This window comes from Magnetospirillum gryphiswaldense MSR-1 v2 (assembly GCF_000513295.1).
GTDB lineage: Bacteria > Pseudomonadota > Alphaproteobacteria > Rhodospirillales > Magnetospirillaceae > Magnetospirillum > Magnetospirillum gryphiswaldense.
In genome coordinates this window covers 3,040,415-3,149,040 of record NC_023065.1, presented here as the reverse complement: position 1 = coordinate 3,149,040, position 108,626 = coordinate 3,040,415, and the positions used below count along the sequence as shown (strand labels likewise).

110 protein-coding genes, 2 tRNA genes and 1 pseudogene (2 of these 113 running past the window's edge) are annotated in these 108,626 nt (G+C 61.9%); 65 read left to right on the top strand and 48 right to left on the bottom strand.

Features of this window, described 5'->3' with window-relative positions; all coding sequences use genetic code 11:
* From MGMSRV2_RS15070 to MGMSRV2_RS15045, 6 genes are all read right to left on the bottom strand, one after another.
* Window positions 1-406 carry the 5' portion of a hypothetical protein gene (locus MGMSRV2_RS15070; RefSeq protein WP_024081215.1) on the bottom strand. Its footprint begins 41 nt before the window's first position, so only the first 406 of its 447 coding nucleotides appear in the window; the start codon lies at window positions 404-406; its stop codon lies beyond the left edge, outside the window.
* A 75-nt stretch (window positions 407-481) separates the two neighbouring features.
* Window positions 482-1,048: a hypothetical protein gene (locus MGMSRV2_RS15065; protein WP_024081214.1), complete on the bottom strand. Its 567-nt coding sequence runs from the start codon at window positions 1,046-1,048 to the stop codon at window positions 482-484.
* A complete protein-coding gene (locus MGMSRV2_RS15060; protein ID WP_024081213.1) occupies window positions 1,048-1,608 on the bottom strand; it encodes a hypothetical protein in 561 nt (186 codons plus the stop codon). The genes MGMSRV2_RS15065 and MGMSRV2_RS15060 overlap by 1 nt, the downstream gene beginning before the upstream one ends.
* Complete coding sequence (locus tag MGMSRV2_RS15055) at window positions 1,601-1,918, bottom strand: DUF6626 family protein (RefSeq protein WP_024081212.1); 318 nt, start codon at window positions 1,916-1,918, stop codon at window positions 1,601-1,603. Before MGMSRV2_RS15055 ends, MGMSRV2_RS15060 begins: the two co-directional genes overlap by 8 nt.
* Window positions 1,915-2,211, bottom strand: coding sequence for a DUF6626 family protein (locus MGMSRV2_RS15050; protein ID WP_041633666.1), 297 nt, complete (start codon window positions 2,209-2,211; stop codon window positions 1,915-1,917). Before MGMSRV2_RS15050 ends, MGMSRV2_RS15055 begins: the two co-directional genes overlap by 4 nt.
* Window positions 2,212-2,266: 55 nt before the next feature.
* The gene (locus tag MGMSRV2_RS15045) at window positions 2,267-3,733 is read right to left on the bottom strand and encodes a hypothetical protein (RefSeq protein ID WP_024081211.1); all 1,467 of its coding nucleotides are present in this window, start codon (window positions 3,731-3,733) and stop codon (window positions 2,267-2,269) included.
* A 673-nt stretch (window positions 3,734-4,406) separates the two neighbouring features.
* Here MGMSRV2_RS15045 and MGMSRV2_RS15040 point away from each other — a divergent pair.
* Window positions 4,407-5,249 (top strand): hypothetical protein, encoded by an 843-nt coding sequence (locus tag MGMSRV2_RS15040; protein ID WP_024081209.1) that lies wholly within the window; start codon window positions 4,407-4,409, stop codon window positions 5,247-5,249.
* Window positions 5,250-5,266: 17 nt separating this feature from the next.
* Here MGMSRV2_RS15040 and MGMSRV2_RS15035 read toward each other — a convergent pair whose 3' ends face one another.
* The 6 genes from MGMSRV2_RS15035 to MGMSRV2_RS15010 form a co-directional block, all read right to left on the bottom strand.
* Window positions 5,267-8,365, bottom strand: coding sequence for a type I restriction endonuclease subunit R (locus MGMSRV2_RS15035; protein ID WP_024081208.1), 3,099 nt, complete (start codon window positions 8,363-8,365; stop codon window positions 5,267-5,269).
* A 122-nt stretch (window positions 8,366-8,487) separates the two neighbouring features.
* Window positions 8,488-9,774, bottom strand: a complete 1,287-nt coding sequence (locus MGMSRV2_RS15030) for a restriction endonuclease subunit S (protein ID WP_024081207.1) — start codon at window positions 9,772-9,774, stop codon at window positions 8,488-8,490.
* On the bottom strand, window positions 9,764-11,323 hold the full coding sequence (locus tag MGMSRV2_RS15025) for a class I SAM-dependent DNA methyltransferase (RefSeq protein WP_024081206.1): 1,560 nt from the start codon (window positions 11,321-11,323) through the stop codon (window positions 9,764-9,766). The genes MGMSRV2_RS15030 and MGMSRV2_RS15025 overlap by 11 nt, the downstream gene beginning before the upstream one ends.
* 161 nt (window positions 11,324-11,484) lie before the next feature.
* Window positions 11,485-12,015, bottom strand: coding sequence for a Na-translocating system protein MpsC family protein (locus tag MGMSRV2_RS15020; RefSeq protein WP_024081205.1), 531 nt, complete (start codon window positions 12,013-12,015; stop codon window positions 11,485-11,487).
* 103 nt (window positions 12,016-12,118) lie between these two features.
* Window positions 12,119-13,087 (bottom strand): DNA adenine methylase, encoded by a 969-nt coding sequence (locus MGMSRV2_RS15015; RefSeq protein ID WP_024081203.1) that lies wholly within the window; start codon window positions 13,085-13,087, stop codon window positions 12,119-12,121.
* A complete protein-coding gene (locus tag MGMSRV2_RS15010; RefSeq protein ID WP_144084316.1) occupies window positions 13,080-13,877 on the bottom strand; it encodes a hypothetical protein in 798 nt (265 codons plus the stop codon). Before MGMSRV2_RS15010 ends, MGMSRV2_RS15015 begins: the two co-directional genes overlap by 8 nt.
* A 68-nt stretch (window positions 13,878-13,945) precedes the next feature.
* Here MGMSRV2_RS15010 and MGMSRV2_RS15005 point away from each other — a divergent pair, with 68 nt between their 5' ends.
* The 4 genes from MGMSRV2_RS15005 to MGMSRV2_RS14990 all read left to right on the top strand — a co-directional run bounded on the left by MGMSRV2_RS15005 (window position 13,946) and on the right by MGMSRV2_RS14990 (window position 17,304).
* A complete protein-coding gene (locus MGMSRV2_RS15005) occupies window positions 13,946-15,025 on the top strand; it encodes a hypothetical protein (RefSeq protein ID WP_024081201.1) in 1,080 nt (359 codons plus the stop codon).
* Between the two features lie 185 nt (window positions 15,026-15,210).
* The gene (locus MGMSRV2_RS15000; RefSeq protein ID WP_024081200.1) at window positions 15,211-15,783 is read left to right on the top strand and encodes a tyrosine-type recombinase/integrase; all 573 of its coding nucleotides are present in this window, start codon (window positions 15,211-15,213) and stop codon (window positions 15,781-15,783) included.
* A gap of 158 nt (window positions 15,784-15,941) precedes the next feature.
* Window positions 15,942-16,568 carry a hypothetical protein gene (locus tag MGMSRV2_RS14995; RefSeq protein ID WP_041633663.1) on the top strand — a complete coding sequence of 209 codons (627 nt, stop codon included), beginning with the start codon at window positions 15,942-15,944 and terminating at the stop codon, window positions 16,566-16,568.
* On the top strand, window positions 16,549-17,304 hold the full coding sequence (locus MGMSRV2_RS14990) for a class I SAM-dependent methyltransferase (protein WP_024081198.1): 756 nt from the start codon (window positions 16,549-16,551) through the stop codon (window positions 17,302-17,304). The genes MGMSRV2_RS14995 and MGMSRV2_RS14990 overlap by 20 nt, the downstream gene beginning before the upstream one ends.
* 34 nt (window positions 17,305-17,338) lie before the next feature.
* On the opposite strand, the gene MGMSRV2_RS14985 is transcribed toward MGMSRV2_RS14990, so the two are convergent.
* Window positions 17,339-18,043 carry a site-specific integrase gene (locus tag MGMSRV2_RS14985; protein ID WP_052588997.1) on the bottom strand — a complete coding sequence of 235 codons (705 nt, stop codon included), beginning with the start codon at window positions 18,041-18,043 and terminating at the stop codon, window positions 17,339-17,341.
* Window positions 18,044-18,160: 117 nt separating this feature from the next.
* Here MGMSRV2_RS14985 and tnpA point away from each other — a divergent pair, with 117 nt between their 5' ends.
* The 4 genes from tnpA to MGMSRV2_RS21495 are packed head-to-tail and all read left to right on the top strand — an operon-like array spanning window position 18,161 to window position 20,880.
* Complete coding sequence (gene tnpA / locus MGMSRV2_RS22465; protein WP_024079338.1) at window positions 18,161-18,526, top strand: IS66-like element accessory protein TnpA; 366 nt, start codon at window positions 18,161-18,163, stop codon at window positions 18,524-18,526.
* Window positions 18,523-18,870, top strand: a complete 348-nt coding sequence (gene tnpB / locus MGMSRV2_RS14975; RefSeq protein ID WP_024078582.1) for an IS66 family insertion sequence element accessory protein TnpB — start codon at window positions 18,523-18,525, stop codon at window positions 18,868-18,870. Before tnpA ends, tnpB begins: the two co-directional genes overlap by 4 nt.
* A 57-nt stretch (window positions 18,871-18,927) precedes the next feature.
* Window positions 18,928-20,535 (top strand): IS66 family transposase, encoded by a 1,608-nt coding sequence (tnpC, locus tag MGMSRV2_RS14970; RefSeq protein WP_024079059.1) that lies wholly within the window; start codon window positions 18,928-18,930, stop codon window positions 20,533-20,535.
* A gap of 30 nt (window positions 20,536-20,565) precedes the next feature.
* Window positions 20,566-20,880: a hypothetical protein gene (locus tag MGMSRV2_RS21495; protein WP_158497778.1), complete on the top strand. Its 315-nt coding sequence runs from the start codon at window positions 20,566-20,568 to the stop codon at window positions 20,878-20,880.
* A gap of 391 nt (window positions 20,881-21,271) precedes the next feature.
* Here MGMSRV2_RS21495 and MGMSRV2_RS14965 read toward each other — a convergent pair whose 3' ends face one another.
* From MGMSRV2_RS14965 to MGMSRV2_RS14945, 5 genes are all read right to left on the bottom strand, one after another.
* The gene (locus tag MGMSRV2_RS14965) at window positions 21,272-22,402 is read right to left on the bottom strand and encodes a DUF6538 domain-containing protein (RefSeq protein WP_024081196.1); all 1,131 of its coding nucleotides are present in this window, start codon (window positions 22,400-22,402) and stop codon (window positions 21,272-21,274) included.
* Window positions 22,403-22,500: 98 nt separating this feature from the next.
* Window positions 22,501-22,575 (bottom strand) — tRNA-Gln (locus MGMSRV2_RS14960).
* Between the two features lie 38 nt (window positions 22,576-22,613).
* Window positions 22,614-23,480 carry a 4-(cytidine 5'-diphospho)-2-C-methyl-D-erythritol kinase gene (locus tag MGMSRV2_RS14955; protein ID WP_024081195.1) on the bottom strand — a complete coding sequence of 289 codons (867 nt, stop codon included), beginning with the start codon at window positions 23,478-23,480 and terminating at the stop codon, window positions 22,614-22,616.
* On the bottom strand, window positions 23,480-25,195 hold the full coding sequence (locus tag MGMSRV2_RS14950; RefSeq protein ID WP_024081194.1) for a tetratricopeptide repeat protein: 1,716 nt from the start codon (window positions 25,193-25,195) through the stop codon (window positions 23,480-23,482). The genes MGMSRV2_RS14955 and MGMSRV2_RS14950 overlap by 1 nt, the downstream gene beginning before the upstream one ends.
* Before the next feature lie 295 nt (window positions 25,196-25,490).
* On the bottom strand, window positions 25,491-27,095 hold the full coding sequence (locus MGMSRV2_RS14945; protein WP_024081192.1) for an electron transfer flavoprotein-ubiquinone oxidoreductase: 1,605 nt from the start codon (window positions 27,093-27,095) through the stop codon (window positions 25,491-25,493).
* A 135-nt stretch (window positions 27,096-27,230) separates the two neighbouring features.
* On the opposite strand from MGMSRV2_RS14945, the gene MGMSRV2_RS14940 reads away from it, so the two are divergent.
* The 7 genes from MGMSRV2_RS14940 to MGMSRV2_RS14910 all read left to right on the top strand — a co-directional run bounded on the left by MGMSRV2_RS14940 (window position 27,231) and on the right by MGMSRV2_RS14910 (window position 33,979).
* Entirely contained in the window at window positions 27,231-28,022 is a 792-nt protein-coding gene (locus MGMSRV2_RS14940; protein WP_024081191.1) for a uracil-DNA glycosylase, read from the top strand.
* 179 nt (window positions 28,023-28,201) lie between these two features.
* On the top strand, window positions 28,202-29,998 hold the full coding sequence (locus MGMSRV2_RS14935) for a transglycosylase SLT domain-containing protein (protein WP_242410692.1): 1,797 nt from the start codon (window positions 28,202-28,204) through the stop codon (window positions 29,996-29,998).
* A gap of 102 nt (window positions 29,999-30,100) precedes the next feature.
* Window positions 30,101-31,054, top strand: coding sequence for an acetyl-CoA carboxylase carboxyltransferase subunit alpha (locus MGMSRV2_RS14930; protein ID WP_024081189.1), 954 nt, complete (start codon window positions 30,101-30,103; stop codon window positions 31,052-31,054).
* 35 nt (window positions 31,055-31,089) lie between these two features.
* Window positions 31,090-31,830 carry a glycosyltransferase family 2 protein gene (locus MGMSRV2_RS14925; RefSeq protein ID WP_024081188.1) on the top strand — a complete coding sequence of 247 codons (741 nt, stop codon included), beginning with the start codon at window positions 31,090-31,092 and terminating at the stop codon, window positions 31,828-31,830.
* A complete protein-coding gene (locus tag MGMSRV2_RS14920; protein WP_024081187.1) occupies window positions 31,827-32,540 on the top strand; it encodes a TVP38/TMEM64 family protein in 714 nt (237 codons plus the stop codon). The genes MGMSRV2_RS14925 and MGMSRV2_RS14920 overlap by 4 nt, the downstream gene beginning before the upstream one ends.
* On the top strand, window positions 32,537-33,118 hold the full coding sequence (locus tag MGMSRV2_RS14915) for a BON domain-containing protein (protein ID WP_024081186.1): 582 nt from the start codon (window positions 32,537-32,539) through the stop codon (window positions 33,116-33,118). The genes MGMSRV2_RS14920 and MGMSRV2_RS14915 overlap by 4 nt, the downstream gene beginning before the upstream one ends.
* A gap of 24 nt (window positions 33,119-33,142) precedes the next feature.
* Window positions 33,143-33,979: a hypothetical protein gene (locus MGMSRV2_RS14910; protein WP_041633661.1), complete on the top strand. Its 837-nt coding sequence runs from the start codon at window positions 33,143-33,145 to the stop codon at window positions 33,977-33,979.
* 69 nt (window positions 33,980-34,048) lie between these two features.
* Here the strand turns inward: MGMSRV2_RS14910 and greA are convergent, their stop codons facing one another.
* From greA to carA, 3 genes are all read right to left on the bottom strand, one after another.
* The gene (greA, locus tag MGMSRV2_RS14905; RefSeq protein ID WP_041633660.1) at window positions 34,049-34,522 is read right to left on the bottom strand and encodes a transcription elongation factor GreA; all 474 of its coding nucleotides are present in this window, start codon (window positions 34,520-34,522) and stop codon (window positions 34,049-34,051) included.
* Window positions 34,523-34,540: 18 nt separating this feature from the next.
* The gene (gene carB, locus MGMSRV2_RS14900) at window positions 34,541-37,792 is read right to left on the bottom strand and encodes a carbamoyl-phosphate synthase large subunit (protein ID WP_024081183.1); all 3,252 of its coding nucleotides are present in this window, start codon (window positions 37,790-37,792) and stop codon (window positions 34,541-34,543) included.
* Between the two features lie 120 nt (window positions 37,793-37,912).
* Complete coding sequence (carA, locus tag MGMSRV2_RS14895; protein ID WP_024081182.1) at window positions 37,913-39,094, bottom strand: glutamine-hydrolyzing carbamoyl-phosphate synthase small subunit; 1,182 nt, start codon at window positions 39,092-39,094, stop codon at window positions 37,913-37,915.
* 323 nt (window positions 39,095-39,417) lie between these two features.
* Between carA and MGMSRV2_RS14890 the strand changes: the two genes are divergently transcribed.
* The 4 genes from MGMSRV2_RS14890 to MGMSRV2_RS14875 all read left to right on the top strand — a co-directional run bounded on the left by MGMSRV2_RS14890 (window position 39,418) and on the right by MGMSRV2_RS14875 (window position 43,989).
* Window positions 39,418-39,876, top strand: coding sequence for a GatB/YqeY domain-containing protein (locus tag MGMSRV2_RS14890; RefSeq protein ID WP_024081181.1), 459 nt, complete (start codon window positions 39,418-39,420; stop codon window positions 39,874-39,876).
* A gap of 26 nt (window positions 39,877-39,902) precedes the next feature.
* Window positions 39,903-41,786, top strand: a complete 1,884-nt coding sequence (dnaG, locus tag MGMSRV2_RS14885) for a DNA primase (protein ID WP_024081180.1) — start codon at window positions 39,903-39,905, stop codon at window positions 41,784-41,786.
* Window positions 41,787-41,858: 72 nt separating this feature from the next.
* On the top strand, window positions 41,859-43,853 hold the full coding sequence (rpoD, locus tag MGMSRV2_RS14880) for an RNA polymerase sigma factor RpoD (protein WP_024081179.1): 1,995 nt from the start codon (window positions 41,859-41,861) through the stop codon (window positions 43,851-43,853).
* Window positions 43,854-43,913: 60 nt separating this feature from the next.
* Window positions 43,914-43,989, top strand: a tRNA-Ile gene (locus MGMSRV2_RS14875).
* Window positions 43,990-44,039: 50 nt separating this feature from the next.
* Here MGMSRV2_RS14875 and truA read toward each other — a convergent pair.
* From truA to MGMSRV2_RS14860, 3 genes are read right to left on the bottom strand one after another with little or no spacing between them, the layout of a single operon-like run.
* A complete protein-coding gene (truA, locus tag MGMSRV2_RS14870; protein WP_024081178.1) occupies window positions 44,040-44,777 on the bottom strand; it encodes a tRNA pseudouridine(38-40) synthase TruA in 738 nt (245 codons plus the stop codon).
* A gap of 10 nt (window positions 44,778-44,787) precedes the next feature.
* The gene (locus MGMSRV2_RS14865; protein WP_024081177.1) at window positions 44,788-45,300 is read right to left on the bottom strand and encodes an NUDIX hydrolase; all 513 of its coding nucleotides are present in this window, start codon (window positions 45,298-45,300) and stop codon (window positions 44,788-44,790) included.
* Window positions 45,301-45,338: 38 nt separating this feature from the next.
* Complete coding sequence (locus MGMSRV2_RS14860; RefSeq protein WP_024081176.1) at window positions 45,339-45,572, bottom strand: hypothetical protein; 234 nt, start codon at window positions 45,570-45,572, stop codon at window positions 45,339-45,341.
* A gap of 135 nt (window positions 45,573-45,707) precedes the next feature.
* Here MGMSRV2_RS14860 and MGMSRV2_RS14855 point away from each other — a divergent pair, with 135 nt between their 5' ends.
* The 3 genes from MGMSRV2_RS14855 to MGMSRV2_RS14845 all read left to right on the top strand — a co-directional run bounded on the left by MGMSRV2_RS14855 (window position 45,708) and on the right by MGMSRV2_RS14845 (window position 47,902).
* Window positions 45,708-46,043, top strand: coding sequence for a TusE/DsrC/DsvC family sulfur relay protein (locus MGMSRV2_RS14855; RefSeq protein ID WP_024081175.1), 336 nt, complete (start codon window positions 45,708-45,710; stop codon window positions 46,041-46,043).
* A 162-nt stretch (window positions 46,044-46,205) separates the two neighbouring features.
* Window positions 46,206-46,910: a hypothetical protein gene (locus tag MGMSRV2_RS14850; RefSeq protein WP_234016256.1), complete on the top strand. Its 705-nt coding sequence runs from the start codon at window positions 46,206-46,208 to the stop codon at window positions 46,908-46,910.
* A 26-nt stretch (window positions 46,911-46,936) separates the two neighbouring features.
* Window positions 46,937-47,902: an NADPH:quinone oxidoreductase family protein gene (locus MGMSRV2_RS14845; protein ID WP_024081173.1), complete on the top strand. Its 966-nt coding sequence runs from the start codon at window positions 46,937-46,939 to the stop codon at window positions 47,900-47,902.
* Here MGMSRV2_RS14845 and MGMSRV2_RS14840 read toward each other — a convergent pair.
* Window positions 47,899-49,158: an Lcl C-terminal domain-containing protein gene (locus MGMSRV2_RS14840; protein WP_024081172.1), complete on the bottom strand. Its 1,260-nt coding sequence runs from the start codon at window positions 49,156-49,158 to the stop codon at window positions 47,899-47,901. The two genes, MGMSRV2_RS14845 and MGMSRV2_RS14840, sit on opposite strands and share 4 nt — an antisense overlap.
* A gap of 158 nt (window positions 49,159-49,316) precedes the next feature.
* Between MGMSRV2_RS14840 and MGMSRV2_RS14835 the strand changes: the two genes are divergently transcribed.
* From MGMSRV2_RS14835 to MGMSRV2_RS14795, 9 genes are all read left to right on the top strand, one after another.
* Entirely contained in the window at window positions 49,317-49,712 is a 396-nt protein-coding gene (locus tag MGMSRV2_RS14835; RefSeq protein ID WP_024081171.1) for a bacteriohemerythrin, read from the top strand.
* A gap of 100 nt (window positions 49,713-49,812) precedes the next feature.
* Entirely contained in the window at window positions 49,813-50,118 is a 306-nt protein-coding gene (locus MGMSRV2_RS14830; protein ID WP_024081170.1) for a YggT family protein, read from the top strand.
* Window positions 50,115-50,438 carry a DUF167 family protein gene (locus tag MGMSRV2_RS14825; RefSeq protein WP_024081169.1) on the top strand — a complete coding sequence of 108 codons (324 nt, stop codon included), beginning with the start codon at window positions 50,115-50,117 and terminating at the stop codon, window positions 50,436-50,438. The genes MGMSRV2_RS14830 and MGMSRV2_RS14825 overlap by 4 nt, the downstream gene beginning before the upstream one ends.
* The gene (gene folD / locus MGMSRV2_RS14820) at window positions 50,435-51,334 is read left to right on the top strand and encodes a bifunctional methylenetetrahydrofolate dehydrogenase/methenyltetrahydrofolate cyclohydrolase FolD (RefSeq protein ID WP_041634587.1); all 900 of its coding nucleotides are present in this window, start codon (window positions 50,435-50,437) and stop codon (window positions 51,332-51,334) included. The genes MGMSRV2_RS14825 and folD overlap by 4 nt, the downstream gene beginning before the upstream one ends.
* A 23-nt stretch (window positions 51,335-51,357) precedes the next feature.
* A complete protein-coding gene (locus tag MGMSRV2_RS14815; RefSeq protein WP_024081167.1) occupies window positions 51,358-51,987 on the top strand; it encodes an NnrU family protein in 630 nt (209 codons plus the stop codon).
* Window positions 51,988-52,017: 30 nt separating this feature from the next.
* Complete coding sequence (locus MGMSRV2_RS14810) at window positions 52,018-52,365, top strand: DUF952 domain-containing protein (protein ID WP_024081166.1); 348 nt, start codon at window positions 52,018-52,020, stop codon at window positions 52,363-52,365.
* A gap of 1 nt (window position 52,366) precedes the next feature.
* Window positions 52,367-53,437: a quinone-dependent dihydroorotate dehydrogenase gene (locus MGMSRV2_RS14805; RefSeq protein ID WP_024081165.1), complete on the top strand. Its 1,071-nt coding sequence runs from the start codon at window positions 52,367-52,369 to the stop codon at window positions 53,435-53,437.
* Entirely contained in the window at window positions 53,434-54,303 is an 870-nt protein-coding gene (locus tag MGMSRV2_RS14800; protein WP_024081164.1) for a TIGR01459 family HAD-type hydrolase, read from the top strand. Before MGMSRV2_RS14805 ends, MGMSRV2_RS14800 begins: the two co-directional genes overlap by 4 nt.
* A gap of 10 nt (window positions 54,304-54,313) precedes the next feature.
* Window positions 54,314-55,333, top strand: a complete 1,020-nt coding sequence (locus MGMSRV2_RS14795; protein WP_024081163.1) for an NAD(P)/FAD-dependent oxidoreductase — start codon at window positions 54,314-54,316, stop codon at window positions 55,331-55,333.
* Between the two features lie 192 nt (window positions 55,334-55,525).
* Here the strand turns inward: MGMSRV2_RS14795 and MGMSRV2_RS14790 are convergent, their stop codons facing one another.
* Window positions 55,526-57,418, bottom strand: a complete 1,893-nt coding sequence (locus tag MGMSRV2_RS14790; RefSeq protein WP_024081162.1) for a sigma-54-dependent Fis family transcriptional regulator — start codon at window positions 57,416-57,418, stop codon at window positions 55,526-55,528.
* Window positions 57,419-57,671: 253 nt separating this feature from the next.
* On the opposite strand from MGMSRV2_RS14790, the gene adh reads away from it, so the two are divergent.
* Together adh and MGMSRV2_RS14780 are read left to right on the top strand one after the other, a co-directional pair.
* Window positions 57,672-59,192, top strand: a complete 1,521-nt coding sequence (gene adh, locus MGMSRV2_RS14785; RefSeq protein WP_024081161.1) for an aldehyde dehydrogenase — start codon at window positions 57,672-57,674, stop codon at window positions 59,190-59,192.
* Window positions 59,193-59,251: 59 nt separating this feature from the next.
* A complete protein-coding gene (locus tag MGMSRV2_RS14780) occupies window positions 59,252-59,605 on the top strand; it encodes a DUF779 domain-containing protein (RefSeq protein ID WP_024081160.1) in 354 nt (117 codons plus the stop codon).
* Window positions 59,606-59,687: 82 nt separating this feature from the next.
* Here the strand turns inward: MGMSRV2_RS14780 and MGMSRV2_RS14775 are convergent, their stop codons facing one another.
* From MGMSRV2_RS14775 to MGMSRV2_RS14745, 8 genes and pseudogenes are all read right to left on the bottom strand, one after another.
* Window positions 59,688-61,769, bottom strand: coding sequence for a flagellar hook-basal body complex protein (locus MGMSRV2_RS14775; protein WP_024081159.1), 2,082 nt, complete (start codon window positions 61,767-61,769; stop codon window positions 59,688-59,690).
* Window positions 61,770-61,799: 30 nt separating this feature from the next.
* Window positions 61,800-62,480 carry a flagellar hook assembly protein FlgD gene (locus MGMSRV2_RS14770; RefSeq protein WP_024081158.1) on the bottom strand — a complete coding sequence of 227 codons (681 nt, stop codon included), beginning with the start codon at window positions 62,478-62,480 and terminating at the stop codon, window positions 61,800-61,802.
* A gap of 11 nt (window positions 62,481-62,491) precedes the next feature.
* The gene (locus MGMSRV2_RS14765; RefSeq protein WP_024081157.1) at window positions 62,492-64,126 is read right to left on the bottom strand and encodes a flagellar hook-length control protein FliK; all 1,635 of its coding nucleotides are present in this window, start codon (window positions 64,124-64,126) and stop codon (window positions 62,492-62,494) included.
* Window positions 64,127-64,286: 160 nt separating this feature from the next.
* Window positions 64,287-64,592, bottom strand: a complete 306-nt coding sequence (locus tag MGMSRV2_RS14760) for a hypothetical protein (protein ID WP_024081156.1) — start codon at window positions 64,590-64,592, stop codon at window positions 64,287-64,289.
* Complete coding sequence (locus MGMSRV2_RS22460) at window positions 64,583-64,975, bottom strand: (deoxy)nucleoside triphosphate pyrophosphohydrolase (protein ID WP_422612279.1); 393 nt, start codon at window positions 64,973-64,975, stop codon at window positions 64,583-64,585. The genes MGMSRV2_RS14760 and MGMSRV2_RS22460 overlap by 10 nt, the downstream gene beginning before the upstream one ends.
* A 126-nt stretch (window positions 64,976-65,101) precedes the next feature.
* Window positions 65,102-65,641: pseudogene (locus MGMSRV2_RS22455) on the bottom strand (GNAT family N-acetyltransferase); the annotation flags it as partial.
* A complete protein-coding gene (gene argJ / locus MGMSRV2_RS14750) occupies window positions 65,584-66,816 on the bottom strand; it encodes a bifunctional glutamate N-acetyltransferase/amino-acid acetyltransferase ArgJ (RefSeq protein ID WP_024081154.1) in 1,233 nt (410 codons plus the stop codon). The gene argJ and the pseudogene MGMSRV2_RS22455, both read right to left, overlap by 58 nt.
* Before the next feature lie 67 nt (window positions 66,817-66,883).
* Complete coding sequence (locus tag MGMSRV2_RS14745; RefSeq protein ID WP_024081153.1) at window positions 66,884-67,705, bottom strand: peptidylprolyl isomerase; 822 nt, start codon at window positions 67,703-67,705, stop codon at window positions 66,884-66,886.
* A 304-nt stretch (window positions 67,706-68,009) separates the two neighbouring features.
* On the opposite strand from MGMSRV2_RS14745, the gene MGMSRV2_RS14740 reads away from it, so the two are divergent.
* Together MGMSRV2_RS14740 and secA are read left to right on the top strand one after the other, a co-directional pair.
* The gene (locus tag MGMSRV2_RS14740) at window positions 68,010-69,167 is read left to right on the top strand and encodes a sensor histidine kinase (RefSeq protein ID WP_242410775.1); all 1,158 of its coding nucleotides are present in this window, start codon (window positions 68,010-68,012) and stop codon (window positions 69,165-69,167) included.
* 131 nt (window positions 69,168-69,298) lie between these two features.
* Window positions 69,299-72,019 carry a preprotein translocase subunit SecA gene (gene secA / locus MGMSRV2_RS14735; protein WP_024081151.1) on the top strand — a complete coding sequence of 907 codons (2,721 nt, stop codon included), beginning with the start codon at window positions 69,299-69,301 and terminating at the stop codon, window positions 72,017-72,019.
* A gap of 182 nt (window positions 72,020-72,201) precedes the next feature.
* Here the strand turns inward: secA and recA are convergent, their stop codons facing one another.
* The 8 genes from recA to flgB all read right to left on the bottom strand — a co-directional run bounded on the left by recA (window position 72,202) and on the right by flgB (window position 79,240).
* Entirely contained in the window at window positions 72,202-73,278 is a 1,077-nt protein-coding gene (gene recA / locus MGMSRV2_RS14730) for a recombinase RecA (protein WP_024081150.1), read from the bottom strand.
* 121 nt (window positions 73,279-73,399) lie between these two features.
* On the bottom strand, window positions 73,400-75,790 hold the full coding sequence (locus tag MGMSRV2_RS14725; RefSeq protein WP_024081149.1) for a hybrid sensor histidine kinase/response regulator: 2,391 nt from the start codon (window positions 75,788-75,790) through the stop codon (window positions 73,400-73,402).
* Complete coding sequence (gene flhB / locus MGMSRV2_RS14720) at window positions 75,780-76,853, bottom strand: flagellar biosynthesis protein FlhB (protein WP_024081148.1); 1,074 nt, start codon at window positions 76,851-76,853, stop codon at window positions 75,780-75,782. The genes MGMSRV2_RS14725 and flhB overlap by 11 nt, the downstream gene beginning before the upstream one ends.
* A 3-nt stretch (window positions 76,854-76,856) precedes the next feature.
* Complete coding sequence (gene fliR / locus MGMSRV2_RS14715; RefSeq protein WP_024081147.1) at window positions 76,857-77,621, bottom strand: flagellar biosynthetic protein FliR; 765 nt, start codon at window positions 77,619-77,621, stop codon at window positions 76,857-76,859.
* 37 nt (window positions 77,622-77,658) lie between these two features.
* Window positions 77,659-77,928 carry a flagellar biosynthesis protein FliQ gene (gene fliQ / locus MGMSRV2_RS14710; RefSeq protein ID WP_024081146.1) on the bottom strand — a complete coding sequence of 90 codons (270 nt, stop codon included), beginning with the start codon at window positions 77,926-77,928 and terminating at the stop codon, window positions 77,659-77,661.
* Window positions 77,929-78,083: 155 nt separating this feature from the next.
* On the bottom strand, window positions 78,084-78,401 hold the full coding sequence (gene fliE, locus MGMSRV2_RS14705) for a flagellar hook-basal body complex protein FliE (RefSeq protein ID WP_024081145.1): 318 nt from the start codon (window positions 78,399-78,401) through the stop codon (window positions 78,084-78,086).
* Window positions 78,402-78,424: 23 nt separating this feature from the next.
* Window positions 78,425-78,838 (bottom strand): flagellar basal body rod protein FlgC, encoded by a 414-nt coding sequence (gene flgC, locus MGMSRV2_RS14700; RefSeq protein ID WP_024081144.1) that lies wholly within the window; start codon window positions 78,836-78,838, stop codon window positions 78,425-78,427.
* 3 nt (window positions 78,839-78,841) lie between these two features.
* Entirely contained in the window at window positions 78,842-79,240 is a 399-nt protein-coding gene (gene flgB / locus MGMSRV2_RS14695) for a flagellar basal body rod protein FlgB (protein WP_024081143.1), read from the bottom strand.
* Between the two features lie 148 nt (window positions 79,241-79,388).
* On the opposite strand from flgB, the gene MGMSRV2_RS14690 reads away from it, so the two are divergent.
* The 11 genes from MGMSRV2_RS14690 to MGMSRV2_RS14640 all read left to right on the top strand — a co-directional run bounded on the left by MGMSRV2_RS14690 (window position 79,389) and on the right by MGMSRV2_RS14640 (window position 86,838).
* Window positions 79,389-79,757: an EscU/YscU/HrcU family type III secretion system export apparatus switch protein gene (locus tag MGMSRV2_RS14690; protein ID WP_024081142.1), complete on the top strand. Its 369-nt coding sequence runs from the start codon at window positions 79,389-79,391 to the stop codon at window positions 79,755-79,757.
* Window positions 79,754-80,041, top strand: a complete 288-nt coding sequence (locus MGMSRV2_RS14685; RefSeq protein ID WP_024081141.1) for a hypothetical protein — start codon at window positions 79,754-79,756, stop codon at window positions 80,039-80,041. Before MGMSRV2_RS14690 ends, MGMSRV2_RS14685 begins: the two co-directional genes overlap by 4 nt.
* Complete coding sequence (locus MGMSRV2_RS14680; RefSeq protein ID WP_024081140.1) at window positions 80,041-80,340, top strand: flagellar biosynthetic protein FliO; 300 nt, start codon at window positions 80,041-80,043, stop codon at window positions 80,338-80,340. The genes MGMSRV2_RS14685 and MGMSRV2_RS14680 overlap by 1 nt, the downstream gene beginning before the upstream one ends.
* Complete coding sequence (fliP, locus tag MGMSRV2_RS14675) at window positions 80,337-81,098, top strand: flagellar type III secretion system pore protein FliP (RefSeq protein ID WP_024081139.1); 762 nt, start codon at window positions 80,337-80,339, stop codon at window positions 81,096-81,098. Before MGMSRV2_RS14680 ends, fliP begins: the two co-directional genes overlap by 4 nt.
* A gap of 133 nt (window positions 81,099-81,231) precedes the next feature.
* Window positions 81,232-81,753, top strand: a complete 522-nt coding sequence (locus tag MGMSRV2_RS14670; RefSeq protein WP_024081138.1) for an Hsp20/alpha crystallin family protein — start codon at window positions 81,232-81,234, stop codon at window positions 81,751-81,753.
* A 192-nt stretch (window positions 81,754-81,945) separates the two neighbouring features.
* Window positions 81,946-82,377: a CBS domain-containing protein gene (locus tag MGMSRV2_RS14665; RefSeq protein WP_024081137.1), complete on the top strand. Its 432-nt coding sequence runs from the start codon at window positions 81,946-81,948 to the stop codon at window positions 82,375-82,377.
* 188 nt (window positions 82,378-82,565) lie between these two features.
* A complete protein-coding gene (locus MGMSRV2_RS14660; protein ID WP_024081136.1) occupies window positions 82,566-82,919 on the top strand; it encodes a phasin family protein in 354 nt (117 codons plus the stop codon).
* 217 nt (window positions 82,920-83,136) lie between these two features.
* The gene (locus tag MGMSRV2_RS14655; RefSeq protein ID WP_024081135.1) at window positions 83,137-84,309 is read left to right on the top strand and encodes an aspartate aminotransferase family protein; all 1,173 of its coding nucleotides are present in this window, start codon (window positions 83,137-83,139) and stop codon (window positions 84,307-84,309) included.
* Window positions 84,306-85,241 carry an ornithine carbamoyltransferase gene (argF, locus tag MGMSRV2_RS14650; protein ID WP_024081134.1) on the top strand — a complete coding sequence of 312 codons (936 nt, stop codon included), beginning with the start codon at window positions 84,306-84,308 and terminating at the stop codon, window positions 85,239-85,241. The genes MGMSRV2_RS14655 and argF overlap by 4 nt, the downstream gene beginning before the upstream one ends.
* Window positions 85,229-86,179, top strand: coding sequence for an Hsp33 family molecular chaperone HslO (gene hslO / locus MGMSRV2_RS14645; RefSeq protein WP_242410691.1), 951 nt, complete (start codon window positions 85,229-85,231; stop codon window positions 86,177-86,179). The genes argF and hslO overlap by 13 nt, the downstream gene beginning before the upstream one ends.
* A 65-nt stretch (window positions 86,180-86,244) precedes the next feature.
* Complete coding sequence (locus MGMSRV2_RS14640) at window positions 86,245-86,838, top strand: hypothetical protein (protein WP_024081132.1); 594 nt, start codon at window positions 86,245-86,247, stop codon at window positions 86,836-86,838.
* Here the strand turns inward: MGMSRV2_RS14640 and MGMSRV2_RS14635 are convergent, their stop codons facing one another.
* The 3 genes from MGMSRV2_RS14635 to queA are packed head-to-tail and all read right to left on the bottom strand — an operon-like array spanning window position 86,839 to window position 89,413.
* The gene (locus tag MGMSRV2_RS14635) at window positions 86,839-87,240 is read right to left on the bottom strand and encodes a group III truncated hemoglobin (protein WP_024081131.1); all 402 of its coding nucleotides are present in this window, start codon (window positions 87,238-87,240) and stop codon (window positions 86,839-86,841) included.
* Between the two features lie 11 nt (window positions 87,241-87,251).
* Window positions 87,252-88,379 (bottom strand): tRNA guanosine(34) transglycosylase Tgt, encoded by a 1,128-nt coding sequence (gene tgt, locus MGMSRV2_RS14630; RefSeq protein ID WP_041634580.1) that lies wholly within the window; start codon window positions 88,377-88,379, stop codon window positions 87,252-87,254.
* Entirely contained in the window at window positions 88,376-89,413 is a 1,038-nt protein-coding gene (gene queA / locus MGMSRV2_RS14625) for a tRNA preQ1(34) S-adenosylmethionine ribosyltransferase-isomerase QueA (protein ID WP_024081129.1), read from the bottom strand. Before queA ends, tgt begins: the two co-directional genes overlap by 4 nt.
* Before the next feature lie 63 nt (window positions 89,414-89,476).
* Between queA and pip the strand changes: the two genes are divergently transcribed.
* The 8 genes from pip (at window position 89,477) to MGMSRV2_RS14585 (ending at window position 96,472) form a co-directional block, all read left to right on the top strand.
* Window positions 89,477-90,412, top strand: a complete 936-nt coding sequence (pip, locus tag MGMSRV2_RS14620) for a prolyl aminopeptidase (protein WP_024081128.1) — start codon at window positions 89,477-89,479, stop codon at window positions 90,410-90,412.
* Window positions 90,413-90,536: 124 nt separating this feature from the next.
* Window positions 90,537-90,902: a helix-turn-helix domain-containing protein gene (locus tag MGMSRV2_RS14615; RefSeq protein ID WP_024081127.1), complete on the top strand. Its 366-nt coding sequence runs from the start codon at window positions 90,537-90,539 to the stop codon at window positions 90,900-90,902.
* 93 nt (window positions 90,903-90,995) lie between these two features.
* The gene (locus tag MGMSRV2_RS14610; protein WP_024081126.1) at window positions 90,996-91,706 is read left to right on the top strand and encodes a response regulator transcription factor; all 711 of its coding nucleotides are present in this window, start codon (window positions 90,996-90,998) and stop codon (window positions 91,704-91,706) included.
* Between the two features lie 10 nt (window positions 91,707-91,716).
* Window positions 91,717-93,045 carry an ATP-binding response regulator gene (locus MGMSRV2_RS14605; protein ID WP_024081125.1) on the top strand — a complete coding sequence of 443 codons (1,329 nt, stop codon included), beginning with the start codon at window positions 91,717-91,719 and terminating at the stop codon, window positions 93,043-93,045.
* Window positions 93,046-93,136: 91 nt separating this feature from the next.
* A complete protein-coding gene (locus tag MGMSRV2_RS14600; protein WP_024081124.1) occupies window positions 93,137-93,688 on the top strand; it encodes a SiaB family protein kinase in 552 nt (183 codons plus the stop codon).
* 122 nt (window positions 93,689-93,810) lie between these two features.
* Entirely contained in the window at window positions 93,811-94,188 is a 378-nt protein-coding gene (locus tag MGMSRV2_RS14595; RefSeq protein WP_024081123.1) for a DUF1987 domain-containing protein, read from the top strand.
* A 7-nt stretch (window positions 94,189-94,195) separates the two neighbouring features.
* The gene (locus tag MGMSRV2_RS14590) at window positions 94,196-95,251 is read left to right on the top strand and encodes a sensor histidine kinase (protein ID WP_024081122.1); all 1,056 of its coding nucleotides are present in this window, start codon (window positions 94,196-94,198) and stop codon (window positions 95,249-95,251) included.
* Window positions 95,252-95,431: 180 nt separating this feature from the next.
* Window positions 95,432-96,472, top strand: a complete 1,041-nt coding sequence (locus MGMSRV2_RS14585) for an FIST C-terminal domain-containing protein (protein ID WP_242410773.1) — start codon at window positions 95,432-95,434, stop codon at window positions 96,470-96,472.
* Here the strand turns inward: MGMSRV2_RS14585 and MGMSRV2_RS14580 are convergent.
* The 3 genes from MGMSRV2_RS14580 to MGMSRV2_RS14570 form a co-directional block, all read right to left on the bottom strand.
* Window positions 96,463-96,864: a hypothetical protein gene (locus MGMSRV2_RS14580; protein WP_041633657.1), complete on the bottom strand. Its 402-nt coding sequence runs from the start codon at window positions 96,862-96,864 to the stop codon at window positions 96,463-96,465. The genes MGMSRV2_RS14585 and MGMSRV2_RS14580 overlap by 10 nt on opposite strands.
* Before the next feature lie 8 nt (window positions 96,865-96,872).
* Window positions 96,873-97,328, bottom strand: coding sequence for a hypothetical protein (locus MGMSRV2_RS14575; RefSeq protein ID WP_024081119.1), 456 nt, complete (start codon window positions 97,326-97,328; stop codon window positions 96,873-96,875).
* Window positions 97,329-97,417: 89 nt separating this feature from the next.
* The gene (locus tag MGMSRV2_RS14570; protein WP_024081118.1) at window positions 97,418-98,611 is read right to left on the bottom strand and encodes a class I SAM-dependent rRNA methyltransferase; all 1,194 of its coding nucleotides are present in this window, start codon (window positions 98,609-98,611) and stop codon (window positions 97,418-97,420) included.
* 263 nt (window positions 98,612-98,874) lie between these two features.
* Between MGMSRV2_RS14570 and ccoN the strand changes: the two genes are divergently transcribed.
* The 10 genes from ccoN to panB form a co-directional block, all read left to right on the top strand.
* Window positions 98,875-100,326, top strand: a complete 1,452-nt coding sequence (gene ccoN, locus MGMSRV2_RS14565) for a cytochrome-c oxidase, cbb3-type subunit I (RefSeq protein ID WP_024081117.1) — start codon at window positions 98,875-98,877, stop codon at window positions 100,324-100,326.
* Between the two features lie 15 nt (window positions 100,327-100,341).
* Entirely contained in the window at window positions 100,342-101,073 is a 732-nt protein-coding gene (gene ccoO / locus MGMSRV2_RS14560; RefSeq protein WP_024081116.1) for a cytochrome-c oxidase, cbb3-type subunit II, read from the top strand.
* A 9-nt stretch (window positions 101,074-101,082) separates the two neighbouring features.
* Window positions 101,083-101,247, top strand: a complete 165-nt coding sequence (locus MGMSRV2_RS14555) for a cbb3-type cytochrome oxidase subunit 3 (RefSeq protein WP_024081115.1) — start codon at window positions 101,083-101,085, stop codon at window positions 101,245-101,247.
* A 1-nt stretch (window position 101,248) separates the two neighbouring features.
* On the top strand, window positions 101,249-102,124 hold the full coding sequence (gene ccoP / locus MGMSRV2_RS14550; RefSeq protein ID WP_024081114.1) for a cytochrome-c oxidase, cbb3-type subunit III: 876 nt from the start codon (window positions 101,249-101,251) through the stop codon (window positions 102,122-102,124).
* Between the two features lie 306 nt (window positions 102,125-102,430).
* Window positions 102,431-103,834, top strand: coding sequence for a cytochrome c oxidase accessory protein CcoG (gene ccoG / locus MGMSRV2_RS14545; protein ID WP_242410690.1), 1,404 nt, complete (start codon window positions 102,431-102,433; stop codon window positions 103,832-103,834).
* Between the two features lie 5 nt (window positions 103,835-103,839).
* Window positions 103,840-104,334 (top strand): FixH family protein, encoded by a 495-nt coding sequence (locus tag MGMSRV2_RS14540; RefSeq protein ID WP_041634577.1) that lies wholly within the window; start codon window positions 103,840-103,842, stop codon window positions 104,332-104,334.
* Complete coding sequence (locus MGMSRV2_RS14535; protein WP_024081111.1) at window positions 104,331-106,670, top strand: heavy metal translocating P-type ATPase metal-binding domain-containing protein; 2,340 nt, start codon at window positions 104,331-104,333, stop codon at window positions 106,668-106,670. Before MGMSRV2_RS14540 ends, MGMSRV2_RS14535 begins: the two co-directional genes overlap by 4 nt.
* A complete protein-coding gene (gene ccoS / locus MGMSRV2_RS14530; RefSeq protein WP_024081110.1) occupies window positions 106,667-106,861 on the top strand; it encodes a cbb3-type cytochrome oxidase assembly protein CcoS in 195 nt (64 codons plus the stop codon). Before MGMSRV2_RS14535 ends, ccoS begins: the two co-directional genes overlap by 4 nt.
* Before the next feature lie 5 nt (window positions 106,862-106,866).
* Window positions 106,867-107,619 (top strand): cyclic nucleotide-binding domain-containing protein, encoded by a 753-nt coding sequence (locus tag MGMSRV2_RS14525; RefSeq protein ID WP_041633655.1) that lies wholly within the window; start codon window positions 106,867-106,869, stop codon window positions 107,617-107,619.
* A gap of 221 nt (window positions 107,620-107,840) precedes the next feature.
* Window positions 107,841-108,626, top strand: the 5' portion of a protein-coding gene (panB, locus tag MGMSRV2_RS14520) for a 3-methyl-2-oxobutanoate hydroxymethyltransferase (protein ID WP_041634573.1). It continues 48 nt past the right edge of the window; only the first 786 of its 834 coding nucleotides appear in the window; it begins with the start codon at window positions 107,841-107,843; its stop codon lies off the right edge, out of view.

Below are 108,626 nucleotides of genomic sequence, written 5' to 3'. Positions count from 1 at the left end.
CATCGGCCAGGGCCTTGTCCAGTTCGCCGTTCGCCACGGCTTCGGCCAGGGTGTTGAGCACGGTATCCACGCCATCCAGGGTCACGGCCTCGATGGCCGACTTGCCGTTGGCGATGATAACCGGCTGGTTGGCGAACAGCATCTCGACCACGAACTGGCCCTGCGGGTTCTTCCAGAACCACTTGCGGGGCTTGCGACTGACCGTGGTGGTAATGGTGCTGCCGTCTTCCGCCTGCTTCTTAACGGTCTTGGTCAAGGCCACGGCTTCACCACGTTCGGCCATCACCAGGGCACGCTGTACCTCGATATTGGCCAGAACGGCGGCACGGGCCTTGTCGGTGGGATTGGCACGGAAGGCCGGAACAGGCCGATGGGCGGTGACCAGCTTAAGATTCGAGAGGGACATTGATTGCTCTCCAAAGTTGCGTTAGCCCCAATCAGAACTCTGGATCGCAAATCAGTCAAACAATAATATAGGGCTTTAATTCATGTGGCCGTTTTCGTCCTGCTTGATCTGTTCCCATGCCTTTCGGATCAATTCTGTGGGGACACGATGATAAAACTTGGCAACCTCTTCCTCAAAGTTCAGGGAAATATCAAATAGTTTGGAATCCACCGCCGCCCATTCCTCTACGCCAAACCCGCGTTTCAATTGACCTATTGCGAAGGTTAATTGCCGTTTGGCCTTCTGGGCTTCGGTGAGAAGGAAGACCTCCGTCATCCATTCACGGAGTTGAAGCGGGCTGATTTCGTAATCACTGACAAACGAAAATTGTTCCCTGGCCAGCAGGATAAGGTGGGTCAGATCCTTGTGGTCGCACAGGATGAATTGGACACCATCGCTTTCGTCAAAGAACAGCCATTCAGCGAAGCGTCGGACGATGAAATTATGTGGGTCATATGAATAATTTCCCCGGATGTAATCGCGGGTTCCCTTTGGCAGAAGCCAACCGGCCTTCAAGTCCTTGTCGGTGCGGTTGGCGAAATCCTGCAAAACTTCCCTGGAAGCTTCGTCGGCCAGGGGCGAATACCACAGCAAGAGATACATCAGGCCACCGCCTTTCCGGGGGCTTCCGGCGAAGCGGCTTCGGTGAAATGTTGCCCCCAACGGAAGCGTGTGCGGTCAAAGAAATCCGCCGTCGCTTGGCGAAGGTCGTTGATACCGGGCACGGATTTCACGCCATCGCATTTGTGCAGAATGGCGAGGCAATCCTCCATTTCCTTGGTCAGGCGGTCGTGCGTCTGAAGGTGGGCACCCCGGATCAGCAGGCTTTCAATGTGTTCAATTGCCATCGGGTGGAAGGGGAAAAAAGTAATTGGTTCCTTGGTGTCCATGGCAAGGACCAGCCCATCCGCTGGGGAGCAGACGATGACCTGAACGTCGGCGGGGGCCATGGTGGCTTTGAGGAATTCCGTGAAGTCATCCAGCATTCGGGCCATATGAGCGGCAGCCCCGTTTGGGTGCAGCCATCCGCCTGTGATGCTTGGATCGCCGCAATGTTCCATGAGGTAGGGGATCGTTGCCCGCGTCAGGTCTTCGTAAAGATCCGGCCCGTTGGGGAATTCGGAATTGGCATCCCACAGGATGAGGAGGTGCTGGTTAGACATGGCGACCTCCCCGGCACTTGGCCTTCAATCGGGCGAAGATTTCGTTCTTCACCTCGTAGATGATGGATGCCGCCACCAAACGGTCGGCGGTGAGATCAGTGCCATGACGGATGGTATCCTCAAGTTCTTGAAGCTCCGCATCCAGGTTGAACGCGAGCGTCGCCATAGCTTCCACGGAAGGTTCATTCCCTTTGGCCTTTTGGCAGGAGACGTAGGACGGCCCCATCCCCATCAACCGGCCCAAATCGGCTTCGGATTGAACCAGACCGGCATCCTTCAGCTTGTCGCAATATTGGTCAGTTCGGCTCATTGGGCACCTCCTTGGCGTTCAAGGATGTCTGCCTCAACCTGCCATATCATGGTGGCAAGGGCTTCCCTGGTGGCATCGCCAAGGCCAGGGCCGTCTTTACGGTTGGAAAGGGCAAGGATTAGGGTTTGGCCCGCATCCGGGGAAGGGAGCAGGCCAACACGACATATGGCATTCCAATAGGTGCGGCTCCTTCCGAGGAAGCAGCGGCTGAATTCCGCCTTGCTGCGGCATAGGCCATTGGCTCTGACAAATTGAAATATCTGATCGTATAAATTCTTGGTTTCGTAAATCATAAATCACCTCCGTTATAGAGGTATTTATCATTGAAGAAACGGCGTGATCCGAAGATCACGCTGCCTTTTGCTGTTGTTGATTTATGCGTTGTTGAGCACGCGTGCGTTGGGCTGATTCACGCTTTGATTTGCGTTGAGCCTCCAGACGTTCCTCGGCAGTTTGATGCTTCGGTGGTCTGCCAATTGGTGCCGCATCGGTTGCGGGCTTTTCCGATTGTGGAAGATTCACGCCGACCTGCTCAAAACCGGCCACGCCAAGAACATCGCATAGGTATTTGGCTTGGCGGTCGCTGACAACATAGAGGTCAACCGGCGTGGCCGAATTGAAATCACGCAGATTGCTGCGAAGGGCGAATTGGTAAAGGGCTTCGTGTTCACGGGCACGGTCGAACTGGTCACGAGTAATGCCGAACACAGAACGGATGGTGGCGTACTCCAGCGGCTTGGCCTTCAGCGACACCAACCACGCGGCGGCGGTGATATCGGTGAGGCGATTTGACCCGATGGCGATAGGGGCCACCTTTTCCCAATGGCGGGATCGGATTGGATCAACAATTTCCTTATGCCCGTTCAACGTATAATAGGCAGGGCGATTGATGTGGGTGGCAAGCCATTCCCCTGCCGCCTTCAACGGCTGGCACTGCTCCTTAAACCAGTTGATGCTGGCATCCTTCGGGCCAAAGCTAAAAATACGGGTGCGGGCCGAAAGGGGCACTGCACGCCGTCTATTGGCCTGCAACACTGGATGAGGCGAAAATGTGACCGCATCGCTGTTCCATAGCAGGTAGGCGAAGGTATGACGGAAATTGGCGGAAAGGATCGTCACGGAGCTGAAAACCGCGAAGCGGTGCGGGTCGGTCACGGAAAATACCGACAATGTGGACGAATTCTTTTTACCCGTTGGCTCAAAGAAGGACCTATTCCCAACAGCAGTTTTCCCATGTCGGATCGTGTTGAGAAGCGAAGCATAGGCAGGAGCCAAATCATCAATTCCGCTGGTTGCGAGGGCCTCGCCCTTTGCGGAAAGTGAGACCTGGACGTATTTTTTCAGGCTTTCATCTTCCTCCTTATCGCCGCTTATCGGCAACTCACTCCAGGCCAACATTTCCTGCACATGAGTATTGGTGATCGGGTGCCTTCGGTTGTAATAGGACCACGGGCACGGCGATTCATCGATAAACAGCACCCATCGGTTGGCCTGAAGAGATGGAAGGCTCCAGTCGACAAGATTTAGAGCTTCATGACTGATGAAGATGCCCCCGTGGCTAATTCCCAACTCAAGCCAACTCTGCATGGTTCTTTTGATTTCGCAGGGGACCGAAAACGTTCCGGATTTGCTGCAGATGGATTTCACAACCATCGCCCCATTACCCGGCATAGCCCTAAAGGCCAATTCGTGTTCCATGATTAAATCAACCCTTGGAACCGCTATTAAATATATGCCTGGGCTGTCAATCAAATAGCGGAACATGGAAAATGTCTTGCCGGCACCGCTTTCTCTGTCGTCATATAAAAAATGCATGATTAATTTCCTTATATAATTGTCTTGTATGTTTATTTATCATTGTTGAATATCAATTCAGTAGTTTGGCGGCCTTGTGTAGATAAAAATTCCTTAAAGAGATATATAAGGACTTATGTTCTACATCTGGATCTGCAGGGTATTGCTGTCGGGCAAAAGCCCGAAGCCGCCATGCGGGTGAAGGGCGAGCCCGAACAGCAACTGACCGGGAACGGCGTGTTCCGGCTTCCCTGGAAGCCGAAGCCGGTCCTGGTCGAGTTGGGTATGGATGGATGTGTGGAATGACGATGCCCGTTGATTCGGGATGTGCCCACCGGCCCACCCGAACCAACAATTAGCGGCCTGGGACTTCCCCACGGGGCTTACGGCTTGCCCGTTGGGCTACGCCGACACCCCTATGAAGTCCCGACCGCCGGATCGGGGGACAACCAGCTTATTGAGAAGGAATCGGTGGGCGGGCCAATTGGTATGAACTCAATTTGGTTGTGGGGCGGTGATCAGCGGCGAAGCCGCTTGAAGGGACGAGGTCGCAAGCACCGATGCCGCCCATGAACCATGGATGTTGCTCATCTCCAGATTGACACTGGAATTGAAGTGCCTCATCAAATGGTTGTTGGCGTAGAGGCCAATGGACAAGGTGAATTGAAGTTTTTGCCTGCTGGAGGTTGGACCAATGCCAGAGAATGCCGACAACCAACCCGTGGCTGATGGAACCGCATATCTGAACCTACGGCTGTGCTATTCCCGCCCGATTGAAGTTGGCGATTTTGTTTCAACATTCACGTCTTTACGAAATCAATTCGAGCGATTCATACGGGATAATTTCCCGGATCTAAAAGACGACACAGAGATTTGTGTAAAAGAGGTCCGGAAGGGATCGGCGGATATTGATTTCGTTGCCTTCTTGGGTGGGCTGTATTTTGCAATGGAACACTCCCTTGTCATCGAGCAGTTTGTTAAACTATACGGCGGACGATTGGTAAATTACTTCAATCCAAACGGAAAAGACGAGTCTGCCTCACGGTCCGATCTGAAAGACTTTATGGATGCGGTGACAGCCATCGCCAGAGACCCTAATGCCTCCAGCACGCTTTCAGCCGTAAGTTATGAAGATGGAAAAAAGAAGGTCTTGGCACATGTGGAATTTAGCACGCCACAGGCACGAACAGCTGTAGAGCAGATTGGGGTCCACCAGAAACTTCTAGCTCGCAATGAAAGATCAGACAGCCATCGAGTGCTGATGGTCTTTAGTCAATCAAATGTCAAAAATATGATGATTGGGAAACGCACGGGCGAAAAGGTTGTTATTGAGAGTATTTCCGATAGAGATTTGCCCCTCGTTTACGCATCTGATTTGGCGGAACAGCAAATCAAGCATGAAATCAGAGAAGCAGACGATAATGTTTATAAGAAGGGCTTCGTGGTTGACGTAAATACCGAAATGAGGGGCGACCGCCCCGCCGCCTATTTCGTTACCAATCTGCATCAGGTTATTGATCTTCCTGATGATCAATAACGCTGCTCATAGCGGTATCACGCCATCCAGGTTTCCGAAATGGCTTCGGCCTGCTTCAGCACCAGTTCAATGGCACGGGCCTCAAGGTCAGGCGGGTATTTGTATCGCCGTAGAATAATTTTGATCCGGCCACGCATTTTGGCCCGCACGGTTTCACGCACCGACCAGTCCACGGATAGGTTGGCCCGCAGGAAATCCGTCAATTGGCGGGCAATTTCCTTCAAGATGTCGTCGCCCAGTTCCCGCACCGACGCCTCGTTGGTTTCCAAGGCGTCGTAGAAGGCCAGTTCCTCCATGCTTAACCCAAGGCTTTCACCCTTACGGGCGGCCTCGTTGAACTCCTTCGCCATCTGGATCAATTCCTCGATGACCTGGGCGGTCTCAATGGCCCGGTTGCGGTAGCGGGTCAATGATGCCTGCAGAAGTTCGGAAAACTTTTGGTTCTGCACCACGTTGGTGGCGAAGCGGCTTTTGATGTCGTCCTTGAGCAGCCTTTCCAGCAATTCCACCGCCAGATTGCGGTGTTCCATGTGACGGACATCATCCAGGAATTCTTCGGTCAGAATGCCGATGTTGGGCTTGTTCAGACCGGCGGCGGCGAAGATGTCGATCACATCATCGGAGATCAAGGCACCGGAAATGATCTGCCGTAAGGCGTGTTCCTTCGCCTCATCAGAAAGCTTCTTGTCCTGGCTGCTGTGCTTGGTCAGGGCCGTTTTGATGGCCTGGAAAAATGCCAGTTCGTCGCGGTATTCCAGGGCATCATCCAGGGTGCAGCATAGGGCGAATGCCTTGCTGGCCGACAACACCAGATCGGCAAAACGTTTTTTACCGTCGTCCTGGCCGAGGACGTGATTGATGGCACCGGCTAACAGGTGAAGGGCTTTGCTGCGGAAGGCAGAATAATCAAAACCGTGCATCATGGCCTGCAGGGTCGCCATCTTCTCCTGCAGGATCTCCAACGCCTCTTCCGCCCGGATGGTGGGGCGGCCCTTGCCCTTGGAATTGGTGTATTCCACCAGGGCTTGCTTCAGTTCGCTGGCGATACCGATGTAATCGACCACCAAACCGCCGTTCTTGTCCCGAAACACGCGGTTGACCCGTGCGATGGCCTGCATGAGGTTGTGGCCCCGCATGGGCTTGTCCACATACATGGTGTGGACGCACGGGGCGTCGAAGCCGGTCAGCCACATGTCCCGAACAATGACCAGCTTCAGCGGGTCAGCGGGGTCTTTGAATCGCTTTTCCAGGCGTTTCTTGACCTCCTTCGGGTAGATGTGCGGCTTCAGCAATGACTTATCCGCAGCAGAACCGGTCATCACCACCTTGACCGCCCCCTTCTCGGGGTCTTCGTCATGCCATTCGGGCCGCAAGGCGATAATGGCGTTATAAAGGTGGACGCAAATTTCACGACTCATGGCGACCACCATGGCCTTGCCGTCCATCACCGCCTGCCGCTTCTCGAAATGGGCGATAAGGTCTTCCGCCACCTTCTGCACACGGGGCGGGGCACCGACGATTTTTTCCAGGGCGGCCCAACGGCGAAGGAATTTGGCCTTGGTGTCGTCCTCGTCATCCTCCGTAAGCTCGTCCACCTCATCATCAATGGTGGGCGTTTCTTCCGGCTTCAGATCCAGCTTGGCGAGGCGGCTTTCGTAATAGATGGGCACCGTGGCCCCATCCTTGACCGCCTGCTCGATGTCGTAGACGTGGACGTAATCACCGAAAACCGCCCGCGTGTCCTTGTCTTCCGAAGAGATCGGCGTGCCAGTGAAGGCCACGAAGGTGGCGTTGGGCAAAGCTTCCCGCAGGTAATGGGCATAGCCATACCGAACCGCCGTGTTGTCCCCGTCCGTCACCGCCAAACGGGCATTGAAGCCATATTGGGACCGGTGGGCTTCATCACAGATGACGATGATGTTGTCGCGGTCGGACAACACCGGGAAGGTGTCCTCATCCTCGAAGGGCGAAAATTTCTGGATGGTGGTGAAGATGATTCCGCCGGAAGGACGGTTGCCCAGCTTGGCCCGCAAATCCGGGCGAGTTTGGGCCTGTGCGGGCGTTTCACGCAACAGGGCCGCCGCCCCGGCGAAGGTTTCATACAATTGCCCATCCAGGTCGTTGCGGTCGGTGACGACGACGATGGTCGGGTTTTTCATCTCGGGGGCTGTCATCAAGCGGCCCGCCAAGCAGGTCATCTCGATGCTCTTGCCCGACCCTTGGGTATGCCAAACCACGCCGCCACGGCGGGAGCCACCGGGGCCGCTGGCCAGAATCACGCTGTCCACCACCGCCCGCACGGCATGGAATTGGTGATAACCGGCAATCTTCTTGGTGGCCCCATCATCCTCGAACAGCACGAAATGCCGCAGGTATTCCAGGAAGAAGTCCCGGCGGAACAGCCCCCGGATCATGGTTTCCAGTTGCTGGAATTCACCCAGCGGGTCGAGCTTCACACCATCGATTGTTCGCCACGCGGTGAAGCGTTCCTCATTGGCCGACAATGACCCGGCACGGGCCAGGGTGTAATCGGAGATCGCCAACACTTCGTTGAACACGAACAGGTCGGGGATGTCTTCCTTGTATGCTTGCAACTGGTTGAAGGCAGCCCAGATGTCGGCGTTTTCATCGGCGGGGTTCTTCAACTCGATCACGGCCAAGGGCAAGCCGTTGATGAAGACCACGATATCGGGGCGTCGGGTGTGCTTGGCCCCTTCCACCGAAAATTGGTTGATGGCAGCCCATTCGTTGTTCTCGGCATTGGCGAAGTCAATCAGCTTCACCCGGTCGCCCAAGGTTTCGCCATCGCGGTTGACCTCGACCGGCACGCCATCGGTCAGCCATGTATGCAATTGGCGATTGGCCTGCATCAGCCCGGCGACGTTGCCATAGATGACTTGGCGAGCGGCATCTTCCAGCACCGGAGCGGGAAGGTGCGGATTGATACGAGCCATCGCCGTCATTAGGCGGTCGGTCAGCACCACCTGCTTATAATTATCGCGTTCCTGCTGGGGGCCTTGGGGGGCGATATCGGGGCCGAATACCCGCTGGTAGCCAAGCTCCTCGAAACAATCCAGGGCGGCTTGTTCGGCCATGTTCTCATCAATCAGGCTCACCAGCTTCCCCCATCAGCCGATTCGCCGGAAGCCGATGCCTCCGGCTTGCCCCTGGTCGCAGCCGGAAGCACAACCTCCATTATCTGTTGCGGGCGGCAGAAATCAATCCACCACCTGCCGGGTCAGACCGCTTCCAGTGCCTTTTCCACGTCGCTGATCCGCAGCTTACCCGACATGAGGCGGGGCAAAAGGGTGTCGCGGAGTGCGGCCAGCAACGCCACCTGCCGGATATTAGCGGATGCACGATCCAACAGTGGCTCGACGATCTGCCCGAAAGCCCTTGCGACGGGAAGAGGTGGTACCACGACCGGCTTAAGTTCCAGCGATTTCTTCCATTTGGCGTATGGAATCGTTGATCCTTGTGAGTGATTGGTCGCGTATTCCACGGTTTCCGTCTGGAAAGCCGTCAATAGAGCAAACTGCCGCAATTCCGGCGTTTTCGGCATAAGGGTGAAAACAGTTGTCCGTGTCACTCCGTCGAACGGGGCAAGGCAGACCTTGTGGAAATATGGCCGCATGGCACCGAAAAGAATGTCACCACCCTTGAATAAGATCAGGCTACTTTGAGCCTCTTCACCAGGGCGATGTTGCTCAAGTGTCACTGTTCTTGGTGAGATACATTCAACCGGGACATACGGCAACGCAGCGGTCATTTTTCCCGCCGCCGCCCGCTCATTCCGAAGAGTAAGAACATCTCCCAAAACACCTTGCCTCCAACCGCTGGGGATTGTCCCAAGTTCGGCTTCCAATAGCTCTGCTGGAAACAGGTCCGCTACCTCGGGAGGCATGCCTTCCGGCTCCCGGTCCTCGGCCTTGGTCCGCACGGGATCAAAATCCACGAACCAAGACTTGAACAGGGCCTGGGCGATGGCTTCCAGGGTGGTATTGGTTTCGCGGAGAAGGGTGATGCGGTCGTCAAGGCATCTCAGCACGGATGTAATCCGCTCTTGCTCCTTCGGTGGTGGGAGCAAAAAGGAAAAATCACGCATCAGACGAAGAGACACATTCTTGATCGTGGAGCCAGTCGCCAGCTTGTTGATGTAGTTCTTAAAAGGCAGGCCACTCAAAACATAATAAATGTAATGCTTGTCGACGCTGTGTATGACATTAAAATAACAAGCACTCTTCCCAAGCACGACATTTTCGCCGCAAAATAAAGCCACATTTCCGATTGTTCCATTTATTGAAACAAGCACCGTGCGGTCGTTGAGATTTTTTTGGTGCTTTTTGTACTCTTTTTCTGAAACCCGCCGAGTTTTCTCATCAAAAACAATTCGCCCCTCGCAAAGGTTACTTCCGTTGACGAAAAAATAGTCTCCAGCATCGTCATACTCGGGGGTTCCGTGCAGACCATCCCCTAAAATGGTGGTCACATCTTCCAATCGAACTTCGGGCCATTCAGACGGCATATCCAAGCTCCCCCAACCGCTCCCGGATAACCTCGTCCAATTCCGTTCCCATTTCCAATTGTTCGGCCAAAGTCGCGGTCAAAATCTCCATCTTGTCGGCAAAGGTAGCATCGTCATCTTCAACCTCTTCGGCCCCGACATAGCGGCCAGGGGTAAGGACGAAGCCGTGTTCGGCAATTTCCTCCAGCTTCACGGCACGGCAAAAACCGAGAACGTCGGCATAGGCTTCGGTGGTTTCGCCGTCCTGCCGCCATGCATGGACGGTGCGGGCGATCTGCTCAATGTCTTCGTCATCAAACACGCGGATCACGCGGGTCACCAACCGGCCCAGCTTGCGGGCATCTATGAACAGCACCTCGCCCTTTCGGTTCCGCCCGTTCTTGCTCTTGTCCTTGTTGAGGAACCAGAGGCAGGCAGGAATCTGGGTGTTGAAGAACAATTGGGGCGGCAGGGCAACCATCACCTCGACCACGTCCGCCTCGACCATCGCCTTGCGGATGGTGCCTTCGCTGTTCTGATTGGATGACATGGAGCCGTTGGCCAGCACCACACCGGCACTGCCCGCTGGCTTGAGGTGGGAAAGGATGTGCTGCAACCAAGCATAATTGGCATTGCCAGTTGGTGGCGTGCCATGAACCCAACGGGGATCGGTCGCCAGCTTGTCGCCACCCCAATCGGAAATGTTAAAGGGTGGATTGGCCAGGACGTAATCGGCCTTCAAGTCAGGATGCTGATTCCGATGGAAGGTGTCGGCGGGCTCCTTGCCCAGGTTGAAGTCCATGCCACGGATGGCAAGGTTCATCGCCACCAGCCGCCATGTTGTGGGGTTGGCTTCCTGGCCATAGATGGAGATGTCGCCAAATCGGCCACCGTGGGCTTCTACGAATTTTTCCGACTGAACGAACATGCCCCCGGAACCGCAGCACGGGTCATAGACCTTGCCCTTGTGGGGTGACAGCACCTCGACCAGTACCTTCACCACCGAGGCGGGGGTATAGAACTGCCCGCCCTTCTTGCCCTCGGCACTGGCGAACTGGCCCAGGAAATATTCGTATATCTGCCCCAGGACATCCTTGGCCTTGTCCTTCTCGCCAAAGCCGATGGACGAAACCAGATCGATCAGTTCGCCCAGACGGCCCGGCTCCAACTGCACACGGGCAAACCGCTTGTCGAGGATGCCCTTGAGGCGGGGATTGTCGTGTTCAATGGCGATCAGGGCATCATCAATCCGCTTGCCGATATCGGGCTGTTTGGCCTGATTGCGGACAATGGACCACCGGGCCGATTCCGGCACCCAGAAGACGTTCGCCATCGTGTAATAATCGCGGTCTTCCAGCAGTTCGGCACTGGCCGCGTCATCCCCGATATAAAGCTCATGATCCGGGTTGGCGAATGCCACCACCAATTCCTGCCGCCGTTCCTCGAACGTATCCGAAATGTATTTGAGGAAGATCAACCCCAGGACGACGTGCTTGTATTCGGCAGCATCCATGTTGGACCGCAGCTTATCGGCAGTCGCCCAAAGGGTCCGGTGGAGTTCGGCGTTCATATGCGGCAGCCCTGAATGGTCAATTTCGGGGAGCATTATGCCGCAGGGGGAACCAGTCGTCCTCAGCTTCCTGTGGAATATTTGCGTGGAGCTGCCTCAGGTAAATTGGCAATGTATTTCAATGAGGAAAGGGAGGAGGAATTTGCCCCCTCCCAAAGTTCTCAGACGAGAGGACTTATCGCCCTTGCCAATGCATCAATGTATAACAATTTAGCATCATTATATGATGAAAATAGTACGCTTCTGATATTTGAAATGCTGTTAAGCGTGCTCTTCATCAGATTATAGTTTGGCCCAAGCCTATTCCTAAGAAAGCTTTCAATTTCATCGGTCACGCCCCAGTAATGGTTATGCATGTCTAATGCTTTTCGTGCCTCGGCCACGTCTTGGTTGGCAGTCCCTTCCAAAATTTTAACGATAGCATTTTCATCAAGGCACCCCACAACCTTGATATCAGAGGCAAGGCGAACAAGCGTGGCGATTTTGTCTTCAATTATATAGCAGTGCAGACCAGAATACCCCTTACCTAACTTTTCTTTGATAGCCTTTGAAATCGCTTTGCTAATGTTGGAGTCACGCTTATACGACTCCAATTTAGAGATATTGCAATTATTGTCATTGAGACATTCTATAATTTTTTTGCTTACCTCCCACTTCGCATTGGACTTCACTATGATAATTTTTCTACCCATATTATTTCTCCATTTATAATGTGCCTACCGTTATTGGTAATTTCGTATTAATAAAAGTACCGCCAGCCGTTAAATTAAGTCAATAAAAGCTGGGCATTTTATTTCAGACCTTGACAGCAAATCGCCAGTTATTGTTGGCAACCATATTTTGGAAACATGGCGGCTCATAAGTCAAAACCACCAGTTCGGTTCCGACCTTTTTTTGATCGGTTCCCGGCTCGTTGACCGCATATACCTGTTCACGCAACAAGCGGAAATGATCGGCATATCGCCGGTTGTTCACGGGCGAATGGTTGATGGTGACCATGCATTTGGCACCATTCCGCCCGGCAGCCGAAACCAAGCCCCCCAAGCGGTCGTGATCGTCGGCAGTGAACGAACAATCATACAGGTCCGCATCTTGCCCTTCGTAGGGCGGATCGATGAAGGCGAACGCCCTATCTCCAAGTTCGATGGCCTCGGCCATTGTCGCCTTATAATCCTGCTGCCTGATATCCCAATCCGCGATCAGTGCTGACCACCGGATCAACCTGCCGGTGGTCCCTTTCGCATTACTCAGCCACTTGGTTGCCCGCAACGGGCCGTACCCACGGGGCAGCAAATGGAGCTGTTTCGCAGGCACGCAGGTGTGCGTGTGAATATAGTAGGCTGCAGCCGCCGCCACCGAACCCTGGCCTGTGGCCTGCCATTCCTTGATGTGCTCAAGGCAAGCCATGTACAGGGCACGACCGTCGGCAAACCGGTGAAGCAAAATATCAACCGCTTTAGCCAATTCCCAAGGCTGGGCCTGCAGAACCTGCCAGAAGCTTACGGTCGGGCCGAACATGTCACGCACCCGGTAGTGCTTTTTACGATGAGCGTCCAACCGGGCAAACGTCAGCGGTGTGGCACCGCCGCCAAAGAAGGGATCGATGATGGTGTCGAAGCTCGCCGCAACCGGGCGAAGACGCCAAAGCCTTTCCGCCACCTTGGCCTTGCCGCCGATGTAGTTCAACGGGCTGGCATTGTTGCTCGGGATAGGGGCGAAAGCCCCCATCTCGATGCGAAGGTCACGCATGGATTTATTAACCATGGGTCACCTCCTTGGCATTGGCCGCGTTGTCATTGGTCGCCGTGGAAGACGTGAACCCATCCGTGCCGGGTTCCTCGACACCCCACTTGCGGATCAACTTGGCAACGAAGTCCGGGGTCACGTTCAAGCTTCCCTGGAAGCCACCATCCGTGTAAATCCGAATGTGAAGCGACTTGTCGATTTCCGGCCTCGGCTCGGCGGCCCCCTTGCTACGGCGGGCGTCGACCGACGCATCGTAAGCTTTGCGAATGCCACCCACCTGCTCGATATAGGCAGCAAGTTCTTCCGCCGACACGCCCGATTCATAGGCGTGCAGGCAGATGGCGGCGATGCGGGAAATTTCACCGCTGTTGAACGGCACCTTGGCCAGCGTCGCAAGCAACTTGGTGACGGCCAAGAAGTGATTGTCCGCATTATAACCACCCTTAAGCTGGATGCCGTCGTCGGTCAGAACGGCCTGGAAAGCTTCCGTATCCTTGAATGCTGCGACGCCATATTCGTAGGCAATCTTGGTGCATTCCACGGCTTTGCCTTCGGTGGAACGAATGGCCTTATCAAGGTTGTGGAAGTAATCCGCAAAAACACGGCTGCCTTCAGCCGCAAGGTTAGACAGGTGTTCGACGTTCATGTTTTCAATCATAATTTTATCTCCTACAGCGATGTTTACAGCAGAAACTGGTGTTAACCACCTTGTTCTGGTGAGGCCGACAGCATCGCGTTCCGTCGTCTTCATATGATCATGATGCATCTGAAGCAGCAGTTCTGAAAAAATGATCAGAAATATCGCCATTCCCTGCTAGACAGGGCTCTAGAAAAGGATATTGATGAGTTTGATCAAAACGCCTTTTCAGGACTGCTATGACCGATCAACGACTGCTGATCCCCTATTACCGTGAAATTCGTTCGGCACGGGGGTGCGTTTCGCCCTCGGTCGATGTGCAACGAGAATGGGTTCGCCAACGAGCCGCAGCCCATCCGTTCGCAGCGGTCAGCGATGTGGGGCGGGAAATAGAGACGCGTTATGAGGGGCCTGGAACACCAGAAGCCAATCGCCAGCCTCGACCAAAGCTGCGGGAGGTGCTCAAAGCCGCTGCTGACAATGGCAACTCGATAATCCTATTGCCGTCCATGCCGAAGCATTACCGGTATCAGTGGATAGCCGACGAGATCGAACAACAACGGGTGCCGTGGCTTGAGATCCATCCCCAGAAGCGGGCCGGTCGCCCCGCAAGCCGCAAGGATCACGGCAAGGACGTCCGTCTAGGCGAGGCCATCCCAATCCACGGCGGTGAATTCAATGCCGTTTGGAAGGAGATCAAACGAAATTGCGGATGGTTTATCCGGTCGGTTGAGCGGCTCAATAGCAAGCTACTTTTCAGGGGAACTGGGGAGCGTGATCACGGCCCCGCATTTGTTGGCCGCCCAAAGGTAGAGCGTCGACCAAAAAGTAGCGGGCTCGTCAATCATCGATACGCGATAGATTGGATGAAGGAACACGGCTTTGCCGCTCACCGTGGGAATAGCGTAATCTGCACGTCAAATCCCGAGCACGCACGTGCCTACAGCGACATCAAGCAGGGCAAGTGGCGGAAGATATACGCGATTTTCCCGTTCGATGGCTTTGACTTCACGTGGTCACGGAATGAACGAGAGTTTGCATATGTTGTTTCCGAGGAAGATGGGACCTTGCCGTTTTATGATGGCGATGTCGATCCACCCAAAGGCCTAAAAAATCGCGGCTGGAATCCATTCTTGGAGGACCGGCTTTGGTCAGCGGATTACGTGTCGAATGACATTGACGGAGCCTTGCGGGCCGAGCACGAAATAATGATTTCCGGCGTTCCCTATTATGGGCTCGACTGGTCAACCTACCGGACGGCGGTGCTGAAAAAATTGGGCTTCAAGCTTCAGAACGAGCCCTACACCAAACGCCGCTAACTTCCTCGGAAGTTTCATGCGAATAGGGCCTCGGCCCTGCCAGAATGGAAATGTCATAGAAGAAGGAAACTATGACATTAGCCCGCAAACCCGCAGAAAACCTGGGTTCCGCTGCCAACCTCGACTGGACGCTTGGCGGAAACGAGTTAGAATCTTCGTAGGCTTACATTTCGTGAGATTTTCCTATGAAGCAGGCGAAGGTTCTTTCCGACCAGGAAGTGAAGCGGGTGTTGGCCGTCATCGCCCAAGACCGCCACGCCGACCGCAACCGCATGGCCTTCATGTTCTCCATGTTGGCGGGCCTTCGGGCTTGTGAGATTGCCAGCTTGACCATCGGGGCCGTGGTGGATGGCCAGGGCAAGCCCAAGTCGGAAATCTACCTCGCCCATACGATGACCAAGGGGCGGAAGGGCCGAACCGTGATGGTGTCGGAACGGCTCCAGAAGGAAGTGGCCCGATACATCGCCACCACCGCTACCATTGACCCGACCAAGCCACTCATCGCCAGCCAGAAATCCAACAAGCCGTTCTCGGCCAACACCCTGGTCCAGTTGTTCCGCCGCATTTATGCGGAAGCGGGCGTTGACGGGGCGAGCAGCCATAGCGGTCGCCGGTCATTTATCACCACCCTGGCCAGCAAGGGCGTTGGGGCACGGGTACTCCAACACCTTGCCGGGCATTCCAGCCTTGCCACCACCCAACGCTACATCGACGTGAATGACGCCATGTTGCGGGAAGCCGTCAATTTGCTGAGTTAGCCGTCATAGCCCACAAGTAGGAAAAAGACACTTGGTTGTCGTGAGCCGAGGTTGTAAGCGGCCAGTTGAAAATTCGCTCCTGATCAACGATCCTGCCGATAAATGTGGGGTGCTGCAGAAGTGCACACTGCGGCTGGCGAGGACGTTCAATGCTTTTCATGAATCTGCTGTCGGTTTATGGGTCCGTCGCATCGCTTGCGGGCTTGGCCATTACATTCCGCGAACAGGGAAAGCCCTTTAGTTCACTCGAACTCGCTTTGTATATCGTCGCCGGCATGCTCACGCTCTTGTGGAGCATCATGGCATTTAGGTCCTATTACAAAAACAGGCCGCATTCGTGCCGTACTGAAAAGCAAATTTTGAAATACATGCTGAAATGGATTTCACATCCTGGTCGTGCCGTGATCTTTACGCGTGACATGAGCTGGACGAATAATGATGACGTTAAATCTGTTTTGCTCAAAAAAGCAGCCGCCAATGAGCTGACTATTATACTAGAACACGATATTCCTCTGGCGGATGAACTGCGTGCCGAAGGGGCTAAGATTGTAACCTACGCAGGGCTTCGCCATACACCCGCCTCCAGATTCACCATAATCAACAAGGACCGCCACGACGCCCAGGTGGCTGTCGGCGGCAAGGTGGATGGACAGCATGTGATCCACGAATTTCAGCAGGGCCATCACCCGTTCTTTGCGGTAGCCAACGACTTGGCAGACATTTTGATCAAGCTAGACGTTATGTCGCAGGACAAGGTCAAAGAACATGCTCTGCCGACTTGCTAAGTCCGTTGACTGGAATACGCTTAGACAGCAATGGGACAGCCTTGCTGATACAAGGCTTGAGCAAATTACCTCTGGCAAAGACATTACATACAATCATGTGCTAATGCCTGAAATCGCAAAGGGCCTAAAAGGAAAAAAGTTTACCAATGGCCTTGATGTGGGTTGTGGTGTTGGAGTCATGGCAAATATGATTTCAAATTATTGTGACAAGGTAATCGGCATTGATATAAGTGGGAAGTCGATTGCAGTAGCAGATAACTTATTTTCCAGCACAGACGTAACTTTTATCAATGACAGCATTGAAGGATACGCAATCTCATCGGGATTTCGCCACGACTTTGTGCTGGCCAATATGTTTCTAATGGACACCCCAAATTTAGAATCGTCATTAAATGCCATCAGCACGTCGATGACTGACGGCGGATACTTTTTATCGGTAATTCCTCACCCGGCGTTTTGGCCAGCTCATTATGGTTATGCCGATAAAGAGTGGTTTTCTTACAGTGATGAAATAGCTGTTGAGATGGAGTTTCACATTTCTCTCGAAACCAATCCCTTGATGAGCATTCATTTCCATCGCCCACTGGAAATTTATATCGCCAAATTACTCAACGCGGGTTTCACAATAACCAAATTCCGGGAAGTCTCCCCAAGCCCTAAGGCGATGCTCCTTTACCCGAAACCATGGTCGGTTCCTCGCTACCTGATGATTGGATGCACCAAACGATCTCGGTAACAGGTTAAGAGCAATGCTCATTTCGCGGCTAACATCACCCAAGCTTCTTCACCAGTTCTTCGGGCGAAATATGCGTGTATCGCGTCAGCATCCGGTATTCCCGGTGACCGCTGATCAACGCCACTTCTGGCACGGTCAGCCCACGCTCAAACAAGCGGGTGATGGCTTCGTGCCGTAGGTCGTGGAAGTGCAGATCATCAATCCTGATCCTGTCCATCAACCGGTCAAACGCAAGCCGCACTGCAGTTTCGGTCACCGCGAACACCCGCTTATCATCCAACCCAAACCGTGAGCGGATGATGTCCATCGCTTTGCTGCTCAACGGCACGGTGCGGGGATGGCCGTTCTTGGTCACTGGCAGCAGAACCGTATTGGTGCGGAAATTGAAGTTTCGCCACTCCAAACCCAAGATTTCACCACGCCGCATGGCGGTTTCTATGGCGAACTCGATCATCGGGATCAAGTAGGTGGATTCGGACTTCTCCATCCCCTCCCGCATCTTTTCCAACTCGCCCGGTATCAATCGCCGCGTCCTTCCCGGCGGAATCTTGGGCTTGCGGATAAGGTCGACGGGGTTTTTGCCGAATGGAAAATCCCAGTCAATGGTGGCGGTGCGGATGATGTGGCCCATCAGATTCAACTCGTGGCGAACCTGCTGGGGGCCGCATGACTTTGACCGTTCATTCCGGTATCCCGCAAAGACACCGGTGGTCAAATCCTTCAGGTGAAGCTTGCTCATGGGGTGGGCCAGGAACGTATCCCTCCGGCGTGGACCGCCTTCCCGGCCGGGTGAGCTTCGGCGAAGCTGATCGCCTGATTGGCGTTGAAGTTGGCGGAAGTGTCCACGGATTCATTTATGGACAGAAACTCGACCGGGCGGCGGCGGAACCGTTCTTGGCCTGAGGATCTGAAGCGGGAGATCGTCGCGGCGACCTACGAGCCCGGGGCCTCTGTGGCCGGGGTGGCGCGGCGGTACGGGGTCAACGACAATCAGGTTTTCACTTGGCGCAAGCGTTTCGGGGGACAACAGGGCGAGACGGTGCCGGCCCATATGGTGCCGGTGGTGGTGGCCGAGGACATGGCGGCCTCCGGGCGGAAGGAAGCCTCTTCTTCTGCCGGCGTGGTGGAGATCGATCTGGCTGGTGGCTACCGTGTCCGTGTCGGCGATGGTGTCGGTGCCCAGCTGCTGTGCCGGGTCTTGGACGTGCTGGAGCGGCGATGATCCCGGTTCCGACGGGCGTCCGGGTCTGGCTGGCGGTCGGGCGGACGGACATGCGGCGCGGCATGAACGGCTTGGCGCTGCAGGTGCAGGAGGCGCTCGGCCGCGATCCCCACGCCGGTGACCTGTTCGTTTTCCGGGGTGCTCGGGGGGATCTGATCAAGGTCCTTTGGCACGACGGCCTGGGCATGTCGCTGTACGCCAAGCGCCTGGAGAAGGGGCGGTTCATCTGGCCCTCTCCGGCTGACGGCGTGGTGGCGATCTCGTCGGCCCAACTGGCCTACATGCTCGACGGGATCGACTGGCGCAACCCGCGCCACACCTTCCGCCCGCGAAGTGCCGGATAGGGCGGAAACCCACATTTTTAGCGAGTCAGCGGCCGGGTTTTATGATTCCATTGGGGCATGGAAATCGGCCGCGAGACCCCGACAGACGACATCGACGCCCTGAGGGCGGAGCTGGCGGTCGCGCGCGCCAGGGCCGCCGAGGACCAGGCGCTGATCGCGCACCAGAAGCTGCAGATCGAGAAACTGAAGCGCGAACTCTACGGCCCCCAGGCGGAACGCTCGGCCCGCCTGATCGACCAGATGGAGCTGGCGTTCGAGGAACTGGCGGCGGCGGCCACCGAGGACGAGATCACCGCCGAGAAGGCCGCGGCGCGCACCACCAACGTGGCGGCCTTCACCCGCAACCGGCCTGCCCGCAAGCCGTTTCCCGAGCATTTGCCGCGCGAGCGGGTGGTCGAGCCGGCTCCGTCGGCCTGCTCCTGCTGCGGCGGTGACCGTCTGCGCAAGATCGGCGAGGACGTCACCGAGACCCTGGAGGTGATCCCGCGCCAGTGGAAGGTCATCCAGCGGGTCCGCGAGAAGTTCAGCTGCCGGGACTGCGAGAAGATCAGCCAGGCGCCGGCGCCCTTCCATGTGACCCCGCGCGGCTGGGCCGGCCCCAGCCTGCTGGCCATGATCCTGTTCGAGAAGTTCGGGCAGCACCAGCCGCTGAACCGCCAGGCCGAGCGCTATGCCAAGGAGGGTGTGCCGCTCAGCCTGTCCACGCTGGCCGACCAGGTGGGCGCCGGCTGCGCCGCCCTGGAGCCGTTGATCCGGCGCATCGAGGCCCATGTGTTTGCCGCCGCGCGTCTGCATGGCGACGACACCACGGTGCCCGTCCTGGCGAAGGGCAAGACCGACACCGGCCGATGTTGGGTCTATGTCCGCGACGACCGCCCCTTCGGCGGACCGGCACCACCGGCGGCCATGTTCTACTATTCGCGCGACCGGAGAGGTGAACACCCCCAGGCCCATCTCGCTGGGTATGCCGGGCTGCTCCAGGCGGACGCCTATGGGGGCTATGGCGCACTCTACCTGCCCGACCGAAAACCCGGGCCAATCCTGGAGGCCGCCTGCTGGGCGCATGCGAGGCGTCCGTTCTTCGCCCTAGCCGACCTGGCGGCCAATGCCCGCCGCAAGGCCGAGGGCCGGGCTGCCTCGGTGATCTCGCCCCTGGCGCTGGAGGCGGTCCGGCGCATCGACGCCCTGTTCGAGATCGAGCGCGCCATCAGCGGCCAGGACGCCGACCGGCGGCGGGCGATCCGCCAGGAGCTCAGCGCCCCCCTGGTCGCCGACCTGGAACGATGGCTGACGGAGAAGCGCGCCGGTCTGTCGCGAGGCAACGATCTTGCCAAGGCCATGGACTACATGCTGAAACGCTGGCCCGCCTTCACCCGCTTCCTCGACGACGGCCGCGTCTGCATGACCAACAATTCCGCCGAACGCGCCCTTCGTGGCATCGCGCTCGGCCGGAAGTCCTGGCTCTTCGCCGGGTCCGACCGCGGTGGACAGCGTGCCGCCTCCATGTACAGCCTCATCGTCACAGCCAAGATGAACGACATCGATCCGCAAGCCTGGCTGGCCGATGTCCTTGCACGGATCGCGGGTCACCCCGCCAGCCGCATCGACGAACTCCTGCCCTGGAACTGGCGGAACGCCAACCCGGCCTCCGCCGTCGCCGCCTGACGCCGCCCCCCCCCCTGCGTCCTTCACCGGATGGATACCCAGGAACCGCTTCATGCGGTAATTCTCCTGGCGGGCACTTCGCTTCGTGACTGTCACTTCCGCTTGGTAGCGGGCAATCAGTTCGCCAAACGTGGTGGTCGCCATCGGCCCGACCTCGTCGGGCGTTTCGCCACGGTCAATGGACGCTTCAAGCTGCCGTGCCCAAACTGCCGCGTCGGATTTTTTGGCGAAGGTTTGGTAAAGAACCGGCATGCCTTTGCGTTGAACTTTGGCTTGCCAGCTATCGCCACGCTTGCGGATGTTTGCCATACCGTTTCGCCGCCTCTTTACTCGTCAGAGTGGTAAAGACGGTGAAATAACTCTGCCTTGGCCTTCAGTCCAGGGCTAAGTCATTGATATCGCTGAAGGAAAATTACTACTTTAGGTTGGGTTGGGAAGCTTCTGCTCTACCATTGAGCTACACCCGCGACCCTGAGGAAATGGCGGCAAACCGCCGTCCCCGCGAAGGGACCGGCATTATGCCAGAAGCCCGATTTTAGGCAAGTCTGGCATTCGGAGTGGCAAGAGAGTGGCGGCTTTTTCAAGCTTCCGCCGAGGGGTCGATTCCCTTCCCCCGCCCCAAAAGTGGCAAGGCGACGGTTTGGGCCACGCTGGGCATAACCGACCGGGCGACTGTGCCTTCAATTTTCCGGGAAGGTCGGCCCATGTTTGGCGGTGGCCGCAGGCACAATGTCCATTACGGCCCTACCGTCACGTGGCCGCCTTGGCACGTTGACGACCCAGGCCGATCTATTTGGCGAGGTCGGAACGTGCCTTGCCAGATGGGGGTGTTGAACAGGGCGTTCAACTTGTCGATCGACCAGATTTTCCGCTTTTGAATGGACGGGACGAAGTCGCTCAAATCGATACCATCGAACATCTGGTCGATGGTGTCGCTGGTGGTGAAGTTCAGGTGTTTGCGGGCGGTGTTGAAGAAACCCTTCACGTGCTGGACGTGCTTGCCGATGGTGGTCGCGTTCATCGTCGGTTTGCCGACGGACTTTTCCAGCAACCGCTTGACAGAGGCTGTTTTGTCCTCGGGCGATTTGCCGGTTGAACGGCTCAACCGTTCCAGCGTTCGCACATAATCAACCACATCCGTGCGGGTGTAATCCGCCAATCGCTTGTCTCCGGTGATTTTGGCGAACAGGCTGATGAAGTTCGTAATGTGCCGGTGGCTGTCATCGGCCAACCGGCGTTCCTTGGCGTAGGTGTCGTTCAGGAACTGCGAGACGGTTGGGGTTGTCGCGCTGACCAATGGAAGCCCAAGACGCCGGGTGATCGCCGAGATGAGTTCCGCCCCTTGGGCGACGGTGGCGGAATCCGCCAATTCGTCCCGTTGCCGTTTCAAGTCGTCGCGGTCGCGGGTCAGGGCCGAGAACGTCGCTTTCCAATGTTCAAGCAGGGCAAGCCGTTCCGGGGAAACGCTGTCGGCCAATTGGCCGATGAAGTAGCCCAGGTGCTCGCCCATTTCACGGATTTGCCCGTCGCGCTTTTCGCGCAGCGCCCTTTCCTGTTCCGCCTCCTTCACGCAAAGCGTGGCAAGGTCGAACAGTTCGCCGATACGGTCGGCCCTGCTTTTGGCGTCCATCGCCGCCAATTGTGCCAGCCATTCTTCCTTGGTTTCCGCCATCACCCGCACGCCGTCGAAGATATCCACGAACAGCCCGTAAAGGCGGATTGCTCGCCTTTTGCCTTCCTTGGGGCAGGCTGTGCCAAGCGAGCGGTGGATTTCGCTTCGCCCGAGCACCGCGACCAAATCAAACGGCACCCGGCAACGCAAGTGGTATGTGCCACCGCGGCGGATTGTGTGCTGGGCAACAGACATCGGCGTCTCCGTGTTGCTACACGGGACTGCTACACACCATTGCTCCACACGCCCGATTCAGGACGGTGAAAGTCGCGGATTTCCTGGGATGGGAAAGGTGGCTGGGGCGCCAGGATTCGAACCTGGGAATGCCGGTACCAAAAACCGGTGCCTTACCGCTTGGCGACGCCCCAACAGCGGGGCCGCACCATAGTCGGAACTGCGACAGGTTTCAAGAGGCGGAAAGCAATGGCGCCGATTTACACCACCATTGCCCATGAACGGCGGCAATGGCGGCGGCGGCGGCATCGGCCTGGGCTTGGCCGGCGAACAGGCCGAAACAGGTGGCGCCGCTGCCCGACATGCGCGCCAACAGGCACTCCGGGGTGGTTTGCAGCATCTGCAAGACTTCAGCGATATCCGGCACCAGGCTGATAGCGGCATCGGTCAGATCGTTGCCGCGATGGGCCAGCATGGCGGCCAATTGCTCGGCATCGGCGGGGCTGCTTTCCAGGGGCTGTGGGGCACTGAAGCAACCTTGGCGGGCCTTGAACACCGCCGGCGTCGACAGGCCGATCCTGGGGTTGACCAATACCAGCCACGCGGCGGGCAGCGGCGGGACTTCGGCCAGAGTGTCGCCGATGCCCCCCATACGAGTGGGGCGGCGGCGCAAGCAGACTGGCACATCGGCGCCCAGGGCCAGGGCCAGGGCGTGCAGTTGAGCGGGGGGTAGGGTCACCCCCCACAGGCGCGACAGGGCCAGGAGAGTGGCTGCGGCGTCGGCGGAACCACCACCGATGCCCGCCGCCACCGGCAGCCGTTTGGTCAGATGGATACGGGCGAGGGCCGGAATCTGCGCTGCCCGGGCCAGGGCCTGGGCGGCGTCCAGAACGATATTGCCGCCCATACCGTCCAGCAAAGCGGCGGTGGGGCCATCCACGCTCAGACTTAGATCATCGGCGGCTTCCACCCGCAGGGTGTCGCCGATGCCGGCGAAGACCACCAGTGAGTCCAATAAATGGTAGCCATCCGGGCGTTTGCCGGTGACGTGCAAGTACAAATTGACCTTGGCCCAGGCCTCGACGCTGACCGGAGGCATTACTTGGTCACGGGTTTGGCCGGAACCTGACCGGTACGCAGCTTTTCTTTCAGGGGCTCGATCATTTCGGGTTCGGGGTCCAATCCCATGGCCCGGCGCCATTGGAACATGGCCTCGGCCTGACGGCCCACCTGCCAATAGGCGTCACCCAGATGGTCGTTGATGGTGGGGTCCTCTGCCTTCAACTCCACCGCGCGTTCCAGGTATTTCACGGCATTATGATAATCGCCCAAGCGGTACAAGGCCCAGCCCAGACTGTCGATGATGGCGCCGTCACGCGGGCGCAGACTTGCCGCCTTTTCCAGCATGGCCCGACCGTCGTCCAGGTTGATGCCGGCATCAACCCAGGTATAACCCAGATAGTTCAGCACGTCTGGTTGATCGGGCTTCAGTTCCAGCGCCTTCTTGAAATCGGCTTCGGCCCGGTCCCATTGCTTGATCCGCTCCAGGCAGATACCGCGACTGTAAATCAGCGGCCAATGCTGCACCGACAAGGCGGGGCCGATGCGGTTGATGGCCGCGCCATAGGCCTCGGCGGCCTCGGCAAAGCGTTTTTTGCGGCGCAGGATATCGCCCCGGGTGATTAGCGGGTCCAGGCTGTCCGGGCGGTCCTTGGCCAGCTTGGCCAAGCGAGTCAGAGCCGCATCGGTATCGCCCAACTCTTCCTGATTAACCGCCACCCGCATCTGACCATAATAATAGGCCGCCGCATCGGGGGCGATGCCGCCATAGACCAGATTGGCCGCATCCAGTCGATCCTGGGCCGACAGCATGTCGCCCAGGATGGCGCGGGCCAGCGGGAAGTCGGGGCGCATGTAAAGTGCCAGACGGGCGAAAACGACAGCAGCTTCCTGGCCATTGCCTTGGCGCATCAGCGAGGCGACGTCGAACAACGCCTCGGCCATGCCGGATTGAGCGTCGGGTACCGCCGGCGCCAGGGCAGGGCCAGCCTTCAGCAGGGCATTGCCGTCGAACAGCAGGGTATCGGGATGTTCCTGTTGATAGCGCTCGTATAAGTGCCGTGCCTGATCTGAACGGTTGCGGCGCTGATACAGGCTGCCCGCCGCCTCGATGCCGCGAATGGACAATTGCCCGGCCAGGGCCTCTGAAAACGCGGCCTCGGCAGCGTCATGGCGCCCGGCCAGATCGTTGATCAAGCCTGAGTGATAGGCCTTGACGCCGGCAAATCCCTTGGATTGCGCCAAGGGTTCCAGGGCCGCCAGGGCTTGATCGGTGCGGCCTTGTCCGGCCAGCGCCCAAGCGCTCATCAACGGGCCGACCAAACCGTTCAAACCGCGGCGGGGCAAGGCGGCAAAGCGACTTTCCGCCTGCACCAGCAGACCGTCATGGACGTCGGCCAAGCCGCTGACCAGAACCGGCATGGCCGATTCGCTATCCAGATCCTGCAGGCGACGGGCCATGGGGACGGCCCCATCCATCCGCCCTTCGGTCACCATCAGGGTGAAGGCGCGCTGCAGCAAGTCGCCATTGTCGGGGTCGCGAGAGAGGGCGGCGGCGTAATAATCGGCGGCGGCGGCGGTGTCGCCCTGGCCTTGGGCCAGCCGGCCAGCCAGGAATGCCCCCAAACCCGAGCGTCCCACCACGATCATGGGGCGGTCGTCACGACCCGAGCCATTGGGGTTGCTGCCTTGCGGCGAACACGAGGCGGCCAGTGCAGCCACCATGGCCATGGCTGCCCAGCGCATCGGGGCCATCTTCAACACCCTTATCATCGTCACCCATGCTTTCTGGCGGATGCGGCGGCGCCACATCCAAGGAGCGAAGGGCCATAATAACGATTTCGGCGGGGTGTGCCACGCACAAACAAATTACTGCCGTGGTGTCGGCACCGCCATCATCGGCAGATAGAACCAGCCGCAACACGGATAGACGCGGATTGGCACGGATAAACACGGATAAAAACAAAAAATCCGTGTTTATCCGTGTGGCCGCGAAGCGGCATCCGTGTTCATCCGTGTCACGGCTGGATTTCTCCGCCTGGAACCACCCTCACATATTCGGATAATTGGGTCCGCCGCCGCCTTCCGGCACGGTCCAAGTGATGTTCTGGGTCGGGTCCTTGATGTCGCAGGTCTTGCAGTGGACGCAGTTCTGGGCGTTGATGCGCAAGGCTGGACCATCGACGATTTCATAGACGCCGGCGGGGCAATAGCGCTGCTCGGGGGCGTCGTACAGGGCCAGATTGACGTCGATGGCGACGCGTTCGTCCTTAAGCTTCAGATGCGCCGGCTGGTTTTCCTCGTGATTGGTGTTGGAAATGAACACCGAGGACAGCTTGTCGAAGCTGATCACCCCATCAGGCTTGGGATAAGCGATCTTGGCGAAATCCTTGGCCTTGCCCAAGCCTTCGTGATCCGCATGAATCTTGAAGGTCCACGGCATCTTGCCGCGGAACAGATAGGTCTCCAGGGCCGAATAGGCGATGCCCAGCCACAGCCCCTTGTGGAAGCTGGGGCGGATGTTGCGCACCTGATGAAGCTCGCTCCACAGCCAGGTCTTCTTCAGCTCGCGCGGATAGGCATGGGCCTGATTGCCGGAATTCTCGCTCAACAGGGCGGCGACCGCTTCGGCGGCGACCATGGCCGATTTCATCGCCGTGTGGCTGCCCTTGATCTTGGGCACGTTGAGGAAGCCGGCCGTATCGCCGATCAGCAGACCGCCGGGGAAGGTCAGTTCGGGGATCGACTGCAAGCCACCCTCGGAAATGGCCCGCGCCCCATAGGCGATGCGGCGCCCGCCTTCAAAGGTGGAGCGGATGGCCGGATGGGTCTTGAAACGCTGGAACTCGTCGAACGGCGACAGATGCGGGTTCTTGTAATCCAGGCCGATGACGAAGCCGACCACCACCTGATTGTCTTCCAGGTGATAGAGGAACGAGCCGCCATAGGTCTGGCTGTCCAACGGCCAGCCGACGGTGTGGACGATCTTGCCCTGGCTGTGCTTGGCCGGATCGATTTCCCACAATTCCTTGATGCCGATGCCGTAGGTCTGCGGGTCGCAGTCCTTGCGCAGGTCGAAACGCTCGAACAGCGTCTTGGTCAGCGAACCGCGGCAGCCCTCGGCGAAGATGGTCTGGCGCGCGTGCAGTTCCATGCCCGGGGTGTAATTGGCGGTGGGCTCGCCATCCTTGCCGATGCCCATGTCGCCGGTGGCCACACCCTTGACCGAACCGTCGTCGTGATACAGCACCTCGGACGCGGCGAAGCCGGGATAGATCTCGACCCCCAGTTCCTCGGCCTGACCGGCCAGCCAGCGGCAGACATTGCCCAAGCTGATGATGTAATTGCCGTGATTGTTCATCTGCGGCGGCGTCGGCAGCCGGATCGCCTTGCTCTCGGTCAGAAACAGGAAGGCATCGTCCTGGGCCGGGCAATTGAGCGGCGCGTCGCGGTCGCGCCAGTCGGGCAGCAACTCGTCCAAGGCGCGGGTCTCGAACACCGCCCCCGACAGGATATGGGCGCCCACTTCCGAGCCCTTTTCCAGCACGCACACCGAAAGCTCCGGGTTCAGCTGCTTCAGGCGGATCGATGCCGACAGACCCGAAGGCCCGCCGCCAACGATCACCACGTCGAATTCCATCGCTTCGCGTTCCATGTCGTCCCTATCCCTGACCGGCGCCGCCCACCCGGCGCGAAGTGTGACAAACGAGGTCGCCTCTATAGCACAGGATTTCGTGAAGATACGAATCCTTCAAACAGGGCCAGGGTTCGTGATATTTTGTTAGCCATCATGCCCCTGGACCTCTCCCCCCACGATCTGTTGCGCTGGTATCTGGATGCCGGTGTGGATGAAGCCATCGGCGAAGTGCCGGTGGATCGTTTCGCAGCTTCGGCCAAGGCGCCGCCACGCCCGGTGGCGGTGGCCGCCGCCATGCCGGCCCCTGCCCCGCAGCCCTCGGCCCCACCCGCGCGTCATGACGGCGGCACCGCTGCGCATGTGGCGGCGCAGTGTCGCGACCTGGCCCAACTGCGTCAGGCCATGGAGGCGTTCGACGCCTTGCCGTTGAAGCGCACGGCCATGAGCACGGTGTTCGCCGACGGTAACCCGGATGCCGACATCATGTGCATCGGCGAGGCGCCGGGACAGGAGGAGGACCGCCAAGGCCTGCCCTTCGTCGGCAAGTCGGGCAAGCTGCTCGATCGCATGCTGGCTTCCATCGGCCTGGATCGCGGCAGCGTCTATATCAGCAACGTGGTGCCCTGGCGCCCGGTGGACAATCGCAAGCCGACAGCGGACGAGGTGGCGGTGTGTTTGCCCTTCATCACCCGTCATATCGAGTTGGTCGACCCTAAATTGCTGATCCTGTTCGGCGGCGCCGCCGCCTCGGCCCTGCTGGGACGATCCGAGGGCATCAACCGCCTGCGCGGGCGCTGGTTTGATTATTCTTCGCCCGGTCTGCCGCGCCCGGTGGCGGTCATGCCCACCTTTCATCCCGCGTATCTGTTGCGCACTCCGGCGGCCAAGCGCGAGGCCTGGCGTGATCTGCTGGCCGTGCGCAAGCGCATAGACGGACATTCCTAAGGGCTTGCCACAATAAGGTACATCTTATTGATATATATGTGGAAATTGGAGTTTTTCCATATTTTCCCAGCCTTTTGGCTTGCTTTTCCCCCCAGGGGTCATTTATAAAACTGCGCAGGATGTTCGATTTTTCCGATAACAACTCGAGAGGCCCGGCCTTGCGACACAGGCTCCTCCCGGTGCTGACGGCAGTCATCCTGAGCCTTTATGTCCCGGCTTTTGCCGCCGACAAAAACGCTCACTCTGACCTTGCGGATGCGTCCGCCGCCGAAGGCACCCGCACCGCTGCGGTGATGCCCGGCATTGGCCGCGAGGCGCGCATTGCGCCATTGCCGCGTCCTTTGTCCGCCGATGATTCCACTCTTTACGCCCGTATCTTCAAGATGCAGGCCGCGGGCCAGTGGGCCGCCGCCGACCGCGAGATGGGCAAGCTCAAGGACGATGTGCTGAAGGGCCATATCCTGGCCCAGCGCTATCTGCAATCGGGGTACCGTCCCAAATATCAGGAATTGCGGGCGTGGATGGCCGATAACGCCGATCTGCCGCAATCGGAAGCCATTTACAAGCTGGCTACCGCCAAGGGTATCAAGGGGTTTGGCGCCATTAAGCCGCCGGTCAAGGGCGCGCTCAAGGGGACCGGCATCGATACCTCGGACGAAGGGGCCAATTGGGAAGGCGCCAGCTATAACAGCGATGGCGGCTCGCCCAAGGTCAAAGCCCTTAAGACCAAGTTCCGTCAGTTGCTGCGCCAGGACAACGGTTCGGCGGCGCTGGCGCTGCTGACCGGGTCGGAGGCGGCTAATCTGTCCGCCTTGGACGTGGACGAGATGAAGACGCTGATGGCCGCCGACCATTTCTCCAGCGGTCGCGATGCCGAGGCCGCCGTGTGGGCGGCCCAGGCGGGGGAACGCTCGGGCGTCGAATTGCCGTCGGCTCATTGGATCGCCGGTCTGGCCCAGTGGCGTCAGGGCAAGCCTGAACTGGCGCGGCGCCATTTCGAAGCCGTGGCCAATTCCGACAGCCAATCGTCGTGGATGGTTTCCGCCGGCGCCTTTTGGGCCGCCCGTGCCAATCTGGTGTCGCGGCGTCCCGAGGTGGTCAATCACTGGCTGGAAATCGCCGCCACCTATCCGCGCACCTTCTATGGCATGCTTGCACGCCAGACCCTGGGCTATGAGACCCTGTTTTCGTGGGAATCGCCGCCCTTCACCGAGGCCGATGCCGACCTGCTGATGCGGGCGCCGGGGACCCGTCGTGCCCTGGCCCTGGTGCAGGTGGGGGAAGGTGAACTGGCCGAGGAAGAGCTGCGCAAATCCTATCCCCGTGCCACCAAGGCCTTGCGCCAGTCCATGATGGTGCTGGCCCATGTGGCCGACATGCCCGGTCTGGCTGTCCGCCTGGGCGGCATGGCCCCCGGTCTTTTGAACGATGCCGCCAGCTATCCGCTGCCGGACTGGAATCCGCGCGGCGGTTGGCAGGTGGACAAGGCCTTGGTCTATGCCTTCGTCCGCCAGGAATCATCGTTCAACCCCAATGCCCGAAGCGGCGCCGGTGCTGCCGGATTGATGCAGTTGATGCCGGCCACCGCCGCCGCCATCGGCGGCAAGACCGGGCGTGACAACCTGCTGGTGCCCGAGGCCAATCTGGCCCTGGGGCAGAAGTACTTGAACAAGCTGATGGCGGAAGAGCCGGTCAACGGCAATCTGCTGTTGCTGGCCGCGGCTTACAACGCCGGCCCCGGCAAGTTGGGGCAATGGCTGTCGACCATCAAGCACAACGATGATCCGTTGCTGTTCATCGAGGCACTGCCGTCGCGCGAGACGCGGTCCTTCGTCGAGCGGGTGATGACCAATTTCTGGATTTATCGCTCGCGCTTGGGACAGACTTCGCCGTCGCTGGATGCGGTGGCGACGGGAGCGTGGCCCTTGTACGAAGGGCTCGACCCCAAGCCGGCCCGCAAGGGCGGCAAGAGCTGATCGGAACGGGGGGCTTGGCCCCCCTTCCTTTTTGGCGCTTTCATTTTTTGCGGGGGCGTGCTTTTTCTTGCTCCCAATCTCCGCTGTGGTATGAAGCCTCCCATGCATATCCTGGAATTTGAAAAGCCCATCGCCGAGCTTGAAGGCAAGATCGAGGAACTGCGGCACCTGACCGATGGCGGCGACGTCAATATCGCCGACGAGGTTGCTCGCCTGCAGACCAAGGTCGACAAGCTGCTGCGTTCCACCTTCGCCAAACTGTCGCCGTGGCAGAAGACCCAGGTGGCCCGCCACCCCGACCGCCCGCACGCCTTGGATTACATCCGTGGCCTGATCACCGATTTCACCCCGCTGTCGGGTGACCGCTGCTTCGGCGAAGACAATGCCATCGTCGGTGGCCTGGGTCGCTTCCGCGGCCAGTCGGTGATGGTGCTGGGCAATGAAAAGGGTCACGACACAGAAACCCGGCTCAAGCACAATTTCGGCATGGCCAAGCCCGAGGGCTATCGCAAGGCCAGGCGTTTGATGGAAATGGCCGACCATTTCCAGATCCCGGTGTTGACCCTGGTGGACACCGCCGGCGCCTATCCCGGCGTCGATGCCGAGGCGCGCGGTCAGGCCGAGGCCATTGCCCGCTCCATCGAAACCTGCCTGGATGTTCGCGTTCCCTTCGTCACCGCCATTATCGGCGAGGGCGGCTCGGGCGGGGCCATCGCCCTGGCCTCGGCCAATACGGTCTTGATGCTGGAACACGCCATCTATTCGGTGATCAGCCCGGAAGGCTGCGCCTCGATCCTGTGGCGCTCGGGCGAGAACGCCAAGGACGCCGCCGAGGCCCTGCGCCTGACCGCGCAAGACCTGCACAAGCTGGGTATCTGCGATGCAATCGTCGATGAGCCGCTGGGCGGGGCGCATCGCAACCGCGACCAGGTGATGCAGTCGCTGTCGGCGGCCCTGGACGGCGCTTTGCGCGACATGGCCGGCATCGAAGGCGGCGTGCTGCGGGCGCGGCGGCGGGAAAAATTCCTGGCCATGGGCCGGGGCGGTCTGGCCTGAACCCCCATCCCTGAACCCCGACGCAAGGTGACGCCATGAATGCGGTCCCCGAACTGGCGGTGGTCGTTCCGGTCAAGAACGAAGCCGACAACATCCTGCCGCTGGTGACGGAAATCCATGCCGCCCTCCATGGGGTGGTGGAATTCGAGATCATTTATGTGGATGACGGCTCCACCGATGCCACCGGGCAAAAACTGCTGGAGGCCAAGGGGCGTTTCCCGCAAGTGCGGTTTGTTCGGCATCGGGCCAGTTGCGGGCAAAGCCAAGCCATCGCCACCGCCGTCAAGCACGCCCGCGCGCCGCTGATCGCCATGCTCGACGGTGACGGACAGAACGATCCGGCGGATATTCCCAGCATGCTGGCCCGCTGGCGGGCCGAGCCGGAAGCCAGCCGCGAAAAGCTGCTGATCGCCGGCTGGCGCGCCAACCGCAAGGATACGTCGTCGCGGCGGTGGGCGTCGAAGGCGGCCAACGCCATCCGTGCCTGGGCGCTTCGCGACAACACCCCCGATACCGGTTGCGGCTCCAAGCTGTTTTCCCGTGCCTTGTTCCTGGACCTGCCGCGTTTCGATCATATGCACCGCTATTTGCCGGCGCTGACCATCCGGGCCGGCGGCACGGTGGAATCGGTGGTGGTCAACCACCGTCCGCGCGGGGCCGGCGCCTCCAATTACAGCAATCTGCGCCGCGCCCTGGTCGGTGTGCCCGATCTGTTGGGGGTGATGTGGCTGATGCGGCGGTCGCGCAATCCGGTCGTTGAAATCCCGCCACAATGAGCCAAGCCGTGACCGCCAAGCGCCATCCCCTGTTGGACCCCCGGGTGCTGATACGCGGTCTGGTCCTGATCGCCACCCTGGCCTTGATCGGTTTCCTGCTGGAAGGCATCGGTCTCAGGGCGCTTTTGGATTCGGCCTGGGTCGATACTGAAGTGCGCGGCAAGGGGCTGTGGGGCGAGGGCCTGTTTTTGTTGGTCGGCGCGGTGGTCATCGCCATCGGCCTGCCGCGGCAGATGGTGTGTTTCTTGGGCGGCTATGCCTTCGGCTTCTGGCTGGGGACTTTGCTGGCCTTGACCGCTACCCTGATGGGCTCCATGTCGGCCTTCTACTATGCCCGTTTCATGGGCCGCGACTTCCTGGCCCGGCGCTTCCCCGGCAAGATCAAGCGGCTGGATGATTTTTTGGCCGGCAACCCGCTGACCATGGCGCTGATCCTACGGCTGTCGCCCTTGTCCTATGGTCTGGCGGCCAATATCGGCGCCGGCGTATCGGGGGTGCGGGCGCTGCCGTTCTTCGCCGGTTCGGCCATCGGCTATCTGCCGCAAACCATCGTCTTCACCCTGCTGGGCGGCGGCATGCAATTAGACCCGGTCACCAACACCATTTTATCGGCGTTGCTGTTCGTGGTTTCCACCGTGTTGGGCCTGTGGTTGTGGCGACGCTATCGTGCGGCGCGCGGTCTGCCCGAGGATGAAGGCGACGAGGCATGATCAAGCGTTTGGCGGTGCTGTTGATGGCTGGTCTGGCCGTGGCGGCCTGCCAGAGTGCCGAACCGGCACAAAGCTCCGCCGCCGCGCCGGAAGAGCCGGTGCGCCCGGTTCTTTCGGCCTTGGAGCGATCCCGCCAGGATGCCAACCGCGACGACGTCATCGCCTCGATTTTGACCCGCAAATTGCGCGAGTTGGATGCCGGTTCTTATCGCGGCGTCACAATCGAGGTGTGGAGCGGGCGGGTGTTGCTGATGGGAGCGGTGATCAAGCCGGACCAGCGCCGTCGGGCCGAACAGAATGCGGCGGGGATTTCCGGCGTTACCCGCGTCATCAATGAACTGATCCTGGCCGAGGATCGGGCCTTGGACCTGTTCATCCCCGATCAGGCCAAGGAAGGCGCGGTGCGCCGTCATCTGGGGGTGGATGGCAAGGGCGGGCTGATCGTCCGCGTCGTCAACAACGTCGCCTTCCTGCTGGGCGGCGTCGCCGACCACGCCCAGGCCGAGTCCCTGCGGGCCGATGCCGGTGAAGTCGATGGCATCAAATGGGTGGTCGCCCATGTGGATGGCGGCACGTAGTTTCATCGGGAAAAGTGGGGCGGAATGTCGGGTGCGGACATACACGGGCCAAAGAGAAAATATCTGGCCGGATTGCCCATCGCCGCAATGGCCCTGGCCGCCCTCTATGTATTTGGGCTTCATCCCGCCAGCGGCATGAGCGGCGGCACCCTTTTCCTGCTCGTCGGCTGGGCCATCCCCAGCCTGTTGCCGTTGCTTCTGGCGCTGTGGGCTGCCTTGTCGTGTCGCTGTGGAGTGCTGCTACGTCTTGGCGCCTTCGCCCTTGTCCTGGTCCTGGCCAGCGTCAATACCCACTTGCCGGCCCTGGTCGGCCAGATATTGGCAACGAAGAACAGCGAGTGGCAGGTGGACCGCCAGGTGGAGCGGGACGACCGCTACTCCTTCGTCCAACAAGAGAACGCGCCGGTGCTTGCGCTTGCCCAACCCATCCTCCCCCGTGTGACCTGGCACGGCAGCGAGCGCTGCATGTGTCTTTATCTGCGCGGCAATGGTGATGCCCTTTACCGGGCCGGGCTTGACGATTTTTTTGGAAAATCCGCCCTTATAAATGTCGCGGATGGGTATGGATTACACTTCGAGGTGACCGCCAATCCGGACGAACGAACCGGCACCGTCACCGTGCAATTCCGTGATCAGCAGGGCATTGCCGCGACTTTTCGCCAGCACGGTATTCCCCTGATCCCTGCCCTCCAGGATCTCGGCGGCGACGGCTTGCGGGGCACGAATATCGCCACCCACGGTGTCGACTTGTTGTTGCACGACAATATCGTCTTGACGCTGCTCTCGTCCTGGTTGCCGTCTTATTTTGATCGACAGGGTTTTGCCGCTTTCATGGATGCGGCGACGGTATCGCCCCAATAAGCGCGGCATATCCCAAGCCAGAACGTGCGAAAGCCCGGGTTTCCCCGGGCTTTCGTCATTCAGGCGGTATCAGACGAACCTGACGTCCACCACTTCATAGGATTTCGAGCCGCCCGGCGTCGTCACCTCGACGGTGTCGCCGATATGCTTGCCGATCAGCGCCCGGGCCAGGGGTGAATGCACCGACATGCGGCCCGACTTGATGTCGGCCTCGTGGGCGCCGACGATGGTGTAGACCACCTCGTCGTCACTGTCTTCGTCCGCCAGGGTGACGGTGGCGCCGAAACGCACCTGATCCCCCGACATCAAGGCGATGTCGATGACCTGGGCGCGGCTGATGACATCTTCCAACTCGGCGACACGGCCTTCGATGAAGCTCTGACGCTCGCGGGCGGCGTGGTACTCGGCGTTTTCAGACAAATCGCCGTGCTCGCGCGCCTCGGCGATGGCCTTGATCACCGCCGGGCGTTCCACCGCCTTCAGGTTGCGCAATTCATCCTCCAGCGTGGTCAAGCCCGCCGGAGTCATCGGGATTTTTTCCATTCCTTCAAAGCCCCCGCATCAGAACGAGCTCTTAAAGTACGATTGCAGCGGCGCAACATCAAGCGCTCCGCGCTTCAAGGCGGCGATGGCCTTCACCGCTGCTTGCGCCCCGGCCACCGTGGTGAAGTGCGGGATGTTGGATTGCAAGGCCGAGCGGCGGATCGAGAACGAATCCTTGACCGCCTGGCTGCCCTCGGTGGTGTTGACCACCAACTGGATTTGGCCGTTGGTCATGGCGTCGACACAATGCGGGCGGCCTTCCAGCACCTTGTTGACCACCTGCACGGTACAGCCGGCCTCGCGCAGCGTCCGTGCCGTACCTTCGGTGGCCATCAGCTTGAAACCCATGTCCTGCAATTGCTGTCCCACCGCGACCATGGCCGGCTTGTCGCCCTCGCGCACCGAGATGAACACACAGCCTTCGGTCGGCAACACGGTGCCGGCGCCCAACTGGGCCTTGGCGAAAGCCAGGGCGAAATCCTTGTCGATGCCCATGACTTCGCCGGTGGACTTCATTTCCGGCCCCAACAGGATATCGACGCCGGGGAAACGGGCGAAGGGGAACACCGCTTCCTTCACCGCCACGTGATCCAGCTTTTCCTTCTTGATGTTGAAGCTGGCCAGGGTCTCGCCGGCCATGATGCGGGCGGCGATCTTGGCGATGGGGATGCCGGTGGCCTTGGCGACGAAAGGCACGGTCCGGCTGGCGCGCGGATTGACCTCCAGGATGTAGATCACTCCGTCCTGAACCGCGTATTGCACGTTCATCAGGCCGCGCACGTTGAGTGCCTTGGCCAAGGCGACGGTCTGACGCTCGAGCTCGGCGATGGTGTCGTCGTCGAGCGAATAGGGCGGCAACGAGCAGGCGGAATCGCCGGAATGGATGCCGGCTTCCTCGATGTGCTGCATGATGCCGGCGACGAAGACGTCGGTGCCGTCGGCCAGGGCGTCCACGTCCACCTCGATGGCGTTCTTCAGGTAGAAGTCGATCAGCACCGGGTCTTTGCCCGACACCACCACCGCTTCCTTCATGTAGCGTTCAAGCGCTTCATGGTCATAGACGATCTGCATGGCGCGACCGCCGAGGACGAAGCTGGGACGGATGACCACCGGATAGCCGATGCGGTCAGCCACCGCCTTGGCCTCGTCCAGCGACCGCGCCGTGCCGTTGGGCGGCTGCTTCAGGCCCAGGTCATGCAGCAGACCCTGGAAGCGTTCGCGGTCCTCGGCCAGATCGATGCTGTCGGGGCTGGTGCCCAAGATGGGGATGCCGGCATCTTCCAGCGCATGGGCCAGCTTCAGCGGCGTCTGGCCGCCAAACTGGACGATGCAGCCCAACACCCGGCCCTTGCTCTGTTCCTTGCGCACCAGTTCGATCACCGTTTCGGCGGTCAGCGGCTCGAAATACAGGCGGTCCGAGGTGTCGTAATCGGTGGAGACGGTTTCCGGGTTGCAATTGACCATGATGGTCTCTTTGCCGGCGTCATCGAGTGCATAGGCCGCGTGCACGCAGCAATAATCGAACTCGATGCCCTGGCCGATACGGTTGGGACCGCCGCCCAGGATGATCACCTTGTCGCGATCGGAAACGTCGGCCTCGCATTCGGCGGCGTTGATGCCATCGCCTTCGTAGCACGAATACATATAGGCGGTGGACGACGGGAACTCGGCGGCGCAGGTGTCGATGCGCTTGAACACCGGCTTGACGTTCAACACCTCGCGACGGAACGTGGTCTCGGTCAGGGTCTTGCCCGACAATTCCGACAGACGCTGATCGGAGAAGCCCATCTTCTTCAGGCGCAGCAGGCCCGGCGCGTCGATGGGCAGGCCCTTGGCCCGCACCTCTTCCTCGGCATCGACGATGCCCTTGATCTGCTCCAGGAACCACTTGTCATAAGAACAGGCGGCATGGATTTCATCCACGCTCAGACCCAGGCGGAAGGCCTGGGCGATGACCAGCAGGCGGTCATGACGCGGCGTTGCCAACGCCTTCTTCATGGCGTCCTTGCGGTCGGCGGCGGAGGCGCCGGGGATTTCCACCTCATTCATGCCGGTCAGGCCGGTTTCCATGGACCGCAGGCCCTTTTGCAGGCTCTCCTGGAAGGTGCGGCCAATGGCCATGGCCTCGCCCACCGACTTCATCGAGGTGGTCAGATTGGGGTCGGCACCAGGGAACTTCTCGAAGGTGAAGCGCGGAATCTTGGTGACGACATAATCGATGGTCGGCTCGAAACTGGCCGGGGTCACCCCGGTGATGTCGTTGGCCAACTCGTCCAGCGTATAGCCGACGGCCAGCTTGGCGGCGACCTTGGCGATGGGGAAGCCGGTGGCCTTGGAGGCGAGGGCCGAGGACCGCGACACCCGCGGGTTCATCTCGATCACCGTCATGCGACCGTTCTTGGGGTTGACGGCGAACTGGACGTTGGAGCCGCCGGTATCGACGCCGATCTCGCGCAGCACCGCCAAAGAGGCGTTGCGCATGATCTGATATTCCTTGTCGGTCAGGGTCAGGGCCGGGGCGACGGTGATCGAGTCACCGGTGTGCACGCCCATGGGATCGACGTTCTCGATGGAGCAGATGATGATGCAGTTGTCCTTCTTGTCGCGGACAACTTCCATCTCATACTCTTTCCAGCCCAGCACCGATTCTTCCACCAGCACTTCGTGCACGGGGGAAGCGGCCAGACCGCCGGAAACGATGTTTTCGTATTCCTCGATGTTATAGGCGATGCCGCCGCCGGTGCCGGCCAGGGTGAAGCTGGGGCGGATGATCGCCGGCAGACCGACGAAATCCAGCGATTCGCGCGCTTCCTGAAGCGTGCGGACGACGCGGGACTTGGGGCTGTCCAGGCCGATCTTGTCCATGGCGTCGCGGAACAGCAGACGGTCTTCCGCCTTGGCGATGACATCGCGCTTGGCGGCGATCATCTCGACGCCGTACTTTTCCAAGGTGCCGTCATCGGCCAGCTTCATGGCGGTGTTGAGCGCCGTTTGCCCGCCCATGGTCGGCAGCAGGGCGTCGGGGCGTTCCTTGGCGATGATCTTGGCGACCACTTCAGGCGTGATCGGCTCGATATAGGTGGCGTCGGCCAGACCGGGATCGGTCATGATGGTGGCCGGGTTCGAGTTGACCAGGATGACCCGGTAGCCCTCTTCCTTCAGCGCCTTGCACGCCTGCACGCCCGAGTAATCGAACTCGCACGCCTGACCGATGACGATGGGACCGGCACCGATGATCAGGATGGATTTGATGTCTGTACGTTTGGGCATGGCGGGCGCTTTCACAAGAACTTTTTGATTCAGACACGGATGGACACGGATAAACACGGATAAAAGCAGATATTTTTATTTGATCTGTGTTTATCCGTGTCCATCCGTGTCAAAAATTCCCTACTTCGACTGGGCGATCAGATCCACGAACCGGTCGAACAGATAATGGCTATCCATCGGCCCGGGGCTGGCTTCCGGGTGGTATTGCACCGAAAACACCGGCTTGCCCTTGGCCTTGATGCCCTCCACCGACTTGTCGAACAGCGACCGGTGGGTGACTTCCACATCCGCCGGCAACGAACTTTCATCGACGACGAAGCCATGGTTCTGGCTGGTGATCTCGACCTTGCCGGTTTCCAGATCCTTGACCGGATGGTTGGCGCCGCGATGGCCGGTATCCATCTTGAAGGTCTTGGCCCCCAAGGCCAGCGACAGCATCTGGTGCCCCAGGCAAATGCCGAACAGCGGCTTGCCCGAGGCGATGATTCCTTGGATCATCGGCACCGCGTAAACGCCGGTGGCCGCCGGGTCGCCAGGGCCGTTGGACAGGAAGACGCCATCGGGCTGGTGACGCAAAACGTCCTCGGCCGTCGATTTGGCCGGCAGCACGGTGACCTTGCAGCCGGCGCTGGCCAGACAGCGCAGGATGTTGCGCTTGGCGCCGTAATCGATGGCGACCACGTGGTATTTGGGCTCAGCCTGCTTGCCGTACCCTTGCTCCAGCGACCATTCGGTCTCGTCCCAGGCATAGGCTTGGGTGCACGACACATCGAGCGCCAGATCCATGCCCTCCAGGCCGGGCCAGGCCTTGGCCATTTGCCACGCGGCCTTCAGGTCCACAGCGCCGTCCTCGGCGTGGACGACGACGCCGTTGGGGGCGCCCAGGTCGCGGATGCGCCGGGTCAGGGCGCGGGTGTCGATGCCCGACAGGCCGATCAGGTTATGGGACTTGGCCCAGGCATCCAGGTGTTTGGCCGAGCGCCAGTTGGCCGGGTCGGTGATGTCGGCGCGCACGATCAGGCCGCGCGCGGCGGGGGTCACCGTCTCGATGTCTTCCACATTGGTGCCGACATTGCCGATATGGGGGAAGGTGAAGGTGATGATCTGGCCGGCATAAGACGGATCGGTCAGGGTTTCCTGATAGCCGGTCATGGCGGTGTTGAACACCACCTCGCCCACCGATTGGCCGGTGGCGCCGAAGCCCTTGCCCCACAGCACGGTGCCGTCGGCCAGGACCAGGGCGGCGGTGGCGCCCGGCGGACGCGGGATGTCGAAGGCGGGCTCCGCGGCGTGGTTCGGCATGATGGTCCTTTTTAATCGCGTGTCGTCCCGGGGGTGGGAACGAGGGTGTCTATAATATGCGTGTGGCGCACACGAACGCGAGAACTCACCTTGATCTGACAGGCGATGTTCCCGGGCGGGGCCACGTTGGCCCAAGATGCGGCAGGCAAACGGGCGCTTCTTATCGAAATCCGCGCATTCCGTCAAGCTTTCCGCAGGGTAAAACAAAACGTAAGAAATTCAACCCGGTAATGCGCGACAGAGTCGTTGCCTTAATGGGGGATTCCAGATAGCCTACTCGCTTTCCCGCGACCGGGGGGAAACGGGATATCTGGGGAGGTTCCATGCTGCGTCCGCAGCTCAACGACGCTTTGAAGACCGCCATGCTGTCCAAGGACAGCCGTGTGGTATCCACCGTTCGCCTGATTCTCGCGGCTCTCAAAGACCGTGACATCGCCGCCCGCTCCAGGGGCGTGATGGATGGCATCAGCGATGACGAAATCCTGCAGATGCTGCAATCCATGATCAAGCAGCGCCGCGAAAGCATCTCGCTTTACGAACAAGGCGGGCGGCTGGAGCTGGCGCAGCAGGAACAGGATGAAATCGCCATCATCGAACGGTTCCTGCCGCGTCAGTTGAACGAGGCGGAAATGACCGAGGCGGTGTCCGCCGTCATCGCCGAATTGGGTGCGGGCGGCATCAAGGATATGGGCCGGGTGATGGCCTCGCTCAAGGAACGCCACGCCGGCACCATGGATTTCACCAAGGCCAGCGCCCTGACCAAAAAGCTGCTGGGCGGCTGATCCGCTGAAACAAAGGGTAGGGCAAAATGGCCTTCCCGCCCCAATTTCTCGACGAATTGCGCGCCCGCGCCTCGCTGGTGGGGGTGGTGGCCCGTCGTGTCAAATTGACCAAGAAGGGGCGGGAATTCCAGGGCCTGTGTCCGTTCCACAACGAAAAAAGCCCCAGCTTCACCGTCAACGAGGAAAAGGGCTTTTTCCATTGCTTCGGCTGTGGTGCTCATGGCGATGCCATCGGCTTCGAGATGCGCGCCCACCATCTGTCGTTCACCGAGGCGGTGGAGCGGCTGGCCTCGGAATGCGGCCTGGAGGTGCCCAAGGCGACGCCGGAAGAACGCCGGGTCGAGGCCCGGCGCGCCTCTCTGCACGACGCCATGGAATCGGCCTGCCAGTTCTATGAAAAGCACTTGCGCGGGCCGGCGGGACGCGAAGGGCTGGCATATTTGCGTGGGCGCGGCCTCAGCGACGACACCATCGCCCGCTTCCGCCTGGGCTGGTCGCCGGACTCGCGCGAGGCACTGAAAACCGCGCTGATGAGCGATGCCTGCCCGGAAGCGCAATTGATCGAGGTCGGACTTTTAAAAAAGCCGGATAACGGCGGCGCCAGCTTCGACTTTTTCCGGGGCCGGGTGATGTTTCCGGTCACCGACCGTCGCGGTCGGGTGATCGCCTTCGGCGCCCGCACCTTGGGCGACGGCCAGCCCAAATACCTGAATTCGCCCGATACCCCTTTGTTCCACAAGGGCGCCACCTTGTACGGGCTGGCGATAGCCCGCGAAACCGCGCGGGAACGCAATGTGGTGATGGCGGCGGAAGGCTATATGGACGTTATCGCCCTGCATCAGGCCGGCTTCACCTTTGCCGTCGCCCCCCTGGGCACCGCCCTGACCGAGGCGCAGATCGAGGAAATGTGGCGTCTGGCCGACGAGCCGATCCTGTGTTTCGACGGTGACAATGCCGGCCAGCGGGCCATGGCGCGGGCGGCGGAACGCGGTCTGCCCATCTGCAAGCCGGGTAAGTCGTTGCGCTTCGCCACTTTGCCGGCGCCGGAAGACCCGGATTCCTTGATCAAGGCCAAGGGGCCGGCGGCCATGCAAGCGGTGCTGGACGCTGCCCAGCCGCTGGTCGATGTAGTGTGGCGACTTTCCACCGACAACCGCCCCACCGACACCCCAGAGCGCCGCGCCGCCTTGGAGAAGGAACTGAAGGACAAGGCCTTCGCCATCACCGACGAAACCGTGCGCTGGCAATATCTGTCGGTGTTCCGCGACAAGATGCGGGCCTTGACCCGCCCGGCCTGGGTGCCATCCCAGGGGAAGGGCGGCTTCGGCGGTCAGGGGCGCCGCGCCGATTTCAAGCGCCGCCCCGGCGATCCGCCGCTGCGCGGCCCCGATGGCCGTCTGCCCGGCGCCGGCAAGCCGCCGCCGCCGCAGGTAGATGACGCGGTGTGGTTGCGCCGGGCCGAGGCCAAGCTGCTGTCGCTGCTGATCTGCCATCCGCCGCTACTGGAACAGGTTTTCGAGAGCCTGGGCGAAGTGGGGTTTTCCGATAAGAACCTTGACAATCTGAGACGCGGGATTCTAAAGCACCTGCAATCTATTCATGACCTTGACTCGGACCAGTTGTGCGCCCACTTATGCGCTGATGGTCTGGGCCAGGGTCTCGACGCCTTGATGGGTACCGACGAATTCAAGATCGGGCGTGTAGAGACGATTATCGAGGCTAGGCAGCACTGGGACCGTCATTTCAAGCGCTATGCCTGGAAACGCGGGCTGTCCGATGACATCGGACACGCGGCCCAACAATTGGCGGAACAGATGTCGGCGGATGTTTTCGACCGTTTCGCCGCGTTGAAAGAAGTGGGCCGGGCCATCGCCAAGGACGACGATGACGACACCGGCCCCGAGTTCTGATACTTTCTTGCCCCGCGCCCCATCCCAAGGGGGGAATGGCCGCGGGCTTTGCGCATTAGGAGCATCGGGTTAATGGCGACCAAAACGCAGAATACGGCGGAAGTCAACGAGAGCCAGGAAGAGAACCTGGACGGTCCGCTGCTCGACGCCCTGGGCGTCGCCGTCAAGAAGATGGTCACCCGTGGCCGCGAGCGCGGCTATGTGACCTATGACGAGCTGAACGCCGCCCTGCCGCCGGATGAAGTGTCGTCGGAACAGATCGAAGACACCATGGCCATGCTGTCCGAAATGGGCATCAACGTGGTGGAAAGCGAAGAAACCGACGAAGCCGCCGCCGTCGAGACCGAGGAAGAGGAAGCCGAACCCAGCTCGGGCGCCGGCAACGTCGACGAAGAGGATCTGGGCCGCACCGACGACCCCGTGCGCATGTATCTGCGCGAGATGGGTTCGGTCGAACTGCTGTCGCGCGAGGGCGAAATCGCCATCGCCAAGCGCATCGAGGCCGGCCGCGAGATGATGATCGGCGGCATCTGCGAAAGCCCGCTGACCATCCGCGCCATCATCGAATGGCACGACGCCCTGCAAAACGGCCGCATGCTGCTGCGCGACATCATCGATCTGGACGCCACCTATGGCTCCGGCCCCGGCGGTGAATTGTCGGAAGAGGAAATGGAAGCCGGCCCGGCCGAGGAAGAGCCGGCCGCCGCCCCCGCCGAAGGCGAGGAAGGGGCCGAACCGCGCGACCCCAACGCCCCCGAGGGCGAAGTGGAAGGCGAGGGTGACGGCGAAGGCGAGGACAATTCCATCTCGCTGGCGGCCATGGAAGCCCAGCTGATGCCGCAGGTTCTGGAAACCTTCGAGGCCATTGCCGCCAATTTCCTGCGCATGGAAAAGCTGCAGAAGGACCGCATGGCCGCCCTGTCCAAGGGCGACACCGTGTCGGCGGCGACGGAAAAGAAGTACGACAAGCTGAAGGCGGAAATGGTCCGTCTGATGGAAGACGTGCATCTGAACAACGCCCGCATCGAGCAGTTGGTCGATCACATGAACGGCCTGAACAAGCGGCTGATGGGCTTTGAAGGCCGTCTGCTGCGTCTGGCCGAATCGTGCAAGGTCAAGCGCCAGGACTTTCTCGACAGCTATTTCGGCTCGGAACTGGACCCCAACTGGCTGGAAACCGTGGCGGTCAAGTCCAAGCACTGGAAGGACTTCTCGGAAAAGCACCGCCGTGATGTGGGCGATATCCGCACCCAGATCGGCGTGGTCTCGGGTGAGGCCGGCCTGCCCATCACCGAATTCCGCCGCATCATCCAGACGGTGCAGCGCGGCGAGCGCGAGGCCAGCAAGGCCAAGAAGGAAATGATCGAGGCCAATCTGCGTCTGGTCATTTCCATCGCCAAGAAATACACCAATCGCGGCCTGCAATTCCTCGATCTGATCCAGGAAGGCAATATCGGCCTGATGAAGGCGGTGGATAAGTTCGAATACCGGCGCGGCTACAAGTTCTCGACCTATGCCACCTGGTGGATCCGGCAGGCCATCACCCGGTCCATCGCCGATCAGGCGCGGACCATCCGCATTCCCGTGCACATGATCGAAACCATCAACAAGCTGGTGCGCACCAGCCGCCAGATGCTGCACGAGATCGGGCGCGAGCCGACGCCGGAAGAGCTGGCGGAAAAGCTCAGCATGCCTTTGGAAAAAGTGCGCAAGGTGCTGAAGATCGCCAAGGAGCCGATCTCCCTGGAAACCCCCATCGGCGACGAGGAAGACAGCCATCTGGGCGACTTCATCGAGGACAAGAACGCGGTTCTGCCGCTGGACGCGGCCATCCAGGCCAATTTGCGTGAAACCACCACCCGGGTGCTGGCCAGCCTGACCCCGCGTGAGGAACGCGTGCTGCGCATGCGTTTCGGCATCGGCATGAACACCGACCACACCTTGGAAGAGGTGGGCCAGCAGTTCAGTGTAACGCGCGAACGTATCCGCCAGATCGAGGCCAAGGCGCTGAGGAAGCTGAAGCATCCGTCGCGCTCGCGCAAGCTGCGCAGCTTTCTCGACACCTAGAGTTAATTGCGGTATCAAAATCCCCCCGGCCCGCAAGGCGGCGGGGGGATTTTTTAGGTGGGGCCTGTAGCTCAATGGTTAGAGCCGGCCGCTCATAACGGTCTGGTTGCAGGTTCGAGTCCTGCCGGGCCCACCAATCTCCCCCTCAGCCCGCAGAATTCCTGAATCCGCACCACCCCATTCCATTTAATATACCACCCCGGTCAGATACAGCCCGTCCGGCGGTGCGGTGGGGCCGGCGGCGGCGCGGTCGCGGGCTTCCAGCGCGGCTTTTACCCGGTCCGGGTGCCATTTGCCTTCCCCCACCAGTTTCAGCGTGCCGACCATGTTGCGGACCTGATGGTGCAGGAACGACCGCGCCTCGGCGACGATGCGGATTTCCTCGTCGGTCCGGGTCACCTGCAACAGGTCCAGGGTCTTGTCGGGGCTTTGCGCCTGACAGGCGGCGGCGCGGAAACTGGTGAAGTCGTGGCGGCCCAACAGGTGTCGGGCGGCTGCCTGCATGGCCTCGGCGTCCAGCGGCACGGACACCCACCAGACCCGCTCGCGCTCGATGGCCACCGGCGCCCGACGGTTGACGATGCGGTACAGATACGACCGGCCAAGGGCGGAAAAGCGGGCGTGGAAGTCGTCGGGCACGATTTCCACCGTCCGCACGGCGATGGGGTGCGGCTTCAGGTGATAATTAAGCGCGCCTTGCACCCGCTCGGCGCTGACCTCGCGGTCGAGGTCGAAATGGATGACCTGACCGGTGGCATGGACGCCGGCATCGGTGCGTCCGGCGGCGGTGACGGTGGTCTCGAGTCCGCAGAAGCGGAAGATGGCCGCTTCCAGTTCACCTTGCACGCTGATGCCGTTGTCCTGGCGCTGCCAGCCGACAAAAGGGGTGCCGTGATATTCGATCCGAAGCTTGAAGCGCGGCATGGTCGGCGGCTTATAACGGGCGACCGCGCGGGGCGAAGCCGCTCTGACCGCGCATTTCGCGCTCGTATTCCAACGACCAGCGCACATTGGGATAGGCCAGATCTTCCCACGGAATCTCTTCCCAGGGCACCAGCATGACCTCCAGGCTTTCGGGGCCGGCGGCGAAATCGGGGGTCAGCATGCGGGCGCGATAGATCATGTGCACCTGGCTGATTTCCGGGATGGAATAGATGGCCAGCAGGGCGTCGATCTCGGCCCGCACCCCGGCTTCTTCCCAGACTTCGCGCAAGGCGCCCTGCTCGGTGGTTTCGTGCAGTTCCATATAGCCCACCGGCATGGTCCAGAACCCCACGCGCGGCTCTATGGCACGGCGGCACAGCAGGTAGCGGTCTTCCCAGGTGCAGACGGCGCCGACGATGACCTTGGGGTTTTCATAGACGACAAAGCCGCAATCGCCGCAAACCAAACGTTCGCGGTCGTCGCCTTCCGGCTTCATTCTGAGATTGGGGCCTTGCAGTCGCATGTCGGCAGTCTGAACAAGCCCAAGCAAACGCGCAAGAGCTATACCAGGATGTCCAGATAGGTTCCGCGCCGGGCTTGGCGGTCCAGCTGATCCAGCGGAAAGTCGGCGGGCAGGATGCGGTTGCCCGGCTTGCCGCCGATGCCGCCACGGACGCCGGTGGATACCGGGGCGCCGGCCATGGGCACCTCGCGGCTGCCCGCGCCCAGGCCCATGGCCTGCCTCAGGCTGTCCAACCCACCGGTGGACGAGGATATGCGTAAATCGTCGGCCATTGATCCAATCCGTGCCAAGCGGTCCAGTATAACACAGCCACCTGTTAGCAATCCATGAATGCGGGCCGCCATTGACCAAAGGGGCGGGTCACCCCACTATATAAAAATAATCTAATAAACAGGAGGAATCGCGTCATGCCCCATTTGCAGGTTAATGGTGAGGCCGTGGAAGTCAGCGAGGCCGGCTGGCTGGAGGATTGCCGGGTGTGGAACGAGGAGATCGCCAAGGCCATCGCCCAGGCCGAAGGGGTGACGCTGACCGACGAACATTGGGATGTCATCCGCGAGGCGCGGGCTTATTTCGAGGAATACGGACTGGTGGCCGAACAGCGGATATTCATGAAGCTGATGAAGGAGAAATTCGGCCCCGATCGCGCCACGCAGCAATATCTGTATCAGCTGTTTCCGCACGGCCCCTTGAAGCAAGGCAATAAAATCGCCGGCCTGCCCCGACCAAAGGGATGTTCCTGAGTACTTATGCTTGCCGGTGACTGACGGTTCGGGCTAAATGGCGATATGGACAGCCGCCAACCAAGCCCGGCCGTTGGGCCCGCGCAGCCGCGCGACCTTGCCACCCATTTCATGGAATGTGGGGCGCTCAACACCAATTTGACCTTGGCTCCGGGCGAGCGCATGGTCATTACCGACGATTTCCTCGGCGGCCAAGTGGCTGATCTGACGGCCATTTCCATGGCCGCCATCGTCGCCCGTGACGGCATGGTGGCCAAGGCCGCCATCCTGCCCTTGGGTCTGGCCGCGAGCAGGCTGAAGGCATCCGAGCGGGTCAAGTACGAACGTCTGTTCGCCCTGATCGAGGAAACCGCCTTCGATTCGGGGGCGCGCGAATCAGCCGAGGCGCTGATCCATGCCAAGTTCCGCGACAACCAGATCAAGGATCTGGCGGCGGAGTTGGGCGGTACGGTAGGGCCGGCGCGTCAGCGCTACAAGGCCTTCCTCGACGTGGTCAAGCTGCTGGCCGAGCGTAAGATTTCCGAGGCGCTGTTTCTGGACGAGTTCATGGACTTCACCCGCACGGTGGCCGGCAAGCTGGATTTCGGCATCTATTCCATGTGCCTGGATCGCCTGTTCGCCTCGGAACGCATTCCGCTGCTGGTCAAGGCCTCGCTTTTGCGCGAAATCTGCAAGTATCCGCCGCTGATCCGCAAGGAACTGATCACCAACCTGCTGGCGGCCCCCAAGGCCGATGAGGAACTGGTGCGCTACGCCCGTGAGGAAGCCGCCAATGTGCTGACCCGTGAGCAATTGACGGAAATCTTTCTGTTCACCACCTTGAAACGGGCCTGGGCGGCGCAAAAAGAACGCCTGCGTCCGGTTTAATCCCAAGACTTTCCGAGGTTCGCCCCATGCATGCCGTGGTCTGCCCCCAATTTGGCGCCGCGCTGGAACTGCGCGAGTTGCCCCCGCTGTCCCTGGCCGCCCATCAGGTACGCATCCGGGTCGCCGCCGCCGGGGTCAATTTCGCCGATTCCCTATTCATCCAAGGCAAATACCAGGAAAAGGTGGCGCCGCCCTTGGTGCCGGGCATGGAACTGGCCGGAACGGTGGAGCAAGTGGGCGCCGATGTCACCGAACTGGCGGTGGGTGACCGGGTCATGGCCAATGTCACCGGCGGCGGCTTCGCCAGCGAGGCGGTGGCCGATTGGACCGATGTCCACAAAATCCCCGATGCCATGGATTTCGTCACCGCCGCTGCCTTTCCGGTGGCTTACGGCACTTCGCATTTGGGTTTGCTGAAAGCGGCCTTGCGTCCGGGCGAGGTGCTGGTGGTGCATGGCGCTGCCGGCGGCGTCGGCTTGACGGCGGTGGAAATCGGTGCCGCCATGGGCGCCACGGTCATCGCCACCGCGGGTGGCGCGGAAAAAGTGCAAATCGCCCTCGATCACGGCGCCCATCACGGCATTGATTACAAGGCCGAGGACGTGCGGGCCAAGGTCAAGGAACTGACCGGCGGGCGCGGCGCCGATGTGGTTTACGATCCGGTCGGCGGTGAAATCTTCGACGCCAGTTTGCGCAGCATCGCCCCCGATGGCCGTATCCTGGTCATCGGCTTCGCCTCGGGCAACGTGCCGCAGATTCCGGCCAATCATCTGCTGGTCAAGAACGTCACGGTGATCGGCTATTGGTGGGGCGCCTATCGCAAGCTCAATCCCCTGCTGGTGCGGCAAAGCATGAATGATGCACTGGACATGTGGGCGCAGGGCAAGCTGCACCCCCATGTCAGCCAGACCCTGCCGCTGGCCCAGGCGAGCGAGGCGTTGGCCTTGCTGAAATCCCGCGCGGTCAGCGGCAAGCTGGTGCTGACCATCTAGCCGCGAACACAGCGGGCGAAATTGTTGATACGCAGCACGTCGCCTTGCGGGCCTGCCCCCTTGGGCAGGCGGGATTCGTCGCCGGCCTTGGGGCTGGACCGTTGCGCTCCGGCACCGTGCACGTCGGTCAGGACCATGGGGCCGGTTTGTTGCGGCCCCATGCCCACGCCGCCCATTCCCCCGCCGGGCGGCGGGCCGCCCATTCCACCACCAGGCGGACCGCCCATGCGCCCGCCGCCGCCCAAATATCCCTGGGCCTTGCCAAAGGCGAAATAGACGGCGAAATCGCCGGGGCGGCGTCCGTCCAGATGGCTGGTGGAGGACCAGAAATAGGGCCAATCGAGCCGACCTTCCTCGTCCCTGATACGGGTGATGGCAAAAATCGGATCGATGGCCGCCGAGTTGGTGGCAGCGGGGGCGCGGGAATAATCGACGATGCTGTGCAATTCCTTGGCATTGGGCAAACGCCAGTCGTCGTGTCCGGCCAGCCTCAATCCCTCGCACCAAGCCAGGGCCGCGGCCCAATCAAGGCCGCGTCCACTATCGGCCTTGCTCCAGGTCAGGCCGGTGGCGCGGTCGGTAATGCTACCGTCCTTATTGTCGGTGAAGTCGTTCTTGCCGTAATCGGGATTGCCGCGCACCAGCCGTAAGTACCATTGCCGATTGCCGGGGCCGCCATCCTGGGGATAGCCTTTGATACGGCCATCGGCGAAGTTGACGCCGAAAAAGGCGCGATCGCGCCCCATCACCGTCCCCAGATAGGCGGTGGCGCTGATGTATTGGGCGTCGATGAAGCGCCCGACACGGGGATATTCAAAACGGAACGCTGTCGTGTCCAGGTAGGGCCGGGCGTCGGCGGGGGCGCCGGTCTGCGACGGCCCGGCGCTGCCGGTGGCGCCGGAAAAATCCATCAACGAATAAAGTTCCTTGATGGTCGGCACTCGCCAATCGGCATGACCGCCGGTGCGTGCCGCCGCCGCCAGCGCCGGCGCCTGAGCCCAGGCGGCGCGGCTGAAATCCTGCTGCCACATCAGGCCGGTGACCAGATCGCTGACGGTGCCGTCGCCATTGTCGTCATAGCGGGGCTGGCGACCGGCATAGGCGGCATCCTGCCCCGCCGGGCCGCCGGCGCAACCGGGGCGACCATTCTGGTCATAGCATTGGCGTTGGTTGGTATCGACCGGAGGGGAGGAAAGCTGTCCGGCCCAGGCGGGAAACGCCGCCAGGGCCGCCGCCAGCGCGATACACTGTCTCATGGTTCGGCCCTCGCTTTTTCGTCTTTCAGGTAAGTGAAATGGTCAACCCAAGCACGCATTTTGCAAATGGGTATTTTCTTGCCACCTATTTATGACGTATGCATTATATGTGCACTGCAACCGACACCGCCAGTCGCCGAACGGAAAGGGAAAAGGGAATGTCTGTTCTTGAGTGGCATGCCGGCTTGAACGTTGGTGTTGGTTTCATGGATGACGACCACGAGGTCGCCGCCGCCCAGATCAACGCCATGGCCGAAGCCGCGCTGCCCGCGCGCCTGGATGTGCTGCGCCAGTTCATCGACCATTGCCGCCATCACTTCGCCCGCGAAGAGGCGATGATGCAAAAGACCGGCTTTTTCGCCATGGGCTGTCACCAGGGCGAGCACGAACGGGTGCTGGCTGAACTGGGAACAGTGCTGGCCAGGCTGGAAGCCGGCGATGCCCAGGATGGTTATTTCACCAAATCACTGCCGGAATGGCTGATGATCCATCGCAACACCATGGATTTCGTCACCGCCCAATTCGCCCAGCAGGCGGGCTTCCAGGCGGCCTGACCACCGTGACGGCCAAGGGCGGCGACAACGCCGCCCTTGCGCCCACGCCCTGCTGTGGTTAGGTTTCCATCGAAACGCAAACCATCAAGGCCGGCGCCCCATGGACATCATCCTGGAACCTTTGTTGACGGTGATTTATTTCGCCCTCGAGTTCTATTGGTATGTGGTCCTGGCCACCGTCATCTTTTCGTGGCTGCTGGCGTTCGGCGTCATCAACACCTACAACCACGCGGTCCGCACCATCGGCGACGTGCTGGCACGGCTGACCGAGCCGGCGCTCAAGCCGCTGCGCCGCTGGCTGCCCGATGTGGGCGCCGTCGATCTGTCGCCCATCGCTTTGTGGCTGATCATCTTGTTCCTGCAAATGGTGGTGAAGAAACTGCTGTTGGCGGTTCAGGGCTTTTGAGCCAAGTCCCCTACAGCGTCACCGCCCAGGGCCTGCGTGTCTTTATCCGCCTGACCCCCAAAGGATCACGCAACAAGATCGACGGCCTGGCCGCCGAGGCTGATGGCGGAATGGTGCTGAAGGCGTCGGTAACGGCGGTGCCCGAGGACGGCAAGGCCAATGCCGCGCTGATCAAGATGCTGGCCAAGGAATGGCGGGTGGCGAAATCGGATTTCGAGATCGTCGCCGGCGCCACCGACCGCCGCAAGACCGTGTTGATATCCGGCGACGGGGCCGAAATGGCCGCCCGCCTTGACCAATGGATGGCGAAACGATCATGACCCAGGCCAAGCTTATCGACGGCAACGCCTTTTCCGCCAATCTGCGCGAGGAAATCACCGCCCGCGTGCATGAGATCCGCGATTTCCACCACGTCACCCCCGGTCTGGCGGTGGTACTGGTGGGCGAGGACCCGGCCAGCCAGGTCTATGTGCGCAACAAGAACAAGCGCGCCGCCGAATGCGGCATGAAGTCGTTCGAGCACGTGCTGCCGGCGGATACCAGCGAACACCACCTGCTCAACCTGATCGAGGGTCTGAACGATGACCCCGAGGTTCACGGCATCCTGGTGCAATTGCCACTGCCCAAGCACATCGACGCGCAAAAGGTGATCGAGACCATCCGCCCCGATAAGGACGTGGACGGCTTCCACCCGTGGAACGTCGGCATGCTGGCTTCGGGCGGCATCGGCATGATTCCGTGCACGCCATTGGGCTCGCTGATGATGCTGCGCGACCATCTGGGGCCGTTGACCGGGCTCAAGGCCATCGTCGTCGGGCGCTCTAATATCGTCGGCAAGCCCATGGCCCATCTGCTGATCCGCGAAAGCTGCACCGTGACCATCGCCCATTCGCAAACCCGCGACCTGCCCGCCGAAGTGCGTGCCGCCGACATCGTCGTCGCCGCCGTCGGTCGCCCCGAGATGATCCGGGGCGACTGGATCAAGCCCGGCGCCACGGTGATCGATGTCGGCATCAACCGCATCGGCCTGCCCGACGGCAAGTCCAAGCTGGTGGGCGACGTCAAGTTCGACGAGGCGGTCAAGGTGGCCGGGGCCATCACCCCGGTGCCCGGCGGTGTCGGCCCCATGACCATCGCCTGCCTGCTGCGCAACACCCTGACGGCGGCGGCGCGGCTGCACCGTCTGGACATCCCCGAGGCCAATCCCTGGAACTAGGGCTCGCCCATCTGGCCCTGGCGGTGCTGGTCTTCCTGGTCAGCCACCGCCTGACCAACCATCCCGGCTTACGCCGCCGGGCCGAGGCCCTTTTGGGCGGTGTCGCCGGTTTTTCCATCGCCTATTCCGTCCTGTCGCTGGCCTTGCTGGCGTGGATCATCGTCGCCTATCAGGCCGCCCCCACCGTTTTGCTGTGGGAACAGGCGCCGTGGATGCGTTGGGTGCCGCCCATCCTCATGCTGCCCGCCTGCCTGTTGCTGGCGGCGGGGATGACCAGTCCCAACCCGTTTTCCATCGGGCCGGGCAAGCGCGGGTATGATCCCGCCCATCCCGGCCTGCTGCGCCTGACCCGCCACCCCATCCTGTGGGGGCTGGCTTTGTGGGCCGGCGCCCATATGGTGCCCAATGGCGACGTGGCGGCATTGATGATCTTCGCCCCGCTGCTGCTGCTGGCTGTGCTCGGCCCGCGTCTGCTCGACGCCAAGCGTCGGCGGGTCTTGGCCGATTGGGACCGATTGTCAGCGTTGACGGCGAAACTTCATCCGGCCCTGCTGGTGGAAATGGGCTGGCTGCGGCCTTTGGCCGGATTGGCGCTCTATGCGCTGCTGCTCTGGCTGCATGCGCCGGTCATCGGGGCGTCGCCGTTGCCTTGAGGGGCATTTACCCCTAATGTCCGCACCATCATGACCGCTCTCATCTATCATATGTGCCGGGCCGAGGAATGGCAGGCCGCCCAGGCTTCCGGGCTTTATTCCGGCTCGTCCCAGGACGTGGCCGACGGTTTCATCCATTTTTCCACCGCTGAACAGGTGGTCGAAAGCGCCGCCAAGCACCGCGCCGGGCAAGCCGGCTTGCTGTTGCTCGCCGTCGAGGCGGTGGCCTTGGGCGATGCGCTCAAATGGGAGCCCTCGCGCGGCGGTCAGCTGTTTCCGCATCTTTATGGGCCGCTGCCGGTGGGCGCGGTCCGTTCGGCCCGAACGCTGCCTTTGGGCGCCGACGGCCTGCATCTTTTCCCTGCCTTCGAGGACTGACATGGCCGATCTTTATTCCCTGGTGGGGCCGCTGTTGCGCAAGCTCGACCCCGAACAGGCCCATGGCCTGACCATCCGCGCCTTGAAATCGGGGCTGGTGCCGGGGCGTCGTGCCGTCTCTCATGCCAGCCTGGAACAGACCCTGTGGGGGCTGCGTTTCCCCAATCCGGTCGGCCTTGCCGCCGGTTTCGACAAGAACGCCGAGGTGCCCGATGCCATGCTGGGTCAGGGCTTCGGCTTTGTCGAGATCGGCTCGGTGACGCCCCGGCCGCAGCCGGGCAACCCCAAGCCGCGCATGTTCCGGCTGACCGAGGATCTGGCGGTGATCAACCGCATGGGCTTCAACAATGAAGGCCTTGACGCGGTGGCGGCACGCCTGCAACAGCGTCCGCGCGTCGGCATCGTCGGCGCCAATCTGGGTAAGAACAAGGAGACCGAGGACGCCGCCTCCGATTACGAAAAAGGCGCGTCACGGCTGGCGGCCTATTGCGATTACATGGTCATCAACGTGTCGTCGCCCAACACGCCGGGCTTGCGCGCCTTGCAGGGCCGCGACCAGTTGGAGGGTTTGGTGGGGCGTACCCGCACCGCCCTTGATCTGGCCAGCGAGGGGGCCAAGCGCCCGCCGCTGTTGCTGAAGATCGCCCCCGATCTCAACGACGAGGATTTGGCCGACATCGCCGCCGTTTCCGTCGCCGGCAGCCTGGATGGGCTGATCGTCTCCAACACCACCATCGCCCGGCCCGACAGCTTGCAAAGCCCGCAGGCCAAGGAAACCGGCGGCCTGTCTGGTGCGCCCCTGTTGGCACCGTCCACCGCCGTGCTCTCCCGCATGTATGCGCTGACCGAAGGCAAGTTGCCGTTGGTCGGTGCCGGCGGCATCGCCTCTGCTGCCGACGCCTATGCCAAGATCAAGGCCGGGGCGTCGCTGGTGCAGGTTTATTCCGCCCTGGTCTATCAGGGCACCGGTCTGGTCGAGCGCATCAACAAGGGATTGATCGCATTGCTGGCGGCCGACGGCTTCACCTCCATCACCCAGGCCATCGGCGCTGACCACCGGGGGAAAGCATGAGCATACCGCTGATTTCCGGCCTGTCGGCTATCGCCGACCGGGCCGACGCCTTCATCCTGGATTTGTGGGGCGTGGTCCATGACGGGGTCGAGGCCTATGCCGGTGCCCGCGACACCCTGGTGGCTTTGCGGGCGGCGGGCAAGCAAAGCCTGCTGTTGTCCAATGCACCGCGCCGGGCCGAGGCCCTGGTCGAGCAATTGGCCCGCATGGGCATCGAGCGCGCACTTTATGATTATGTGCTGTCCTCGGGCGAGGCGGTGCATCTGGAACTTCAGGCCCGCACCGACCCGTTCTATGCGGGTTTGGGCCGCAATCTCTATCACATGGGGCCGGAACGCGACGTCAACGTGTTCGAAGGCCTGGATTACGTCGCCGTCGATCTGGCCCATGCCGATTTCATCCTCAACACCGGCCCCTGGGACGTGGAGGAAACGGTGGAGGATTACGTGCCGGCGATGAAGCAGGCGTTGCAACGCGGTCTGCCCATGGTCTGCGCCAACCCCGATCTGGTGGTCATGCGCCAGGGCCAGCCGGTGGTCTGTGCCGGCGCCCTGGCCGAACGCTATGCCGAGATGGGCGGAATCGTCTCCATGCGGGGTAAGCCCGATCCGGCCATCTATGTCCAGGCGCTGAAGATTTTGGGCCTGCCGGCCTCGCGGGTGATGGCCGTCGGCGACGCCCTGCACACCGATGTGCGCGGCGCCAATCAGGCCGGTCTGGCCGGGGCGGTGTTTGTCACCCAGGGCATTCATGCCAAGGATCTGGGCATCAAGCCCGGCGATAATCCGACCCAGGATCGCTTGGACCACTTCGTCGCGGCCCATGGCGATGTGCCCGCCGCCGCCATTCGCACGTTTATCTGGTAGGGGAAAGACCATGAAGCACGAAACCGACGTTGTCGTCGTTGGCGCCGGCCCCGCCGGCCTGTTCGCGGTGTTTCAATGCGGCATGGTGCGGCTGAAATGCCATGTGGTCGACGCGCTCGACGCCGTCGGCGGCCAATGCGCGGCGCTTTACCCGGAAAAGCCCATCTATGACGTACCGGCCCAGCCCAGCATCCTCGCCGCCGATCTGATCGACCAGTTGCAGGCCCAGGCGGCGCCGTTCAACCCCACCTATCATCTGGGCCGGCAGATGACCGGCCTGGATAAGGCGGAGAACGGCTGGCGGTGCAGCTTGTCCGATGGCACCGAGATCATGGCCAAGGTTGTGATCGTCGCCGCCGGCAGCGGCGCTTTCGGCCCCAACCGCCCGCCCCTGGACGGCTTGCAGGTCTATGAGGGCCAGGGCCAGGGAAGGGGCGTCAATTACTTCGTCACCCGGCGCGAGGATTTTCGCGGCAAGAAGGTGGTGATCGCCGGCGGCGGCGATTCCGCTGTCGATTGGGCCATTTCGCTGTCGGAACTGGCGGCCAGCGTCCAGGTGGTGCACCGCCGCCCCAAGTTCCGCGCCGCCCCCGAATCGGAGGCCAAGCTGAAGGCGCTGTCGGAATCGGGTAAGATCGAGCTGGTGGTGCCCTATCAACTGCACGGCCTGGGCGGTGCCAATGGTCAGTTGCACAGTGTCATCGTCGCCACCTTGGACGGCCAGACCCGCACCTTGGCCGCCGACGTGCTGCTGCCGTTCTTCGGTCTGGCGACCGAGCTTGGCCCCATCGCCCAATGGGGGCTGGCCATGGACAAGAACGTCATCAGCGTCGATCCGGCCAGCATGCAGACCAGCGTCCCCGGTATCTTCGCCGCCGGCGACATCTGCACCTATCCGGGTAAGCTGAAGCTGATCCTGTCCGGTTTCGCCGAAGCGGCGCGTGCCGCCCACTCGGCTTATGAAGCCGCCCATCCGGGCGAGGCGCTGCATTTCGAGCATTCCACCAGCATGGGTGCACCGGGCAAATAGGGTTGATTGTGCACGGCCTTATGGCAGGGTCGGCGGACACATCCAGCAGTAACGCGGATAGGCACGGATAAACGCGGATTTTTAATTTTATCCGCGCCCATCCGTGCCGCCCGCGCAAGCGGGCAATCCGTGTTCATCCGTGTTGCGGCAGGTTTTATCCATACCCACGGCCGTGGGGCTGCGCAGTTCCCCCTACCCCCGCAGCCGTCGGTACAAGGTGTTGCGGCTGATGCCCAGGCGCTTGGCCGCTTGCGACATGTTGCCGCCGCAGGCCTGCACCGTCTGTTCCATCAGGCTGTCGGACAGGGCGCGCAGATCGCCGGTGAGAGTATCGGCGGCAATCGGTTTCTGCCCCAGATCCTCGATCAGGTCGTCGGGCAGATGACGCCAGCGGATGCGGGTTTCCCCCGGCTCCAGCAGGGCGCAGGCGGTGCGCAGCACATTGGCGAGCTGGCGGATATTGCCGGGCCAGCCATGGGCAGCGAAGGCCGCAGCCACCTGATCGGACAAGGCCAAGCCACCGCCCGGTTCGATCTGGTCCAGCAAGCGCGCCGCCAGGGTCAACAGGTCCGAGCGGTGGCGCAACGGCGGCAAGCTCAGGGTCAGGCCGTTCAGGCGATAATACAGATCGGCGCGGAAACGGCCCTGATTCATGGCCTGTTTCAACGGCTGATGGGTGGCGGCGATCAGGGCGAAATCCACACTGACCGGCTTGGCTCCGCCCAACGGCACCACCTGACGGTCCTGCAACACCCTGAGCAAGCGGCTTTGCAGGCTGGCCGGCATGTCGCCGATTTCATCCAGGAACAGCGTGCCGCCCTGAGCCTGACGGATACGGCCCGGACATCCTTCCTTGCTGGCGCCGGTAAAGGCGCCGGGGGCATAGCCGAACAATTCCGCCTCGATCAGATGTTCGGGCAGGGCGGCGCAATTGACGGCGACGAAGGGCGCCTTGGCCCGGGGGCCGCAGGCATGCACCGCCTGGGCGAAAACTTCCTTGCCCACTCCGGATTCGCCCAGCAGCAGCAAGGGGATGGCCTTGCCCGCCACCTTGCGGGCCCGCGCGATCGCCAGGGCCATGGTTTCGTCACCGCTGTCCAGGGCCGACAGGGCATCACGGCGGGGGCTGGCGGACATGGCGGTGCTGCTGTGCCGTCTGGGCGGCGGCTCGACCCGCAGGAACAAGCGCTGGCCGCCTTGGGCGTCGGCCAGCAAGGGCGCGCCGGGATGGGTATGGCCCCACTCCAGCAGCCGATCCAGATCCACATGCAGGCGCTGCCCCAAGCGCACCTGCCCCAACTGGTCGTGACGCAAGTTCAGCAAGACGGTGGCGGCGCGGTTGGCGCCGATGATGCGGCCATCGCTGCCGATGGCCAGCAAACCTTCGGCCAAAGTGCCGATGCCGTCGGGCTGGGGATGCAGACGCAGACGCAAGGCGGCTTCGTGCCGGGCCTCGAACAGGCGGTTCTCGATCATGTGGGCGGCGGCGCTGACCAGACCGGCCGTATGCGGATGGCGTGAACGGCGGTGGCCGGAAATGTCCAGAACCCCCAGCAACTGACCGTCGGGTCCGGCGACCGGGGCGGCGGCGCAGGTGAGAAAGCCGTTGTGATCAAGGAAGTGTTCGCCGCCATGAACGCTGACCGCCGCCGCCTCGGCCAAGGCGGTACCGATGGCGTTGGTGCCGCGATGGCTTTCATGCCACGAAGCGCCGGGCCTCAGCGCCACCCGCTCGGCCCGGTTGAGGAAATCGGCATCGCCCAGGGTTTCCAGCAGCACGCCGTGTTCGTCGGCCAGGATGACCATGGAACCGGAGCCACGGGTCTGGGCATGCAGATATTCCATCACCGGGCGCGCCCGTGTCACCAGTTCGCGCCGACGTTCCACCGCCTGCGACAATTGTGGCGCCGACAGATGCGGGGTTTCGTCGCCGCGCCACGGCGTCAGCCCGGCGCCCAGGCTGCGTTGCCACGATTGGGCGACCAGCGGGTTGACCAGACCCACCGGCGGCATCTGTCCGCATTCCAGCAGATGGCGGGCATGGCGCAGGGCCTGCCCGGGGGCGTGCCCCTTGGCGATCTCCATCTCGCGTTCTCCCTGACGGCGCGGCTTTGGCGCCGCTGCCTTTATGGGGCAAGTGTCGAAGAGGGCCGGGGGCGAAAGCAAGCAAAACCTGGGTGTGCGCCGCAACTGTCCCGTTTTGACACACTGTCCCCGGATGGCACAGGATGCGGGGGTAGTAAGGCGTTGAAATTAAATGATTTACCCTTGGCACACGCTGTGCGGAGAAAAGGCCGATCCCGCAGCAAGCGGGACAAACCATCCTGGGAGGATTTCCATGCTCTATGCCGCGCCCGGCACCGCCGAAGCCCCGGTTCAGTTCAAGCCCCGCTACGACAATTTCATCGGCGGCAAGTGGGTCGCCCCGGTCAAGGGCGAGTATTTCGACAACGTCACCCCGATCACCGGCAAGGTGTTCTGCCAGGCGGCGCGGTCCACCGCCGAGGATATCGAGCTGGCGCTTGATGCCGCCCATGCCGCCGCGCCCAAATGGGGCCATACCAGCGTCGCCGAGCGTGCCTTGGTGATGAACCGCATCGCCGATTGCATGCAAGCCAATCTGGAAAAGCTGGCCTATGCCGAAAGCGTCGATAATGGCAAGCCCATCCGCGAGACCCTGGCCGCCGACATGCCGCTGGCCATCGACCATTTCCGCTATTTCGCCAGTTGCATCCGTGCCCAGGAAGGCAGTCTGGCCGAGCTGGATGCCGACACGGTGGCCTATCACCTGCACGAACCCTTGGGCGTGGTTGGACAGATCATCCCGTGGAACTTCCCCATCCTGATGGCGGTATGGAAGCTGGCCCCGGCTATCGCCGCGGGCAATTGCGTGGTGCTGAAACCGGCGGAGCAGACCCCTGTCGGCATCATGGTGCTGATGGAACTGATCGCCGATATCCTGCCGCCCGGCGTCATCAACGTGGTCAACGGCTTCGGCGTCGAGGCCGGCAAGCCGCTGGCGTCGTCGCCCCGCATCGCCAAGATCGCCTTCACCGGCGAGACCACCACCGGTCGGCTGATCATGCAATATGCCAGTCAGAACCTGATCCCGGTCACCTTGGAACTGGGCGGCAAGTCGCCCAACATCTTCTTCCCCGACGTCGCCGCCGCCGATGACGATTTCTTCGACAAGGCCATCGAGGGCTTCGTCATGTTCGCGCTCAATCAGGGCGAGGTGTGCACCTGCCCGTCGCGGGCCTTGATCCATGAAAGCCTGTACGACCGTTTCATGGACCGTGCGCTCGCCCGCGTCGGCGCCATCAAGCAGGGTAACCCGCTCGATACCAGCACCATGATCGGCGCCCAGGCGTCGTCGGAACAGTTGGAAAAGATCCTGTCCTACATGGCCATTGGCAAGGAAGAGGGGGCCACCGTACTGGCCGGCGGCGGCGCTGCCGATCTGGGCGGCGAGCTTTCCGGCGGCTATTACGTCAGGCCCACCGTGTTTAAGGGCCATAACCGCATGCGCATCTTCCAGGAGGAAATCTTCGGCCCCGTGGTGGCGGTGACCACCTTCAAGGACGATGACGAGGCCCTGCATCTGGCCAACGACACCTTGTACGGCCTGGGCTCGGGCATCTGGACCCGCGACGGCAACCGCGCCTATCGCTTCGGCCGCGGCATCAAGGCCGGGCGGGTGTGGACCAATTGCTATCACCTGTACCCGGCCCACGCCGCCTTTGGCGGCTACAAGCAATCGGGTATCGGGCGCGAAACCCACGCCATGATGCTGGACCATTACCAGCAGACCAAGAACCTGCTGGTCAGTTACAGCCCCAAGGCCCTGGGCTTCTTCTGATCTCCCCCTGCAGCCCCGGAGCCATCGGTTCCGGGGCTTTTTTCACGGAAGGGCCGGCCATGGTCGAACGGGTGATCGCCACTGATGCGGCGCTGGCGTTGATCGCGCGGTTGAAGGTCAAGCATGGGGATTTGATGTTCCACCAATCGGGTGGCTGCTGCGACGGCAGCGCCCCCATGTGTTATGCCCTGGGCGAGTTCCTGGTCGGCGATGCGGATGTGTTGCTGGGGCATGTGGGCGGTTGCCCGTTCTATATGGGCCGCGCCCAGTTCAAGTATTGGCGCCATACCCAGCTGATCATCGACGTGGTGCCGGGACGCGGCGGCATGTTCTCGCTGGAGGGGCCGGAAGGCCTGCGTTTCCTCACCCGGTCGCGGGTGTTCAGCGACGCCGAGGCGGCGGAACTGGGTTAAGCCCGCGCGGCGGTCCGCGTATAACCAAAAAAAACCGGCCCCCATAACGGGGACCGGTTGTCCAGTTTGCGCGGTAAAAGGTTTAACGCTTGATGCGGACCAGTTCGTCCAGCATTTCGTCGGCGGTGGTGATGATCTTGGCCGCCGCCGAGTAAGCGCGCTGGGTGACGATCATGGTGGTGAATTCCTCACCGATATCCACGGTCGAGGCTTCCAGCGACGAAGCGTTGATCTGGCCGGCACCGGCCGAACCGGCGCCACGCAAGGTCGGCTCGCCCGAGAAGTCGGTACCGATGAAGACGTTGCCCGACAGGCTTTGCATGCCGTTGGGGTTGACGAAGGTGGCCACCGGGATTTGGAACACCGCGCGGGTGACGCCGTTGTCGAACAGCGCGGTGACGATGCCGTCGGAACCGATGGAGACGCCGGCGAAATTGCCGAACTTGGCGCCGTTCTGGTTCCAGTAGCCCAACTGATAATCGCCGTCCAACTGGCTCATGCCGTCGCGGATGTCCAGATTGCCCAGGAAAAAGCCGATGGAATCGGTGCCCGACATGTCGTTGGAGCCGTTGGCCCAATCCACGTCGATGAAGGCGACGTTGATTTCCTTGGGCGTGCCGTCGCCGTTGAATTCGATGGCATCTTCGCTGGTGTTGCCGGTGATGTTGATGGCGGCGACGGTGAAGCCGTTGGTATCACTGGGGTCTTGGCCCTGCAAGGTGGCCGAGTTGCCGTCGGCCAGATCCAGGCTGTTCAGGCCGGCGACGGTGATGGCGTCGACGCCGTCACGTTGGCGGAAGATCAGCGAGTCGGTGCCGGCCAAGCGCTCGGCATAGACGATGCCGTCGGTGGTCTTGCTGGTCAGCGCCGTGGCGCTGTTGCCATCCCGCCAACTGGCCGTCGCCATGGCGCCGGTTCCGGCGACGTCGAAGGTCATGGCGCTTTCGCTGTAGATATGCAGCTTGCCATTGGTGCCGTTGGCGAAAGCCTTCAACCCCAGGGCCGAGAACGTGGTGCTGGCGTTCAGGGCGGCGGCGGCGGCGCTGGCGCTGGCGGTACCCTGGACCAGGGTGCTGAGGTTGGTGGTGGTACCATTGATGGTCACCGAGAAGGTGTCGGCAGCGCCGACCGCACCGGGGATGGAAACCGCCAGGGAATTGTATTCCAGATTGAAGGCACGCTTCATTTCACCGGCCAGGGCATCGACGAAGGCGCCGGTATTGGCGGTCGAACCGGGATCGGCGTAGAAGGTGCCGGCGGTGGCGCCCGAGGTGCCGGAGGTGGTGTTGAAGGTATAGGTGGTGCCGTTGATGGCGGTGGTCAGCGCGCCGGTAGTCTTGGGTTCACCCAGGAAATCCAGGCGGCCCATGGCCGAATAGACGGTGCTGCTGTCCTTCTTCAGGCTCATGCTCTTGGCGCCCACCGGCGGCACGCCTTCCAGATCCCAGCGGTTCTGGGCCACCTTGGACCAGCTGAACTGCACGGTGGCGTCGCCACCCAAGCTGTCATAGATGGTCACCGGCTGCTTGAAGATGTCGCCCACGTCGGAATTGTTGGGCAGGTTGGCGCCCATGCGCAGGTTGCGGGTCTGCGACGCGGTGCCGCCCACTTCGTTCATGTTGAGCGGGCGCAGGTGATCGGCCGACACCACGTTGTCGTTGATGTAGACGGTGTTGCCGGTGTCGTCCTTGTAGGCCTTCATGAAGACGTTGTTGCCGACGGTGACCTGGGACGCCTGTTGCGAGTTGTCCCAGCTCATCAGCGGCCAGCCCTGCATGTACCAGCCCGAGACGTTTTGCAGATAACCTTCCGAGTCGACCTTGAACGAGCCGGCACGGGTATAGGCGAACATGTCGCCGTTTTCCGGGCGGGCGGCTTCGTTGACGATGAAGAAGCCCTGGCCCGACATGCCGATATCGGTGGACGAGTTGGTGGCCTGCAACAGACCCTGGACGTCGACGCCCTGGCGCGGCTTGGATTGCACGCCACCGGGGGAATAGGCGGTGATCGAGGTCTGCTTGGTCACCAGCGTCTGGAAGTTCACCCTGGCGCCTTTATAGCCGACGGTGTTGACGTTGGAGATGTTGTCCGAGATGGCACCCATGGCCGACGATTGAGACGCCAGACCGGAAACGCCAGAGAAGAGAGCGCCGTATAAGCTCATGATGTCCTCCTAAAAACTTCCGGTTCCGGCTCAGTTGGCCGCGGCGGTGGCTGTGGTTTTTTCACGAACGGTCAAGATGTCTTCAACCTTGGACACGACCTTGCCCATGGCGATCAGGGTCTCGGTCGAGTCGGACGCCACGTCGGTCACCCGACCGTAGACGGTGGTGCCCACTTCCATGGTCTCGCCCTCGGCATTGGTGGCGTTGATCTCGATCTTGTAGGCGCCGTCTTCGACCACCTTACCGGTGGTGTCACGGCCATCCCAGGCCATCTCGGTGCGTCCGGCGGCGGTCTTGGCCGTCAGGTTGGCGATCAGCTTGCCCGAGGTGTCCTTGATGGCGACGGTGATCGAGCGGGCGTCTTCCGGCAGGGTGTAGCTGAAGGCGGCCTTGCCGTCTTGCAGCGGCACCGCCGACGCGGCGACCTCGATGGTGTGGCCGATATAGGCGATGGCCTGGGCCTTGGTGTTGGTCTGCGTCACCGAGATCAGATTCTCCAGGTTCTTGTTGGAGGCGATCTGCTGTTCCACCGCCGAGAACTGCACCAACTGGTTGGTGAATTCGGTGGAATCCATGGGCGACAGCGGGTCTTGGTTTTTCAGCTGAACGGTCAGCATGGTCAGGAAGGTGTCGAAATTCTCGGCTAGGCGGGTGCCGCTGTTGGCCGCGTTATTGGACGCCCCGGTGCTTTCGATGCCGGTGATGGACATGATCTTGTTCCTTACACCTGGATGTCCACGCCCGAGCGACCGCCGGCGAAGCGTGCCTGGGCTTGGGCGGCGGCGCCGCTTTGGGTTGCGTCAAGACCGCCGGCGGCGGCCAGGGCGGCACGGCGCGAACGCCGCGAGGTGTTCTGGTCCTGGGCGGCCTGCTGCTGGCCTTCGCCGCGCAGGTTGAAGGTCAGCGAGCCGGCATCGGTCTTGAAACCGGCATCCGACAAAGCCTTTTCCAAGGTGCGCGAGTCGTTCTTCAGCATGGCCAGGGTGTCCTTGTTGTCGGCGGTAACCACGCCCGATACCGAACCGTCCTTGGCCACGTCCAGCTTGACCTCGATCGAGCCCAGCTCGACCGGCTTCAACTGCACCTTGATGGTGTCGCCATTGGCGCCTGCCTTGGCGATCTGGACCTTGACCTGATCCATCACTTCCTTGGCCTGGGGCATTTGCTGCGGGCGCGGCGCCTGGGCGGCCTGGGCCTGGGCAGTCTTCGCCGCCGCCTGGGTGCCGCTGGCGCCGTTGAGGCCCGCGACCGCCTGGGTCTGGTTGCCACCGTTGCCCGCCGCTTGCGGCTGGCTGGCGGTTTCCGCCTGGGCGGCGGCCAGGGCAGCGACCATGGGGCGGATTTCGGCGGCCTTGTTCAGCAGGGTCGGATCCTGGCCGGCAGCGCCGGCATTCTGGGCGGTCTGGCCGCCATTGGCCTGGGGCTGGCTGCCGGTCTGACCGCCATTGCCCTGACCCGGCAGCGGCACTTCGATGCCGTCCACGTCCTGGGTCAACAGCACTTCAGCGGTACCCACGGTCGGCTGCACCGGGCGGGTGGCTTCCGACACCTTGACCTGCACGTTTACCTGGGCGCCGGTATCGTCGAGGCTGGCGGCCAGGGCATCGGCCTGGGCCTGGGCGGCGGCGTTCTTGTCGCCGTGCTGCTGGGCGCTCTTGGCCTTGGCGGCATTCTGTCCGGCGGCGGCGGCATTGACGTCAACGGTCTCGACCTCGCCATCGGCGTTCTGGGCGCCGGCATTTTGCGGGTCGGTCTGGTTCTGCGCCGCCTTGTTGCTGTCATCGGCAATTTTTTCCCCACCATTCTGCTCGACCACCTGGGGGCCACCGGCTTCGGTGGTGGTGTCGGCGACCTGGGTGGTTTGCGGCTGGACCGGGGCGGCGATGACGACCGCTTCGGTCTGGGAGCCGGCATTGGCGTCGGTGGTCACCTGCGGCTGGGTTTCCTCGGCCACGGTTTCGGTGGTGGCTTCAGCCTTGGGTTGCGCCTGCTGGTCGCTGTCGTCCTGGGGGGCGGCGTCACTGGAATCGGTGACCGTCTTGGTCTCGGATTCGTCGGCCTTGACCTCGGTCCGGGTGTTGTCGACCTTGTCGGAACGCTCGGTTTCCTTGGCTTCCGTCCGCTTGGGCTTGTCGACGGCCTTGGCCTGGGGGCGGCTTTCGTCGGTCTGCCGATCGAACACCTTCTTCAACGCCTTTTCCGCCGCGGGCACGCCGGCGGCGCCGGCGCTGACCTGCGAACCGGCCTTGCTCAGGACGGCGAGAAATTCGTCGGTGGCGGACGAGGCGGACTTGCCATTCGACGCCGACATGTTCGTCTGCTCGAAAATCCGCTGATTGATGGAATAGACCGTCATGATCCGGTTCCCCGTAGTAAAGCCAAATGCCGCGTTCTTCTTTGCAGGCACCGTGCCAAACAACAGAAACCATAAAAATCAATGTGTTATGGTATTTTGAGAGGGGTGGGGGCGTCGGAGTGGGGCAGATTCTGCCGGGCGTTCGGGAAAAGCCTGCCGGTCAGTGGCGGGAATCGCCGTTTTCGTCGTCACGTCCCAGGCTCATGATGCCGACGCCCATGCCGACGCTGCCGAAGGTGACGAACAGGCCGAAGAAGAACAAGGCGATGACGGTGACGGTGTGGTTGGACTCGCGCGCCATGGTCCAGATATTGCCCATGTTGGTGGCCAGGACCATGATGCCGAAGGTGGCCCCCGCCGCCAACCCATAGAACAGATGGGTGGCCAGGAAGGTCAGGGCTTCTTTTTCCTTGCGATGCAGGGTCATGGCGGCCTCGAACAGCAGGACCAGCCTGATTATAGCCATTCCCGCAGCAAAGCCACCAGGGGGATGTCGGCGGGCGGCATGGGCAGTGCTGCCAAGCCCGAGGCGCGGACCCATTTCAGCATCTGGCCTTCGCGCGCCTGCGGCTCGCCCCGCCACTGGCGGATGGCGTAAAGCGGCATCAACAAATGGAAGGTATCGTAATCGTGGCTGGCGAAAGCCATGGCGGCCAGGCAGCTTTCGCCCACGTCGATGCCCAGTTCCTCGGCCAGTTCGCGCACCAGGGCCATTTCCGGTGTTTCACCCGCCTGGACCTTGCCGCCGGGAAACTCCCACAGACCCGACATGCTTTTGCCCGGCGGACGGCTGGCCATCAACACCCGGCCATCGGCGTCGATCAGCGCCGCCGCCGCCACCAGCAGCATGGGGCGGGCGGCGTGATGGGTGCGCCAATCCTGGGCCGTCAGTTGGAACTTGGGCGAATCGACGATGCAGCCGCCGCGGGCCGGCATGGCGCAATCGTGGCGTCCGGCGGCGATGAAGCCGACCTTTTCCAGCACGCGCATGGAGCCAGTATTATCGGGGTGAACGGCGGCCCACACGCCCTCATAGCCCAAATCGGCGAACAGATGGCGGCACAGGCGGCGCAGCGCCTCGGTGCCATAGCCCTCGCCCCAATAGGCGCGGCCCAGCCAATAGCCCAGTTCGGGGGTGCCGTCGCCATCCAGGCCAATGCCCATGCAGCCGATCAGGTGACGATCAAGGCTGCGTTCCAGCCCCAGCACCACGCCCAGTCCGGCCAGACGGCGGTTGTCCTGGTTGGTGATGAAGCCCAAGGCATCCGCCTCGGTATAGGGATGGGGGATATTGGCGGTATGGCGCACCACCTCGGGGTCATTGGCCAGTTCGGCCAGACGTGGCGCGTCGGCCGTGGTCAGCAGCCGTAGCTTCAACCGCGCCGACAGCAAGGGGGCGCCGCGCCAGATGCTGGCCGCCGACCAGCATCCGCCCAACCCGCTGGCCTCGCGCCCACTCACGTGCGATACGAGCCGTTGATGTCGATATAGGCGTGGGTCAGGTCGCAAGTCCATACCGTGGCGCGACCTTTGCCGATGCCCACATCGGTTTCGATGACGATGTTCTGACCTTTCATATGGGCAGTCACCGGCGCCTCGTCATAGCCGGGCACCACTTGGCCGTCCTTGGCCACCTGCACACCGCCGATGGCGATGGACAATTTGTCGCGGTCGGCCTTTTCGCCGGATTTGCCCACGGCCATGACCACGCGGCCCCAATTGGCGTCCTCGCCGGCGATGGCGGTCTTGACCAGGGGCGAATTGGCGATGGAAAGCGCGATGGTCTTGGCGGCGCGGTTGCCGGCGGCACCGGTGACGGTGACCTCGACGAACTTGGTGGCGCCTTCGCCGTCCTTGACCACCTGATGCGACAGGTCGAGCAGCAGGTCGAACAGCTTGGCCTTGAAATCCTTCAGCCGCTTGTCGGACGCATCCTTGACGCTGTCATGACCGGCCTTGCCGGTGGCGAACAGCAGCAGCGTGTCCGAGGTCGAGGTATCGCTGTCGACGGTGATGGCGTTGAAGGAACGGTCGGCGCCCTTCTTCAGCAAGTCCTGCAACACGTCGTGCGGCAGGTTGGCGTCGGTAAAGATGAAGGACAGCATGGTGGCCATGTCGGGGGCGATCATGCCGGCGCCCTTGGCGATGCCGTTGATGGTGACGACCTGGCCATCGATGGTGGCGGTACGGGTCGCCCCCTTGGCGAAGGTGTCGGTGGTCATGATCGCCTTGGCCGCCTCGTGCCAATAGGCTTCGGTCAGCTTGGCCCGCGCTGCCGGCAGGTTTTCGGTGATGCGTTCATCCGGCAGCACCACGCCGATGGTGCCGGTGGAGGCGACGAACACCTCGGATTTCTTGCAGCCGAATTCCTTGGCGGCGGCTTCCACCGTGCGTTCCACCGAGGCCACGCCGGCGGCGCCGGTGAAGGCGTTGGCATTGCCGGAATTGACGATCAGCAACCGGGCCGAGCCCTTGGCCGAGGCCTCGCGGCACCAATCCACCGGGGCCGAGCAGGTGAGCGAGCGGGTGTAGACACCGGCTACCTTGGTGCCGGCATCCATTTCCACCAGCAACAGATCGGTGCGGCCTTTATAGCGGATGGCGCATTCATGGGTGGCCAGCCGGATTCCGGCGAGGGTGGGCATCACCGGAAAAGCGCTGGGGGCGAGGGGCGAAACGGTGGCGGACATGACGCGGCTCCAAAAGCAAAGGGCGGCGACGAAGGTGCCTCGTCGCCGCCCGTGTTGTAAAATGAAATTACTTCTTGGCGCCCTGATTGCCCTCGCGGTCGTACAGCGTGACCTTGGCCTTGGAACGGACATCGCCGACCAGCTTCTGCGCCAGCTTTTCCGCCAGTTCCTCGCGGATGGCCGGGGTGGCCTGTTCCAAGGTCGGCGGCGTCGCCTGGCGGCGGTCTTCCACCTTGATCACATGCCAGCCGAACTGGCTTTGCACCGGGGCTTCCGACAGGTCGCCGACCTTCATGGCGAAGGCGGCACTCGAGAATTGCGGCACCATTTCGCCTTGGGCGAAATACCCCAGATCGCCGCCGTTTTGCTTGGCCGACGGATCCTTGGACTTGGCCTTGGCGGTCTCGGTGAAGTCGGCGCCCTTCTTCAGTTCGGCGATCACCGCCTTGGCCTGATCCTCGGTCTCGGTCAGGATGTGGCGGGCGCGCACTTCCTCTTCCGGCTTGGCATTGGCCAGATAGCCGTCATAGGCGGCCTTGACGGCGGCGGGGGTGATCTCGGCCTTGAGATGCTTGTTCATCCACATCTTGACCAGCACCTGCTGATAGAGCTGCTTGACCTCGGGGTCCTTGTCGAGGCCTTCCTTCTTGGCCTGCTCGGCCACCAGCATGTTGTTGACGACCATGTCCTGCAACGCCTCGAATGGCGCCTGGGCGGCCAGTTGCGGCGGCAGCGACCGCTGATAATTGGCCAGATCGGATTGCAGGATCTTGGTGCCGTTGACCTCGGCCACCACCGGGTTCTTGTCGGCGGCCTGGGCGGGGGCGGCGGCGACGGCCAGCACCAGGGCGAACGGGGCGGCGAAAGCGGCGGCGAATGACGTTTTCATGCTTGTCGTGTCCTTGCGGGATGCAGGGGTTTTTGCGGGCGGAATGCCCATGCGGTTGAACCACAACCGGGCCGGCAGTACAAGGGGCTGGTGTTTTCAATATGGCGGCTGGTCCGGTGCATGGGGTGGTGCTAGACTGAATCTGCGCGAAAGTGGAAGGGTTGGCATGGATGCGCGTATAACGAGCATAGGTTCCATTGCCCTCCGTATGGCTCTTGGCTATGCGGTTTTTGGCTGCGTCTGGATTTTGGGCTCCGATCACGTCGTTGCGATTTTGTTCCAGGATCCGGCCTCGTTGACCATCGTGCAAAGCTGGAAGGGGTTGTTCTTCGTCCTGCTGTCGTCGGTGCTGATCTTCGCCATGGGCGCGTTTTTCATGCGGGCGCTGGCCGCGTCGGAATATCGCTATCGCAGTCTGTTCGCCGACAGCCCCGAGGCCTTGGTCATCTACGACCTGGACAGCTTGCTGATCGTCGATGCCAACGCCGCCGTCGGGCGTCTGTTGGGCCATGATTCCACGGCCATGATCGACCGTCTGGTCAGCGATTTCATGCCTCAGCCCACCACCGATGCGCTGACCCGGTCGCTGCCGCGCCTGCGCGAATTATCGCAATCCACCGCCGTCTGGCGCTTGCGGCACCAGGATGGGCGTGAGCTGGATATCTCCATCCACGGTCAGACCTATCTGGAAAAGGGGCGCCGTCTACGCCAGGTGTTGCTGATCGACATCACTGCCCGCGTCCGCGCCGAGACCGAATTGCTGCGCACCTTGGACGAGTTGGCCAGTACCAACGAACGCATGCGTGAGTTGGGGCATGCCATTTCCCACGATCTGCAAGAACCGTTGCGCCAGATCACCAGTTTCGTCCAATTGCTGGAGCGGCGTTATGCCGACCGCCTGGACGCCGAGGCCACTCAGTTCATCGGCTATGCGGTGGAAGGGGTGGCGCGACTGAAGACGCTGTTGGCCGATGTCGAGGACTTTACCGTGCATACCGGTCCGCAGCCGGAAAGCGTTGCCGCCAACGCGGTGATCGACACGGTATTGAATGACCTGGAGCGCTCCATTGATGGCGCCCACGCCCAGGTGGCGGTGGGGGGATTGCCCCGGGTTCTGGCCGATCCGCGCCGTTTGGCGGTGGTTTTCCATACGCTGTTGGATAATGCCGTCAAATTCCGCCGCCCCGATGTTCCGTGCGAAATCGTCATCAGCGCCACCGACGAGGGCCGGGATTGGGTTTTCCGGGTTCAGGACAACGGCATCGGCATCGAGCCGGAATTCCGAACTTCGGTATTTTCGCTGTTTCGCCGCCTGCACACGCGCCAACGCATTCCCGGCAATGGCACCGGTCTGGCCCTGGCCAAGAAAATGGTGGAATCCTGGGGCGGGCGCATCTGGGTCGAGGCCGCGCCTGGCGGCGGTTCAGTCTTCGCCTTCACCGTACCGGGGGCGGATGCCTGAGCCCGAAGACAGCGCCGGCAACATAAACCGGCCCCTCTCATTGACAGATGCCCCCTTGGGCTCTATCTGTTTGGCCGTCGCAAAAGGCCCCGCGCCCCGGGTCCGTCCTTAGAATTATCAGAGGTTTGCCCATGTTCGGCGCCATCGCCCGGCGGCTTTTCGGTACCGCCAACGACCGTATCGTCAAAGGCCTGAAAAAAGACGTCGAGGCGATCAACGCCCTTGAGCCCGCCATGATCGCCCTGTCGGACGATGAATTGCGCGGCAAGACCGAGGAATTCCGCGCCCGGCTGGCCGATGGCACCGATCTGGACGATCTGCTGGTCGAAGCCTTCGCCGTGGTGCGCGAGGCGGCCAAGCGGTCCCTGGGGCAGCGCCATTTCGACGTCCAGCTGATGGGCGGCATGGTGCTGCACAATGGCAAGATCGCCGAAATGCGGACCGGTGAAGGTAAGACCCTGGTGGCCACCTTGGCGGTCTACCTGAATGCCCTGACCGGCGCCGGCGTGCACGTGGTTACCGTCAACGACTATCTGGCGCAACGCGACGCCGAGTGGATGGGGCGGGTCTACCGTTTCCTCGGACTGAGCGTGGGCGTCATCCATCACGGCCTTGATGATGATCAGCGCCGCGCCGCCTATGGCTGCGATGTCACCTATGGCACCAACAACGAGTTGGGCTTCGACTACCTGCGCGACAACATGAAGTTCCGGCTGGAGGAAATGGTCCACCGGCCCTTCAATTACGCCATCGTCGACGAAGTGGACTCGATCCTGATCGACGAGGCGCGCACGCCCCTGATCATTTCCGGCCCGACCGAGGACAATTCCGACCTCTATCGTCTGGTCGATCGCATCATCCCCCTGCTGGTGGAGGGTGATTACGAAAAGGACGAGAAGCAGCGCGCCGTCACCCTGACCGAGCAGGGCACCGAGCACACCGAGCAATTGCTGGTGGAAGCCGGGCTGATGAAGGAAGGCGGCAACCTCTACGACATCACCAATGTCAGCCTAGTGCACCACGTCAATCAGGCGCTGCGGGCGCACAAGCTGTTCACCAAGGATGTGGATTACATCGTCAAAAGCGACAAGGTGGTCATCATCGATGAGTTCACCGGTCGCATGATGGATGGGCGCCGCTATTCCGAAGGCCTGCATCAGGCCCTGGAAGCCAAGGAAGGCGTCAGCATCCAGAACGAAAACCAGACCCTGGCGTCGATCACCTTCCAGAACCTGTTCCGGCTTTACCCCAAGCTGGCCGGCATGACCGGCACGGCCATGACCGAGGCCGGCGAATTCCAGGAAATTTATAATCTGGAAGTGGTGGACATGCCCACCAATCGTCCGGTATCGCGCGTCGATGCCGATGACGAGGTCTATCGGACGGCAGCGGAAAAATACGAGGCCATCGGTACCCTGATCGAGGAATGCCGGACCCGCAAGCAGCCGGTGCTGGTCGGTACCACCAGTATCGAAAAGTCGGAATTGCTGTCCGAACTGCTGAAAAAGAAGAACATCCCACATCAGGTGCTGAACGCCCGCTATCACGAGCAGGAAGCCTATATCGTCGCCCAGGCCGGTGTTCCCGGCGCGGTGACCATCGCCACCAACATGGCCGGTCGCGGCACCGACATTCAGTTGGGCGGCAACCTGGATATGCGGGTGCGCCTGGAACTGTCCGAGATCACCGACGACGCCGAACGGGCCGGCCGCATCAAGGCCATCGAGGCCGAGATCGAGACCTTCAAGGCCGAGGCCGTGGCCGCCGGTGGTCTTTATGTCATCGGCACCGAACGCCACGAAAGCCGCCGCATCGACAACCAGTTGCGCGGTCGCTCCGGGCGCCAAGGCGATCCCGGCGCTTCCAAGTTCTTCCTGTCCCTGGAAGATGACCTGATGCGTATCTTCGGTTCCGAGCGCATGGACAGCATGCTGCGCAAGCTGGGGCTGAAGGATGGCGAGGCGATCATCCATCCCTGGATCAACAAGGCGCTGGAAAAGGCCCAGGAAAAGGTCGAGTCGCGCAATTTCGACGTGCGCAAGAACCTACTGAAGTTCGATGACGTCATGAACGACCAGCGCAAGGTCATTTATGAACAGCGCAAGGAACTGATGCAGGTTGAGGATGTCTCCGACGACGTCGCCGCCATGCGTCATGAAGTCATCGGCGAATTGGTCGCCCGTGCCATTCCCGAACGCGCCTATGCCGAGGATTGGAACACGGCATCCCTGCATGAAGAAGTGCTGCGGGTGTTCAACCTGGACCTCCCCATCGCCGAATGGGCCAAGGAAGAAGGCATCGCCGATCAGGAGATCCGCCACCGCGTCACCGATGCCGCCGATCGCAAGATGGCGGCCAAGGCAGCGGAATACACGCCCGAGATCATGCGCATGGTGGAGAAAAGCCTGTTGCTGCAGATTCTCGATCAGGCGTGGAAAGAGCATCTGCTGCAACTGGATCATTTGCGCCAGGGCATCGGCCTGCGCGCCTATGGCCAGCGCGATCCGCTGAACGAATATAAGCGCGAAGCCTTCAATCTGTTCGAGCAGATGCTCAACGATCTGCGCGAACGGGTGACCAGCGTCCTCGCCCATGTGGAACTGCGGGTGGGGCCGTCGGAAAGTGAAGTTCAGGAAAGCCTGACCCCGAAGGCGCCGCGCCAGATGCAGGAAAGCCGACAGGATCCGGCCTTTGCCGCCGAGGCGGAGCAAGCCGGCCTGTCGCTCTCCACCGTGCGCAATCCGGCCACCAATCCCAATGACCCGTCCACGTGGTCGGCGACTCCGCGCAATGCCCCGTGCCCCTGCGGTTCGGGCAAGAAGTACAAGCATTGCCACGGTGCCATGGCTTGATCCGGGCACGGTTTTCATTGCCTTGAACCAAACAAAGGGCCGCTCGAACGCAATCGAGCGGCCCTTTGATCATTCACAGCGCATTCAGGCAAAGCGTCGGTACGCAATCCTTGCCACCTGCGGCATAAGCCGCGCGGCCCAGTCCAAGTCCCGCTGATCGCGACCGATCAGCGGGATTGGCATCAATCCTCGGCGGCGTTGCCGTCCAGGTCACCGGGGCCGGCGGCCAGGGCTTCGGCCACCAGACCGGCATTGGCGCGGATGGTGGCTTCGATCTCGCCAGCCATGGCCGGGTTGTCACGCAGGAATTGCTTGGCGTTCTCGCGGCCCTGACCGACACGGGTCGAGTTGTACGAGAACCAGGCGCCTGACTTTTCCACCACGTTGGCCTTGACGCCCAGATCGATCAATTCGCCGGTCTTGGAAATGCCCTCGCCATACATGATGTCGAAATCAACCACCTTAAAGGGCGGCGCCAGCTTGTTCTTCACCACCTTGACGCGGGTCTGGTTGCCCACCACCTCGTCGCGGTCCTTGATGGCGCCGACGCGGCGGATTTCCATACGCACCGAGGCATAGAACTTCAGCGCGTTGCCGCCAGTGGTGGTTTCCGGGTTGCCGAACATGACGCCGATCTTCATGCGGATCTGGTTGATGAAGATGACGATGGTCTTGGACTTGGACACCGAACCGGTCAGCTTGCGCAAGGCCTGGCTCATCAGGCGGGCGTGCAGACCCACGTGGGAATCGCCCATCTCGCCTTCAAGTTCGGCACGCGGCACCAAGGCGGCGACCGAATCGACCACCAGCACGTCGACGGCGCCGGATCGCACCAGGGTATCGCAGATTTCCAAGGCCTGTTCGCCGGCGTCGGGCTGGCTGATCAGCAGATCATCCAGGTTGACCCCCAGCTTGCGGGCATAGGACGGGTCAAGGGCGTGTTCGGCGTCGATGAAGGCGCAGGTGCCGCCCTTTTTCTGCGCCTCGGCCAGAACGTGCAGGGCCAAGGTGGTCTTGCCCGAGCTTTCCGGTCCGTAAATCTCGATGATGCGACCGCGCGGCAAGCCGCCGATGCCCAAAGCGATGTCCAGACCCAGCGAGCCGGTGGAAACCACCTCGGTCTCGACCGTTTCCTTTTGCCCCATCTTCATGATGGAGCCCTTGCCGAACGCCCGCTCAATCTGGCTGACGGCGGCTTCCAGTGCCTTCTGACGATCCATGGTGTCCTTATCCACGAGACGCAACGCAGCCTGAGACATGGCGGCCCCCTTGGTTTAGCCCGCTTGGGCGGGTGATGCAATCAGCTTCCTGCATCCCAAGGTACATGATCGTGACGAGAACACAACAGGAATGTTCACTTTTGTTCCCATTAAATTCGCATCAAGTTCCGTCCATCACCTGTTTGACCGCCTCGGCCAGTTGTTTCAGCGAGAATGGCTTGGGCAGGAAATGGATGCCGGCATCGGGGTCGATGCCGTTTCTGGCCACGTCCTCGGAATAGCCGGAAATCAGGATCAGCTTGATGTGCGGACGTTCCATGCGCACCAGCTTGGCCAGCGTCACGCCGTCCATGCCGGGCATGACCACGTCGGAAATCAGCACGTCGATGCCGTCCTCGGCCCTGAGCACATCGAGCGCCTGTTCGCCCGATCGCGCCTCGATGACCTTGTAGCCCTTATTCTTCAAGGCACGGGTACCGAACATGCGCACCGCGTCTTCGTCCTCGACCAGCAAGATGGTGCCTGATCCGGTCAGGTCGGTGCTGTCGGGGGTGGCGGGTGATTTCTTGGTTTCCTGGGCCGGGTCGGCCTCGAAGCGGGGCAGGTAGATGGCGAAGGTGGCGCCCTGGCCGATTTCGCTGTCGACGACGATGAAGCCGTCGGTTTGCCGCACGATGCCGTAAACGGTGGACAGACCCAGCCCGGTGCCGGCCCCCACTTCCTTGGTGGAAAAGAACGGCTCGAAGATGCGGCCCAGGTTTTCGCGGGCGATGCCGGTGCCGCTGTCGGTGACCTCGATCAGCACATATTGGCCGGCGGGCATCAGCTCGGGGCCGCGCTGCACCGGCTGATCGACGGTGACGGCGTTGGTGCGGATGGTCAGCACGCCGCCGCCGGGCATGGCGTCGCGGGCGTTGACCGCCAGATTGATGATGACCTGATCGAACTGGCCGGGATCGACCCGTACCAGCCCCAATTGCCGCCCGTGTACCAGTTTGAGGTCGATGGTCTCGCCCAACAGCCGGCGCAGCAAGGTGGATAGCTCGGCCAGGGCGTCGGTGACGTTGAGCAGACGCGGTTGCAAGGCTTGGCGGCGCGAGAAGGCAAGCAATTGCCGCACCAAGGAGGCGGCGCGGTTGGCGTTTTGCCGCACCTGCATGATGTCGGCGAAGCTGGGATCGCCGGCGCCGTGGCGTTGCAGCAGCAGGTCGCAAAAGCCGATCATGGCGGTGAGCAGATTGTTGAAATCGTGGGCGACGCCGCCGGCCAACTGGCCCATGGCCTGCATCTTCTGCGATTGGGCGAACTGGACTTCCAGGTTGCGTTGTTCGGTGGCGTCGATGAAATGGACGATCAGGCCGGAAATCGCCCCATCCTCGTGCGTCGGGCTGACGAACAATTGGGCGATCAGGTCGCGTCGGCCCTTCAGCCGCACATCCAGATGGGCGCCGGGCAGCGACCCCGACAGCACCCGGGCCAGTTGCTCGGCGGCACTGTCTTGCTGCTCGGCGGCGATGTAATCGGCCAGCCGGCGCCCGATCATGCCGTCATGGTCGATGCCCATCATGGCTTGCAGGGCCAGATTGCAGGCGCCGATACTGCCGTCGGGCTCGATCAGGGCGATGCCGACCGGGGCGTCGTCGAACAGCCAGCGGAACCGCCGCTCGGCGGTGCGCAGGGCGCGTTCCCACTGATGTTCCGGCACCATGTCGCGCACCACCACCGAGCGGGTGCGGATCTCGCCGCCTTCGTCGAACACCGAATGGGCCAACATGGCCTGGAAGACTTCGCCGCCGCGGCCCATCAGGCGCAATTCGACCCGCTCCGCTTCCGGGTCGGGGGTCTGACCCAGCACGTCTTCCAGCGAGTGGCCGATCAGTTCCGACGGCGTGCCCCCCAGCCATTCGGCCAAGCGATGATTGGCGGTGCGGATGATGCCGTCGGAATCGGCGCAATAGACGCCGACGGGCAGGAAGTCGATGAAATCGGCCAACCATTCGTTTTCGCGCCTGAGCGTTTCCTCGATGGCGCGGCGGGGGCTGACGTCTTCCACCAGCCAGACCACCGCCCCCGGTCCGGCGGGGCGAATTTCGACGCTGAACCATTCGCGCCCGCCATCCACGGTGGGCAGCGAGAATTCCGCCTTGCGCACGGCGCCCACCATGGCCGCCGCCGCCAGCCGGTCGAGGTCGTCCAAGACGCGGTCATCGCTGCCGGCGCGTTCCTTGAATGACGCCAGCGGGTCGGTCACCTGTCCCAGCAGGCGCCGCCCCAACGAATTGCGATGAAGTTCGGTACCGTCGGCGGCCACCACCAGACAGGCGCGGGTTTCCGAATCCAGGGCCGCCGCCAGGATATGGGCATGCATGGCGGCACGGCGATCCTGCATCCAGCGGCGCACCAGGGCTGCGGTGGTGATCAGGGCCACCGCCGAGGCGGCGGCCATGGCCGGCACCAAGGGGCCGGCCTCCAGCACCGCCATCCCCGCCAGGGCCGCTACCGCCGCCCCCAGGGTCCAGGGCAGCGGGCTTACGCGGCGGTCACTGGGCAAGTTTGCCCTTCAGACGCATGACATAGCCGATGATCTCGGCCACCGCCTTGTAGTGCTCGGGCGGGATTTCCTGGTCCAGTTCGACGGCGGCGAACAGGGCGCGGGCCACCGGCGGGTTTTCGACGATGGGCACGTCGTGTTCGTCGGCCAGATCGCGGATGCGCTTGGCCACCAGATCGGTGCCCTTGGCCACCAGAATCGGTGCCGACATGGCGTCGAGATCGTATTTCAGTGCCACCGCATAATGGGTGGGGTTGGTGATGACCACATCGGCCTTGGGCACCGCCGCCATCATGCGCTTGCGCGCCCGCTGGAAGCGCAATGACTTGATCTTGGCCTTGACCTGGGGGTCGCCTTCCGCCTGCTTGTGTTCGTCCTTCACTTCCTGCTTGGTCATCTTCATTTTTTCCATCCAGCGCCAGCGCTGGAACAGGTAATCACCGACCGCAAGCAGGGTCACCATCATCAAGGTGACCAGGACCATCCAGAAAATCTTGTCCGAGATGTATTCCAAGATGGCCATCAACTCGAGATTGGCCAAGTTCTGGAATTCGCCGATGCTGCCCCACAGCACCCAGCCCAGCAACGCGCCCAGAACGGTCAGCTTGATCAGCTGCTTGCCCAGTTCCATCAGCTGGTTGACGGAAATGATGCGCTTATAGCCTTCGAGCGGGTTGAGCTTCTTGAAGTCGGGCACGATCTTCTTGGGCACCCACAAGAAACCCTTGGTCTGCACCAGCGAGGCGGCGACACCGAGGACGATGACCAGGGCAAAGGGGACGATCATGCTTTGCAGGACGCCCAGGGACAGATGCAGCAGCAATTCACCCAGGCCGTCGGGCCCCACCTCCATCAGATGCACTTGCTCGATATAGGGGGTGATCACCGCCTTGATATTGTGGGCCATGTCGGGTGCCAGAAAGGCCAGCATGATCGCCGCCAGCACCAGCGACATCATGGCCTTGGCTTCCATGGTCTGGGGGATGTTGCCCTCGTTGCGGGCCTCCCCCAGGCGTTTGCCTGTTGGCTCTTCTGTCTTGTCGTCGGAAGCTTCGTCGGCCATGGCTTACCTGGGCGTCAGGAAGGGCATCAGGCCGTCCTGGAACCAGCGCAGGAACAGGATGATGATCAGGGGCAGTGCGACCATCATCATCCACAAGCCGGCCATCACCTGCAAGGGCAGCGCGATGAAGAACACCTGGATTTGCGGCGACAACCGCGACATCAGTCCCAGGGCGACGTTGTAGATGATGCCGAAGGCCAGAAGCGGTGCCGCCAGTTGCAGGGCGAAATTGAAGCTGGCCGATAGAAGCTTGCTCAGGGTTTCGGCGAAATCCCCCAAGGGCAGGGGCTGGCCGGGCACCATGACGGCATAGGAACCGGCGATGGCCTCGATCATCAGGTGATGCAGATTGGTGACGAAAACGGCGATCAGGGCGGTGTTGGTGAAGAAAGCGGTCAGGGTCGAGCTTTGCTGTTCGGCCACGGCGTCGTAGGAAAAGGCATTGGTCAGTCCGACCTGAAAGCCGATGAAGGTGCCGGCCACGTGCAGCGTGCTCATCAGCGTCTGCGTCAAAATGCCCAGGTAGACGCCGATCATCGCCTCGGACCCGATCAGAAAAAACAGGTTGCTCAGGCGGGTCGGCAAGGGCGGCAAGCCGCCGCCCAAGACCGGCAACAGCACCAGGGACATGGCCAGGGCGAAGATCAGGCGGATACGGGTGGGCACCAGACTGCCACCCAGGCCGGGAACGATCATCAGCGCCGCGCCGATCCGGGTGAAGATCAGGAAAAAACGGTAGATATCGAGGGTCAGGATATCGTTCAGCACGCCGCCATCCCCCCTGCCGGTCTTGGCCGGTACGGACTCATCCGCCGCCCGTGATGACGCGGTCCAGCATGGATTTCCAGAAATCGGTCAACAGCCCCAGCATGAAGGGCAAGAACAAGATGATCGATCCGAACACCAGCAAAACCTTGGGGACGAAGGTCAGCGTCATTTCCTGAATCTGGGTGATGGTCTGCAAGATGGAAATCACCAGACCCACCGCCAGACCGGTCAGCAACGGCGGCGCCGCCACGAAGATCAAGGTGGAGATGCCGTCGCGGGCGATGTCGATCAGCTCGGCTTCGGTCATTGGATCGCGCACCCGTGCCGGGTGGGCTCAGACGCCGCTCGGGCTTTGCCTTTGGCGCACCCGTGCCGGGTGGGCTCAGACGCCGCTCGGGCTTTGCCTTTGGCGCACCCGTGCCGCCGGATCGTGGCCATGTTCATCCGCCGTATCCCCTGCCCTCAGATGGGCATGCGCAGGATTTCGTTATAGGCGTTGATGACCTTGTCGCGCACGGTCACCACGGTTTCCAGGGTCATTTCGGCGTTGTTGACGGCGGCCACGACCTCGCGGATGTCGGCTTTGCCGGCGATGCCCGCCGCCGACATCTGCTCGCCCTGCTTGACCGCGTTCAGCGACATCTTGGCCGCATCCTTCAGCACGCTGGCGAAATCGCTGCCGGGAACCGGCGTGGGCGTGTCGCGCGCTTCCATTCCTTCGGCGGAAGGCAGTTTGGCGAAGGCGGCATAGGCGTTGACGGCATTGGCGATATTGGTCATGGCGACGAATCCTTAAACGGCGCTTAGGGGCGCAGCATTTCCACGGTGCGCGACAGCAGCTGTCGGGACGAGTTTATCACATTCATGTTGGCTTCATAGCTGCGTTGGGCCTCGCGCATGTCCATCATCTCGATCAACGGATTGACGTTGGGCGCCAGCACATAGCCGTCACGGTCGGCGGCCGGATGCTTGGGGTCGTAGCGGCGCTGGAATTCCGCCGCATCGGGGCGCACCTTATCGACCTTGACGCCGGTATAACCGTTGGCGCGATCCAGCTCGCTCTTGAAGGTCACCACCTTGCGCTTGTAGGGCGTGCCGTCGGGGGTGCGGGCCAAGGAATCGGCATTGGCCAGGTTTTCCGAGATCACCCGCAGCCGCTCGGACTGGGCCTTCATGCCGGACATGGCGATCTTCGAGGCTTTTTGCAGTTCATCCATGGCTTAAATGCCCTTGCCCAATGCGGTCTTCAGCATCTTGAACTGGCGCTGGAACAAGCCGGCGGCCACGTCGTACGCCGTCTTGGCCTCGCCCACCTTGGCCATCTGCTCCTCAAGCACCACGGCATTGCCGTCGGGCGAGGATTCAAACACCTTTTTGGTGTCGACCGCCCGCTGTTCGTCGCGGAATTCCGGCACCACATGGGCGGCGTTGGTGGCGCGCAGCTTGACCGCCGGCACGCTTTGATCCAGCACGTCCTTGAAGTTATAGGGCTTGAGATCCTTGGGGATGTATTTGGGCGTGTTGGCATTGGCGATATTCTCGGACAGCACCTCTTGGCGCCGTGCGATCCAATCCATGCGGCTTTGCGCCAGATTGACCAATGTCAGTTTGTCGTACATGTCCCGGACCTCAATCGTCCCATTACGGTCAACAGTATGGCGGCGGCGCCTTTAAGAAACGGTGAATCGATTCAAAACCGGCGGCTTAACCTGATTTTAAGCGCGCGCCTCCCACACTTCCCTATCACGCAACCGGGAAGGCAGATGCATGGGCGAGGGCCGTGACCTGTGGGACGAGGCCGCCGAAACCGCCGCCAAAGCTGCCGCCGTCGCGCCGGCGGCGGGCCGTGGCGCCATCGCCGTCGCCTTGCAATACGATCCCGATCAGGCCGATGCCCCCACCGTCACCGCCTCGGGCAAGGGGGCGGTGGCCGAGCAGATTTTGCAATTGGCCTTCGCCAACGGCGTCAAGGTCCGCACCGATCCCGATCTGGCCCAGGTGCTGGCGGCGGTCGAGGTGGACACGGTGATCCCGCTGGAAGCCTTTGCCGCCGTCGCCGAAATCCTGGCCTATGTCTATCGCGCCAACGGCCGCATGACCGAGATGGAAGCCGCAGCGGGGGCGGAGGGCGCATGAACGCGGAGCCGCAAGTCTTCCAGGAACTGGAAAAAGCCACCTCCATGGTGATGACGGCGCGGCGCCTGCTGGCCACCGGCACCACCGTCGACTTGTCGGCGCTGGAGGGCCGGGTGCGGTCGGTGTGCGAGACGGTGGTGGAATTGCCGCGCGAGACCGGCCAGGACATGATCCCGGCCTTGGAAAAACTGATCGCCGACCTTGATCGTCTGGCCGAACTGGTGACCGAGCGCATGGAACCGCCGACAGCAGAGACTGTTGCCGACGACGAGGGGCCGGCCTGATGGAAATGACCGATTATCTGCGCAGCGTCGCCGCCTTGGTGCTGGTGCTGGGAATGATCCTGGGCGTGCTGTGGCTCTTGCGCCGCTTCGGTGTTCCCGGCATGGTGCCGCCACGGACGTCGGTTCGGCGGTTGGCGCTGGTTGAGACCATCGCCCTCGATTCCCGCCGCCGGCTGGTGCTGGTGCGCCGCGACGGGCGCGAACACCTGCTGTTGCTGGGAACTGCCGGCGACCTGTTGGTGGAAGGCAATATCGAAACCGCCCAGGATGATCTGGGCGGGGTGGAGAATAAGCCATGAGGCGAGGTTGGGCGATCGCGGCCGGTGTGGCCGTTGTGGGCGTGCTGGTGCTGTCGGCCCCGGCCTGGGCGCAGCAATTCTCGCTCAATCTGGGGACGGGCGGCGGCGGCGGCAACGCCAATTCCACCACCTTGCGCATCATCCAGTTGATCGCTCTGACCACGGTGCTGTCGGTGGCACCGTCCATTTTGGTGATGGTCACCTCGTTCACCCGTATCGTCATCGTGCTGGGCTTTTTGCGCCAGGCGCTGGGGACCATGCAAAGTCCACCCAACATGGTGCTGGTATCCTTGGCCATGTTCCTGACCGCCTTCATCATGGCGCCGACCCTGGAACAATCCTGGAATGACGGCGTGCAGCCCTATGTGGAGGGCAGCCTGGAAGAAGCGGCGGCCTTCGAGGCGACGGTCAAGCCGTTGCAAACCTTCATGCTGCGCCACGTGCGGGATCAGGATCTGCAATTGTTCCTGGACCTGTCGCGCACCCCCGATGTGGCCAAGGCCGAGGACGCCCCCCTGAAGGCATTGATTCCCGCCTTCATGATCAGCGAATTGCGCCGCGCCTTCGAGATCGGCTTTCTCATCTTCCTGCCCTTCATCGTCATCGACATGGTCATCGCCTCGGTGCTGATGAGCATGGGCATGATGATGATTCCGCCGGCCATGGTGTCGTTGCCGTTCAAGCTGATCTTCTTCGTGCTGGTCGACGGCTGGTACATGGTGGTCGGCTCGCTGGTGCAAAGTTTCGGCGGCGCCTGACGATTTCATCCAATCATGATTTTCCGCCATGTCTGCCATGTCGGCAGCCGTGGGTGGGGCTTTTTCCATCGGTGCTATAATGTGCACAAGCCCCGAAAGGGGCTGACGGCAGCCATTTTTGCAGGAGGAAGCCATGGCCGACAAAGCCACGCGGCACGTGCCCATGCACGGTCCGGCCTCCGCCGAGTCGGGTTCCCACCCGCTGGTGGGCCTGCGCGACGAGGTCGACCGTCTTTTTCACAGCTTCTTCCCCGCCGCCTTTGGTCGCTCGATGTTCGAGCTTGATCCGTGGCGCCCCGGCGCGTTGCGCCTCATGAGTGAGGTGATGCCGCAGGTGGATGTCAAGGAAATGCCCGATCATTACGAGGTCGACGCCGAACTGCCCGGGGTGGAAATCAAGGACGTCAAGGTCACCGTCGACAACGGCATGCTGAACATTCGCGGTGAAAAGCACGGCGAACATAGCGACGATAGCGGCGCGGTGCATGTTTCTGAACGCAGCTTCGGTTCGTTCGCCCGTGCCTTCCGTCTGCCCGAGGACGCCGACGCGGATACCGCCGATGCTGAATTCTTCAACGGCGTGCTGAAGGTCAAGGTGCCCAAGCAGGAAGGCAAGGGGCCGAAGGTCAAGGATATCGAGATCAAGGCCCATTGAGCCCGTTCCGGCCGGGCGGTTTCGCCCCCCACACTCGTAAGCCGTCCGGTGGAACACCCCCTCCCCCTTCACCGGGGGAGGGGGTTGTCTTTCCGCCGCCGCCGTTTGGACGCGGTCTTTCCAGTTGCGCCTATGGGCGCGGGCGGGCATGCTTTCGCTTGGGTTCAACTATAAAATACAAGAGGGGGAGCCATGTCGGTCGAAGCAATTCTGAAGACCAAGGGCAGCAACGTTTTCACCATCCGCCCCGAGCACTCGGTGGCCGATGCCGCCGCCCTGATGTCCGCCAAGAAAGTGGGTGTGGCGGTGGTCTGCGACGCCAAGGGCACGGTGGTCGGTGTGGTGTCCGAACGCGACATCGTTTCCGGCATCACCCAGTTCGGCAAGGGGGTGGTCGACATGCCGGTGCGCAACATCATGACCAGCCCGGTGCTGACGTGTGGTCCCGGCGATTCGGTCAAGCGCATCATGGAAATCATGACCGAACGGCGCATTCGCCATCTGCCGGTGGTCGATGGTGGCGATCTGTTGGGCATGGTGTCCATCGGCGATGCCGTCAATTTCCGCCTGCGCGAGGCGCAGATGGAAACCGCCGTGTTGCGTGATATCGCCGTAACGCGCTGATCATAAATGCCTTTTTTAAAAGGGCGCATCCGTTTGGCTGCGCCCTTTCGCGTGCCTGGATGATATTATTGTGCGCTGCACAAAAACCCCTTGCCTTTGCCGCGCCAATCCGTATTCTATCCTCATGTTGCACTGCACAACGGCCTTACGAAAGGCGGTTGTCCAACCCAAATTCAAAGGATTGCGCCATGAAGATCGACAGCATTGAAAAGATCGTTGCCCTGTCCAAGGACAACACCGAAGCCCTGGTCAAGAGCAGCTCCGTCGCCGTCAAGGGCCTGGAAGATGTCGCCAAGGCCTCGCAGGAATACCTGACCGCGTCGCAGGCCAAGGCCGATGCCGCGTTCAAGGCTTTGTTCGCCTGCAAGACCCCGGCCGAGTTCCTGGAGCTGAACACCAAGCTGGCCCGCGAATCGGTGGAAGGCGTCATCGCCGACAGCCGCAAGTTCGTGGAACTGACCCAGACCGTGGTCACTGCGGCCTTGGAGCCGATCAGCGCCCGCGTCTCCGCCTTCCAGTCCCTGGTCAAGTCGGCCGCCTAACAACCGGACCCGCGCCGGGCGGGGTTTCCTCCGCCCAGGCGCCGTGCGACGCCCGCCCCCTCTCCTCCCGGGGGGCGGGCGTTCGTGCGTCTGGGGATAAGTCTGGTTGACTTTTGCCGTCAACATAGGGATATTCCCGCCTTTCCTTTCAACGTGCCGGTGCTGATCGTCCGTCGGGGACGATGGTTTCCGGCTTTCCTGTTGGGGAGGGTGGATCGTGATTCCTGTCGTCATGCCGACCTATGCGCGGGCCGATGTCGTGTTCGAACGCGGCGAGGGTGCCACTTTGTGGGCCGATGACGGGCGCCGATTCCTCGATTTCGGCGCCGGTGTCGCGGTGACCAATCTGGGCCATTGTCATCCCAGGCTGGTGGCGGCGTTGCAGGCGCAGGCGGGCAAGCTGTGGCATACGTCCAACCTGTACCGGGTCGCCGGGCAGGAGAGCGTGGCGGCCAAGCTGGTGGCCAATACCTTCGCCGACACCGTCTTCTTCTGCAATTCCGGGGCCGAGGCCAACGAGTGCGCCATCAAGATGGCGCGCAAGTTCCATTACGATTCCGGCAATGCTGAGCGCACCGAGATCATCTGCGCCACCGGCGCCTTCCATGGCCGCACCTTGGCGACCATCGCCGCCGGTGGCCAGGAAAAGCATCTGAAGGGCTTCGACCCGCAGATGCCCGGCTTCGTCCATGTTCCCTTCGGCAATCTCAACGCCCTGCGCGCCGCCATCACCGGCAAGACAGCCGCCATTCTGGTCGAGCCGGTCCAGGGTGAAGGCGGCATCGTGCCGGGCGATCCCGATTATCTGCAGCGCCTGCGGGCGGCGGCCGACGAATTCGGCCTGTTGCTGATCTTCGACGAGGTGCAGACCGGCATGGGCCGCACCGGCGCCTTGTTCGCCCACCAGCAGATGGGGGTCACCCCCGACATCATGCCGGTGGCCAAGGGCTTGGGCGGCGGCTTTCCCGTCGGCGCCTGTCTGGCCACGGAAAAAGCGGCCAAGGGCATGGTGCCGGGTGCCCATGGCTCGACCTTCGGCGGTAATCCGCTGGCCATGGCGGTGGCCGAAACCGTGCTCGACGTCATGCTGGAGCCGGGCTTCATGGACGCAATCCATGCCAAGGCTGCATTGTTGCGGCAGGGACTGGACAGCCTTGCCGCCCGCTTCCCGGCGGTGATCGAGGAAGTGCGCGGTCTGGGCCTGATGATCGGGCTCAAATGCCGCATTCCCAATACCGAGCTGCAATCCCGGCTGATGGCCAACGGTCTTTTGACCATCGGTGCCGGCGACAACGTGGTGCGTCTGCTGCCGCCTCTGATCATCGGTGAAGCCGAAATCAACGAGGCGCTGGCCATTATCGCGCGTACCCTGGACGAGGTGACTCCATGACCGTCAATCCGGGCCGCAGCCGCGCCGGGCAGACCCGGCATTTTCTGGATCTGGACCGTTTCGACACGGAAACCCTACGCCGAATTCTGGACCTGGGCGCCGCCTACAAGCGCGGCGAGCAGCCTTTCGGCCGCCCCAAGCCGCTGTCGGGCCGGGTTCTGGCCATGATCTTCGAAAAGCCGTCGACCCGCACCCGGGTGTCGTTCGAGACCGGCATGAAGCAATTGGGCGGCGATACCATCGTGCTGTCCAAGGGCGACACCCAGTTGGGACGGGGCGAAACCGTCGCCGACACGGCACGGGTCTTGTCGCGCTATGTGGACGCCATCATGATCCGCACCGACGACCCCGCCAAGCTGGCGGAATTGTCGGAATACGCCACCGTGCCGGTGATCAACGGCCTGACCGACGACACCCATCCCTGTCAGGTGATGGCCGACATCATGACTTTCACCGAACATCGCGGTTCGCTGGACGGCAAGGTGGTGTCCTGGGTGGGTGACGGCAACAATGTCGCCGCCAGTTGGATTCAGGCCGCCGCCCATTTCAATTTCGAAATGCGCTTGGCCTGTCCGCCGGAACTGATGCCCGATGCGGCGGCGGTCGATTGGGCCCGGGCCCAGGGGGCGCGCGTGGTCATTGGCAGCGACCCGGTGGCGGCGGTCAAGGACAGTCATCTGGTGATCACCGATACCTGGGTGTCCATGGGCTGTACCGACACCAACCGCCATACCCTGTTGTCGCCCTATCAGGTCAATGACGGGCTGATGGCCCATGCCGCCGGTGACGCCCTGTTCATGCATTGCCTGCCGGCGCACCGCAACGAGGAAGTGACCGATTCGGTCATGGACGGCGCTCAGTCGGTGGTGTGGGACGAGGCGGAAAACCGTCTGCACGTGCAAAAGGGTATCCTCTCCTGGTGCCTGCTGTGAGCCTTGCCGCCGATGATCTGATCCTGCCGTTTCAACTGGCTGGCGGTCTGGTGCGCGGTCGTCTGGTCCGTCTGGGCCCGGCAGTGCAGACCATCCTCGACGGCCATGATTATCCGCCGCGCGTCGGCGCCTTGTTGGCCGAGACCCTGGCCTTGGCCGGGGTGTTGGCCGGGTCGCTGAAATATGACGGCGTCTTCACCCTGCAAGCCCAGGGCGACGGCGCGGTTTCCCTGGTGGTGGCCGACATCACCAGCGCCGGCGCCATGCGCGGCTATGCCCGCTTCGACGCGGCCAAGCTGGCGGCGGTGGCGGAAGACAGCGCCCCGGTGCCCGCCCTGCTGGGCAAGGGCTATCTGGCCTTCACCGTCGATCAGGGGCTGACGGTGGAGCGCTATCAGGGCATCGTCGAGTTGACCGGCGATACCCTGGCCGATTGCGCCCGAAACTATTTCACCCAGTCGGAACAACTGGACAGCAAGGTGGTTCTGGTGTCGCAAGCCCCGACCGCCGATGGTGGCGGCTGGCGTTCGGCGGCGCTGATGATCCAGCGCATGCCGGGTAATCAGCCGGGCGGGCCGATCCTGACCACCGACGATGCCGACGAGGCCTGGCGCACCGCCGCTATTTTGATGGCCAGCGTCAAGGACACGGAAATGCTGTCCACCACCCTGGCCGGCGAGGTTTTGCTGCACCGCCTGTTCCACGCCGAGGATCTGACCGCGTGGGAAGCCAAGGCGTTGCGCGCCGGCTGCCGGTGCTCGCTGCATGGCGTCGAGCACATGCTGCAATCCATCCCCCGGGCCGAGATCGAAAGCCTGAAGAACGAAGCGGGACAGGTGACCATCACCTGCGAATTTTGCCGCACCACCTATGCTTTCGGCGACGACGACCTGGACCGGGTGTATATGCCGCCCAAGCGCGGGAAAACGCCTTCTTGACGGCACGGTTTGCGGCGCCACAATAGGCGCGCAATTCCCCCCCACCCCAATAACGGGATAACGCCATGTCGTTCCGCTTTCCCCGCCTGATGCTGGCTTTGGCCGGCGCTCTGACCCTGGCCGCCTGCGAGGCCCAACCGGTGGTGCAGAAGGCGCCGGAACTGTCGTTCGCCGACAAGAGCCCGTTCCGTCTGGACGTGGGCCAGTTGGAAATCGTACCTGAATACGTGCCCTCGGGCCGCAAGCCCAATATCGAACACCTGATGGCGCTGAGCCCGGAAGGCGCCACCGTGCGCTGGGCCCAGGATCGCCTGCGGCCCATCGGCCGCAGCGGTTTCGCCCGCGTGCTGATCAAGGACGCCAAGGTGGTGGAAGTGCCGCTGCCGACGGAAAAGGGCTTCACCGGCATGTTCAAGGAACAGCAGGCCGAGCGCTATGAAGCCAGCCTGGACGTGGCCATCCAGATTCTGGATGAACGGCACATGCCCATCGCCGACGTCATCGCCCGCGCCGCGCGCTCGCAGACGGTGTCGGAAGGGGCGACGCTGAACGAACGCGACCGCGTGCTCTACCAACTGTCGGAAGCGCTGATCCGCGATATCGACGGTCAGATGGAAAGTCTGATCCGCACCTATCTGGCCCGCTGGGTTCGCGACTGATCAGGTTTTCGGCGGCATCCGCGACGGGGTGCCGTCGGCCAGGGTGAACGGGAACAGGCCGACGCGAAAGCTTTCGGTCATGTGCCGCGCCCGGCCCAGGGCGTTTTGCGCTTCCAGCGGGGTCAGGATTTCGGCCACCGCCTGGGTGAAGGCCTTCAGCCAGGCATCGAAGGCTTCGGGGCCGAAATCCAGGTGCATGTGCACCGGGAAAGGGTGGCCGCGATAGCGACCGCTGCCGTAAAGGGCGTGGGACCAGAAATCGGCGACGATGCGGAAATGGCCGGGCCAGTCGGTGATGGCGGCGGCGAAGACCGGGGCCAGCACTGGGTCTTCGTTGCCCAGTTCGTAAAAACGCTGGACCATGCGGTAGATGCGGTCCTCGCGGTCGCTCGTGTCGCTCATCCTATTCCCTTTCAGATCGGCTCGATATCGCCCAACGCTTCGGTGGCCAGGAAGTCGCGGGCGAAATCCTGCACCCGCCCTTCGCCGATGGCCTGACGCAGGCCTTTCATCACGTCCTGATAGAACTGGATGTTATGCCAGGTCAGCAGCATCGGCCCCAGGATTTCCTCGGACCGGATCAGGTGGTGCAGATAGGCGCGGCTGTATTGGCGGCAGGCCGGGCAGGCGCAATGTTCGTCCAGCGGGCGCGGGTCGTCCTGGTGGCGGGCATTGCGCAAATTGACGGTGCCGCGCCGGGTGAAGCCCTGGGCGGTGCGGCCCGACCGGGTTGGCATGACGCAATCGAACATGTCGATGCCGCGCAATACGGCGCCGACGATATCGGACGGCTTGCCCACCCCCATCAGATAGCGCGGACGATCGGTGGGCAGCAAGGGGGTGGTGAAATCCAGGGTCGAGAACATCAGTTCCTGCCCTTCGCCCACCGCCAATCCACCCACCGCATAGCCGTCGAAGCCGATGCCTTGCAGGGCTTCCGCCGATTCCTGGCGCAGATCGTGGTGGATGCCGCCCTGGACGATGCCGAACAGGCCATAGCCGGGACGCTCGACGAAAGCATCCTTCGACCGTTTGGCCCAGCGCATGGACAGGCGCATGGATTGCGCCGCCTGTTCCGGCGTCGCCGGAAACGGCGTGCATTCGTCGAAGGCCATGGTGATGTCGGCATCCAGCAGATGCTGGATCTGCATGGATCGTTCCGGCGTCAGCAGATGCTTGGAGCCGTCGATGTGGGACTGAAAGGCGACGCCTTCTTCGGTCATCTTGCGCAGCTTGGCTAGGCTCATGACCTGGAAGCCGCCGGAATCGGTGAGAATCGGCCCCTGCCATTGCATGAATTCATGCAACCCGCCCAGCCGGCCGATGCGTTCGGCCCCAGGGCGCAGCATCAGGTGATAGGTGTTGCCCAAGATGGTCTGGGCGCCGGTGGCGGCGACGCTGTCCGGCAGCATGGCCTTGACCGTGCCGGCGGTGCCCACCGGCATGAAGGCCGGGGTGTCCATGGGGCCGTGGGCGGTGTGGACAATGCCCAGACGGGCGGCGCCGTCGGTGGCGTGAAGGTCGAAACGAAACTGCGTCAACAAGGGTTCTCCCGCTCCAGCAGGCAGGCATCGCCATAGGAATAGAAACGATAGCCGCGATTCATGGCGTAAGCATAGGCTTGGTGCATGCGGTCCAGCCCGGCAAAGGCGGAAACCAGCATGAACAAGGTGGATTTGGGCAGATGGAAATTGGTCATCAGCACGTCCACCAGCCTGAAGCGGTAGCCCGGCGTGATGAAGATGTCGGTGGGACCATCGAAGGGATGCAACACCCCGTCGTCATCCGCAGCACTTTCCAGCAGGCGCAAACTGGTGGTGCCGACCGCCACCACCCGCCCGCGGGCGGCCTTGGTGCGGTTGACCAGATCGGCCACTTCGGCGGTGACCACGCCGCGTTCGGCGTGCATGCGGTGATCCTTGGTGTCATCGACCTTGACCGGCAGGAAGGTGCCGGCGCCCACATGCAAGGTGACGGTAGTCCGCGTCACCCCGGCGCTTTCCAGGGCGGCGAGCAGGCTATCGGTGAAGTGCAGGCCGGCGGTGGGGGCGGCCACCGCGCCCTTTTCGCGGGCGAATACCGTCTGATAATCGGCGCGGTCGCGCTCGTCCGCCTCGCCCTTCCTGATATAAGGCGGCAGCGGCAGACGACCGTAAGCGTCGAGCGCCAGCATCAGGTCGTCGCCGCCACGGTCGAAACGCATCAAGACCTCGCCGGCCTCGCCCTTGGCCGCCACGGTGGCAGAGAAATCGTCAGCGAAACGGACCTTGTCGCCGGGGCGCAGTTTCTTGGCCGGGCGGGCGAAAGCCTTCCATTCGTCCAAGGATGTGCGTTCATGCAAGGTCAACTCGACCCCGCCTTCCCCCTTGCGGCCGAACAGGCGGGCGGGAATGACGCGGGTGTCGTTGCTGATCAAGAGGTCGCCTGGTCGCAGCCAGCGGGGCAAGTCGCCGACGACGCCGTCGGTCAGGCCGCCCGCCTGCACATGAAGCAGGCGGGCGGCATCGCGGGGGCTTACCGGGCGCTCGGCGATGAGCGTGCGCGGCAGATCGAAATCGAAGAGGTTGACGTCCATGATTGCGGGTTTAGGGTGGAAACCATCGCCACGTCAACCCTTGCCCGAAGGCAGTGACCGACCATGGACCTGTTTCCCCCCATCGAAACCCATGCCTCGGGAATGCTGGAGGTGGGGGACGGCCATTCCCTGTACTGGGAAGTGTCGGGCAATCCCACCGGTCGCCCGGTGCTGTTCGTCCATGGCGGGCCGGGGGCGGGGACGGCGCCGCCCTATCGCCGCTATTTCGATCCCAGCTATTGGCGCATCATTCTGGTCGACCAGCGTGGCTGCGGAAACTCGCAGCCCAATGCCGAAACCGCAGCCAACACAACGGCGCATCTGGTCGCCGACATGGAAAAACTGCGCCATCACCTGGCGGTGGAGAACTGGCTTTTGTTCGGGGGGTCGTGGGGCAGCACCCTGGCTTTGGCCTATGGTCAGGCCTATCCGGAACGGGTGCTGGGTTTCGTCCTGCGCGGCATCTTTCTGTTCCGACCGATCGAGACCGAATGGTTCCTGCATGGCATGGGCACCTTTTTCCCCGAGGCGCACCAGCGTTTCCGCGATCATGTGAACGGCGAAAGCGCCGATTTGCTGGCCGCCTATCATCGCCGGCTGATGCACCCCGACCCGGCCATTCATCTGCCGGCGGCCAAGGTATGGTGCGCCTACGAGGAAGCCTGCGCCCGCTTGACCCCACGCGACCAGCCCAGCGAGATGGAGGCAGGTCAAGCCCTGGCCTTGGCCCGCATGGAATGCCATTACATGGCCCATGGCGGTTTCATGGAGCCGGGGCAATTGTTGGCCGGCATGTCCCGCATCCGCCATCTGCCGGCCCATCTGGTGCAGGGGCGCTACGACGTGGTTTGTCCACCGGTCACCGCCCATGAACTGGCCCGGCAATGGCCCGGCGCCCGCCTGGACATGGTCGCCGATGCCGGTCATTCGGCCATGGAGCCCGGCGCCCGCCGCGCCCTGGTGGCGGCGGTGCGAGGATTCCAGTCGCGTTTGGGCTGATGTGACAGCCCTGTGAAGTCTTCGTCACTTCTCGACACAACGAATTTCATCTCGCGGGTGGCTGATCTTGTGCACATGCGCACAATAGGATGTAAGCAAACACTGTTGAAAGGGGGACAAAATCATGTCCGTCGCTCTTGCTGAAATCCGCTCTGCCGCGCCGCTCCGCTACAAGGTCAGCGATCCCTTCGTCGCCGACGTCATCGCCACCGTGGCCGCCGAGTTCGGTTTGTCCGAGCGCGAAATGATGGTCCACTCCCGCGATCACCGGCTGTGGAAGCCGCGCATGGCCGCCATGTACTATGCCCGTCTGCTGACCTCGTGCTCGTTGCCGGAGCTGGGCCGGGTGTTCGGCGGTCGCAGTCACACCACCGTGTTGCGCGCCTTCCGCCGTTGCCGCGAGATGATCGACAGTGACGAGGTGTGGGCCGGTCGCATGGATCGTCTGCTGGTCAAGCTGGTGGAAAAGATCGTCGCTCCCAAGATGTGAGCGGATCGGTTGGGGTGTGCGCAAGGGGTTTGACGCGCCGCCCTGGTTGATGCTCCACTGGCCCCATGCCGGTGGAGCGGGGTAGGGGAATAGATGGCGCGCATAGCCGTAGTCGAAGATGAAGCATCGTTGCGGGCGGACGTGGTGGAATACCTGTCCGCCTGTGGTCATGTGGTGGTGGGTTGTGAAGATGGCCGCGCCCTGGACCGGGCCTTGGCCGAACACCCCGCCGATCTGATCATCCTGGACATCAATCTGCCCGGCGAGGACGGGTTTTCCATCGCCAAGCGCCTGCGTGACCATTCGGAAATCGGCATCATCATGCTGACCGCCCGTGGCGTGAACGTGGACCGGGTGGTTGGCTTGGAAATCGGCGCCGACGTCTATCTGGTCAAGCCGGTGGAACTGCGCGAGTTGGAAGCCCAGGTGCGGTCGTTGTCGCGTCGTTTGCAAGGGGCGGCGACGGTGCCGGTCGCCGCTGGCGGACTGACGCCGACGGGGGCTCAGTGGGTTTACGACCAATTGGCTTGGTCCTTGGTTTCCCCCGATGGCGGCAGTACCAAATTGACCGCCAATGAACGGGTGTTCGTGTCGCTGCTGGTGGAGCGCCCGGGTGAGCCGGTGTCGCGTTCGGCCATCTTCAAGGCTCTGGGCAAGCGCGAATGGGATGCCGGCGACCGTTCGGTCGATTCCATGGTGCGTCGCCTGCGCGCCAAGGGCGAGGAAGCCCTGGGCCGCGAATTGCCCATCGAGGCGGTGCACGGCACCGGCTATGCCTTCACTGCGCCGGTGGCTGTGCGCTGAACAGGGGGCGATGATGGTCGGTTCCGCTCCACTTATTCTGCGCGACAAGCCTCGACGTGGCGCCAAGTTGCCGCCGTGGCCGGTGCTGGTGGTCGACGACGACGAACAAGTCCACGCCATGACCCAGATCCTGTTGCGCGACTTTTCCTTCGAAGGCCGTGGCTTCCAGATGATTTCCGCCCGTTCGGCGGCCGAGGCCCGACGGGTGCTGGCGGAAAATCCGTCCATTCCGGTCGCCTTGTTCGACGTGGTGATGGAAAGCCCCGATGCCGGTCTGAAGCTGGTGCGCAGCGTGCGCGAGGATTTGCGCAACCATGAAATCCGCATCATTTTGCGCACCGGTCAGCCGGGCGAGGCGCCGGAACGCGACGTGGTCGTCTCCTATGACGTCAACGATTACAAAAGCAAAAGCGAACTGACGGCGCAAAAACTGTTCACGGCCCTGGTCGGCGCCCTGCGCGCCTGGCGCGACATCGAAACCATCAACAGCCTCAATCAGAAGCTGGCCGAAGCCAACGAACAGCTGGAACTGAAGGTGGCCGAGCGCACGGCGGAACTGATGGACAGCCGCGATGCCCTGGCCCGGGCCAAGGATCGGGCGGAAGTGGCGCTGGAACGGGAGACGGCGGCCAAAAGCCAGCTGCGCCAGTTTCTGTCCATGGTCAGCCATGAATTCCGCACCCCCTTGGCCATCATCGATTCGGCGGCGCAGATGCTGATGATGCGGGCGCAACGGGTGGATTCGGGCATGTTGACCCGGCTCGAGACCATTCGCGGCGCGGTCGGGCGGCTGATCGACCTGATCGGCACCTGCTTGGCCGACGAACAGTTGGAAACCGGGCGGATGATCCTGCAAGAACAGGTGCTCGACCTGGCGCCCATCCTGCGGGCGGCGGTGGCCCATCATCAGGCGGCCTCGGGCGGGCGGCAGGTGCTGCTTGATATGGGCCGGGTGACGCGGGTGTGGGGTGATTCCAATCTGTTGCCGCTGGTCATCAACAACCTGATCTCCAACGCCCTCAAATATTCCGTCGATGATCCGGTGCAGGTGAAGCTCAGGGCCAATCACGGCGGCGTGGTGCTGACCGTGCGCGACGAGGGTATCGGTATCCCCCTGGCCGACCAGCCGCGCGTGTTCGAGCGTTTCTATCGGGCCGGCAATGCGCATAAATTGTCGGGCTCGGGCATCGGCCTGCACATGGTCCGCCAGATCGTCGACCTGCATGGCGGGAGTGTGGTGATCGACAGTACCGAGGGTATCGGCACCATCGTCACCGTGCATCTGCGCTGCCCCCCCCGCGATGGCGCTGTCAGGGACGGGGGCGGAACGCCTGCTTGAGCGTGTGCGCGTCCGTTGATACTGTGTCGGACGTTTCGCGGGATTGCCCGCGGCTTATGGGGGCGGCGCCTCTGGAATGAGGGAAAGTCTAATGCTGGCGAAGCAATACCGGGCTTTTAAGTCGACACTGGACGAGCGGGGGATCGTCTTCTCGTTCTCGGGTTATCTGTCCGAAGGCATCCTGTATTCGTTGGGCGACGCCTTGCGGCAGAAAATGGCTCTCGAGGACACCGACGTCACCACCATCAAAAAGGTGTTCTCGGTGTTCGTCGAGCAGTCGCAGAACATCATCCGCTATTCGGCGGACAAGGTGCAGGGCAACCTGGGCAAGTCGGTCGAACTGTCCTCGGGCATGGTCACCATCGGCAGCGACAACGGCCAGTTCTTCATCGTCTGCGGCAACATCATCCTGGAAGAGGATATGGAAAAGCTGCGGGGGCGCCTGGAAACCCTGCGCGGCATGGGCAAGGACGAGATCAAGGCCTATTACAAGGAGCAGTTGCGCGAGCCACCCGACGAGGGCAGCCGCGGCGCCACCATCGGTCTGATCGAGATCGCGCGCCGGGCCAGTGCTCCCATCGAGTTCGATTTCGACCGCATCGACACCGATCGGCATTTCTTCTGCCTCAAAGTCTCCATCTAGCCTTGCTTCAGCTAAAGCGGAAGCAAGGCTAGGTCTTACAAATGGCCCGTGCCGGGCAGTTCAGACGCCACTCTGGCTCATCGCATATCCACGTTTCGCGTGAAAATGCTCTAGGGGTTGATATGGAAAACCTGACCATTGCCGCTTCCGAGCGCTCGCCCGAGGTGAACTTTGATGTCGCCGCCGGTATCTTGCAGATCAAGGGCGAGTCCTATCCCGAGGATGCTTCCTCGGTGTTCGGCCCCATTTTCACCGCGCTGCAAGACTATCTGGCCCAGGCGGACGGCAAGGGGTTGAAGGTTGATTTCGAGTTGATCTATTTCAACTCGTCTTCGGCCAAGGCGCTGATGAACATGTTCCAGATGCTGGAAAACGCCAAAGGCACCGATATCGTCGTCAATTGGCAGTTCATGGCCGATGACGAGACCATGAAGGAATTCGGCGAGGATTTTTCCGAAGACCTCAGCCATGTCACCTTCAATCTGGTGGCGGTATCCTGACCGCATCATGAGCGAGCCCGGCACAGGCGGCGGATTTAGTCTTTTCGACGCGGAAGAGCGGGCCCTGGCCGACGCCCGGCACTTGCTAGGGCGTATGCAAGGCGGCGAAGCCGCGTCCGTGGCGGACGTGCAGATTCTGGCCGATGCTTATTCGCGCTCGGTGCGTGAACAGCGCCGTCTGGTCAAGGTCAGTGACCGCCTGCAAAACCAGATGGCCTTGTTGAACCAGGAACTGGAACGGCGCCGCGCCGAGGCGGAAGAGGCGCTTGAACGCCTGCGCCAAGCCCAGGAGACCCTGGTGCAGACGGAAAAGCTGGCCTCGTTGGGCGCCTTGGTCGGTGGCGTCGCGCACGAAATCAACACCCCCGTCGGCATCGCCTTGTCCTGCGCTTCGCATCTGGCCGATTCCACCGCGTCGATCCGGGCCTTGTTCGAGGCCGACGACATCGGTGTCGACGATTTCCAGCATTACATGGATACCGCCGCCGACACCGCCAAGCTGATCGTCGCCAATTGTGAACGGGCCGCCGATTTGATCCGCAGTTTCAAGCAGGTGGCGGTGGATCGCACCTCGTCCGAGCGCCGCTCGTTCCGCCTGTTCGACACCATCACCGAAACGGTGACGTCGCTGAAACCCAACCTGCGTCAGGGCGGCCACCGTATCGAGATGTCCTGTCCCGCCGATCTGGAACTGGACGGTTATCCGGGGGCGGTGTCGCAGATTTTGACCAATTTCGTCATGAATTCGCTGACCCATGGCTATGATCCCGGTCAGCATGGCCGCCTGAGCATCATCGCTCAGGTGGACGCGGGCGACATGGTTCGGCTGGTCTATGCCGATGACGGCAAGGGTATCGCCGAGGAACACCGCACCCGCGTCTTTGATCCGTTCTTCACCACTCGACGCGGTAGCGGTGGGTCGGGCTTGGGGTTGCACATCGTCTTCAATCTGGTCACCGGCCCGCTGGGGGGGCAAGTGCAATTGGAAGGCGCGGCCCAGGGTGGCGGCACCAGCTTTGTCCTTACCTTTCCCCGCATCGCCCCGGAAAATCAGACCGCTTGAGCCTGTGTCCTTGTTTGCGGCGGCATTGCATCCCATACTTTAGCAAGGATTAATTCAGTCCAGGACCTTGCTGTGCCGCTTGTCGCTTCTCCCCTGCATTGCCCTTTGCGCGAAACCGAATTGAACGCAACGTTGCGCCCGTGGGCAAAGCTTAATCCGGAAGGCGGTGTGTTGGCTCTGGTGCCAGCGGCGGAGCAGGCGCAGGTGGGGGTGTTGCAGCAGGTCTGCCGGCAATTACGGTTGCCCTTGGCCGGAGCGGTGTTTCCCGCCTTGGTGACGGAAGCGGGGGAGCGCCGTGACGGCGTGATGCTGGTGCGCTTGGCACAGATGCCGCCGGTACGGCTGTTTACCGGCATGGATCTGCCGAAGGCGGCGGATCAGGTGGTGACCCAGGTGGCGGCATGGCTCGACGCGCTGCCGCCGGGCGGGGCCGAGCCGGTTTTGTTCAGTATTTTCGACGCCTGCCTGGGTAATCTGTATGCACTGCTGTGCCAATTGGGCCACGGCCTGGACGACCGGGTGATCTATGCCGGGGCCAATGCCGGGCAGGAAACCTTTCAGCTGCTGGATTGCGTATTTGACAGCGATATCTTGGCCGGAAATGCCCTGTTGACGGTGCTGTTGCCGTCAGCGGCGCGGCCCAGTGTCGAACACGGCTTTTCCCTGCCGGTGCGGATCATGCGTGCCACCCGCACCGAGGCCAACCGCATCCTGACCTTGGATGACCGTCCGGCATTTGATGTCTATCGGGAAGCCTTGGTTGAGGATTATGGGCAGGAATTGTCCGTGGACAGCTTTTACGGGCATTCCGTCCACTTCCCCTTGGCGATCCTGGCCGGTGACTCCCTGGTGCAGGTCCGCATTCCGGTGGTGTTGGACGCAGCCGGCGGCTTGACCTGCGTCGGCGAGGTGCCCGAAGGCAGCATCATCGTCATCATCAGGGCGCCGGAGGTGGGGGAAAGCGATTGCATTGATCGTATCGCCGACCACTTGGGGGTCAGCCAGGACACGTTGCTGACTTTTTATTGTGCCGGTCGGCGTATGCATCTGGGGCCGGATGGGACAAGGCGTGAACTGGCGGATCTGTGCCGACAAACCGGCTCGGCCCATTTGGCCGGGGCGTTGTCTTTGGGCGAGATTTCCACCGATGGACGTGGCGCGCCGGCCTTTCACAATGCCGCCCTGCTGTGCCTGCGGGTGCGGGACCAGGATCAGTCCTGAGTTTCGCGCCGCACCACCATCTTGTCGTCGCCGCAGACCAGACACACCGGGTCATAGGCGTTCAACAGCGGCTCCATCCACCATGACCCCGGCTCTTCCGCCAGGGCATCGGGGCGGTCGGGATCGACATGGATGACGACGCTGGTGTGTTCTTCGTTGAAGCTGACCACCACGCCGCACAGATCGGGCCGCAATTCCTCGGGCATCTGGGGCTCAAGCAGCCAGAAGCATTGGAAGTTGCGGCACGATTGCGGGCGGGTCGTATGCACGGCGCAGCCAAGGTCCGTGCAGTGCTCGCACCATTGGTTGGTCGGCTTGCCGGTTTCGGGGACGGCGAAGAACCGGCAGCAGATGGTGCAGGGGCCGCAATCGCGTAGGCGATTTTCCGCCATGTCAGGGTTCAAAACAGAACCTCGTCACAACGTGAAGGCAGCCAATTGCCAATGGTGTTTTCAATGATTTTCATGTCTTTGATCGCGCCTTCAGGCTTTGTAACAATTTGCACCCGGCACCGTGTCTTGATCGCGCCGCCACCAGAAGTCATGGCCGTCGTGTTGCTGGTGCCGGTATAAGAACCATTCGCCAAGCCGTTGCCGTAAACGGCGGAACCACTGCCATAGCTATTGGTCGTGACGGTCGTCATCATTGGCATCTGGTGGACGGTAACGCCGGAATCCCAGACGTAGGCGATGTCCCCGCTATTCAATTGATGGCGAGTAGAGGGCAGACCGAATTTCAGAAAAAAGTCATCCACGTTCCGGTCTTTATATTCCGTGTTCAGTTTGGATGTCATTTCCTTGGTCATGACGCAGGATGAAAGAGCAAGGACCGAAGCCATCAAAACGAGCAGGCGCATCAGTATCATCCATGGTTGAAAGAGCTCAGGCGGATAGTCTCCGAGGCGAGCAGTGCAGTCAACCAAAGAGGGTTTTTCGCTACTGATTCTCAATCCAGCTGCAGGACCAGCGCCTTCAGATAGGCGCTTTCCGGCAGGTGCGGATGCAGCGGGTGATCGGACCCGGCGCCGGCGCTGCGCAGGATGCGGCCCGACCGCCCGGCCTGACCCAGGCCGTGGGCGATTTCCTCGATGAACTGATCGACGGGCATGTGGTGCGAGCACGACGCGCACAGCAGGAAGCCACCCGCTTCCACCAAAGGCGCCGCCAGTCGGGCCATCTTGCGATAGCCCTTGGCCCCCGATTGCACGTCTTTGCGGGATTTGACGAAGGCCGGCGGGTCGACCACCACCACGCCGAAGCGCTCGTTCGCCGCCTCCAGACGGGCCATTTCGGCGAAGGCCTCGGCCCGGACGGTCTGCACCGAGACCCCGTTCAATTCCGCCGCGCGGGCGGCCAGGGCGAGCGAGTGTTCCGACCGGTCCACCGCCACCACTTCGGTGGCCCCATTGAGGGCGCCTTGGATGGCGAAGCCGCCGGCATAGGTGTAGACGTCCAGCATGCGCCGTCCCTTAGCCAGCCGGGCGATGAAGGCGCGGTTGTCGCGCTGGTCGTAGAACCAGCCGGTCTTTTGCCCGTCGGTCAGGTCGGCGACGAAGCGGGCGCCGTTTTCTTCCAGTTCCACCGGGCCGTCCAGGCTGCCCAGGGCGATTTTGTGCTCCAGCGCCAGCCCTTCCAGGATGCGCACCGGGCTGTCGTTCTTCAGTACCACGGCGCGGGGATTGAACACCTCGGTCAGGGCTTCCAGCAGCACCGGGGTCAGGGCTTCCATGCCGGCGGTGTTGATTTGCAGGGCGAACACGTCGCCGTAGCGGTCCACGATCAGGCCGGGCAGAGTGTCGGCCTCGGAATGGATCAGCCGGTAATGCGGCGTGGGGTACAATTGATCGCGCAAGGCCTGGGCCGCCTTCAAACGAGCGGCGATGAAGCCGGCATCGATGACGTCGGTCCAGCGTCGCGACAGCACGCGGGCGGCGATCAGCGAGTGCGGGTTGAAGCTGGCCACCCCCAACTTCTCGTCACCGGCATCCATCAGCGTCACCAAGCTGCCGGCGGGCAGGGCCTTCAGCTCGGCATTCATCTCGATTTCGTTGGAGAACACCCACGGGTGGCCGGAACGGAAGCGCCGGGCCCGGCCCTTGGCGAAGCGGACGACCGGACGATCTGACGGGTTCTGGTTCATTTGGCGGACTCTGGCCTAGGGGTGATCGAGATGTGTTCGGGGGGATGTCGGGCAGGAATAAAGCCTGGGAAGTGTACGGGAAGCCAGGAAAAATTTAGGCATTTTGATATGGATCAATGGCCGGCGCCGACCTAACCGTCATAGTGCGGCGACTCGGAGGACTGTCCGCCCGGCCATTTCCGGCTTACGGGGGAATGCGTTCGCATTGGAAATGGCGGGTGTCTTTCGAGTTGACCCTTTCCCGGTCGAAACAGGAGTTCGGCATGAGCACCAACACCGACGCCATCGTCTATAATGAAGACGTGGTGAAGAAGTTCGTCCTTGCGGCGATTTTCTGGGGTGTGGTTGGCTTTCTGGCTGGCGATTTCATCGCTTGGCAGTTGGCCTTCCCCGTCCTGAATCTGGATCTGGAGTGGACCACCTTCGGTCGTCTGCGTCCCGTCCACACTTCCGCCGTGATCTTCGCCTTCGGCGGCAATATCCTTTTCTGCACCTCGCTGTACACCGTGCAGCGCACCTGCCGCACCGGCTTGTTCGGCGGCGACGGCTTTGCCACCGTGGTGTTCTGGAACTTCCAGGCGCTGATCGTGGTTGCCGCGTTGACCTATGCCCTGGGCTTCTCCCAGGGTCAGGAATACGCCGAGCCGGAATGGTGGGTCGACCTGTGGCTGACCGTGATCTGGGTCTGCTATCTGATCATCTTCGCCGGTACCATCATGAAGCGTCGTGAACCCCACATCTATGTGGCCAACTGGTTCTTCTTCGCCATGATCCTGACCGTCGCCATGCTCCACCTGGGCAACAACCTGGCCGTTCCGGCCGGTTTCTTCGGTGGCAGCTGGATGAAGTCGTACAACATCTTCGGCGGCGTGCAGAACGCCATGACCCAATGGTGGTACGGCCATAACGCGGTGGGCTTCTTCCTGACCGCCGGCTTCCTGGGCATCATGTACTATTTCGTGCCCAAGCGCGCCGAACGTCCGGTCTATTCGTACCGTCTGTCGATCGTGCACTTCTGGGCACTGATCTTCCTGTACATCTGGGCCGGTCCGCACCACCTGCACTACACCGCCCTGCCCGATTGGGCCCAGACCCTGGGTGCGACCTTCTCGATCATGCTGTGGATGCCCTCTTGGGGTGGTATGATCAACGGCCTGATGACCCTGTCGGGTGCCTGGGACAAGCTGCGGACCGATCCGGTCATGCGTTTCCTGGTTTCCTCGGTGGCGTTCTACGGCATGTCGACCTTCGAAGGTCCGATGATGTCGCTCAAGGCCGTCAACTCGCTGTCGCACTACACCGACTGGACCGTCGGCCACGTGCACTCGGGTGCCTTGGGTTGGGTTGCCTTCGTCTCGTTCGGCGCTTTGTACTATCTGGTGCCGAAGCTGTGGGGCCGTAAGGAAGTCTACTCGCTGAAGCTGGTTGGCCTGCACTTCTGGGTCGCCACCATCGGTATCGTTCTGTACATCACCTCCATGTGGATCTCCGGCATCATGCAGGGTCTGATGTGGCGTGCGTACGACAACCTGGGCTTCCTGCAGTACTCGTTCATCGAGACCGTTGAAGCCATGCACCCCTATTATGTGATCCGCGCGACGGGCGGCCTGCTCTTCGTCCTGGGTGCCCTGATCATGGTCTACAACTTCATCAAGACCATCAAGGGTGACGTGGCCGAAGAGGCGATGCAGCCCTCGACTGCCGGCGCTCGCTAAGGGGGAGGAACAGAAATGTCTATCTTCAAGCATCACGCCAAAGTCGAAACCAACGTCTTCTTCCTGGCTGTCGGCATTCTGCTGACCGTCATCGTCGGCGGCTTGGTTGAAGTTGTGCCGTTGTTCACCATCGAGTCGACCATCGAAAAGGTGGAAGGCGTGCGTCCGTACAGTCCGCTCGAGCAGGCTGGCCGTGACATCTACGTCCGCGAAGGCTGCTATAACTGCCACAGCCAGATGATCCGTCCGTTCAAGGACGAGGTCGAACGCTATGGCCATTACAGCCTGGCGGCCGAGTCGAAGTACGATCACCCCTTCCAGTGGTCGTCCAAGCGTACCGGCCCCGATCTGGCCCGTGTTGGTGGCAAGTACACCAACGACTGGCAGGTCCGCCACCTGATCAACCCTCGTGACGTCGTCCCGGAATCGATCATGCCCGGCTATCCGCACCTGAAGCGGCCGCTGGACCAGTCGACCATCGTCGGCAATCTGACTGCCTTGTCCATCGTGGGTGTTCCCTACACGGCCGAGCAGTTGAAGAACGCCAAGGCCCATCTGGTGGAGCAAGCCACGTCCGACGCCGGTGCTGAATCGGCGATCGCCAAGGCTTACCCCAAGGCCAAGGTCGGCGATTTCGACGGCAACCCGCAGGTGGTTTCGGAAATGGACGCCCTGGTGGCCTATCTTCAGGTCCTGGGCACCATGGTCGATTTCACCACCGTGGATCACACCAAGATCCAGCGCTAGGAGCGGGACATGACTCTCGAGGCGATCTCGGAGTTTTTCCGCTCCCTGTGGGGGGTTTGGTTGATGGTTTTGTTCCTGGGGATCGTTTTCTACGCCTTCCGTCCGCGTAACAAGGACCGGTTGGAAGAGTACGGAAACATCCCCCTCAGGGACGATGACGACAAGGAGCGCTAACATGGCTCACGTTGAACATGACGTGATCTCCGGTCAGAACACGACCGGTCACGAGTGGGACGGCATCAAGGAGTTGAACACTCCTCTGCCGAAGTGGTGGGTGTACGTTTTCTGGGCGACCGTGATCTGGGCCATCGGCTATTGGGTCGCCATGCCGACCTGGCCGACCACCAGCGATTACAGCCGCGGCATGATGGGCTATTCGTCCCGCGCCGATCTGGCCAATGAGCTGGATCTGCAGAAGAAGGCCCGGTCCCAGTGGCTGGCCAAGCTGGAAGCTGCCAGCCTGCAGCAGATCAAGGACGACAAGACCCTGCTGAACTACGCCATGGCTGGCGGCAAGATCGCCTTCGGCGACAATTGCTCGGCTTGCCATGGTTCGGGCGGTGTCGGCGTTGCCGGCGCTTATCCCCGTCTGGCCGATGACGAATGGATTTGGGGCGGCAGCCTCGATGACATTCATCAGACCATCCAGTACGGCGTCCGCAACGAAAACAGCAACTCGCGTCAAAGCGAAATGCTGGCTTTCGGCACCGGCGATGCCCTGGACAAGACCCAGGTCGACCAATTGGCCGATTATGTCCTGTCGCTGTCCTCGAAGACCCCCGCTGCCGGTTCGCCGGGCGAGGCCATCTTCGCCGAACGCTGCACTGCCTGCCACCAGGAAGGCGGCGTTGGGACCAAGGAACTGGGTGCCCCGGCCTTGAACAACAACATCTGGCTGTTCAAGGGTGACAAGGAAAGCGCCAAGCAAGGCGTGATCAACCAGGTCACCAAGCCGCGTCACGGCGCCATGCCCGCTTGGGCTGGTCGTCTGGACGCCGCCACCATCAAGATGCTGGCTGTCTACGTCCATTCCATGGGCGGCGGCAAGTAATCTGGGTTACTTTAAGGATGGGGGCGTTTCCCGCAAGGGAAGCGCCCCTTTTCTTTGATATGCCTTCAGTTTCAGCCGCAGATGAACTTTTGTTCGGAATTCCAGGCAAGCATTGTTTTGCCTGCCGCCATGGCCCATAGTCTGGCCCCATTGGAAATACCAAGACATGCGCTAGAGGCATGACCGGCATGCATTTTTGACGCCGCGGGCATATTGGATGCTTATTACAGTCGGCCACCCCCTGATGCGGAAGAGAGTAAGCAGGCGATGAACCAGCAGGTAAAAGAGCCCCAATCCAGCGGCAGTATGTATGCCGAAACAGTCATCATTCATCCCCGCCACGTGAAGAAGGGGCTGTTTCGCGCCGCCAAGTGGTGGCTGATGTGGGGTTTGCTGGCATTTTTCCACTTGGCGCCGTTCCTGCGCTGGGACCGTGGCCCCGGTGCCCCCAGCCAGGCCATCCTGGCCGATATCGACGGACGGCGCGGCTACTTCTTCTTCATCGAAATCTGGCCGCAGGAAGTCTATTATCTGACCGGCCTGCTTTTGTTCGCGGCCATCACCTTGTTCTTCATGTCGGCCTTGGCCGGTCGTGTCTGGTGCGGGTTCCTGTGCTGGCAGACCGTCTATACCGATCTGTTCGTGCAGATCGAGCGTTGGGTGGTGGGGGACCGTTCCGCCCGCATGAACCTGGAACGCGCCCCCTGGACCGCGCAGAAGATCATCAAGAAGGCCGTCATCCAGGCCGGTTGGCTGGCGGTGTCGGCGGCGTGCGGCATCGCCTTCGTGCTGTATTTCGGCGACGCCTTCCAGATGATGAAGGACATCTTCACCCTGGAGGCCTCGGTCGGGGTTTATTCCTTCATCGCCATCATCGGCGGCTTTTGCTATCTGCTGGCCGGCTTCGCCCGTGAGCAGGTGTGCCTTTATATGTGCCCCTATTCGCGCTTTCAGTCGGCCATGTTCGACGAGCATTCGCTGATCATCTCGTACGAGGAATGGCGGGGCGAGCCGCGGGCGCCAGCGCGCAAGGGCCAGAGCTTCGAGGACCGGGGCCATTGCATCGACTGCAAGATGTGCGTCCAGGTCTGCCCCACCGGCATCGACATCCGCGAAGGCTTGCAGATGGCCTGTATCGGTTGCGGCCTGTGCGTCGATGCCTGTAACACCATGATGGACCGGGTTGGTCTGCCGCGCGGGTTGATCTCGTACGATTCCATCACCAATGTGAACTCGCGTGCGGCCGGTGGTCCTGGCAACAAAACCAAGCTGTTGCGGACGCGTACCATTCTTTACACCTTGCTGCTGCTGGTGATCGGCGCCGGCATGGCGTTGTCCTTGGGGACACGGCGCACCACCGAGGTGAACATCCTGCATGAGCGGGCGCCCATGTACGTGCAGATGTCCAACGGCACCATCCGTAACGGCTACACCTACAAAATTCTCAACATGGTCCGCCAAGACCGCGTGTATAACCTGAAGGTCGTCGGCATCGAAGGCGCCACCATGGAAGTGGTCGGCGGCGAGAGCAACGTGACCCAGATGGACCTGTCGGTTCCCGGCGACGAGATCACCACCCTTCGTCTTTACGTCAACGCACCCGAGGAAAAAGTGACGGACAAGAAGACCGACCTTATCTTCATCCTGACCGAAAAAGCTGAGGGCACCGAGTTGCGCAGCACCTCGTTGTTCGCGGGGCCGGGACGATGAACGCCATGACCAAGAAGACCCGTCAGCCGGGGTGGTGGTACCCCTATATTTTCGTTGCCGGCTTCGGCGTGGTCCTGGCGGTGAACGGCACCTTGGCCTACTTCGCCACCAGCACCTTCACCGGCATCTCCACCACCGACGCCTATGAAAAGGGCCGGCTGTATAACCAGAATCTGGCCCTGGCCAAGGCGCAGGCGGAAATGGGCTGGCAGGTGGACACCAAGCTGGTCCCGGCCAGCACCGCTGACGGCCACAAGGTCGATGTCCGCATCAGCTATCGCGATCGCGACGGCAAGGGCGTGGACGGGTTGAAGGTGACCGCCGGCATGGTGCGTCCGACCGTCGCCGGCTATGACCACGAGGTGGCGTTGCCGTCCATGGGCGGCGGCGTTTATGGCGGTGTTTTCGCCCTGCCGCTGGCCGGCGTGTGGGACATGGACGTGGCGGCTGTCGGCGAGGGTGTGGCCTATCAGCACGCCCAGCGTTTCGTCATTCCGTGAGCACGCGCCCGTGCCGCCATTGCGGCCAGGACATCCCCGTCACTCTTGACGGGGATTTCTGCTGTCGCGGCTGTGAAGGCGCCTATGCCCTGGTCCAGGACATGGGGCTGGAGCGATATTATCAGCGGCGTTCGGTTGATCCGGCGATGCGGCCGTTGCGGCCCGAGGACGGCGCCACCGCCCATCACGATTACGCCGCCCACGTGGTCGAGGATGGCCAAGGCGGCGCCAGCCTGAATTTGATGGTCGAGGGCATTCACTGCGCCGCCTGCATCTGGCTGATCGAGGCCGTTCTGGCCCGCCATCCGGCGGTGACCTGGGCCCGGGTCAACATGACCACCCGTCGGCTGGTGCTGCGCTGGAAGGCCGATCAGGGCGACGCCGCTGACATCCTGGCTCCGGTGCTGGCGGTGGGCTATCGGCTGGTACCGTTCGACCCCGCCAAGCTGGGGCGCGAGACGGAAAAACACGAAAAGCAATTGCTGCGCGCCATGGCGGTGGCCGGTTTCGCCGCCGGCAACGTCATGCTGCTGTCGGTGTCGGTGTGGGCTGGGCATTTTTCCCATATGGGCGCCCATACACGCGATCTGATGCACTGGATCAGCGCCCTGATCGTGCTGCCGGCGGTGCTTTATTGCATCCGCCCGTTCCTGTACTCGGCCCTGGCGGCGTTGTCCAACAAGCGCACCAACATGGATGTGCCCATTTCCCTGGGCGTGCTTCTGGCCTCGGGCATGTCGCTGGCGGAAACCATCCGCGGCGGCGAACACGCCTATTTCGATTCCGCCATCACGCTGTTGTTCTTCCTGCTGATCGGGCGTTATCTGGACAGCCGGGCGCGCGGGCGCGCCCGCAGCGCCGCCGAGCATCTGCTGACCCTGGACGCGGTGGCGGTCAGCGTGCTGGAAGACGACGGCAGCCAACGCCTGTGCCCGCCCAATCAGGTGAAAACCGGTCAGATCGTGCTGGTGGCAGCGGGCGAACGCATCGGCGTCGACGGCACCATCGTGCAGGGCCGCTCCGACGTGGATACCAGCCTGATCACCGGTGAAAGCGTGCCGGCGGCGGTGGATGTGGGGGGGCGTGTCTTCGCCGGCACCATCAATCTGTCGGCGCCGTTGCGCTTGCAGGTGGCGGCGGTGGGCGAGCGCACCTTGTTGGCGGAAATCGTCCGCATGATGGAGGTGGCCGAACAAGGCCGGGCCAAATATGTCGCTCTGGCCGACCGGGTGGCGCGCTGGTATGCGCCGGTGGTGCATGTGGCGGCCTTGTCCACCTTTCTGGGCTGGGTCGTCCTGGGCGGCATTCCCTGGCAGGTGGCGCTGCTGCACGCGGTGGCGGTGCTGATCATCACGTGCCCCTGTGCTTTGGCTTTGGCGGTGCCGGTGGTTCAGGTCATCGCCAGTGGTCGCCTGCTGCGTCAGGGCATCTTGCTGAAAAGCGCCACGGCGTTGGAGCGGGTGGCGGAAATCGACGTGGTGGTGTTCGACAAGACCGGCACCCTGACCGTGGGCAAGCCGGAATTGCTGCAAGACGGTGCCTGGAATGCCGATGATCTGCGGTTGGCGGCGTCGTTGGCGGTGTCGTCGCACCATCCGCTGGCCCGCGCCTTGGCGGCGGCGGCGCCGGCGGTGGCGCCTATGGAAAACGCCGTCGAGGAACCGGGACGCGGTATGGTCGCGGGGGATTGGCGGCTGGGTAGTCGGACGCATGTGGGCATGGACGACGACGAGGCGGTTTCGGGGCCGGAATTGTGGTTGGCCGGGCCGGGGCGGGCACCGTTGCGCTTTGGCTTCGCCGACCGTCCGCGCGACGATGCGGCCCAGGTGTTGTCGGCTTTGCGGGGCCGGGGCTTGCGCATTGAACTGCTGTCGGGCGATCGTGCCCCCACCGTCCGCCAATTGGCCGAGCGCCTGGGGATCGACCAGTGGCAGGCTGGCTGTACCCCGGCGGCCAAGGTGGCCCGGCTGGAAGAGTTGAAGGCCCAGGGCCAGCGGGTGATGATGGTGGGCGACGGCCTGAACGACGCCCCGGCGCTGTCCGCCGCCCATGTGTCGTTGTCGCCGTCGAGCGCGGTGGATGTCAGCCAAACCGCCGCGGATGTGGTGTTCCAGGGCGAGCGTCTGGGCCCGGTGGCTGAAATCTGCGAGGTTGCCGCGCGGTCGCGCCGGCTGGTCAGTCAGAATTTCGCTCTCGCCTTGGGCTATAATGTGTTTACTGTACCTCTGGCGGTGGCCGGACACGTCACCCCGTTGATCGCGGCGATTGCCATGTCCACCTCGTCCTTGGTTGTCATCGGCAACGCCCTGCGACTTACACGCGGGAGAAAAGGTTGACCAATCTGCTGATGCTGATCCCTGTCGCCCTGATCTTGGGGTTGATCGGATTGGCGGCGTTCCTTTGGGCCTTGAAATCCGGTCAGTTCGACGATCTTGACGGGGCCGCGCACCGCATCCTGTTCGAGGATGACGAGCATCTGCCGCCGGCGGCCAAGGTCAGTGAAAAACCCGACGGCAGTTCAGGGTGATCCCCATGCCGCCCCTGGATTACGACGATCACAAGGTCGCCCGTGACGCCGATATCGGCGCGCCGCCGTGCCGCAATTGCGACGTGGTCCGCGAAATCGCTTTTTGCGCCGAGTTGAACCACGACGAAATCAAGCGTCTGGCCACGGTGCGCTGCCATGCCCATCTGCCGGCCAGCTTTACCATCTTCCGCGAAGGTGATCCGGCCGATCACGTCTATTCCATCGCCACCGGCGCGGTGAAGCTTTACAAGTTGTTGTCCGACGGTCGGCGTCAGATCATCGGCTTTTTGTTTTCGGGCGAGATGTTCGGGTTGGGGCTGGATAACGGCTATGCCTATACGGCGGAAACGGTGACGCAGACGCAATTGTGCCGCTTCACCCATCGCAAGCTGGAAAGCGTGTTGGGCGACATCCCCAAGCTGGAACGCAAGATGTTTTCCATGACCGTCAAGGATCTGGTGGCGGCACAGGAACAGATGTTGCTGTTGGGGCGCAAGACCGCGCGGGAAAAGGTGGCGACCTTTTTGCTGAAACTGTCGCAGCGGGCGGAAATCCAGGGCATGCCGGCCAGTCCCGTCGCCCTGCCCATGAGCCGGGCCGACATCGCCGATTATCTCGGCCTGACCATCGAGACGGTCAGCCGGACCTTTACCCAGTTGAAGCGTGAAGGGGTGATCGGCCTGCCGGCCTCGGGCCACGTGTTGATGACCGACGAAAAAGCCCTGCGCGATCTGGCCGAGGGCGGCGGGGCGCATTAGAGCATTTTCGCGCGAAGCGTGGATATGCGACGAGCCGGGATCGCAGACGTGTGCTCCGCACACAGTGGCGTCTGAGCGGCCCGTCACGGGCCATTTGTAATGGTTTGGGCTTGTTTCCGCTTTAGCTGAAACAAGCCTAAATGCGCAAGACGTTACTTATTATCGTTTGACTTCAACCGGCCAAGATGGAAAACCATGGCCGCCTGCTGTTGGAGGATCCGTTGAGCGCCGAAGTCAAAGTCAAACGCGTCACCACCCGCGACATCCGTGCTCGTAAGGGCGGCGGCCCCGTCGTGGTGCTGACCGCTTATACCGCCCCCATCGCCCGTCTGCTCGATCCCCACGTGGACGTTTTGCTGGTGGGCGATTCGGTCGGGATGGTGCTTTACGGCATGGACACCACCTTGGGCGTCACCGTGGATATGATGATCAATCATGGACAGGCGGTGATGCGCGGCTCGACCCATGCTTGCGTGGTGGTCGACATGCCGTTCGGCTCGTATCAGGAAAGCAAGGAACAGGCCTTCCGCAACGCCGCGCGCATCATGAGTGAAACCGGCTGTGCCGCCGTCAAGCTGGAAGGCGGTCGTGAAATGGCCGAAACCATCCGCTTCTTGACCGAGCGCTGCATTCCGGTGATGGCCCATATCGGCCTGAAGCCGCAGGCGGTGCACGCCGCCGGCGGTTTCCGCGCCCAGGGTCGCATCGAGGCCGAAGCAGAACAGATCCGCGACGATGCCCGCGCCATCACCGAGGCCGGTGCCTTCTGCGTGGTGGTCGAAGGCACGGTCGAGCCGGTGGCGCGGGCGCTGTCGGCGGAAATCGGCATTCCCACCATCGGCATCGGCGCCTCTCCCGCCTGCGACGGTCAGGTGCTGGTGACCGAAGACGTATTGGGGCTGTTTTCCGATTTCACCCCTAAATTCGTCAAGCGTTACGCTGATCTGTCCACGCCGATCAGCGAAGCGGCGGCGCGTTATGCCGCCGAGGTCAAGTCCCGCGCCTTT

Bases quoted from the DNA above. Each gene is read 5' to 3' on its own strand.
- MGMSRV2_RS15065 (WP_024081214.1), bottom strand. From the start codon at position 1,048: ATGTATCTCTTGCTGTGGTATTCGCCCCTGGCCGACGAAGCTTCCAGG.
- MGMSRV2_RS15060 (WP_024081213.1), bottom strand. From the start codon at position 1,608: ATGTCTAACCAGCACCTCCTCATCCTGTGGGATGCCAATTCCGAATTC.
- MGMSRV2_RS15055 (WP_024081212.1), bottom strand. From the start codon at position 1,918: ATGAGCCGAACTGACCAATATTGCGACAAGCTGAAGGATGCCGGTCTG.
- MGMSRV2_RS15050 (WP_041633666.1), bottom strand. From the start codon at position 2,211: ATGATTTACGAAACCAAGAATTTATACGATCAGATATTTCAATTTGTC.
- MGMSRV2_RS15045 (WP_024081211.1), bottom strand. From the start codon at position 3,733: ATGCATTTTTTATATGACGACAGAGAAAGCGGTGCCGGCAAGACATTT.
- MGMSRV2_RS15040 (WP_024081209.1), top strand. From the start codon at position 4,407: ATGCCAGAGAATGCCGACAACCAACCCGTGGCTGATGGAACCGCATAT.
- MGMSRV2_RS15030 (WP_024081207.1), bottom strand. From the start codon at position 9,774: ATGCCGTCTGAATGGCCCGAAGTTCGATTGGAAGATGTGACCACCATT.
- MGMSRV2_RS15025 (WP_024081206.1), bottom strand. From the start codon at position 11,323: ATGAACGCCGAACTCCACCGGACCCTTTGGGCGACTGCCGATAAGCTG.
- MGMSRV2_RS15020 (WP_024081205.1), bottom strand. From the start codon at position 12,015: ATGGGTAGAAAAATTATCATAGTGAAGTCCAATGCGAAGTGGGAGGTA.
- MGMSRV2_RS15015 (WP_024081203.1), bottom strand. From the start codon at position 13,087: ATGGTTAATAAATCCATGCGTGACCTTCGCATCGAGATGGGGGCTTTC.
- MGMSRV2_RS15010 (WP_144084316.1), bottom strand. From the start codon at position 13,877: ATGGCGATATTTCTGATCATTTTTTCAGAACTGCTGCTTCAGATGCAT.
- MGMSRV2_RS15005 (WP_024081201.1), top strand. From the start codon at position 13,946: ATGACCGATCAACGACTGCTGATCCCCTATTACCGTGAAATTCGTTCG.
- MGMSRV2_RS15000 (WP_024081200.1), top strand. From the start codon at position 15,211: ATGAAGCAGGCGAAGGTTCTTTCCGACCAGGAAGTGAAGCGGGTGTTG.
- MGMSRV2_RS14995 (WP_041633663.1), top strand. From the start codon at position 15,942: ATGAATCTGCTGTCGGTTTATGGGTCCGTCGCATCGCTTGCGGGCTTG.
- MGMSRV2_RS14990 (WP_024081198.1), top strand. From the start codon at position 16,549: ATGCTCTGCCGACTTGCTAAGTCCGTTGACTGGAATACGCTTAGACAG.
- MGMSRV2_RS14985 (WP_052588997.1), bottom strand. From the start codon at position 18,043: ATGAGCAAGCTTCACCTGAAGGATTTGACCACCGGTGTCTTTGCGGGA.
- tnpA (WP_024079338.1), top strand. From the start codon at position 18,161: ATGGACAGAAACTCGACCGGGCGGCGGCGGAACCGTTCTTGGCCTGAG.
- tnpB (WP_024078582.1), top strand. From the start codon at position 18,523: ATGATCCCGGTTCCGACGGGCGTCCGGGTCTGGCTGGCGGTCGGGCGG.
- tnpC (WP_024079059.1), top strand. From the start codon at position 18,928: ATGGAAATCGGCCGCGAGACCCCGACAGACGACATCGACGCCCTGAGG.
- MGMSRV2_RS21495 (WP_158497778.1), top strand. From the start codon at position 20,566: ATGGATACCCAGGAACCGCTTCATGCGGTAATTCTCCTGGCGGGCACT.
- MGMSRV2_RS14965 (WP_024081196.1), bottom strand. From the start codon at position 22,402: ATGTCTGTTGCCCAGCACACAATCCGCCGCGGTGGCACATACCACTTG.
- MGMSRV2_RS14955 (WP_024081195.1), bottom strand. From the start codon at position 23,480: ATGCCTCCGGTCAGCGTCGAGGCCTGGGCCAAGGTCAATTTGTACTTG.
- MGMSRV2_RS14950 (WP_024081194.1), bottom strand. From the start codon at position 25,195: ATGGCCCCGATGCGCTGGGCAGCCATGGCCATGGTGGCTGCACTGGCC.
- MGMSRV2_RS14945 (WP_024081192.1), bottom strand. From the start codon at position 27,095: ATGGAACGCGAAGCGATGGAATTCGACGTGGTGATCGTTGGCGGCGGG.
- MGMSRV2_RS14940 (WP_024081191.1), top strand. From the start codon at position 27,231: ATGCCCCTGGACCTCTCCCCCCACGATCTGTTGCGCTGGTATCTGGAT.
- MGMSRV2_RS14930 (WP_024081189.1), top strand. From the start codon at position 30,101: ATGCATATCCTGGAATTTGAAAAGCCCATCGCCGAGCTTGAAGGCAAG.
- MGMSRV2_RS14925 (WP_024081188.1), top strand. From the start codon at position 31,090: ATGAATGCGGTCCCCGAACTGGCGGTGGTCGTTCCGGTCAAGAACGAA.
- MGMSRV2_RS14920 (WP_024081187.1), top strand. From the start codon at position 31,827: ATGAGCCAAGCCGTGACCGCCAAGCGCCATCCCCTGTTGGACCCCCGG.
- MGMSRV2_RS14915 (WP_024081186.1), top strand. From the start codon at position 32,537: ATGATCAAGCGTTTGGCGGTGCTGTTGATGGCTGGTCTGGCCGTGGCG.
- MGMSRV2_RS14910 (WP_041633661.1), top strand. From the start codon at position 33,143: ATGTCGGGTGCGGACATACACGGGCCAAAGAGAAAATATCTGGCCGGA.
- greA (WP_041633660.1), bottom strand. From the start codon at position 34,522: ATGGAAAAAATCCCGATGACTCCGGCGGGCTTGACCACGCTGGAGGAT.
- carB (WP_024081183.1), bottom strand. From the start codon at position 37,792: ATGCCCAAACGTACAGACATCAAATCCATCCTGATCATCGGTGCCGGT.
- carA (WP_024081182.1), bottom strand. From the start codon at position 39,094: ATGCCGAACCACGCCGCGGAGCCCGCCTTCGACATCCCGCGTCCGCCG.
- MGMSRV2_RS14890 (WP_024081181.1), top strand. From the start codon at position 39,418: ATGCTGCGTCCGCAGCTCAACGACGCTTTGAAGACCGCCATGCTGTCC.
- dnaG (WP_024081180.1), top strand. From the start codon at position 39,903: ATGGCCTTCCCGCCCCAATTTCTCGACGAATTGCGCGCCCGCGCCTCG.
- rpoD (WP_024081179.1), top strand. From the start codon at position 41,859: ATGGCGACCAAAACGCAGAATACGGCGGAAGTCAACGAGAGCCAGGAA.
- truA (WP_024081178.1), bottom strand. From the start codon at position 44,777: ATGCCGCGCTTCAAGCTTCGGATCGAATATCACGGCACCCCTTTTGTC.
- MGMSRV2_RS14865 (WP_024081177.1), bottom strand. From the start codon at position 45,300: ATGCGACTGCAAGGCCCCAATCTCAGAATGAAGCCGGAAGGCGACGAC.
- MGMSRV2_RS14860 (WP_024081176.1), bottom strand. From the start codon at position 45,572: ATGGCCGACGATTTACGCATATCCTCGTCCACCGGTGGGTTGGACAGC.
- MGMSRV2_RS14855 (WP_024081175.1), top strand. From the start codon at position 45,708: ATGCCCCATTTGCAGGTTAATGGTGAGGCCGTGGAAGTCAGCGAGGCC.
- MGMSRV2_RS14850 (WP_234016256.1), top strand. From the start codon at position 46,206: ATGGTCATTACCGACGATTTCCTCGGCGGCCAAGTGGCTGATCTGACG.
- MGMSRV2_RS14845 (WP_024081173.1), top strand. From the start codon at position 46,937: ATGCATGCCGTGGTCTGCCCCCAATTTGGCGCCGCGCTGGAACTGCGC.
- MGMSRV2_RS14840 (WP_024081172.1), bottom strand. From the start codon at position 49,158: ATGAGACAGTGTATCGCGCTGGCGGCGGCCCTGGCGGCGTTTCCCGCC.
- MGMSRV2_RS14835 (WP_024081171.1), top strand. From the start codon at position 49,317: ATGTCTGTTCTTGAGTGGCATGCCGGCTTGAACGTTGGTGTTGGTTTC.
- MGMSRV2_RS14830 (WP_024081170.1), top strand. From the start codon at position 49,813: ATGGACATCATCCTGGAACCTTTGTTGACGGTGATTTATTTCGCCCTC.
- folD (WP_041634587.1), top strand. From the start codon at position 50,435: ATGACCCAGGCCAAGCTTATCGACGGCAACGCCTTTTCCGCCAATCTG.
- MGMSRV2_RS14810 (WP_024081166.1), top strand. From the start codon at position 52,018: ATGACCGCTCTCATCTATCATATGTGCCGGGCCGAGGAATGGCAGGCC.
- MGMSRV2_RS14805 (WP_024081165.1), top strand. From the start codon at position 52,367: ATGGCCGATCTTTATTCCCTGGTGGGGCCGCTGTTGCGCAAGCTCGAC.
- MGMSRV2_RS14800 (WP_024081164.1), top strand. From the start codon at position 53,434: ATGAGCATACCGCTGATTTCCGGCCTGTCGGCTATCGCCGACCGGGCC.
- MGMSRV2_RS14795 (WP_024081163.1), top strand. From the start codon at position 54,314: ATGAAGCACGAAACCGACGTTGTCGTCGTTGGCGCCGGCCCCGCCGGC.
- MGMSRV2_RS14790 (WP_024081162.1), bottom strand. From the start codon at position 57,418: ATGGAGATCGCCAAGGGGCACGCCCCCGGGCAGGCCCTGCGCCATGCC.
- adh (WP_024081161.1), top strand. From the start codon at position 57,672: ATGCTCTATGCCGCGCCCGGCACCGCCGAAGCCCCGGTTCAGTTCAAG.
- MGMSRV2_RS14780 (WP_024081160.1), top strand. From the start codon at position 59,252: ATGGTCGAACGGGTGATCGCCACTGATGCGGCGCTGGCGTTGATCGCG.
- MGMSRV2_RS14775 (WP_024081159.1), bottom strand. From the start codon at position 61,769: ATGAGCTTATACGGCGCTCTCTTCTCTGGCGTTTCCGGTCTGGCGTCT.
- MGMSRV2_RS14770 (WP_024081158.1), bottom strand. From the start codon at position 62,480: ATGTCCATCACCGGCATCGAAAGCACCGGGGCGTCCAATAACGCGGCC.
- MGMSRV2_RS14765 (WP_024081157.1), bottom strand. From the start codon at position 64,126: ATGACGGTCTATTCCATCAATCAGCGGATTTTCGAGCAGACGAACATG.
- MGMSRV2_RS14760 (WP_024081156.1), bottom strand. From the start codon at position 64,592: ATGGCTATAATCAGGCTGGTCCTGCTGTTCGAGGCCGCCATGACCCTG.
- MGMSRV2_RS22460 (WP_422612279.1), bottom strand. From the start codon at position 64,975: ATGCTGCTGGTGGCGGCGGCGGCGCTGATCGACGCCGATGGCCGGGTG.
- argJ (WP_024081154.1), bottom strand. From the start codon at position 66,816: ATGTCCGCCACCGTTTCGCCCCTCGCCCCCAGCGCTTTTCCGGTGATG.
- MGMSRV2_RS14745 (WP_024081153.1), bottom strand. From the start codon at position 67,705: ATGAAAACGTCATTCGCCGCCGCTTTCGCCGCCCCGTTCGCCCTGGTG.
- secA (WP_024081151.1), top strand. From the start codon at position 69,299: ATGTTCGGCGCCATCGCCCGGCGGCTTTTCGGTACCGCCAACGACCGT.
- recA (WP_024081150.1), bottom strand. From the start codon at position 73,278: ATGTCTCAGGCTGCGTTGCGTCTCGTGGATAAGGACACCATGGATCGT.
- flhB (WP_024081148.1), bottom strand. From the start codon at position 76,853: ATGGCCGACGAAGCTTCCGACGACAAGACAGAAGAGCCAACAGGCAAA.
- fliQ (WP_024081146.1), bottom strand. From the start codon at position 77,928: ATGACCGAAGCCGAGCTGATCGACATCGCCCGCGACGGCATCTCCACC.
- fliE (WP_024081145.1), bottom strand. From the start codon at position 78,401: ATGACCAATATCGCCAATGCCGTCAACGCCTATGCCGCCTTCGCCAAA.
- flgC (WP_024081144.1), bottom strand. From the start codon at position 78,838: ATGGATGAACTGCAAAAAGCCTCGAAGATCGCCATGTCCGGCATGAAG.
- flgB (WP_024081143.1), bottom strand. From the start codon at position 79,240: ATGTACGACAAACTGACATTGGTCAATCTGGCGCAAAGCCGCATGGAT.
- MGMSRV2_RS14690 (WP_024081142.1), top strand. From the start codon at position 79,389: ATGGGCGAGGGCCGTGACCTGTGGGACGAGGCCGCCGAAACCGCCGCC.
- MGMSRV2_RS14685 (WP_024081141.1), top strand. From the start codon at position 79,754: ATGAACGCGGAGCCGCAAGTCTTCCAGGAACTGGAAAAAGCCACCTCC.
- MGMSRV2_RS14680 (WP_024081140.1), top strand. From the start codon at position 80,041: ATGGAAATGACCGATTATCTGCGCAGCGTCGCCGCCTTGGTGCTGGTG.
- fliP (WP_024081139.1), top strand. From the start codon at position 80,337: ATGAGGCGAGGTTGGGCGATCGCGGCCGGTGTGGCCGTTGTGGGCGTG.
- MGMSRV2_RS14670 (WP_024081138.1), top strand. From the start codon at position 81,232: ATGGCCGACAAAGCCACGCGGCACGTGCCCATGCACGGTCCGGCCTCC.
- MGMSRV2_RS14665 (WP_024081137.1), top strand. From the start codon at position 81,946: ATGTCGGTCGAAGCAATTCTGAAGACCAAGGGCAGCAACGTTTTCACC.
- MGMSRV2_RS14660 (WP_024081136.1), top strand. From the start codon at position 82,566: ATGAAGATCGACAGCATTGAAAAGATCGTTGCCCTGTCCAAGGACAAC.
- argF (WP_024081134.1), top strand. From the start codon at position 84,306: ATGACCGTCAATCCGGGCCGCAGCCGCGCCGGGCAGACCCGGCATTTT.
- MGMSRV2_RS14640 (WP_024081132.1), top strand. From the start codon at position 86,245: ATGTCGTTCCGCTTTCCCCGCCTGATGCTGGCTTTGGCCGGCGCTCTG.
- MGMSRV2_RS14635 (WP_024081131.1), bottom strand. From the start codon at position 87,240: ATGAGCGACACGAGCGACCGCGAGGACCGCATCTACCGCATGGTCCAG.
- queA (WP_024081129.1), bottom strand. From the start codon at position 89,413: ATGGACGTCAACCTCTTCGATTTCGATCTGCCGCGCACGCTCATCGCC.
- pip (WP_024081128.1), top strand. From the start codon at position 89,477: ATGGACCTGTTTCCCCCCATCGAAACCCATGCCTCGGGAATGCTGGAG.
- MGMSRV2_RS14615 (WP_024081127.1), top strand. From the start codon at position 90,537: ATGTCCGTCGCTCTTGCTGAAATCCGCTCTGCCGCGCCGCTCCGCTAC.
- MGMSRV2_RS14610 (WP_024081126.1), top strand. From the start codon at position 90,996: ATGGCGCGCATAGCCGTAGTCGAAGATGAAGCATCGTTGCGGGCGGAC.
- MGMSRV2_RS14605 (WP_024081125.1), top strand. From the start codon at position 91,717: ATGATGGTCGGTTCCGCTCCACTTATTCTGCGCGACAAGCCTCGACGT.
- MGMSRV2_RS14600 (WP_024081124.1), top strand. From the start codon at position 93,137: ATGCTGGCGAAGCAATACCGGGCTTTTAAGTCGACACTGGACGAGCGG.
- MGMSRV2_RS14595 (WP_024081123.1), top strand. From the start codon at position 93,811: ATGGAAAACCTGACCATTGCCGCTTCCGAGCGCTCGCCCGAGGTGAAC.
- MGMSRV2_RS14590 (WP_024081122.1), top strand. From the start codon at position 94,196: ATGAGCGAGCCCGGCACAGGCGGCGGATTTAGTCTTTTCGACGCGGAA.
- MGMSRV2_RS14580 (WP_041633657.1), bottom strand. From the start codon at position 96,864: ATGGCGGAAAATCGCCTACGCGATTGCGGCCCCTGCACCATCTGCTGC.
- MGMSRV2_RS14575 (WP_024081119.1), bottom strand. From the start codon at position 97,328: ATGCGCCTGCTCGTTTTGATGGCTTCGGTCCTTGCTCTTTCATCCTGC.
- MGMSRV2_RS14570 (WP_024081118.1), bottom strand. From the start codon at position 98,611: ATGAACCAGAACCCGTCAGATCGTCCGGTCGTCCGCTTCGCCAAGGGC.
- ccoN (WP_024081117.1), top strand. From the start codon at position 98,875: ATGAGCACCAACACCGACGCCATCGTCTATAATGAAGACGTGGTGAAG.
- ccoO (WP_024081116.1), top strand. From the start codon at position 100,342: ATGTCTATCTTCAAGCATCACGCCAAAGTCGAAACCAACGTCTTCTTC.
- MGMSRV2_RS14555 (WP_024081115.1), top strand. From the start codon at position 101,083: ATGACTCTCGAGGCGATCTCGGAGTTTTTCCGCTCCCTGTGGGGGGTT.
- ccoP (WP_024081114.1), top strand. From the start codon at position 101,249: ATGGCTCACGTTGAACATGACGTGATCTCCGGTCAGAACACGACCGGT.
- ccoG (WP_242410690.1), top strand. From the start codon at position 102,431: ATGTATGCCGAAACAGTCATCATTCATCCCCGCCACGTGAAGAAGGGG.
- MGMSRV2_RS14540 (WP_041634577.1), top strand. From the start codon at position 103,840: ATGACCAAGAAGACCCGTCAGCCGGGGTGGTGGTACCCCTATATTTTC.
- MGMSRV2_RS14525 (WP_041633655.1), top strand. From the start codon at position 106,867: ATGCCGCCCCTGGATTACGACGATCACAAGGTCGCCCGTGACGCCGAT.